Source organism: Alphaproteobacteria bacterium (assembly GCA_016722515.1).
GTDB lineage: Bacteria > Pseudomonadota > Alphaproteobacteria > Rickettsiales > JADKJE01 > JADKJE01.
Map to the genome: position 1 here is coordinate 230685 of JADKJE010000003.1, position 115343 is coordinate 346027.

At 42.0% G+C, this 115343-nt stretch carries 86 protein-coding genes and 1 tRNA gene (2 of these 87 cut by a window edge); 60 read left to right on the forward strand and 27 right to left on the reverse strand.

What is annotated here, in order from left to right; genetic code table 11:
* Together IPP74_09675 and IPP74_09680 are read right to left on the reverse strand one after the other, a co-directional pair.
* Window positions 1–1762 carry the 5' portion of a hypothetical protein gene (locus tag IPP74_09675; protein MBL0319535.1) on the reverse strand. Its footprint begins 1574 nt before the window's first position, so the window shows 1762 of its 3336 coding nt (coding positions 1–1762); its start codon is at window positions 1760–1762; its stop codon lies beyond the left edge, outside the window.
* 1074 nt (window positions 1763–2836) lie between these two features.
* Window positions 2837–7723 carry a DEAD/DEAH box helicase family protein gene (locus IPP74_09680; protein MBL0319536.1) on the reverse strand — a complete coding sequence of 1629 codons (4887 nt, stop codon included), beginning with the start codon at window positions 7721–7723 and terminating at the stop codon, window positions 2837–2839.
* A gap of 322 nt (window positions 7724–8045) precedes the next feature.
* Here IPP74_09680 and greA point away from each other — a divergent pair, with 322 nt between their 5' ends.
* On the forward strand, window positions 8046–8528 hold the full coding sequence (gene greA, locus IPP74_09685; GenBank protein ID MBL0319537.1) for a transcription elongation factor GreA: 483 nt from the start codon (window positions 8046–8048) through the stop codon (window positions 8526–8528).
* 20 nt (window positions 8529–8548) lie between these two features.
* Window positions 8549–8625: transfer RNA gene (locus tag IPP74_09690), tRNA-Arg, on the forward strand.
* A 240-nt stretch (window positions 8626–8865) separates the two neighbouring features.
* Here the strand turns inward: IPP74_09690 and IPP74_09695 are convergent.
* From IPP74_09695 to IPP74_09705, 3 genes are all read right to left on the reverse strand, one after another.
* Entirely contained in the window at window positions 8866–8937 is a 72-nt protein-coding gene (locus IPP74_09695; GenBank protein ID MBL0319538.1) for a hypothetical protein, read from the reverse strand.
* Between the two features lie 125 nt (window positions 8938–9062).
* Window positions 9063–9911, reverse strand: a complete 849-nt coding sequence (locus tag IPP74_09700) for a hypothetical protein (GenBank protein ID MBL0319539.1) — start codon at window positions 9909–9911, stop codon at window positions 9063–9065.
* A gap of 101 nt (window positions 9912–10012) precedes the next feature.
* A complete protein-coding gene (locus tag IPP74_09705) occupies window positions 10013–10435 on the reverse strand; it encodes a hypothetical protein (protein ID MBL0319540.1) in 423 nt (140 codons plus the stop codon).
* A 379-nt stretch (window positions 10436–10814) separates the two neighbouring features.
* On the opposite strand from IPP74_09705, the gene IPP74_09710 reads away from it, so the two are divergent.
* The 4 genes from IPP74_09710 (at window position 10815) to IPP74_09725 (ending at window position 14335) form a co-directional block, all read left to right on the forward strand.
* Window positions 10815–11318: a hypothetical protein gene (locus IPP74_09710; protein MBL0319541.1), complete on the forward strand. Its 504-nt coding sequence runs from the start codon at window positions 10815–10817 to the stop codon at window positions 11316–11318.
* A gap of 194 nt (window positions 11319–11512) precedes the next feature.
* A complete protein-coding gene (locus IPP74_09715; protein ID MBL0319542.1) occupies window positions 11513–13438 on the forward strand; it encodes a hypothetical protein in 1926 nt (641 codons plus the stop codon).
* 119 nt (window positions 13439–13557) lie between these two features.
* Window positions 13558–14082, forward strand: a complete 525-nt coding sequence (locus IPP74_09720; GenBank protein ID MBL0319543.1) for a hypothetical protein — start codon at window positions 13558–13560, stop codon at window positions 14080–14082.
* A gap of 85 nt (window positions 14083–14167) precedes the next feature.
* Window positions 14168–14335, forward strand: coding sequence for a hypothetical protein (locus tag IPP74_09725; protein ID MBL0319544.1), 168 nt, complete (start codon window positions 14168–14170; stop codon window positions 14333–14335).
* Between the two features lie 156 nt (window positions 14336–14491).
* Here IPP74_09725 and smpB read toward each other — a convergent pair whose 3' ends face one another.
* From smpB to IPP74_09745, 4 genes are read right to left on the reverse strand one after another with little or no spacing between them, the layout of a single operon-like run.
* Window positions 14492–14965 (reverse strand): SsrA-binding protein SmpB, encoded by a 474-nt coding sequence (gene smpB, locus IPP74_09730; GenBank protein ID MBL0319545.1) that lies wholly within the window; start codon window positions 14963–14965, stop codon window positions 14492–14494.
* A 14-nt stretch (window positions 14966–14979) separates the two neighbouring features.
* On the reverse strand, window positions 14980–15858 hold the full coding sequence (locus tag IPP74_09735; GenBank protein ID MBL0319546.1) for a 4-hydroxy-tetrahydrodipicolinate synthase: 879 nt from the start codon (window positions 15856–15858) through the stop codon (window positions 14980–14982).
* A complete protein-coding gene (locus IPP74_09740; protein MBL0319547.1) occupies window positions 15851–16276 on the reverse strand; it encodes an HIT domain-containing protein in 426 nt (141 codons plus the stop codon). The genes IPP74_09735 and IPP74_09740 overlap by 8 nt, the downstream gene beginning before the upstream one ends.
* A gap of 11 nt (window positions 16277–16287) precedes the next feature.
* Complete coding sequence (locus IPP74_09745; protein ID MBL0319548.1) at window positions 16288–17172, reverse strand: branched-chain amino acid aminotransferase; 885 nt, start codon at window positions 17170–17172, stop codon at window positions 16288–16290.
* Between the two features lie 56 nt (window positions 17173–17228).
* Here IPP74_09745 and IPP74_09750 point away from each other — a divergent pair, with 56 nt between their 5' ends.
* The 10 genes from IPP74_09750 to IPP74_09795 all read left to right on the forward strand — a co-directional run bounded on the left by IPP74_09750 (window position 17229) and on the right by IPP74_09795 (window position 29070).
* Window positions 17229–17924: a response regulator gene (locus IPP74_09750; protein MBL0319549.1), complete on the forward strand. Its 696-nt coding sequence runs from the start codon at window positions 17229–17231 to the stop codon at window positions 17922–17924.
* Window positions 17908–19245: a HAMP domain-containing histidine kinase gene (locus tag IPP74_09755; GenBank protein MBL0319550.1), complete on the forward strand. Its 1338-nt coding sequence runs from the start codon at window positions 17908–17910 to the stop codon at window positions 19243–19245. Before IPP74_09750 ends, IPP74_09755 begins: the two co-directional genes overlap by 17 nt.
* A 219-nt stretch (window positions 19246–19464) precedes the next feature.
* Window positions 19465–20553 (forward strand): DUF2336 domain-containing protein, encoded by a 1089-nt coding sequence (locus IPP74_09760; protein MBL0319551.1) that lies wholly within the window; start codon window positions 19465–19467, stop codon window positions 20551–20553.
* Window positions 20554–20663: 110 nt separating this feature from the next.
* The gene (gene folE, locus IPP74_09765; protein MBL0319552.1) at window positions 20664–21305 is read left to right on the forward strand and encodes a GTP cyclohydrolase I FolE; all 642 of its coding nucleotides are present in this window, start codon (window positions 20664–20666) and stop codon (window positions 21303–21305) included.
* 60 nt (window positions 21306–21365) lie between these two features.
* Window positions 21366–22442 (forward strand): hypothetical protein, encoded by a 1077-nt coding sequence (locus IPP74_09770; protein ID MBL0319553.1) that lies wholly within the window; start codon window positions 21366–21368, stop codon window positions 22440–22442.
* Between the two features lie 9 nt (window positions 22443–22451).
* Window positions 22452–23105: a glutaredoxin 2 gene (grxB, locus tag IPP74_09775; GenBank protein MBL0319554.1), complete on the forward strand. Its 654-nt coding sequence runs from the start codon at window positions 22452–22454 to the stop codon at window positions 23103–23105.
* 153 nt (window positions 23106–23258) lie between these two features.
* On the forward strand, window positions 23259–24032 hold the full coding sequence (locus tag IPP74_09780) for an outer membrane lipoprotein carrier protein LolA (protein ID MBL0319555.1): 774 nt from the start codon (window positions 23259–23261) through the stop codon (window positions 24030–24032).
* A gap of 55 nt (window positions 24033–24087) precedes the next feature.
* The gene (glmU, locus tag IPP74_09785) at window positions 24088–25470 is read left to right on the forward strand and encodes a bifunctional UDP-N-acetylglucosamine diphosphorylase/glucosamine-1-phosphate N-acetyltransferase GlmU (protein MBL0319556.1); all 1383 of its coding nucleotides are present in this window, start codon (window positions 24088–24090) and stop codon (window positions 25468–25470) included.
* Window positions 25471–25574: 104 nt separating this feature from the next.
* Window positions 25575–28154, forward strand: a complete 2580-nt coding sequence (locus tag IPP74_09790) for a valine--tRNA ligase (protein ID MBL0319557.1) — start codon at window positions 25575–25577, stop codon at window positions 28152–28154.
* Window positions 28155–28506: 352 nt separating this feature from the next.
* Window positions 28507–29070: a hypothetical protein gene (locus tag IPP74_09795; GenBank protein ID MBL0319558.1), complete on the forward strand. Its 564-nt coding sequence runs from the start codon at window positions 28507–28509 to the stop codon at window positions 29068–29070.
* 75 nt (window positions 29071–29145) lie between these two features.
* On the opposite strand, the gene IPP74_09800 is transcribed toward IPP74_09795, so the two are convergent.
* A complete protein-coding gene (locus tag IPP74_09800) occupies window positions 29146–31032 on the reverse strand; it encodes a hypothetical protein (GenBank protein MBL0319559.1) in 1887 nt (628 codons plus the stop codon).
* The gene (locus IPP74_09805) at window positions 31029–33440 is read right to left on the reverse strand and encodes a hypothetical protein (GenBank protein MBL0319560.1); all 2412 of its coding nucleotides are present in this window, start codon (window positions 33438–33440) and stop codon (window positions 31029–31031) included. The genes IPP74_09800 and IPP74_09805 overlap by 4 nt, the downstream gene beginning before the upstream one ends.
* A 227-nt stretch (window positions 33441–33667) precedes the next feature.
* Between IPP74_09805 and IPP74_09810 the strand changes: the two genes are divergently transcribed.
* On the forward strand, window positions 33668–34702 hold the full coding sequence (locus IPP74_09810; protein ID MBL0319561.1) for a hypothetical protein: 1035 nt from the start codon (window positions 33668–33670) through the stop codon (window positions 34700–34702).
* Here the strand turns inward: IPP74_09810 and IPP74_09815 are convergent.
* The 4 genes from IPP74_09815 to IPP74_09830 form a co-directional block, all read right to left on the reverse strand.
* A complete protein-coding gene (locus IPP74_09815) occupies window positions 34695–35519 on the reverse strand; it encodes an FTR1 family protein (protein MBL0319562.1) in 825 nt (274 codons plus the stop codon). The genes IPP74_09810 and IPP74_09815 overlap by 8 nt on opposite strands.
* A gap of 99 nt (window positions 35520–35618) precedes the next feature.
* Window positions 35619–36065: a DUF1640 domain-containing protein gene (locus tag IPP74_09820; protein ID MBL0319563.1), complete on the reverse strand. Its 447-nt coding sequence runs from the start codon at window positions 36063–36065 to the stop codon at window positions 35619–35621.
* A 170-nt stretch (window positions 36066–36235) separates the two neighbouring features.
* Window positions 36236–38008: an acyl-CoA dehydrogenase C-terminal domain-containing protein gene (locus IPP74_09825; protein MBL0319564.1), complete on the reverse strand. Its 1773-nt coding sequence runs from the start codon at window positions 38006–38008 to the stop codon at window positions 36236–36238.
* A gap of 122 nt (window positions 38009–38130) precedes the next feature.
* The gene (locus tag IPP74_09830; GenBank protein MBL0319565.1) at window positions 38131–38739 is read right to left on the reverse strand and encodes a riboflavin synthase; all 609 of its coding nucleotides are present in this window, start codon (window positions 38737–38739) and stop codon (window positions 38131–38133) included.
* Window positions 38740–39115: 376 nt separating this feature from the next.
* Here IPP74_09830 and thiC point away from each other — a divergent pair, with 376 nt between their 5' ends.
* The 14 genes from thiC to IPP74_09900 all read left to right on the forward strand — a co-directional run bounded on the left by thiC (window position 39116) and on the right by IPP74_09900 (window position 54708).
* A complete protein-coding gene (thiC, locus tag IPP74_09835; GenBank protein MBL0319566.1) occupies window positions 39116–40978 on the forward strand; it encodes a phosphomethylpyrimidine synthase ThiC in 1863 nt (620 codons plus the stop codon).
* A 122-nt stretch (window positions 40979–41100) separates the two neighbouring features.
* Window positions 41101–41412 carry a 50S ribosomal protein L21 gene (gene rplU, locus IPP74_09840; protein ID MBL0319567.1) on the forward strand — a complete coding sequence of 104 codons (312 nt, stop codon included), beginning with the start codon at window positions 41101–41103 and terminating at the stop codon, window positions 41410–41412.
* Window positions 41413–41455: 43 nt separating this feature from the next.
* Entirely contained in the window at window positions 41456–41821 is a 366-nt protein-coding gene (gene rpmA / locus IPP74_09845) for a 50S ribosomal protein L27 (protein MBL0319568.1), read from the forward strand.
* A 192-nt stretch (window positions 41822–42013) separates the two neighbouring features.
* Window positions 42014–42436: a nucleoside-diphosphate kinase gene (ndk, locus tag IPP74_09850; protein ID MBL0319569.1), complete on the forward strand. Its 423-nt coding sequence runs from the start codon at window positions 42014–42016 to the stop codon at window positions 42434–42436.
* 17 nt (window positions 42437–42453) lie between these two features.
* Window positions 42454–42669, forward strand: coding sequence for a Trm112 family protein (locus tag IPP74_09855; GenBank protein MBL0319570.1), 216 nt, complete (start codon window positions 42454–42456; stop codon window positions 42667–42669).
* Window positions 42670–42702: 33 nt separating this feature from the next.
* Window positions 42703–44622, forward strand: a complete 1920-nt coding sequence (locus IPP74_09860; protein ID MBL0319571.1) for a 1-deoxy-D-xylulose-5-phosphate synthase — start codon at window positions 42703–42705, stop codon at window positions 44620–44622.
* A 72-nt stretch (window positions 44623–44694) separates the two neighbouring features.
* Window positions 44695–45423 (forward strand): putative DNA-binding domain-containing protein, encoded by a 729-nt coding sequence (locus IPP74_09865; GenBank protein MBL0319572.1) that lies wholly within the window; start codon window positions 44695–44697, stop codon window positions 45421–45423.
* A gap of 58 nt (window positions 45424–45481) precedes the next feature.
* A complete protein-coding gene (locus IPP74_09870; protein MBL0319573.1) occupies window positions 45482–46069 on the forward strand; it encodes a DoxX family protein in 588 nt (195 codons plus the stop codon).
* A gap of 60 nt (window positions 46070–46129) precedes the next feature.
* A complete protein-coding gene (locus IPP74_09875; GenBank protein MBL0319574.1) occupies window positions 46130–47485 on the forward strand; it encodes a cysteine--tRNA ligase in 1356 nt (451 codons plus the stop codon).
* A gap of 85 nt (window positions 47486–47570) precedes the next feature.
* Entirely contained in the window at window positions 47571–48128 is a 558-nt protein-coding gene (locus IPP74_09880; protein ID MBL0319575.1) for a hypothetical protein, read from the forward strand.
* A 262-nt stretch (window positions 48129–48390) separates the two neighbouring features.
* Complete coding sequence (gene gyrB, locus IPP74_09885) at window positions 48391–50823, forward strand: DNA topoisomerase (ATP-hydrolyzing) subunit B (protein ID MBL0319576.1); 2433 nt, start codon at window positions 48391–48393, stop codon at window positions 50821–50823.
* A 13-nt stretch (window positions 50824–50836) separates the two neighbouring features.
* Window positions 50837–52159, forward strand: a complete 1323-nt coding sequence (trmFO, locus tag IPP74_09890; protein MBL0319577.1) for a methylenetetrahydrofolate--tRNA-(uracil(54)-C(5))-methyltransferase (FADH(2)-oxidizing) TrmFO — start codon at window positions 50837–50839, stop codon at window positions 52157–52159.
* A 438-nt stretch (window positions 52160–52597) separates the two neighbouring features.
* Complete coding sequence (locus tag IPP74_09895) at window positions 52598–52786, forward strand: hypothetical protein (GenBank protein MBL0319578.1); 189 nt, start codon at window positions 52598–52600, stop codon at window positions 52784–52786.
* Window positions 52787–52797: 11 nt separating this feature from the next.
* Entirely contained in the window at window positions 52798–54708 is a 1911-nt protein-coding gene (locus IPP74_09900; GenBank protein MBL0319579.1) for a hypothetical protein, read from the forward strand.
* A gap of 14 nt (window positions 54709–54722) precedes the next feature.
* Here IPP74_09900 and IPP74_09905 read toward each other — a convergent pair whose 3' ends face one another.
* A complete protein-coding gene (locus IPP74_09905; GenBank protein ID MBL0319580.1) occupies window positions 54723–56540 on the reverse strand; it encodes a hypothetical protein in 1818 nt (605 codons plus the stop codon).
* A 415-nt stretch (window positions 56541–56955) separates the two neighbouring features.
* On the opposite strand from IPP74_09905, the gene IPP74_09910 reads away from it, so the two are divergent.
* A complete protein-coding gene (locus tag IPP74_09910) occupies window positions 56956–57348 on the forward strand; it encodes an ATP-dependent Clp protease adaptor ClpS (protein ID MBL0319581.1) in 393 nt (130 codons plus the stop codon).
* The gene (gene clpA / locus IPP74_09915) at window positions 57323–59713 is read left to right on the forward strand and encodes an ATP-dependent Clp protease ATP-binding subunit ClpA (GenBank protein MBL0319582.1); all 2391 of its coding nucleotides are present in this window, start codon (window positions 57323–57325) and stop codon (window positions 59711–59713) included. The genes IPP74_09910 and clpA overlap by 26 nt, the downstream gene beginning before the upstream one ends.
* Window positions 59714–60070: 357 nt before the next feature.
* Here the strand turns inward: clpA and hemA are convergent, their stop codons facing one another.
* Complete coding sequence (hemA, locus tag IPP74_09920; GenBank protein MBL0319583.1) at window positions 60071–61282, reverse strand: 5-aminolevulinate synthase; 1212 nt, start codon at window positions 61280–61282, stop codon at window positions 60071–60073.
* Window positions 61283–61285: 3 nt separating this feature from the next.
* On the reverse strand, window positions 61286–62326 hold the full coding sequence (locus IPP74_09925) for a COX15/CtaA family protein (GenBank protein MBL0319584.1): 1041 nt from the start codon (window positions 62324–62326) through the stop codon (window positions 61286–61288).
* A 185-nt stretch (window positions 62327–62511) separates the two neighbouring features.
* On the opposite strand from IPP74_09925, the gene mtaB reads away from it, so the two are divergent.
* From mtaB to IPP74_09940, 3 genes are all read left to right on the forward strand, one after another.
* Window positions 62512–63780, forward strand: a complete 1269-nt coding sequence (gene mtaB / locus IPP74_09930; GenBank protein MBL0319585.1) for a tRNA (N(6)-L-threonylcarbamoyladenosine(37)-C(2))-methylthiotransferase MtaB — start codon at window positions 62512–62514, stop codon at window positions 63778–63780.
* Between the two features lie 9 nt (window positions 63781–63789).
* Window positions 63790–64803 (forward strand): signal recognition particle-docking protein FtsY, encoded by a 1014-nt coding sequence (ftsY, locus tag IPP74_09935; GenBank protein ID MBL0319586.1) that lies wholly within the window; start codon window positions 63790–63792, stop codon window positions 64801–64803.
* Window positions 64804–65078: 275 nt separating this feature from the next.
* Window positions 65079–65735 (forward strand): porin family protein, encoded by a 657-nt coding sequence (locus tag IPP74_09940; GenBank protein MBL0319587.1) that lies wholly within the window; start codon window positions 65079–65081, stop codon window positions 65733–65735.
* Between the two features lie 3 nt (window positions 65736–65738).
* Here the strand turns inward: IPP74_09940 and IPP74_09945 are convergent, their stop codons facing one another.
* Both IPP74_09945 and IPP74_09950 read right to left on the reverse strand, forming a co-directional pair.
* Window positions 65739–66986: a tyrosine--tRNA ligase gene (locus IPP74_09945; protein MBL0319588.1), complete on the reverse strand. Its 1248-nt coding sequence runs from the start codon at window positions 66984–66986 to the stop codon at window positions 65739–65741.
* 45 nt (window positions 66987–67031) lie between these two features.
* Window positions 67032–67292: a CDGSH iron-sulfur domain-containing protein gene (locus IPP74_09950; protein ID MBL0319589.1), complete on the reverse strand. Its 261-nt coding sequence runs from the start codon at window positions 67290–67292 to the stop codon at window positions 67032–67034.
* Window positions 67293–67391: 99 nt separating this feature from the next.
* Here IPP74_09950 and IPP74_09955 point away from each other — a divergent pair, with 99 nt between their 5' ends.
* The 5 genes from IPP74_09955 (at window position 67392) to IPP74_09975 (ending at window position 73086) form a co-directional block, all read left to right on the forward strand.
* Window positions 67392–68357: a homoserine kinase gene (locus IPP74_09955; protein ID MBL0319590.1), complete on the forward strand. Its 966-nt coding sequence runs from the start codon at window positions 67392–67394 to the stop codon at window positions 68355–68357.
* Window positions 68358–68389: 32 nt separating this feature from the next.
* Window positions 68390–68836: a ribonuclease HI gene (gene rnhA / locus IPP74_09960; protein MBL0319591.1), complete on the forward strand. Its 447-nt coding sequence runs from the start codon at window positions 68390–68392 to the stop codon at window positions 68834–68836.
* Window positions 68837–68846: 10 nt separating this feature from the next.
* Window positions 68847–69680 (forward strand): bifunctional DNA-formamidopyrimidine glycosylase/DNA-(apurinic or apyrimidinic site) lyase, encoded by an 834-nt coding sequence (gene mutM / locus IPP74_09965; protein ID MBL0319592.1) that lies wholly within the window; start codon window positions 68847–68849, stop codon window positions 69678–69680.
* Between the two features lie 49 nt (window positions 69681–69729).
* Window positions 69730–70482: a TlyA family RNA methyltransferase gene (locus IPP74_09970; protein ID MBL0319593.1), complete on the forward strand. Its 753-nt coding sequence runs from the start codon at window positions 69730–69732 to the stop codon at window positions 70480–70482.
* A 198-nt stretch (window positions 70483–70680) separates the two neighbouring features.
* Entirely contained in the window at window positions 70681–73086 is a 2406-nt protein-coding gene (locus IPP74_09975) for an ankyrin repeat domain-containing protein (GenBank protein MBL0319594.1), read from the forward strand.
* A gap of 41 nt (window positions 73087–73127) precedes the next feature.
* Here IPP74_09975 and IPP74_09980 read toward each other — a convergent pair whose 3' ends face one another.
* Window positions 73128–73382, reverse strand: coding sequence for a hypothetical protein (locus IPP74_09980; GenBank protein ID MBL0319595.1), 255 nt, complete (start codon window positions 73380–73382; stop codon window positions 73128–73130).
* Window positions 73383–74483: 1101 nt separating this feature from the next.
* Between IPP74_09980 and IPP74_09985 the strand changes: the two genes are divergently transcribed.
* The 6 genes from IPP74_09985 to IPP74_10010 all read left to right on the forward strand — a co-directional run bounded on the left by IPP74_09985 (window position 74484) and on the right by IPP74_10010 (window position 83032).
* Entirely contained in the window at window positions 74484–75590 is a 1107-nt protein-coding gene (locus tag IPP74_09985; protein MBL0319596.1) for an LptF/LptG family permease, read from the forward strand.
* A complete protein-coding gene (lptG, locus tag IPP74_09990; GenBank protein MBL0319597.1) occupies window positions 75587–76684 on the forward strand; it encodes an LPS export ABC transporter permease LptG in 1098 nt (365 codons plus the stop codon). The genes IPP74_09985 and lptG overlap by 4 nt, the downstream gene beginning before the upstream one ends.
* Complete coding sequence (locus IPP74_09995; protein MBL0319598.1) at window positions 76684–78912, forward strand: LPS-assembly protein LptD; 2229 nt, start codon at window positions 76684–76686, stop codon at window positions 78910–78912. Before lptG ends, IPP74_09995 begins: the two co-directional genes overlap by 1 nt.
* A 3-nt stretch (window positions 78913–78915) precedes the next feature.
* Window positions 78916–80256 carry a peptidylprolyl isomerase gene (locus tag IPP74_10000; protein ID MBL0319599.1) on the forward strand — a complete coding sequence of 447 codons (1341 nt, stop codon included), beginning with the start codon at window positions 78916–78918 and terminating at the stop codon, window positions 80254–80256.
* An 8-nt stretch (window positions 80257–80264) separates the two neighbouring features.
* Window positions 80265–81095 (forward strand): 16S rRNA (adenine(1518)-N(6)/adenine(1519)-N(6))-dimethyltransferase RsmA, encoded by an 831-nt coding sequence (gene rsmA / locus IPP74_10005; protein ID MBL0319600.1) that lies wholly within the window; start codon window positions 80265–80267, stop codon window positions 81093–81095.
* A gap of 122 nt (window positions 81096–81217) precedes the next feature.
* Window positions 81218–83032 (forward strand): aminopeptidase P family protein, encoded by a 1815-nt coding sequence (locus IPP74_10010; GenBank protein MBL0319601.1) that lies wholly within the window; start codon window positions 81218–81220, stop codon window positions 83030–83032.
* Between the two features lie 1057 nt (window positions 83033–84089).
* Here the strand turns inward: IPP74_10010 and IPP74_10015 are convergent.
* Window positions 84090–85283 carry an aspartate aminotransferase family protein gene (locus tag IPP74_10015; GenBank protein MBL0319602.1) on the reverse strand — a complete coding sequence of 398 codons (1194 nt, stop codon included), beginning with the start codon at window positions 85281–85283 and terminating at the stop codon, window positions 84090–84092.
* A 100-nt stretch (window positions 85284–85383) separates the two neighbouring features.
* Window positions 85384–86160: an ABC transporter permease gene (locus IPP74_10020; GenBank protein MBL0319603.1), complete on the reverse strand. Its 777-nt coding sequence runs from the start codon at window positions 86158–86160 to the stop codon at window positions 85384–85386.
* A 177-nt stretch (window positions 86161–86337) separates the two neighbouring features.
* Between IPP74_10020 and IPP74_10025 the strand changes: the two genes are divergently transcribed.
* The 7 genes from IPP74_10025 (at window position 86338) to IPP74_10055 (ending at window position 108706) form a co-directional block, all read left to right on the forward strand.
* Window positions 86338–86865: a filamentous hemagglutinin N-terminal domain-containing protein gene (locus IPP74_10025; protein ID MBL0319604.1), complete on the forward strand. Its 528-nt coding sequence runs from the start codon at window positions 86338–86340 to the stop codon at window positions 86863–86865.
* On the forward strand, window positions 86849–95767 hold the full coding sequence (locus tag IPP74_10030; GenBank protein ID MBL0319605.1) for a hypothetical protein: 8919 nt from the start codon (window positions 86849–86851) through the stop codon (window positions 95765–95767). The genes IPP74_10025 and IPP74_10030 overlap by 17 nt, the downstream gene beginning before the upstream one ends.
* 140 nt (window positions 95768–95907) lie before the next feature.
* Complete coding sequence (locus IPP74_10035) at window positions 95908–97299, forward strand: aldehyde dehydrogenase family protein (GenBank protein MBL0319606.1); 1392 nt, start codon at window positions 95908–95910, stop codon at window positions 97297–97299.
* A 79-nt stretch (window positions 97300–97378) separates the two neighbouring features.
* Entirely contained in the window at window positions 97379–97945 is a 567-nt protein-coding gene (gene efp / locus IPP74_10040) for an elongation factor P (protein ID MBL0319607.1), read from the forward strand.
* Between the two features lie 9 nt (window positions 97946–97954).
* Window positions 97955–98761 (forward strand): inositol monophosphatase, encoded by an 807-nt coding sequence (locus IPP74_10045; GenBank protein MBL0319608.1) that lies wholly within the window; start codon window positions 97955–97957, stop codon window positions 98759–98761.
* Window positions 98762–98932: 171 nt separating this feature from the next.
* On the forward strand, window positions 98933–99541 hold the full coding sequence (locus tag IPP74_10050) for an OmpA family protein (GenBank protein ID MBL0319609.1): 609 nt from the start codon (window positions 98933–98935) through the stop codon (window positions 99539–99541).
* Window positions 99542–99961: 420 nt separating this feature from the next.
* A complete protein-coding gene (locus IPP74_10055) occupies window positions 99962–108706 on the forward strand; it encodes a hypothetical protein (protein ID MBL0319610.1) in 8745 nt (2914 codons plus the stop codon).
* A 35-nt stretch (window positions 108707–108741) separates the two neighbouring features.
* Here the strand turns inward: IPP74_10055 and IPP74_10060 are convergent, their stop codons facing one another.
* The 4 genes from IPP74_10060 to IPP74_10075 form a co-directional block, all read right to left on the reverse strand.
* Complete coding sequence (locus IPP74_10060) at window positions 108742–110553, reverse strand: hypothetical protein (GenBank protein ID MBL0319611.1); 1812 nt, start codon at window positions 110551–110553, stop codon at window positions 108742–108744.
* A 727-nt stretch (window positions 110554–111280) separates the two neighbouring features.
* Window positions 111281–111463, reverse strand: a complete 183-nt coding sequence (locus tag IPP74_10065; protein MBL0319612.1) for a hypothetical protein — start codon at window positions 111461–111463, stop codon at window positions 111281–111283.
* A 119-nt stretch (window positions 111464–111582) separates the two neighbouring features.
* Window positions 111583–112326, reverse strand: a complete 744-nt coding sequence (locus IPP74_10070) for a hypothetical protein (GenBank protein MBL0319613.1) — start codon at window positions 112324–112326, stop codon at window positions 111583–111585.
* 279 nt (window positions 112327–112605) lie between these two features.
* Window positions 112606–112851, reverse strand: a complete 246-nt coding sequence (locus IPP74_10075; GenBank protein ID MBL0319614.1) for a hypothetical protein — start codon at window positions 112849–112851, stop codon at window positions 112606–112608.
* A gap of 113 nt (window positions 112852–112964) precedes the next feature.
* Here IPP74_10075 and IPP74_10080 point away from each other — a divergent pair, with 113 nt between their 5' ends.
* The 6 genes from IPP74_10080 to IPP74_10105 all read left to right on the forward strand — a co-directional run.
* Complete coding sequence (locus tag IPP74_10080) at window positions 112965–113576, forward strand: hypothetical protein (GenBank protein ID MBL0319615.1); 612 nt, start codon at window positions 112965–112967, stop codon at window positions 113574–113576.
* Between the two features lie 9 nt (window positions 113577–113585).
* Window positions 113586–113945, forward strand: a complete 360-nt coding sequence (locus IPP74_10085; protein MBL0319616.1) for a hypothetical protein — start codon at window positions 113586–113588, stop codon at window positions 113943–113945.
* A gap of 93 nt (window positions 113946–114038) precedes the next feature.
* Window positions 114039–114335, forward strand: a complete 297-nt coding sequence (locus tag IPP74_10090) for a hypothetical protein (protein ID MBL0319617.1) — start codon at window positions 114039–114041, stop codon at window positions 114333–114335.
* Window positions 114336–114374: 39 nt separating this feature from the next.
* Window positions 114375–114872: a hypothetical protein gene (locus IPP74_10095; protein MBL0319618.1), complete on the forward strand. Its 498-nt coding sequence runs from the start codon at window positions 114375–114377 to the stop codon at window positions 114870–114872.
* Window positions 114869–115150: a hypothetical protein gene (locus tag IPP74_10100; protein MBL0319619.1), complete on the forward strand. Its 282-nt coding sequence runs from the start codon at window positions 114869–114871 to the stop codon at window positions 115148–115150. Before IPP74_10095 ends, IPP74_10100 begins: the two co-directional genes overlap by 4 nt.
* Window positions 115140–115343, forward strand: the 5' portion of a protein-coding gene (locus tag IPP74_10105; protein MBL0319620.1) for a hypothetical protein. The gene runs 108 nt beyond the window's last position; 204 of the gene's 312 nt are visible here — the first part of the coding sequence; it begins with the start codon at window positions 115140–115142; its stop codon lies off the right edge, out of view. The genes IPP74_10100 and IPP74_10105 overlap by 11 nt, the downstream gene beginning before the upstream one ends.

Here is a 115343-nt window from a genome sequence, read left to right on the forward strand (position 1 = left end):
CCAAAACCTGTCTTTGGTCGAAATCTGGACGGCTACCAAAAACATTATGCAGCTCTTCCTCGACGTTCTCGGCATACACGTTAATGAATCTCTGACTCTTTATCAAATCAATGATCTGCCCAGAATTCAAATTACAGCGATACTGTAGCCATAAGAAACGGATTTTATCTTTTTTTTCTTCACTCACAATATGCGGCAATATTCTTTCCTGTAGAATTTCTAAGCTAAAAGTTTCGCTACAGCAATATTTAAACCAATTCGAGCAGATCTTTGTTTTTTGATCGCCATCCTCAACTTGCGGCAGTATTTTTTCCAAGAAAATTTCTAAGCTAACACTAGGTTTAGAGATTTTTGAAAATAATTTAGCAATCAAACGGGATCTACTGAATGAAGCATTGATTAAGGGGAGGACTTCTTCTAAAAAAGAATCTAGTTTAATACTATCCTGATGGACAAGTGCCCACTTCTGTGCAACCAAACTTTTTAGGTAATCATCCATTGATTCAGATACATCACTCAAGTAAAAAACCAAATCAGACTGCTTGTGAAGGGGCTTAATTACTGGAGTTAATACATTCTTGAAATTACTACTATTTATATGGTGCTTCAGCCTATCGTCCAGATGCGGCATGATATATTTAGAAATTTCCATAAGCGAAAAATTTCTTTTCGATATTAAGGAATCAAGATAAATCGAGAAGTTGGAAGCGCTTAAATTCTTAGTAGCAAATTGAAAGACGCGACCGACTTCTTCTAAGGGGGTATTTAGATCGTTTATTAACCATACCATTAACAATTCTTCTTTAAGTGGTTTGCATGATAGGCTTTTAAACATTTCAGATATGTCTTCTAAGCTTTTGTTCCTTACATAATTGCTTTTATAATTACACTGCTGAAAAAATCTTTGAAAGAAAAATTGGCCTACCCGCGGAGCTATTTCTCGATCTAAAATATCTAATGCAATAAAGTCTTGCCGCGTACACCAACTATAGTAAATTAGATTTTTGTTTTTATCTGAAATAAATGAAATAAATGGAAAGATCTTCTCACAGAGATCAGTCACTGTCATTTTTGTAGCAGTTTCCGAGCATGAAATTATAATAAATATAGATTTTAATGATTCTTCAACTTGAGCATTATGGATAATATTGTCTACAATCTGTTCTGGAGTCCATGTTTTGGCATTCAATGAATACCAACATCTAAAAGCACGACCTATGTTATACTCGCTTGTCATAAAACAAATCTTTTGTTTAAGAAACTCATCAAGTCCCATACCAGCAGTGATAAATTCATTTTTGCGATTCCACTGGTCAAAAAATTCCTGATTTAAAGGTAATTCATTATATGAATAGGTCTGAATTTCCGATAATGAGAATGTATCCCCCCATCTTAAACACCACTCCCCAATGAAACAGCCTATAATAGGGAGCATCCGTTCTTGAGACATATATTGAATAAGAATCTCCTTCGTAGGCACATTGGCTTGCTCTTGAGCATCAAGCCAATAGGAGCATAATCGGGAACCCAATCTCAAGCACAGTTCCCATTCAGATCTAGCATGAGATCTGATAGCCCTGATATCCATTGGTACAGTTAAAAAATCATCTAATGAGAGTGGTTTTATACGATCTTCGCCATTCTCAATTAACCACGCTTTAATCCCCTCAGCTTGTTCGTCTTCATTTAACTGCCCTAACTGTAGGTAAAGATCTTTTATAAGCTGCTGCGTATCCTCTATGGTGATATTCAATTCTTTCATTTTGCAAATCCATTTGAAATAAAGTACATAACTCTGCATCATGACGCATTCAAGTTTGAAGTGCAACATTATGACATTACTTTAGGAAGGCCTCATTGGGAGTTATCCAATTGAGGCGTTTCCAGATGTCAGATTATAGCTTAAAATGAACTAATGGTCATCTTCTCCCTATACCATTATTATTAGGTCCCTTATTACGGTTGTTTTGGGTAGAATATATGTATTCTACTCGATTGTTGTTATTGTTGTTATTGTAGTTTCTTCCCATTGCTTGATTTGTTATCTGGTTATTTTGCTGGGGATTGCGATCTCTTTCTCTTTCTCTTTCTCTTTCTCTTTCTCCAAAAGAAGGGTTATCTGATCCTCGATCCTTTCCACTATACGGTTCTGGATTCCATGATTGCGGCGAGGATATTGCACGTTATAATATCGAGGCCTTGGCAACATTATCTTGAATATTGGTTTTATTTTGCTGGGGGTATTGCGGATTTCTCTTTCTTCTGTTTTAACCAAAAGAAGGCATTTAAAGTTTAGTTCGGTGTTATCTGTTCCTCTAGCGGAGGATAATTTCCACTATAGTGTGTTGTGGTTCTATTCTCATTAATTGTTTTGAATTAGAAAAACTGAGGATATGTGCACGTTATAATATCGAGGCCTTTGGTGCAACCCCTGCTTTTTAGGTGCCTCTTAGGGTTCAATTGATTTTCTTGGGGTTAGGTTATATTATCATGGTTTCATAAATCCCTTGTTGTATGTGAATGTTTGTTTCGGGGGATCTTGTCGCCAAGAAGAATTCTCGACGCCGCCCTTTTCATTGTTTCGCGAAGGTATAATGATTGGTGAAAATCACCGTTAACTAAGTCCTTTTGGATTTTAAACTATCCAAGCATGTAGGAGCTATAATGTTTTTTTTTACATATAAGTTAGTTCATTTAACTGGTCAGCTTTAAGTTCTGTTTAACCTCTAGGCGTTGTTATGCGAGGAGATTCTTTCTGGCTGAAAAGCAGGGTAGATCTTAAAATGGATTTACCGGTTGACCGTGCTTAGATGACTTGCTATTTCTCAGGAATTTATTAATTGTTTTGAATTAGAAAAACGGGCTGATATCCCCCTTTAATATGGTTAGAGAGAATGCAACTTCTTAGATTATCTGTTGTGAATAAAATATCTATTCCTTTAATCGTAAGGAGTTCCGCAACGATATCATCCCAACCATAAAAACACGCATTCATTAATAAGGTATCTTGCCTCGTTGTTCTTAAATTGACGAACTGACTCAATCTATCTTCATCTTCCTTTTTTCCTGACTTTTGGCACTTTTCTATTAAAGAATGAATAATGGATGTTGCACGGTTTCTACGTTCTGTTTTCACTTCATCTGAAATATAAATTACTTTTCTATTAAGGAAAACCCTTAAACCCACTAATGTACGGGAGAATGCATTCTCAGATTGATTGAGAATAAAAATATCTATTCCTTCAATCGTAAGGAATTCCGCAACGATATCATCCCAACCATGAAAGCACGCATCCATTAATAAGGTTTCGTGATTCTTCCTGCTCTTTACATTGACTAACTCCCTCAATCTATCTTTATCCTTCTCCTTTCCTGGCTCTTTGCACACGGCTATTAAAGAACGAATAATCTTCGTTGCACGATTCCAACGTTCTGTTTTAACTTCATCTGAAAGATGAATTCCTTCTTTATTAAGGAAAACCGCTAAACCTGTTAATGTAATGGAGAATGCATTCTCAGATTGATTGTGAATAAAAATATCTATTCCTTCAATCGTAAGGAATTCCGCAACGATATCATCCCAACCCTGAAAGCACGCATCCATTAATAAGGTTTGTTGCTTCTTCGTGATATTTAAATTGACTAACTGACTCAATGCCTTTTTTTCTTCCTTCTTTCCTGGCTCTTTGCACACGGCTATTAAAGAACGAATAATCTTCGTTGCACGATTCCAACGTTCTGTTTTAACTTCATCTGAAAGATGAATTCCTTCTTTATTAAGGAAAACCCCTAAACCTTTTAATGTACGGGAGAATGCATTCTCAGATTGATTGTGAATAAAAATATCTATTCCTTCAATCGTAAGGAATTCCGCAACGATATCATCCCAACCCTGAAAGCACGCATCCATTAATAAGGTTTCTTGATTCTTCCTGCTCTTTGCATTGACTAACTCCCTCAATCTATCTTTATCCTTCTCCTTTCCTGGCTCTTTGCACACGGCTATTAAAGAACGAATAATCTTCGTTGCACGATTCCAACGTTCTGTTTTAACTTCATCTGAAAGATAAATTTCTGTTCTATTAAGGAAAAACCTTAAACCGTTTAATGTATGGGAGAATGCATTTTTAGATTGATTGCCCTTTAAAATATCTATTCCTTCAATCGTAAGCAGTTCTGCAACGATATCATCATAACCATTTAAACAAGCATTCATTAATACGGTGTCTTGATTTTGCATGATTGGTAAATTGACAATCGTACTCAATTTATCTTCATCTTCCTTCTTTCTTGACTTTTGGCACTTTTCTATTAAAGAACGAATAATCGTCGTTGCACGCTTTCTACGTTCTTTTTTCTCGAATTCATCTAAAGGATGAATTCTTTTTTTATTAAGGGCCCCCCCTAAACCCTGTAATGTACGGCAGAATGGATTATCAGCTTGATTGCTATTAAAAATATCTATTCCTTCAATCTTAAGGAGTTCCGTAGCAAGATCACTATAACCACAAAAACAAAGATACGATAATAAAGTTGTCTTTTTCTCGCCCATCGTTGTTGTATTCAATGCGTTAATGAATGCTTCTTTTGTTTCTGGGCTCTTCTGTTTTAACGAATATGCAACTAAAGATAAAATAATAGACGTTAAATGATTTATCTTTTTTTCTTTATTTGACAGAGTAATCTCTTTCTTAGAAGCTAATTTTACTAATTTGTCTAGTGTATCGAAGAATTCATGAACCTTGTTTTCAATAGAAATATCTGTTCCTATATTCTCGTTATATTCTGGCGTAACGAGTGCCACATCCTGCATGTCAGCATTCGCTTCTGTATCATCTTGGGTGATTTTATCCCGCTCACCAATGCTTCCTACTTCTGATCCCTTTTGCATTTCGACTTGTGGTCCATCATTATGACCTATCTCAGAATGGCTTGGACTTATCGGTTCATCTTCAGTAGAACTTTCCTCCTCAGAATGGCTTTGGCTGATAGGTCCATCTTCAATCAAGGCCTCCTCTTGTACCGGAAGAATTTCGTTCACAGGATTAGATACAGATTCTACTGCTTCCCGATCAGACGGTGGCACTGGCAGCTGTTGTGAAACGGTTTGATTGGTTGCTTCTGGAATTTCGATTTCATGCCTTGAAGGTGTTCTTCTAGGACGTGTCCTCCTGTTGTTATTGACATTACTTCCTGTTGAAGGAACTTTCTTTTGCAATCGCTTGATTATTCGGTCTAACCAGGTTTCATCAGGTTTTTCTGGGGCGTCTCCTGGTTCATTATCTCCTCTATTGATACTTTGATTTGAATGATGAGACGCAACACCCGTTACTCGTTTAATTGCCTTTTGAAATTCTTTTAAGATGTGAGCCTCAGGTATGATTTCTTCTAACATACCCATGTTAAGTTCTGCTCGTTCTTGCTCGGTGTTGCCTGAATTGTCTTCGTCAACTCCTGGAAAACCTCTACTATATTCGATAAAATAGCGGAGTTTCGTCGATAATTCTCCCCATTCAGGATGCTGAATCAGGGCACGTAATTCTTTTTGGGAATCGGTTTCCTGCACGTCAGGCAATAATATCGTGGGATGGTCTATTCTGTCTGCTTGCGGATTAGCAGCCTGATTTCTCTCTCTTGGATGAGAGCTTGCGCTTTCTCTTCTTTGTATCTCATTTTCGTGCTCTTGATTGATTTGAGTAGAAAAATGATGACACACGCTCTTTAAAACACGAATAGCATGTTCGATCTTCGGTGATTGAGAGGTCTCACTATACTGTTTGTAACGCAAAAGCAAGGGCTGCTGTGCGCTGCACCATAAAATCCCTTGAAGATTTGGGTTTAAACGGGCCAATGGTTGTCGTTCATACTCTTCACGCCAAACCACCCCTGCCGGCATCTCTGTTACGCCACCCTCTCCATAGTAATGACTATAGTTGATTGCCTTATACATCATCGGCGGTATATGGTTTGGGGTGACCATTTGAATAACACGTGCAATCCCTGATGTACCAGGTAATTCATGTGTGTCAGGGGCTCGTCTTAATATACGGCCAACGGCTTGATACAAAAGCGTTTCCGATTGAAGATCACGGGCTATAAATAATAGCTTGGCACGCGGTAGATTTAAACCTAATGCTATTTCTAAAACACCGATGAGGATAAGACAGCCTTTATTTTCATATTGCTGAATGGTTGCTTGATGTTCGGTTGAGCTTAATTTTGAATGAAGCGGCTTGGCAATTTCAAACGAATTGCGGATTTCTATCACCTCGTTTGAGGAGTAACGTTCTCGATCTGGATTCTGGCTAGTTATACATTTGAAGTGATTTTCCCGTAATTTAGCAATCGTTCGCAAGAGTCTTTTTGGAGCTAACTGGCTATCCTGATCTTGTTGAGAAAAATCATTGTATAGGTTTGATATGCGCTCTAATCTATTTATTTCATCTTTAATCGATTGTTTTTCTTTGTTATAATTTTCTATAATATCGTAATCTTCACCTTCCGTTATTTCCAATAATGAATATTTTTCTAGTTCGTATAACTCATTTTTTTTCTCAACTGGAAGCATGCGTAAATCACTATAGCATTCTCCACACAACTCTAAATTACGAGGCTCATTTGAAATTAATCTTTCTAAAAACCCTGGATAGGCGCTAATGGAACGATTTCTACCTGGATTTTTCTTAAGAAAAAAATTAAACAGATGTTCATCTAATACTAAATAAGGCTCAAGTTTTGCGTTAAAATATGTAACGGTCCGCTCTACTTCTTTGATCGTATTGGTAATCATAACCGCTGGAACACCAAATAAATTTACTTGATCTGGGCTCTTGCCGGTTGCGAAGGCTTCATAAAAATAACTTAGTTTATCCGCAAACAAAATCTCTTTTTTTTCAGGTGTCGATGGACTAATGGCTAATTCAGAAAGCAATAATTCAGATAAATAGCCCTCATTAATGCCTTGGGATATCGGCATATCAAAATGACAAGGACCGCCCACTTTTACCCCAAATTCCTCATATAAACTATTTACCTGACGGCCATTACTATGCAGATTATAAATAGGCGTGCCGCTGAATGCAATAACCAAGGTCTGGTTGTTCTTAATGACTTCATGTAAACAACCTTCTTTTTTGTCAGACATACATTTATGCGCTTCATCAATACAGACAACATCAATCTCGGTCCAATTGAAATTGTCTAATTGGCCTATTGTCATTACCCTAATTGCATCTTGATTGGGGGTATTGTCTGTTTGATTCTTTTTAATAAATGTTAGTCCTAGCCCATATTTTTCATTTTCTGCCTTTAATTGCTTAATCAGCATCTCATTCGGAGCCACGATTAAAATACGTGGAGCCTGATGTTGGTTCTGATCTAACAGCCTCTTATTGGCCGTATAATAAAGACCATGCAGCTTAATCAGTGAAAGCAGCGCCCTGCTTTTGCCTAGGCCCATAGCATGGCTGCAAATGGCATTTCCATTCCAAGAAGGATAAGATTCTACCTCATTACTCAAGTAATGACGGTTTAACATGTTACCGTATCCTTGTAATAATTTTCTTTGATGCGGATAGAGATCTTCAAAATAGCGCTTATTATTGATCAGTGCTTCAATAGTCGTTGGGGCAGGAGGAGTGCTGCTGGTTCTTTCATGCCTGTTTTGAGAACGAGACGTTCGGGAAGAAGCGCTAGCTGAATTTGTACGTTGATTTCTTGGCATTTTAAAAGCATCTCAATTATTAAATAAAAGGGGAATTATAATTTATTTACTATAATAGTCAATTATTTAACATGGGATGACTTAAGGTGTAATTTGGCAATACATTAAAAGGCCACATTCACATTTGAAGTGCAACATTATGACATTTTTTGGGAAGGCCTCATTGGGAGTTATCCAATAGAGTTTTTTCGAGGTGTCATTTGTTTCCCAAATAAAGCCAATAACCTTGGTTATCAGCCACGCCCTCGGTTTTTTATAAATCTATTGTCTATAATGCTTGATGCGGTTATACTGTGGCTTCAACTTGATAAGGGGTAAAACCATGTCAACACTTACAAAAATTCCGATAACCCTTACGGGCTATTCCATGTTGCAAGAAGAACTCCATCATTTAAAAGCGGTGGATCGCCCTAATATTATCGTGGCCATCGCCGAAGCGCGCGCCCATGGTGATCTCTCCGAAAATGCCGAATACACATCAGCCCGTGAAAAGCAGGGCTTTATCGAAGGCCGCATTGCCGAGTTGGAAGACCGCATTGCCCGTGCCGAAGTGATTGATACCAGCAAATTAAGCGGTAACATTGTCACCTTTGGCGCCTACGTTGCCCTTATTGACGAGGACACCGAAAAAGAGGTCAATTACCAGATCGTTGGTGAATACGAAGCCGATATCAATCAAAATCGTATCTCAATCGTCTCCCCCCTAGCCCGCGCACTCATCGGCAAAACCGTCGGCGACTATATCGAAGTAACCACCCCCCGTGGCGGCAAGGCTTACGAGATTCAAGGAATTGAATTCAGGTAGTTTTTCTTTTTTAGTTATATGCACCCGTAGCTCAGTTGGATAGAGTGTTGCCCTCCGAAGGCAAAGGTCGGACGTTCGAATCGTCTCGGGTGCACCAGCCTTCACTCTTACGAGCTACGCCTGGCGTAGTCAGAAGGAGCTCGTAAGAGAGAAGGCTGACTGATGAATATATACTCCCTGGCCCACCCAGAGTTCGTTAAAACAATAGCTATTCATCGTTGCCTTTGGCAAGACGGAATGTTGACAAATCTACCTGGGATATTTATATGCATTACGTATACATCATTCGAAGCATCATAAGGTGTTGCACTTCATTTTAAAACAGGCCCCGGTATGTTTAGTTTTTGGCTATGGCCTTTAAGGACTGGCAAATTTCAGAAATTTCCTGCACGCGGTTACTTTCGAACATTTTCGAGGAGCCACTTAGCAGCTGCAAAATCCGCTTTAGCTAAATTTTGGCAAAGCCAAATTTAGCTAAAGCATGATTCCTATCGACACACTCCGATACTTACGCTCTAGCAAAGCGGAAGCGGATTATAGCTGATGCTGATGCTGGGCAGCAACTTGTTGGTTATTGACCATTTGAATCCATGGCCGATTATTTTGCCTTTCCGCACGAGTCAGAAGTTCCTTATTCCCTGCAGTGAATCTACTTTGAAAACTAAACTGTGCTAAGCTATGATTTAAATAATTACGATGTTGAAGCGCTTCTGTTAGAAGGAAGAAATCCGATTCCGATAATTGAATAGATTTCTGCTGTCCGTTAGGTTTTTGATAATTATACATTAAATTTTCCGGATCAATTTGACCGTTTTTAGAAGCTAGATAACATACCGTTTTTATTGACTGTAGCTCTTGTAGTGATAAGGGAGGTGTCTCCAACAATCCACTTTCTTCTAATTTTTCACAAGCCCTAATTTTAGTATCATCACCTTTTTTTTTGGAGAAATTAATGATACGTGGAATAGCACCAGCCATTGCCGGTAGCATACTGCCTGTTCTCATACAATTCAATAGTCGCCTTGATGCAGAAGCCAATACAATAAGTGCAGCGCTTCCTGCCGTAATACACATGAGTGCAGTTTGTTTCTCTTCAAGCGACTGCTGTGGAAGGCCTGTATTGTCCTCAATAGGCGGCACCATCGTGATAAAACCAAGACTAGTTAATCCAAAAACAACACCCACTTTTCCTATCCATGATCCAACTCGCATCCCCTTGTCCAACCCATTAAAGAAATATGTGGCTGGTGTAAAATCCGCTAAAAGGTCTTGCCATTCCTGAGCCTCTCCTCTTGCCCAATCACAAATATCATTTATTTCCCCCTCTAAATTCTGATTTTGATAAATTTCGAAACTATTTCTTAGTAAATCGGAACTTCTCATAATTATACTCCTTAAAAATCTAACAATCACAATCAATTATTATCATTACACGTCTTTCTTGACAATGGATTTTAATATTAATTTATAATGGAGTATTTAATTTAAACATACGGCACAATATCCTCTTCCGCCAGATTCCCAAACCTGGTCGAATTAGAATCAAAGAACAATTTCGCAACTCCCACCGGACCATTACGTTGTTTGGCAATAATAATCTCCGCCTGATTTGCGCAGCTGTTCATTTGGTCTTGCCATTCGCCGAATTTGGGTGAGCCATCAGCTGGTTGTTTTCGGGCTACGTAATATTCTTCGCGGTAGATAAACATCACCACGTCGGCATCTTGCTCAATACTTCCTGACTCCCTAAGGTCAGAGGGTTGCGGGCGTTTATCGTCGCGTTGCTCGACTGCACGCGACAGCTGCGACAGCGCCATAACTGGGATGTTTAATTCTTTGGCGATGGCGGGGGCCATGATCGTCGCCTTGAGGGCCTTCAGGGCTGCTTCCTGGTGGAGGAGGGGCATCCTGCGCTAATGCTGGAAGGGAGAGGCATGAGAGACTAAGTAAACTTACAATAAGGAAACGTTTCATAACGAATCTCCAAAAAGGTTACTGAACCTCTTAATAGGTAAGAAGAGGTTGGTCACAGGTTCTACACGAATATCTGTCAAAACCTGCGCCGTACCCATTTGGAGTAGCGAGAGTGTTATCATGTTGTCAACCAGGTTAATGACATCCGAAGATGTGAAACGCTACGCTTAAACAACGTTAAGATGCTGAAGTTTAGTTATAAAATATAATATAAATCAATATAAGTAATAAATAATTAATATTTATTGCGTATAATAATTAATGTATTGTTAGTAAATGAAGATATAAAACCAGGAAATAAGTGGGTTCATTATGGTGGAATTATTTGGTCAAGACACAAAAACACGATCACTTACGAATGCTCAACGTTTTCATGTTTCCGTTGAGGGGGAGTCATTAACCGGAAGCTTGAAGGATATCGTGGCCTATTCTGAAAATAATGGAACCGAGCAATTAAGGGTGAGATTAGTTGATGGTAAAGGAAAAGAATACCAAGTAAAAATTCCAAGTCCGCAAGATAAAAATATCGTGCGTCCGCCTTTCAATGAAATGGTCGAATCCTTGAAAGAAAATCTAGTACAGCACCCTGAGTTTAAAAGCAGGAATGAAAGTAATGAAAAGAGTGCCAATATTCAACCGTTCGCACAGCCAGAAAATGTGCAGGTCAAAGACCTGAAAGAGCCATTAAAATCGGTAAGTGCCGCCTTGGAAAAATCCATTCAACCTAAAGAAAAATCACATGAGGTTTCAAAATGGACTCAGAAAGTAACAGATTCCAGAAGCCATAATAACAAAGATCATACAACTCACAGATAATAGAGAGCGCACGCAAGACATTTTCTCATTGTTGTTATAATATAAACGCAATTCTATAATGGATATTTTATATAAATATGAAGTTTATTTAATAAGCAATTTTAAAAATAGAATAATATTGATGTATTCGTTGCTTTGTGCTATAGTCGCCCTGAAGAGATGAGGAAATGCCAAGGCGGGCGTGAGTATGTAGTATGTCGAAAGATACCCTAATTCAGTTTTCAATTGATAATGAGACCTATCGTGGCCGTTTTGTTCCGGATGAGAATGCCAGTGTTGTTGGTAATAGCCAATCCATAAGGGGACATTTATGGCTGGTTGATGCCAATAATGATGTCGTTATCGGGATGGATGGACAGCCAAAACATATCAGTGTCCACGTGAAAGTTCCCTCTGCAGAATGTTATAATCTCCATTATCTTACCAGCGATGATAAAAGCATGTTGCAGGAAGCCACCCATAAACATGGTATTTATAACGAGGGGCAATTGAGAGATCAGGAAGTTATTGTCCAAAAAACCATTGCAAGCCGAGAAATATGGAAAGGGATGGGTATGGAGGTTGCAAAGACCGGACATATCCGCCCAGAGCATTGCGGGGAATTGCCACCCATGCACTATATTGTGTCGATTATTGAACCTGGGATTGTGCCTTTAGAAGCCATCTGTGAACCTAAACGACATCCGCAAGCGTATGTTAATATTCTTCATCACGATGACGAGAAAGAACGAAAGCCTAAATACCCAGGAGCTCTGTATTATCGAGAACCATTGGCCGGTATTGCTAGCTGTGATGTAGAACAAAAAGCACATAATTCTGTTGCGTTTGAACCTATTATCCTGGATCAAACCGGCAAACTAAAATTGCATAATAAAGAGATCACAGGTTTTGGCCAAGCATTGGCTATTCTGGATTGGGTAAGAAGTCAGGATCGCCAGCCCGCAAACCTATTACTAAATGGTACCGATTTATCAAATCGAAATCAAAGCGAGATTGCGCTTCGTTTCTTTGATGATAAATTTGACCTGGGTGTTAAATCTATGCTTGATGATTTGTTCTCTCCAGATGATTATGGAACACATGGTTCTTCCAATTGCTTTTTGGATAAAGATCTTTATCTTTCTTTTGGAGCGACGCTTGATGAAGAATATTGGGAAACCAGAAGTAGATTTGATATGATTTACGAGAAAAGAGCGTTGTTATTTGCTATTGTGGATGATCAACCTCTCGGAAATGCAGCTAATGGTCCCGTTTCTTATTGGGATGTTGTGAAAGATGAGATGAGTCAGTTTAAAAGTGGAAATACAACGAACTTGACCTACCTTCCGTTATTTGTGAACGATCAAGGGGATATTAGTACTCATTTCCTGGAGTACTATTTGAATGACAAGAATCATGACAAAACAAATGAAACTTTTAAGAATTGTTGTGTCGAGTATTGCCAAGGCGTTTATGACGAGACATTTGATACAATAAGGCAAAACCAAGCGCCTTTGTTTGTGTCTATGTTCGCGAATTATTCTGACTTCATGAATAATGCATTTCCTTCTAAAGATCAGATACGGCGTGCCTATAAAGAAAAGGCTGAACATGATGCGTTACAACCATACAAATTCCCATTTTCTGAGGTTTTCAGGCAAAGCTCTGCCCTCAGTGAAGACGTGCTTGCTGGCTATTATATTGTTTCTCATATTAACCGCGATACCATTCATCGTTGGTTATCACCCATTATCAATCAAGAGGTCAAAGGTCAGATAATGGATCAGCTGGAACTTAATCAACGTCGTATGCATTATGCCATGAGCCGATTCCCAGAATACAGGCAGTATGTAAGAGGACATAAAAGTGAGCTCGATGCTAAGATTGAACAGATTCAATCGGGCGCAGATGCGTTAATTATCCAAGAGAAAGTACCGCAAGAAAGGGTGCCTCAAAGGATTGATATGAAGAAAACCCATGTATCGCGATTACCAGAACCAAGTCAAGGCACTCCTGGTTGTTGGGTTAAGGCAATACAAAGACAGGGTCATAAAGTAAATCCTATTGCGTTAAAAGTAGAAAACTTGGCTGAGACGAACGGCCGATCCTCATCTGGTAAAGGAGTCGTTGTCTTGAATTAGTGAAAGAATCGTGAGGATCAGATTGTTCATTTTAATGATAGATATTTAGCAATTATTTGACATAAAATCATGTTTCATTTATTGTTACTTTTTTCTATTGTATGAGCAGAGGCTTAACCATGACCAAGAATATTCAAAGTAACGTTGACAAATTTGGAAAATCACTGCCGAAGGGCGATTCTCATTTTACCCAAGAGTGTAAACGTAGAAAACTGTCACGGAATGATTTTGAAGGGGATCAAACCAAACAGCAGTGGGATAGTTATTACAGACAACTCCAATCAAATAAGCCATCGGCAACATTAGTTGATTTATGTGCTGATTTGAACCTCGCACGAACAGCTCAAAGTCTGGGACAAAGTTCATTAGCAAATGCTCTCATTAGTTATATTAAGCATCCGTGGAGTATCCTGAGTTCAGCCGTAGCTTATAGTCATTTTGATGCTGTTGAAATGACGAGTCCTGATGGCAGCTCAAGAATAAATGTTTCGCCAGAAATTAAAAAAATCTATAGTCAGTGCATTCATCTAAGAGCTGGAATTGAAAGGGGCGATTTTTCTTTAGGAAAAGCAGGGGCGCCACCTCAAATCGGCTTTCAAAGACTGTTAGCTGGGAATGAATCAAATAATTATAGAAGTTTATAATTAAAATATATAAGTTTAATATTATTTTAAATATTTTTCTCTACATTTAATAGTATAGACTGTTTAATTGTAAAGGGAGATACCCATGCTAAAAACAAAGTGGAAAATTTATCGTGATCGCCAGAAACAATTCCGTTGGCGTTGCCAGGATACCAAAGGCAATGTGCTGGGAAATTCGTTTAAGGGTTTTAAAAACGAAAATGAATGCCGCAAAAACGCATTGATGTTCGGTTATCGCGCCAGTAAAAAATAACACAGATTAACACGCACGACCTTTAAAAGGCGGACATGAGTCCGCCTTTTTTTTCGAGGCGTGGTTTGACGTTGTTTATGTTATATAAATAAACGCTTTCATTTGTGATTGAAAGGAGAATAAAATGCCATCGATGGGCATCGGCCTTAATGGACATTATTTTTCCTTTAACGTCCGTTCCTTTTCGCGATCCCATTCCCGTTGTTTGATGCTCTGGCGTTTGTCATGTTCCTTCTTACCTTTGGCAAGGCCAATTTCAATTTTGGCTTTGTTTTTATGATTAAAATACAGGCAAACAGGGACAATGGTGTACCCTTTCATTTTGACCCGGCCCATCCATTTATTAATCTGCTTTTTATGAAGCAGTAATTTTCTCGGCCGGTGGATGGGGTGGTTGAATTGGTGCGCTTCGGTATATTCGCCGATATAGGAATGAAGTAAATAAAGTTCACCCCCTTGCTCGCCTACATAGGCTTCATCGATACTGCCGCGGTTTTTACGCAGGGATTTCACTTCACTGCCTTGCAGGCACAAACCAGCTTCTATGGTTTCTTCGATAAAATAATCAAAACGTGCCCGTTTATTATGGGCGATAATACGGCGTACTTGAGTTGGATCTGTAGTGGCCATATATCCCTTTATCCTTACTTCAATAAGCCTTGGGTTTTGAGTACAGTGCGAACACGCTCTTTGCTTGCCTCAGAAGGCATAACCAGTGGTAAGCGGATTTCATCAGTGCAAATGCCAAGCAGGCTGGCCGCGTATTTAACGGGAGCCGGGCTCGTTTCGCAGAACATGGCTTGGTGGATGGGGGTTAATTCATCGTGGATTTCCAACGCGCGTTTAACATCACCAGCAAACCAGGCATCTTGCAAGGCCACGCATTGAGCGGGTAAAATATTGGAGGTTACGGAAATACAGCCAACGCCGCCTTGTGCATTAAAGGAAAGGGCCGTTCCGTCTTCGCCAGAAAGATAAGCAAACGGACGTTTACCCAGCACTGCTCGGAGTGAACTGATGCGGGCGAGATCGCCGGTGGCATCTTTATTGCCAGCAATGCGAGGCAATTCTGCCAGGCGACCAAGTGTTTCATCTTTTAAATCAATGACCGAACGGCCAGGGATATTATAAACGATAATTGGAATATCGAGCGCGTCGTGAATGGCTTTATAATGTTGATAAAGCCCTTCCTGAGTTGGTTTATTATAGTAAGGAGTCGCGATAAGTACTGCATCAGCGCCGGCTTTTTGCGCATGGAGCGACATCATCACCGCCTCTTCGGTTGAATTAGAACCTGTGCCCGCGATAACGGGCACTCGTTTATTGGTTGCGTTGATGCAAAGTTCAATCACCAGATTATGCTCATCATGGGTAAGGGTAGGCGATTCGCCCGTAGTCCCACACGGCACAAGCCCATTAATTCCAGCTTTTATCTGACTATCGACATGGCGCTGGAACGATTCGGAGTCCACTTTGCCGTTTTTGAATGGCGTAATTAACGCAGTAATGGCCCCTTTAAACATGATCTACTCCTTCTTCAATCCATTGCGTCATACGTGAGATGACGTCTTGTTTTTGTTCTGGTGTGTAGGGTGTCCTTGGCCTGCCCCACACCGGACTTGGCCAGGCTTTGTCGTCTTGATAACGGGCAATCACATGGATATGTAATTGCCGAACCACATTACCTAATGCGCCTACATTTACTTTATAAGCGCCAAGATGTTGTTTCATGATCGTTATCACTAATGCAACTTCACGCCATAAGTGAGCTTGATCCAACGCAGATAAATCTGTGATCTCTACCAGTTGAGCACGTCTTGGCACTAAAATCAACCAGGGAAAATCAGCTTGATCATGTAAGAGCACACGTGAGAGTGTTAAATCGGCAATAATGCTCGATTCCTGACTTAATGTGCGATCAAGGGTGAAGTCCGGGTCCATACATGTATAACCTAGGAGCGAACCAGCTGATGATAATCTTCAACCAGCTGATGCGTAACCGCAGAAGGTTTAAAAATAAACGGTTTTTCAAAGCCGTCAATCTGACCCACTGGGGTGATTTCTGCTGCTGTGCCGGTTAAGAAAACTTCCTGGGCTTTAGCAAGTTCTTCGGGAAGGATATGGCGCTCATAGACTTTAATACCGCGTTTACGGGCAATATCAATGACCGTACGGCGCGTAATGCCATCCAGGAAACAATCGGCAATCGGCGTATGGATTTCGCCATCGATAACCAAAAAGAGGTTTGCGCCCGTGGCTTCTGCCAGATAACCACGGTAATCCAGCATTAATGCATCATGGTAACCATCGCGTTCAGCTTCATGCTTACTGATGGTACAGATCATATACAGTCCAGCTGCTTTACTGGCAGTGGGGGCTGTTTTAGGACTCGGGCGCTGATAGGTGGCTAGTCGTAAGCTAATTCCTTTTTCATGAAGTTCCTTAGCAAAATAAGGAGGCCATGGCCACGCAGCGATAGCCAGGTGGATTCTGTTATGTTGCGCAGAAATAGCCATTTTTTCGCTGCCGCGCCATGCTATAGGGCGAACATAACCATCCGTGATCGACTGAGCTTTGATGATTTCATGGGTAGCTTCATCAATTTGATCGGCGGTATAAGGGATGCTATACCCCAGAAGTTCAGCCGATTTAAGCAGGCGCTCACTATGTTCACGCAATTTGAATGCCTTGGAATCATAGACGCGCAAACCCTCGAACACGGCGCTACCATAATGTAGCCCATGGTTTAACACGTGTACGGTGGCTTTGCGCCATTCAACAAGGCTGCCATCGTACCAAATATAGCCGTCACGATCATCAAAAGGTTGTATAAGCATATAAAATTCCTTATCTTAGAGTGACAATATATTAAAGCCTTCATGAGAAAGATGCAATGGTAGAAAAGGGCCTTTATCACATTTTGGTCGTTGATGACGATATCAAGATTTGCCAGCTCCTGGGGAAGTACCTTCAGGAACAGGGTTTTTTCGTATCGCTTGCTAACGATGCGGTGCAGGCCAGGGAGGTAATGGAATCTTTTATGTGTGACCTGATGATCGTGGATGTGATGATGCCGGGAGAAACAGGTCTTGAGTTTACGCGCTCTATCCGCCAGCAGCACAATCAGATTCCGGTCATCATGTTAACCGCTATGGGTGAAACTACGGATCGTATTCTGGGGTATGAATCAGGTGCCGATGACTATTTACCTAAACCGTTCGAGCCCAAAGAATTGGTACTCAAAATAAGGACAATTCTAAAGCGTGTGGTAGTTCCATTCCACGTTTCTGAAGACGTAATTAAGATGGGTGAGTTACGCTATAATATCCAAACCGGTGATTTAAAAAAAAGTGGTATCCGTATTCCGCTTACCAGTTCAGAAATCACCTTGCTTAATGCCTTGGCTAAAAAACCTGGAACAATTATCAGTCGAGAAGATTTAGCCGCTTTCAGCAATCAGGTGAATGAACGGACAATTGATGTTCAAATCACGCGCTTGCGCCAAAAAATGGAAGACGACCCTAAAAACCCTATTCACCTACAAACCGTCCGTAACAAGGGATATGTTCTTTATGCGCAAGTTCTTTAATGGTTTTAAAAAACTATTACCTTTAACGTTATTTGGACGGTTTTTCCTGATTATCGTCGTGCCAGCCATCATTGTGCAACTGGTTGCCAGCTACATGTTTTATGCCAGGCACTGGAGTACAGTCAGTCAGCATATGGCACATTCATTGGGAGGGGAAGTTGCTTTTGTAGTCAATGAGTTACATGATTCTTCTGAAGTTAAATATAAAGAAATTATTTTTAAAGCTAAAGAATATTTGGGATTGAGGATTAGGTTAGATAATCCTGTGCAACTGGCGCATGTTGATAATCAATCGGCCAGTCTTCAGGAAAAATATCATATACAACTTTTGTCACAAGTACTGAAAGCAAGATTTAATTACCCCTTCACGATTCAATTAGTTGATGAACAAAAAACAGTGGTTGTGTCGGTACTGCTGCCTAAATCAAAGCTGATAATTACGGCTTCAAGCAAACGTTTAACCAACTCGACCACGTATATTTTTATTGAATGGGTGGTTGGAGTAGGGATATTGACGTTGGTTATTTCACTCATGTTTTTACGAACGCAAGTGCGCTCTATACGGCGTATGGCAGAAGCGGCCGATCAATTTGGCCGGGGGTTGGAGGTGGGATGGTTTATCCCTCAAGGTGCGATTGAAATCAGAAAAGCCGCAGAAGCTTTTCTGAAAATGAAGCATCGTATTCAACGCATGGTGACACAGCGAACCGAATTACTTGCTGGCGTATCGCATGATTTACGTACACCTTTAACGCGTATTACGCTACAGCTTGCATTGCTTGAACCAACATTTCCTGAAGCGGTGTCATCGATGAAACAAGACATTAAAGACATGGAACATATGATACAGGAGTATTTGGAGTTTGCTAAAGGAGCAGGTGAGGAGCAGCCAGTTGAGGTCATTGTCAGGAATTTTATACAGCAAATTATCACTACTTATGAAAATCATCCCAGTAAAATTCGTATAGAGCAGATTCCTGATATCCATTTAACCATCCGCGAACAATCAGTCAAAAGGGCTATCGTTAATATTCTGGATAATGCGGTACGGTTTGGCACAGAAGTCCATCTATCTGGATATCTAACCACCACGCATCTTCATCTCCATATTGATGATAATGGTCCAGGCATTCCTTTGCTAGAGCGCATCAATGTGTTTAAGCCATTTTACAGGTTAGAGCCGGGACGTAATTTAAACCATTCTGGTGTTGGTCTAGGTCTGGCTATTGCTAAAGATATCGTCACCAGCCACGGTGGAACCATTCGCATGGACGATAGTACACTTGGCGGGACACGGGTTAGTTTGACGTTACCCATCTAAGATTCCTGCTCCGTGGGCTGAGGATAACGGAATGTGGTAGTGGAGCAAAATAATTATTTTAGATCAAGCTCTTGCATATTGGACACTAGTGCTCTGGGAAGAGGCTAGATTCATCCCTATTCGCCTGAATCTGAGTTGGTGTGGGTAGCGCATTCAGGCGTTAACGACCTATTAAAACCTTCGTGCTATAAGTAATAAAACGACTCGAGGAGGCATCATATGGTTTCGGCACATTTATTAGAGGCAACAAAAAAACTAAAACTTGTTCCTAATCAAGAACATAAGATAAATATGATTCGTACATTGGCTGATTGCCTTAATTCATCGGCTTTTGGTTCTCAAGAGCTCGGTTTAGCAGAAGATATTCTACGTTTAAGTGCCAAGGATGAAGTGAAGGTAAGGGCCGCTGTATCGACCCATTTAAGTTCTTCGCAATATTTGCCGCATGATCTAGCCTTGTTACTGGCAGAAGATGATGAAGATCAAGTGAGTTTACCTATCCTGGAATATTCACCTGTTTTGACTCAAGATGACCTTTTACAGTTTGTTCATAAAATCGATAAAACGGGGTCACTGCGAGCCATAGCTAGAAGAGAGGATATTGGGTTTGATTTGTCACATGAACTGGTTGCCAAAGATAATCCCGAAGTATCAGAAACATTACTTGGAAATAAGAATGCCCACATTAATGACCAGACTTTTTATGCTGTGTTAAAGCAATCAAACCGTTATCCGAGTTTGGTTGAGTATCTCTGTGAAAGGACTGATTTAAGTTCAACATTGGTTGATAAACTCTATGTTGTGGTAGCAGAAGAATCAAAAGAACAGTTGATGAAGCAATATCCGCGGACGGCTAAGCCTGTGATAAGTTCTCAACAAAAATCCAATGAAAATACCATTTTGGCTAAAGTGGCAACCCACGATTCAAGACAGGTATTTGACTATGTCAGTTATCTTTATCAGCAGAAACGCTTGACCCCATCACTGACGATTCGTTCACTTTGTTACGGAAATTTGAATTTCTTTGAAGCGGCTATGTCGCGCTTGGCTGGTATTCCATTTCCTAATGCTAAGCGTTTGATTAGGGACGGCGGAAATAAAGGGTTTAAACTCTTGTACCAAACGTCTAAATTGCCGGATAACCTCTATGATGGACTGCAGCTACTGGTTGATTTTGTGATTGCTAACCCTGGTCTTAAGCCGGCGGATTTTCGTAAAAAATTAACAAGCCATATTATTAAGAACAGGTTGGAAGAATCCATACCATCGCTTACTTCTTTGTTGAATATTATCTCTGAAGGGGTGTAATTTTCTTAAAAATGTGCTACAATCAGCCCACCTATGCGGCTGGATGTCTAGTGCCCTGTGCTTGGAATTGAGGTTGGTATAGGTGTTATTTACCTAGCAGGAATCCTTCCATGAAAGCTCACGCACTTAAACTAGCCGATACCTTAGCCCCCAATAAAAGTGACGATATTATCCGTCCAACTCGCCAAGAGGCGGAGGCAGCAGTCCGTACGCTTATTCTGTGGGCTGGCGATAATCCAGACCGTGAAGGCCTTATCGATACCCCACGCCGGGTGGCCAAAAGTTATGAAGAATTTTTTTGCGGTTACAATGAAGATCCCAAAACGCTCTTGCAACGTACCTTTGAAGAAGTTGAGGATTATGATGAGATGATTTTGCTGCGTGATATTCGTATCGAATCATACTGCGAGCATCATATGGTTCCCATTATTGGCCGTGCGCATATTGCTTATATACCTAGTCAACGAGTGGTGGGTATCAGTAAGTTGGCACGTGTGGTTGAGGCGTTTTCTAAGCGTTTGCAGATCCAGGAAAAACTAACGGCCCAGGTCGCTAACACGATCAACGAAGTGCTGCAGCCACGAGGCGTAGGCGTGGTAATCGAAGCGAGTCATCAATGTATGACAACGCGCGGTGTCCATAAGTCGGATGTTGTGATGCAAACCAGCCACATGCTTGGTTTATTTCGTTCGGATAAAAAAACGAGACAAGAATTTTTTAATCTGGTATGCTCTACTAGATCATGGTCGTAAACAAGAGCTATGACACATTATATAGTAGTTGAATAGAGGCTTATTCGTAAGGGGGATGCGATGCTGCTGATGGGGGATCCACTTCCGTGGTTTAATGGAAACTTGTTAACTGGCCAACCTTTTTCGTTACAGAAATTAGGGGGGCGTTTTGTCGTTATGTTCTTTTTGGGTGCGCTCAGGGATGCTAAAAGCCGGCGTATCATTGACTATATTAATCAAAGTGAATTATGGAAGTCCCAGGCGCTTGCACCGGTATTTATTAGCTGCGACCGTCGTGATTCATTATGGTCAACCAGCACAGAATTAGACGACCATCTCTTTTGTGTTGCCGATTTTGATGGAAACATGAGTGCCAGAATGGGCGCGACTGATGGTGAATTTGATCCAGTCTCACAGCAGCCCTTATCCTATAGGCGCTTTTGTGTGGTGAGTGATCCATTCCTCAGGGTATTGCATCTCATCTCATTGGCGGATCCAGATGCCTGTGTGAGCACGCTGGAATCGCTCTTAAAAGCAGAGGTTCAGGCTAAAACCAAACAGGAGAAAATCGCTTTAAGTGCACCAATATTATTACTGCCTAGGGTATTAGAATCGCGTTTGCGATTTGGTTTATCCGCTAGTCATCAAGGGCAGGAACAGGCCGCTAAAATGATTTTGACAGGCTTAAGGTTCAGAACGCGAGATGCAGTTGACAGGGAATTTCCTGTGCGGGATGAGCATTTGCGTGAACAAATCAAAAAGATATTAGCCAAGCGTGTGTTTAATGAAATGAATAAATGTTTCCATTTTAAGGTGACACATTTAGAACATGTGGTAACCGAAAAATGCAGTGAACATAATCCGGTTATACGCCAGCGAGACAATACCACATCGGCTAACGCACATCGCCAATTTGGGCTGATCGCCAATATCAGTGAAGATGGCACCGCTCCCCTTGGCGTATCATTTCCTGAATTTGGTAATCTACTGTATCAAATAGAACCAGGGGCGGTACTTGTGTATTCATCAAGTTTATTATACACTCCCGTGGTAGAAGAACCAAACTCAGCCATGATGTTGCGGCTTTATATGTTTGATGAGCATGGGGCTCATGTTAAACGCCGTTTTCATCAGCATATTGGCGCTGAGTTTGTTTAGGGAATCATTATGCACACCTTGTATATATACGACCATTGCCCATATTGCGTGAAAGCGCGGATGATTTTTGGATTAAAAAACGTTCCAGTGCAATTAAAAGTGTTGCTCAATGACGATGAAGCGACACCTCATTCGATGATTTCAAAGAAAATGGTCCCAATTCTTGCGAAGGAAGATGGCACTTTTTTGCCTGAGAGTATGGATATTATCCGCACGATCGATGCCTTGGACGGCAAACCAATCGTGACCAGTTCGCCCGGGAATAGCAAGTTAGATCCTTGGTACGCGAAGTCGCGGCAAATGGTGTATCAACTCTGTATGCCCAGATGGGTCCAAGCACCGCTTGAAGAATTTGCTACCCAAGAAGCAAGAGCCTATTTTATCGCTAAAAAAGAAGCGATGATTGGTAGTTTCCAGCAGCATTTAGCCAACAGCCCTGAGCTCATCCGGCTGGCAGATGAATTATTGAAAGAATTGGATGTGCTGATTGATTCACTTGAATTCGTGCATGGCGAGCTTAGTGAAGATGATATTCATCTGTTTGCGGTGTTAAGAAGCCTGTCGATAGTTAAAGGGATAACGTATCCCCAAAATGTAGAAAAATACCGCCAGCATCTAAGTCAGATTTCTGGCGTTCCTTTGCTGGATGGGCTAGCTATTTAAGTTGATGTGCTCGGGCGGCTTCAGGCGTTCCCACTGTTATACTAAAAAATAACTAATCCCTAGAGTGAGACTGAAATGATTATCCCTTGCTAATGCGTTGCCCAACATTTATGATTATGAATCAATCGTGCTTGGCTATTTTAAGGGATAACTATGTTGAAATATTTTATAACGTTGGGTTCGTGTATTGCTATGGTGAGCATGGCAAATCTTTCTTTGGCCCAGCAGCCTAAGGCATTGACTAAAGTATCATCCGAACCCGAAGATGGTATCAAAACCAATAGCAAAAATGATACATCAGTGAGTGGCAAAAAAAGTGTGCAGAGCATTAAACAGCCTGTCACCCCTAAAGTGGTGAGGGGAATTTATTATTCACCCGAGCGTCAGCAATATGACATCACCCGGGTTGAACACTATTTAAATGGTTTAACCACGATGGTCGCCGATTTTACCCAATTCTCTCCTGATGGCAGTAAACAGGGGGGCAAGTTTTATCTGTCACGTCCGGGTAAGTTACGTTGGGAATATAGTCCGGTTCCTCCGGTTGTGATTGTGGCTCGCAACGGTAGTGTGACTTACTTCGATAAAGAATTAAATCAGGTCTCACACGTCACCAGCGATGATCCGCTGGCTAATATTTTAACCCGTAAAAAAATTGAGCTCAAAGGTGACCTTCAAGTGGTTTATCTGGATAAGCCCAAAGATGAAATTATTGTTTCAATCGTGAAACAAAAAAATCCAACAGAAGGCCGTGTTACCTTCACCATGAAAGACCCTTCCATGCAGTTAGAATCCATCGAAGTAGCCGATTCAGCAGGCAATATAACAAAAATTAACTTTAGCAATGTAGTCTTAGGTGGACCTGTGAAAGAGAGTTTGTTCTATATTAATCAAAATATGGAATCGAACCGGAGTCGCAGACGTTAATACAGAAATTGAATACACAAACTTAATACACAAATATTGCTAAAGAGGTAGGGGTATGGCACAGGTTCATAATAAAGGAATAACAGCCATTATTTTAGCTGCTGGTAAAGGCAAGCGCATGAAATCAAGCTTGCCTAAAGTCATGCACGCTTTGGCTTCTAAGCCGATGATCCAGCATGTGGTTTCACTTGTTGAGTCGCTTGGAATTTCTCACATTCATGTGGTTGTCAGTCCTGAAGGAGATGCGGTAGCCAAGACGGTAGCCCCGTATCCAACCATTATCCAACATCCAGCCCAAGGCACAGGGCATGCAGTTGATGTTGCGGTTAAAGCTATTGGATCGGCGCATTTACAGGATATCGTCCTGGTGCTATATGGCGATACGCCTTTAATTTATGCCAATACGCTGAGGCGCATGTTACAGGTGATGGAAAGTGACCGTAAACCAGCTGTGGTGGTGCTTGGATTCCTGGCAGAAAATCCAAGTGGTTATGGCCGCTTGCTGGTGCATGGGGAATCACTGGAAGGGATTATTGAAGAAAAAGATGCCAGTGACGAACAAAAGGCAATCAGCCTATGCAATTCGGGGGTTATGGCCATTCGTTCCGGGCAATTGCCGGGTTTACTGGCGCAATTAAAAAATCATAATGCCCAGGGCGAATATTATTTAACGGATATTGTGCAGCTTGCCCGTGAGCAAGGGCTTTCATGTAGCTATATCGAATGCCATGAACAGGAAGTCCAGGGTATCAATAGCCGCCAGCAATTAGCACTTTGTGAGTCAATGATTCAACAACGTCTCCGCCTGAATGCTATGGATCAGGGCGTTACACTGATTGATCCGCATTCGGTAACCTTAGCCGTTGATACGAATTTTGGCCAAGATATTATTATTGAGCCCCATGTGTTTATTGGGCCCAAAGTGAGCATAGCAAATAATGTCCATATTAAAGCCTTTTCGCATATCGAAGGGGCGCATATTGGCCAGGGGGCTGTCGTTGGCCCTTTTGCACGGTTGCGTCCTGGCGCTGTTTTGGAAGACGATGTTAAAATCGGTAATTTTGTGGAAGTGAAACAATCCACTTTCCATAAAGGTGCCAAAGCATCCCATCTCAGTTATGTCGGTGATAGTACGGTAGGTGAGGGAGCCAATATCGGCGCTGGAACCATTACCTGTAATTATGATGGCTATAACAAACACCACACAGACATAGGCGCCCATGCTTTTATTGGTTCCAATACGGCTTTGGTGGCCCCAGTGATCATTGGCGAAGGGGCAATCATTGGAGCCGGGTCAACCATCAGCAGAGATGTTCCCAAGGATAGCCTATCGTTGACACGGTCAGAACAAAAAATACGTGAGGGCAAAGCTAATGGCATTAGAAATAAACTCAAAGCCAAAAAAGAATTAAAAAAAGAATCGAAAGTAGAAAATTAAAACGCTTTTATTGCTAGAAGGCTTGCCCTTTAACTCCCTTGAATTTAAAGCTCTTACAGGATATAGTCCCGGGTTATTAAACATATAAAGAACTGGGTTATTTCATGTCTACTTTACCTGATAAATACGAGCATAAAAGCGTTGAGCATAAGTGGCAGCAATTCTGGGATGAGCGTAAAACCTACGCCTGGGATCAGGCTGAATCACGTCAAAATAGCTATGTGATTGATACGCCGCCGCCAACGGTGTCGGGCCTTTTGCACATGGGGCACGTATTCTCTTATACCCAGGCAGATATCGTAGCACGCTACCAGCGTATGAAGGGTAAAAACGTGTTCTACCCGATTGGTTTTGATGATAATGGCTTACCAACTGAGCGCCTTGTTGAAAAAACCAAAAATGTCAAAGCCGTTGATATGCCGCGCGAGCAGTTTATTACCTTGTGCCAGGAAGTGGTACAAGAGGCTGAAGAGGCATTTCGCGCTTTATTCAAATCGGTGGCCTTATCCGTTGATTGGGCTCAGGAATATCAAACGATTTCTGCCAGAAGCCGTAAAATTTCGCAAATGTCATTTATCGACCTCTACCGTAAAGACCGGGCATTCAGGCAATTGCAGCCAACCTTGTGGGATCCTGCCGATCGTACGGCTTTAGCTCAAGCGGATGTTGAAGATAAAGAACAAGCCAGCGTAATGAATGATATCGTCTTTAAAACCGAAACCGGTGACGCGTTAATCATTGCAACGACCCGTCCTGAGTTGTTAGCAGCCTGCGTCTGTGTATTTTATCACCCCGATGATGCACGTTATCAACATTTGCAAGGTACATACGCTATTACTCCATTATTTGGCATTAAAGTGCCGATCCTTGCCGATGAACATGTCAGTATCGAAAAAGGAACCGGATTGGTCATGTGCTGTACCTTTGGTGATTTACAGGATATTGACTGGTGGAAATCCCACCGCCTGGAAACAAGGGTGATCCTCGATAAAACTGGCCGTCTTAGCCATATGGAGCATACCTATAATGGCAAAAGCCCTTCGGTTAATCCTGCAGCTGACGTTCAAGCCATTTGTGAGCGTCTTACGGGGCTAACTTCTAAAAAGGCTCGCGAGGAAACCTTAGAGATGATGAAAGAAAAGGGGTTGTTGCTCAAACAGGTGCCCATTCAAAACGTGGTTAAATGTGCCGAACGCTCCGGAGCTCCCTTAGAAATTTTGGTAACGCCGCAATGGTTTATTAAAATACTCGATCAAAAAGCAGAATTTCTTAAAAAGGCTGCGGCTATTAACTGGCATCCTGCTTATATGAAAGTACGGATGGATCAGTGGATTGAAGGCTTAAATTGGGACTGGTGCATTAGCCGCCAGCGTTTCTTTGGGGTGCCGTTTCCTGTTTGGTATTCCAAAAGGGCAGGTGAGGAAGGTAAGGTGCTATTGGCAGATATCGACCAATTGCCGGTTGACCCATTGGTCGATCTGCCTAAAGGTTATAGTCGCGATGAAGTCAATGCCGAGCAGGATGTCATGGATACCTGGGCAACCAGTTCGGTGTCACCGCAATTATCGTCATGGGGAATATCTGATGTGCTGGCGATTGATAGTGACCGCCATCAGAAATTATTTCCTGCTGATTTACGTCCGCAAGCACATGAAATTATCCGTACCTGGGCCTTTTATACGCTGGTAAAAGCGCATTACCACCAAGACACGATTCCCTGGGACAATATCATGATCAGTGGTTGGTGCCTGGCTGCCGATAAAACCAAAATGTCCAAATCGAAGGGCAATGTGGTAACGCCCGTTGATTTGATTGAGGAAAAAGGCGCGGATGTTGTGCGCTACTGGGCGTCTACATCACGTTTAGGGGCGGATACTGCCTATTCGGAAGATGTACTTAAAAATGGTAAACGACTGACCAATAAACTTTGGAATGCCACCAAGTTTGCTGCCATTCACTTAAGCAAATGCCAGACTCCACCTTCTACCCCGAAGCAGGATGAACAACAGGGGTGCATTACAGAAGTGGTGGATAGGTGGATTCTTTCGCGCCTCCATGCTGTTGTTAAAAAGGCCACAGAGGAATTTGAACGTAATGAATATTGCATTGCCCGTACCGCCATTGAAGAGTTCTTTTGGAAAGATTTTTGCGATAATTACTTAGAGTTTGTGAAGGCCAGGGCCTATGCTGAGCAGGAAGGCATTACCAGCCAGATGCAACAAAGTGCCGTGATAACCATTTATCATTGCCTGGAGACGTTGTTACGGCTGTTTGCCCCGGTATTACCGCATATGACTGAAGAACTTTACAGCCATATTTTTGCTGATCGTTACCAAGCGCTTGGTTCAATTCATGCCCGTGGTACCTGGCCTAAGAGTGATGATTACTTTACTGATGAGTCGGCTCTGATCGTAGGGCAGGCTACAGTTGAGGTACTCGACACCGTTCGTCGATACAAGGCCGAGCATAATGTTTCACCTAAACGCGGTCTTAAAACGCTAGCTATCCACGATCAACCACAGCATCTTGGCAAGACTAAACTTGTGCAATTGGCGTTGTTTGACTTAAAACATGTCTGTAATGCGCAAGAGGTTCTCTTTAATGATGGCAATAGTCATCATGGATTGGTATCGGAACAGGGTTTATTTACGGTAGTCACTGAATTATTGGCCGATGAAGCGTAGCCCAAATACGCCTTATTTCCACCTCTGGAAGAAGAGGTGGCTTAAGAACCAGGGCTGTGTGAAGGAGTGGGTGCCCCTTTTTTCCTGACTTCTGCCAGATTTGAGGCTGTTTGGTTCTATTTTTAATAGAATCATTTAATGACAGCATGTTGCCTTCACCCCACCCCAGCCTTCGGCCACACCTCCTCACCAGAAGTGGAGATAAGGGAAGTTTTTATAATATAAAACAATATAAAATAAATAAAACAAAATAATTCATCCTCAAATGGAGGGGTGTTTAAGTAATGTATTGTCAATTATTAGCTGGCATATTGGAATTATAAGCAAGTAAAACCAATTAAAAGGTAGTGGTATGAAAATAAAAATCTTAACATTGTCTTCAGTGATACTGGCCATGACAGCATGTGCTAGCAATCATAAACAGACAGCTCGTATCGAAGAAGAAAGCTATCAGTTTTCTCAAACGGTGATGAGTCCGAATGACAAGAAATTGTCATGTAAGGAATTATTACTGGAGATGAATGAGGCCGAATTCTTTCACAAAGCAGCCCAAGAAGATCAACATATTGGTTTTGGTGGAGTTTTGAGCCCCGTTAAATCGATGCATACGTATCGTACTGCTACCGAAACGATTCACAATACCCAAGCTCGTGTTGAGTATTTGAATCAAATCTATAATGTCCTGAGTTGCAATGGCAGATCGGGCGTTAAAAATGCAAGCGTAGAGTCCCCTCGCAAAACCATGATGAATGAGCAGGTCTCACAAAGAGATTATCCGGAAAAGGTCACCCCCGACCAACGATATTCTCACTATGAAATGCAACATTCATTAAATGCCCCTCAACCGCTTGAGGAACCTACTATTGCACTCCCCTATGATGATGAAGAAGAGACCTCACACAATGACAGTATCTAATTCATCAAGATGAAATGGAACAGTTTTACCTGCAAAATGCGCTAGGAGGCCCTTTGGGGCCTCCTTTCTATTTTATTAACTAACGTGATACCGTGGGCGATGAGGACTAATGAAATTTTCAGGAAAGCTGATAATAACCGTTGTTCCTACGCCAAAGACACTTTCGATCAAAAAGGTGCCACCTAGAATTTCTATCAATTTTTGAGATAGAGGCAGCCCAAGACCAACCCCTCCATAGCGGCGATTAAGACCACTTTCGCCTTGCTGAAAAGGGTGGATGATGCGTTCGATGTCATCTTCTTTGATCCCTGAACCGCTGTCATTGATTAATAATAAAAATTGTCGAGTTTTATTGGCCGAACGGTGGATTTTAACGCTGATCGTAATTTGTTTTTGTGATGACATAAATTTAATGGCATTCGACAAAATATTAATAATAATTTGTTTAAGGCGAATACGGTCTGAAATCAGATAAGGAATATTGGTATCCGCTTCAATGGTGATATTGAGTTTTTTCTCTTCGATAATATCCAAGGCTATGGTGATCGATTCGTGCAATAACTTAACGATATCAATATCTTCATAACGGATCTGCAGGTTACCTTCATCAGCACGTACGTAGTCAAGGATAGTATCGATTAGGCCTAATAGGTGACTGCCAGCCGATTGGATATCTTTGACATAATCATAATATTTTGGATGGCCAAGTGGGCCATATAATTCTTTTGTTTGAATAGACGCATAGCCAATAATAGCATTAAGGGGAGTTCGTAATTCGTGGGTAATGCAGGAAAGAAAATCAGACTTAGCCTTAACTGCGTTCTCGGCTATTTCAGTTTTCTTTACTAATTCCAGTTCAGTTGCTTTCCTTTCTGCTATGTAATGGGCTATGTTGTGCAACTGTGTGCTTAGTGATTGAAATTCAGCCGTTTGGAACTTAGGCAATTCTTTCGTAGGTTCATCCTCTGCCAGGTTATGGGCATGATTTGTCAGTAAAATAATAGGATTGATAACCCGATGCTTTCCCCATAAAAAAATAAGAGGAATCGATGATAAAATAATCATTAATTCAACAAGTCGGGGGACAAAGGAATTTAATAATTCATGATAGGAAAAATCTGGATTATGGCGCAAAACCAAAATATAATCAGAATTTGCCACTCTAAAATATTTATATTCTTGAGGAATGATGCGGGTATTTTCAGATAGCGTACCTGAATAAAGACGCTGGTTTTTCTTTAATTCAAGTGCTCTTAGAAAGTTAGTTGATGGAGACCAGTTTTGTGCCGATTTAGACCAGGCAACAGGTAGATTCTTGGTGCCTATTAACATAAAATCAATGCCGGGTGATTGTATAAGTGTCTCAATACGCTTCATAATTCCATCAAGCGAAAAGCCGATAATAAGGCCTCCTGCAAAACGACCATTATCAAGGGTTGCCCCCATACCGCAGGTAAGGATATATTCACCACTGACCATACCGATTACAGGGATAGGCGAAAAAACAGCGGTCCAGGGTTGATCCTGCATCGTTTGAACATATTCACGGCTGCTTACATCAATTGGCGCATCCAGGATACCCTTTTTACTGTTGACGGTTAATTTTAAACTTGGGGTGATCCAGGAAAACATATTCCAGGAAAGCATATTAGAGGCATTATCTTCAATTTTAAATGTGCTGAATAACTTGTTATTGAGGTTGTTTTCTACGATTTGCTTATTGAGTTGCTCCATCGTATCCTTAGTTGAAGCAAGTGAAAAACGAAATGCTTCCTCAATACGCGCTGATTCTCTGGCAAGGATAAGAGAGGAGCGTTCCTGATAAAACTGATACAAAGCCAGTCCAAAATAGCCAAAAAGAAAAACTAAGACTGAAGTCAGAATAAGAGAAATAATAATTAATTCTTGCTTAAGTGAGCGAGAGGCTGGGGCTATGGAGGGAGAGGATCGCGGCTTTATCATCGCCTATCTCCACAGCGTGTGTACGAAACCCGCGGGTTGGATGACAATTGCGTTGCATGACTTATCCAAGAAAAATTAGCCTTATCACGCACTTCTATTATTGCTTTGGCAGGGCTTAAATGAGCGCGATTCAAATTATAAAATGTAACAATAGACTCTCCATTGCAAACAAGGCTTGAATATTGAACATAGAGTGCGCGAAAATGCTGTTTTTGAGGTTCCGATAACTGACGATCTATCTTTATACTTACAGTTTTTTCCGTTTTGTTAGAAATTGAGTATAACATCTTGAAATAAAGGAAATGATCTGGGGTTTCTATATTAAGGTCATCGACATTCGTTGCTTTAAATCCTGCAAGAAATATTTCATCGATTACTTCAAAAGCATGTTGTTTAATTTTTATTCCCTTTATGTTTGCAGGGGACACAATTAAGTCTTCGTGACCTTGTACAAAGATATCTTTTAAGCTTTCAATAGCATGAATGACCCTTTTGGGGCTCATTGATGGGGGTTTTTCAACAAAACCATTTGATTGTATGGGAGGTGTGGCTAGAGGGGCTGGCTCCAAATATATTGTGGTTCTATAGTGCTGTTCTAAGTGATTTGCTTCCACAGGTAACATGGCGAATTTAATTTTAATATTATAGAGTGGCCTTAGATAAGACAGATCATATCTAGGAGAATGATTAGCTCTAGGGGAGTAATCAGCTCTTGATTCGTGCTTTAAACCTTTTCCGTGGAAAGTATTTTCAGCCGTTGCCGTATCCGAATATTCTTTAGAGGGGTACTCTATGGAATAAGTGTATTTCGGGCTAAAATTTTGTGAATTAGAAACTAACGGAGGAGCAGAGTGTACGAAAGGACGAGGGAACGATGAGCTTCTAGTCACATTTCTGGAAGGAGGAAAACTAAGAATGATGTCTACAGGTTCACTTACACTTCTACTCCTAATGTTAATATCTTCTCCGTTGAAATCAATGTGTTGTTCGACACATTCACGGAAATCCTCGACAAGTGATGAACAAAAATCTTCAATCTTTAAATAGTCTCTTTTGTGTACCGTTGTTAAATGTTTTTTCAATGTTTTAATTGCTGGATAATGGAGTCCCAATGAATCAGCGATTTGATCTACAGCATGAATCAGATGGTCTGACTCTGTTTGTATGTGTCGGGTAGCGGGATCATTTATTTGTCGTAACCAAGTTTGAAATACAGATGCGGCATAATGTTTAAGTTTAGTAGACCAATTACTTATCAGTTGTTCATAATTTGAATAAATTTTATTGGGGTCATTATCGTGTACAGAGTTGCTTTGCTCGTTTCTTATTTTGGATGAAAATTGCTGTATCTCACCGTATAATATTTTTAGTATCTTTCCTAAATTTTCTAACAATTCAGGTTCAGCTTTTTTGAGGAGATCAGAATTGGTTGGGTCTAGAATGTCACCGTACGTTATTTTATGAGCTTTTGCACTCTCCTTCCGTTCCGTCTTTTCAGCGTGTAGCAAAAAGGCTGAAACAAGAATTTCAAGCGGTCCCATAGTCGCATTGACCGCAAGTTTAGCCATGATATCGGGCATTAAATCAGACGGTTTTTCAAATGTGTAACCAATAGCATCTAAAAACTGGGCGACTGCGTCAATTGAACAACTGGATCGCGTTACACCTTCAACGCCTCCAAGTACAAAAGGGACATATTGCTTACTACGATGATTGCCTGCTGTACTAATGGGCCGTGTTGCGCTTTGTGTCGAGGCCATTCTTACGATCATGGGTACAGGATAAACTTTTGATTCACAAAGGAAATTTTTAATTTCATCTTTGGGGTCTATCGTTAATGAAATAGCTTGATTATATCCTCGTTTAATGAGGTACAGTGGTATCCATGGTGCAATCCCATTTTGGGTCAGGCACACATTGACATTTTTATGGGTTGAGGACTCTACGATATAACGAAGAGCAGGCAAAGCCGAACCTAACTGTGGTGCCTGACAGGTTGTGATGATTGTAGAGACATGTTTGGGGAGAGCAGATAACGGCTTAATATCGGGGTATTTTGAATCGTGTTTTTTTTCCGTATCAGAGTAATATAAATCTATCTTCTGCAATGGAATAAACATCTCAAAACTGGCTGGATGTATGATCGAATCGTCTTTATGCCATTTAACTAGAATTCCTGGTGTATTAGCCAGTGGGTTATCTGAATCAAGACTAATACCCTTGTATAATTGTTCGATAGTTTTTCCTCCTGGAGGAACCAGGATAGCCAATTTCGGTAGGTGATTTGTTTTTTTCCCCTGTTCTTCCAATGTTTTAAGCGTATGACAATATTGAGCGAATATCTGCTTTCCTATGGCTCCAAAGCCAAACAAGACGATAATGTTGCTTGGTTGTTGATCTCCTGCCACTCTACGTTCCTCATACTGATACAATGTTTTTTTCCTCTAATCCCCATTAAAGGTTGGAATAATATTCCGTGAATCACTTCTACCAAAAATACCAAAAAAATCAATGAGATTTTGTTGATTCTTTTATGAATATTTCTTTAAAAACAACATTTCAAATGGATGATTGAGATAGTCATGTGTATGTATTCGTGCTATGCTCAGGGCGGATGTGATAAAAGAGAGGGGTTATGGATATAGAATTTCATTATTACCTAACGTATTTAATTGCGGTGAGAGCCGGATTTTCTACGGATATAGCTAATATTATTGCTTATACAAATCAATATGTTGATGACAACATTGAATCATTTAAAATTGATGAGGATAAACCTTCCAATTATAGCAATATTGTTACTCAAACCATGAATATTTTAAAACCCAAGCGACAGCTCGGAAAAATTTATCCATTATTTCATTTCGTTCCTGGCGTAGTTAGAGATGCAAGTTTACGTAATGATGGTAAAATAAATCCTCTCCTTACCACTGCAAATAGCCCATTGGTGAATGAAATTATGGATTGGGCTCTGTCAACAGATAATCCATTTTGCATAGGTATGGCCTGCCATGCTTATGCTGACAGTTGGGCGCATCAGAATTTTTCAGGCTTCTTTGATCGTATCAATGGTATAAGTGGGTTTCCTCAAGCTTTAGTCCCTGATATTGGGCACGCAGATGCTGGCCATGTGCCTGACCAAATCGCCCATGTCTGGAAAGATACTCGCTTAAAGGCAGAGTATGCAGTCATCAATAATAATATAAGATTTATGGATGCGGCCAAACATCTTTTTTATAAGTTTAAAGAGTATAATGTTCCTCAATCGTCACAGGATGATTTGGAGTATGAAGGGCGAAGCCTTATTGCCGAACTTTTAAACGCCATTGGCCCGCGCGATGAGGGTAACCAGCTTCAGCAGGTGCGCATTGCGGCGTATCAGACCTTAGGCTTGAATCCTGAGTTTGGAAGCATAACTATCCCTACCTATGACAAGAATGCTTGGTTTAAAGAAGCCGTTAAACTTAAATATGTTGTGATTCCAGGTCGGGATCAAGCACAGGGGGCACAACATATGACCTATGAATGGAAAGATCGCACGGGATATACGCACAGCCATTGGTATCAATTCCAGGAAGCAGCAAAACTCTATCAAAAGAATGCCTGGGATATTATTAATGCTGTGGTGGATATTCAAGCCTACATAAAAGACCAGGAAGTCGTTAGCTAGCCTGTTGTTTACGCTTTAGCTGAATTCCCAGAGGATTAACCACGGTCAATAATGCTGCCAGTGTAGTCAGGTAAACGGCAAGCTGTGCAGCGCTGGGTCTTGCTGTGTAGCCAATCAGCGCATGCAGGGTTTGTCCAAATGCTCCATGTTCGTTCAGTAGCCACGAACTATCCCACAATTGGCTAGAAAGAGATTCAAAATAACCGGCTGAAACTAAATAGCCAAAGCCTTGTGACATCATGCCGGCAACTAATAAAATCAACAAAAGGCTGGTACCACGAAAGAATAATTTGCTAGAAAAACTAATTAAACCTCTATAAAGCAAGCCACCTATTAATAAACCCGATCCTACACCGATAGCAAAGCCAATGGACAATGAAAGCCAGGATTCTCCTGTGGCAATCATACCAAAGGTAAAGAGTACTATTTCTGTTCCTTCACGCAGTATGGCTAACGCAATCACAATCGAAAGGGCATAAAAGGGGGTGTTGCCATCTCGAATGTCGGCCCCTAATAGTTGAAATTGTGTTTTTATATGTCGTGCATGTTTTTGCATCCATAAAACAGTCCAGGCGATAAAAAGGGATGCTGTAAAAAGTATACCTGCATTAAAAATCTCCTGCCCAGTGCCTGAAGCCAGGTTGGCGATACGATCTGTAAAGAAAGCAACAATAGCTGATCCCAAAATGCCGGCTCCGATACCGATATAAATCCATTTCTGCCGACCTACCATATCCTTGGTGGCGGCGATAACCACGCTTAGAATAAGCATAATTTCAAACACTTCGCGAAAAATAATAAGGGCAGTAGAGAGCATCGTTGCATCCTTCAAATCAATGTATAATAATGATAATCATTATTACCTTGTTCGTGATTATATCAGAAAACAAGGGAATGGGCAAGGTCCTTGATGGGGCTAGATCACATGTATAAATTTTAGAATGCCAAGGAAGCTACTCATTTGAACGATAGCTAATCCAATTATCCATTTAATAATATCGAATTTCATGTCTCTCATCTCAATCCGAAGATCGGCACGGATGCTGGTTCCCATTTCCTTCATATCTGCGCGGATGCTGGTTTCCATTCCCTTCATATCTGCGCGGATGCTGGTTTCCATTTCCTTCATATCTGCGCGGATTCTGGTTTCCATTTCCTTCATATCTGCGCGGATGCTGGTTTCCGTTTCCTTCATGTGCGATAGTAAGAATGCAGATGATTCATTAACATCTCGTTTACTTGCAGAGATATCGACTTGCTGATCGATCGTTTCCTTCATTACGTCGGCAATGGCTTCTGAGATCTTTTTTTCAAGCCCTGAACTCTCTAGTTTTCTTGCAATTTTTAGTGTATCAAACATCATAACGGGATATCTTTTGATGCTTTGTTGCATAATGGTTTACCCAAATCATTGTACTACGCCAGTTCCGTATGAGCAATCAGAAAATAGTTGGAATATAACTATAACCTTTGCTTCAACGTTCTGGTATTTTATACAATAAATTGTATATATCAAGTGCTAATTTTATGCCACTAAAAATGGGACTCTTCCATTTCCATAATTGACTTTGAACCAGATGTTATGGTTGCTAAAAGCCCATAATGTTGAGGCAATATTTTCTGGATGAAAAAGCGTGCCGTAGCAAGTTTCGCTTGATAAAAACTGCTGGGATTTGTCTTTTGCTTGTTTAAACATAATTCAGCCATTTTAGCAAAATGAAATCCAAGTGCTACATGCCCAAACATGGTGAGATAGTCAGTGGCAGCTGCGGCTCCGTCCTCGGGATTGGTAAGTCCTTTTTGGGCAATCCATAAAGAGGCTTGCTGAAGGCTGGTAACGGCTTGATAAAGCGGTTTATTAAACTCAGCCATTTCTGGGGTATCGCGATGTGAATTAATAAATTGAGTTATGGGGTGGAAAAAACTTCTTAAATAACGCCCGGTATTACGCGGTAATTTTCTACCAACTAAATCAAGTGCCTGAATGCCATTAGCTCCTTCATAGATTTGAGCAATTCTGGCGTCACGTGAGTATTGTTCAATTCCTGATTCACGAATATAACCATGCCCACCATACACTTGCATTGCAAGATTGGCTGCTTCAAATCCTTTGTCGGTTAAATAAGCTTTCAGGATTGGTGTCATTAATTGTACATAATCGTCGGCAGCAGCTTTAACTAATTTATCAGGGTGATGCTTGCTGATGTCCAGTTGCAAAGCAATATCCAAAACAAGAGCACGCGCACCTTCAACAAAGCTGCGCATCGTCAGTAGCATTCGGCGTACATCGGGATGCACAACGATAGGATCAGCGGATTTCTCTGGATATTTTTTGCCGTTTAAACTTCTGCCTTGTAAACGTTCTTTGGCATATTGGGCGGCATTTTGATACGCAACTTCGGCAAGCCCTAACCCCTGAACTCCCACATACAGGCGGGCTTCATTCATCATAGTAAACATGGCACGCAAGCCTTTATGTGGGATGCCAACCATGTAGGCTTTAGCATTTTCATAATGCATCACACAGGTCGGAGTGCCATGTATCCCCATTTTTTCTTCCATGGAAGTACAGGTTATGCCATTTGGCTTGTTCGTATCCAGATCATTTTTGCCAGCCAAAAAGAGGCTGATGCCATGCACACCTTCAGGTGCGTCTGGTAATTTTGCTAGTACCATGTGGACAATATTACCAACGGCATCATGTTCGCCGGCTGAAATGAAGATCTTATCTCCAAACAAGCGATAACTACCATCGGGTTGAGGTTCTGCACGGGTGGTAATCAGACCAAGGTCAGTGCCACATTGTGGTTCGGTAAGGCACATAACGCCGGTCCATTCACCACTGGTCAGTTTAGGTAATACAACATGCTTTAACGTTTCGTCTCCATGTACTGCAAGCGCATTATAGGCACCGTGTGATAGTCCAGGAATAATACCAAATGCTAAATTAGCAGAACAGATCATTTCGATCATCGGCATATTAATGACATTCGGTAAGCCTTGACCACCAAATGCAGGATCACAGGTAAAAGAGCTCCATCCTGATTGGGTATAGGCTTCATAAGCTTCTTTAAATCCCGGAGCCAGGGTTACTTTTCCATTATCAAAGGTGCAGCCATGTTTATCCCCTACTTGATTAAGAGGGAAAAGCACTTCTTCACAAAATTTGCCACCCTCTTGCACAATCGACTCGATCAAGTCGGGGCTAAGCTCTTTAAAACCGGTAATGTCGTTTAACGATGAAAGATCAAAATATTCTTGTAAAAGAAATAGATAGTCGCGAATCGGTGCATGAAAAATAGGCATGTGTGTCCTCTTATCCCAATATGAAAACCTCAAAAAAGGTAACCCCAGCATAGTGGAAGAAAGTTTATGATAAATTAATAATAGAACTAAAAATCATCAGCTGTCCAGCGTCTGATGATAATTTACGTATCACTTTTTAAATAGGAAAGGGCATGGACCACATAGCGAGCCAGCAAATCCACTTCAATATTCACTTTTGTTTCAAGGGAATAGGTATGAATAATGGTGTGATTCCAGGTATGAGGAATCACCGCAATACGAATGAGTGTGTTTTCAATCCCAGCGACGGTGAGGGAGCAGCCGTCAACCGTCAACGAACCTTTTTCGACGACATAAGGGAGATATTCTTTAGGAATGTCAAGCATGAGGTCATAATGATCGCCCCGAGGGTTGATCTGATGGACTTTGGCAATGCCATCGACATGTCCCGATGTAATATGTCCGCCTAGGGGATCACCAGCTGCCAAGGGGGATTCCAGGTTAATACGCGTGCCTTCTTTCCAGTTACCAAGTGTCGTACGGCTGACTGATTCTGGTGAAACTTCGATTGAAAAGGCATTCATATGCTGCTGATAATTGACCACAGTCATGCAGGCGCCATTACAGGCAACAGATGCTCCAAGCTGTAAATGTTTGGGATCAAGGTTCGACAGGATAACCAACAAAGAGCCATGGGTATTATGGGTTGCAGATAAAACGGTACCGATAGATTGGACAAGGCCGGTGAACATAGGTTATCAATCCACTTAATCTTTATTGAGTACTACTCTATGGCTTTTCTCCTGTCAAGGAAGACATAAACGATTCAGCATCCGACAAAAAGGCAGGCACGTCTTAACGGTACCCACTGTGTTTTCATCCCTAATATCATTGTAGAAAATCTAAGTTAAATATACATTAATAATGGATTCAATCCCTTTCGTTAACCCATTCGTGACACTCTCCTGTGATCGGTTACGTTTCGCGACTCATGCTCCTCTGCCAAATTACACAGCCTGAATGAAGTGGATGGAGCGTGATGGTTATCGGATTCATTGCTTCGTTTAAACCTCTTTTCATGCAAACGAAATAATGTTAGAATAGGGGCTCATTAATCAAGGGTCTGTTATGTCTGTATCACCAGCTCACGAAAGCCAAGGCCAGCTTAAAGAAAATAAAATCCGTATTAGTACGGATCCATTTCCAGCCTCACAAAAAATTCATGTAGAGGGTGCACTTTTTCCTGATATCCAAGTTGCCATGCGGGAAGTAAGCTTATCGGTGCCAGGATTGGAACCAGTACGGGTTTATGATACCTCGGGTCCCTATACAGATCCTGCCGTTGAAGTCAATGTTTATGAAGGCTTGCTTCCCAAGCGCGAGGCCTGGATTATGGCACGAGGTGATATTGAAAGTTATGAAGGCCGTCAGATTAAGCCTGAAGATAACGGATATACGGGAACAGGGTTTCAACATGGCCAGGCCATGTCGTTCCCTGGGCATCGCCGCCGCTGTGTTCGTGCAAAAAACAACCAGTCTGCGACTCAGCTTTATTATGCTAAAAAAGGAATTATTACGCCAGAGATGGAGTATGTGGCCCTGCGAGAAAATCTTGGTTATAAAGACAAGCTAGAGGCAAACAGTAAGGGCGGACATAGCTTTGGGGCTGCTTTGCCACAAAAATTTACGCCTGAGTTTGTTCGACAGGAAGTCGCACGGGGGCGTGCCGTGATTCCTGTAAATGTGAATCACCCCGAAATTGAGCCTATGGCCATCGGACGTAATTTTGCGGTTAAGATTAATGCCAATATTGGCAATTCTGCGATTACCTCATCCATTGAAGAAGAAGTCGAAAAAATGGTGTGGGCCTGCCGTTGGGGGGCTGATACGATAATGGATCTCTCTACGGGTAAAAATATCCATACGACGCGTGAATGGATTATCCGCAATTCTCCAGTCCCTATTGGTACAGTGCCTATTTATCAGGCTTTAGAAAAAGTAGGTGGTATTGCGGAAGACCTTAGCTGGGATGTGTTTCGAGATACGTTGATTGAACAGGCGGAGCAGGGGGTGGATTATTTTACCATCCATGCTGGGGTTCTCCTGCGTTATGTCCCTTTAACGGCGGATCGGGTAACCGGTATTGTGTCACGTGGTGGCTCAATCCTTGCAAAATGGTGTATTGCCCATCATCAGGAAAATTTCCTTTATACTCATTTTGATGATATTTGCGAAATTATGCGCGCCTATGATATTACATTCTCATTGGGAGATGGACTGCGTCCAGGGTGCATTGCTGATGCTAATGACGCGGCCCAATTTGCTGAACTTGAAACCCTTGGTGAATTAACCAAGCGTGCTTGGGAGCGTGACTGCCAGGTTATCGTTGAAGGTCCTGGGCATGTGCCGATGCACCTTATTAAAGAAAACATGGAAAAACAACTTGAGCATTGTGCGGAAGCTCCCTTTTATACGCTTGGCCCCTTAACAACGGATATTGCTCCAGGTTACGATCATATTACTTCGGCTATTGGTGCGGCAATGATTGGCTGGTATGGTACGGCGATGTTGTGTTATGTAACTCCTAAAGAACATTTAGGGTTGCCAGATCGTGAAGATGTTAAACAGGGGGTGATTGCTTATAAAATAGCGGCTCACGCAGCTGATTTGGCTAAAGGCCATCCTGGAGCACAAATGCGTGACAACGCCTTGAGTCACGCCAGATTTGATTTTAGGTGGGACGACCAGTTTAACCTAGCATTGGATCCGGATACGGCACGTAGTTATCATGATGAAACCTTGCCGGCGCAAGGGGCTAAGGTGGCTCATTTTTGTTCAATGTGTGGACCCAAATTCTGTTCCATGAAAATTACTCAGGATGTTCGGACTTACACCCAGGAGTTGAAAGCAAAGGAACAGGGAATGACAGAAATGTCCCAAAAATTCAAGGAAATGGGCAGTTCAATCTACGTTGAGTTGGAAAAAGCGTAACCCCTGTCATTTTTTCTTAAATAAAGGGAAAATGGTGATTGACATGGGGCTATCACACGATATAGTATAGGGCTTCCAGTTTTTGGAAATAAGTTAACTTTATTGCAGAAGGATAAAATAGCATGTTTGCAGTAATTCGTACCGGTGGAAAACAATACACGGTCTCTGAGGGTGATATCCTCCGCGTTGAAAATCTTGAGGGTGAGGCTGGTAAAGTCATCTCCGTTGGGGAAGTTTTGATGGTTCATGACGGTAGCTCCCATAAAGTAGGAAGTCCTACTGTTAAAGGCGCAACGGTTGAAGTTGAAATTTTGGCTCAAGACCGCGAGAAGAAAATTCTGATTTTCAAAAAGAAACGTCGTCACACCTATCGCCGTACCAAAGGCCATCGTCAGGAAGTGACCGTGATTAAGGTTAAGAAAATCGCAGCTTAGGTTGTTTGGTTTTCTAGTGGAAAAATAATAAGAGGATAATATCATGGCTCATAAGAAAGCAGGTGGTAGTTCGAGAAACGGACGCGATTCCGCAGGTAAGAGATTAGGTGTTAAAATTTATGGTGGTCAAAATGTTGTTCCTGGGAACATTATTGTTCGTCAGCGTGGAACCAAATGGCATGTTGGCAAAAATGTTGGACTCGGCAAAGACTATACCATCTTCGCTTTAATCGAAGGCAAGGTTGAGTTTAAACGTGGTCGCAATAACAAAGTGTTTGTTTCGGTTATCTCAACAAATCAGGATGTTGCTCAACAAGTTAAGCCAGCACCTGTTAAAGAAACAAAAGCTAAGCCTGCGGCTAAAAAGCCAGCAGCTGCTAAGAAACCAGCCGCTAAAAAAGCAGCATAGCTTTACATCGGCAACTCCCCCCGTTAAGGGGGGAGTAAAAAACTAAAACACGCGTATGTTTTAGTTTTTTGGCTTATCAGGACTAGCTCTAGTAGCAAATCTTGATAATTCCATCTCCCTAAAGTTTTGTTCTTTCTCCGTGATTAAAGGACAAAGAATATAGAATGATCCTTAAAATAGACAGGTATTAACATGGTAATTGAACGTACATTATCTATCCTCAAACCAGATGCAACCCGCCGTAATTTAACCGGTAAGATTAACGCCAAGTTTGAAGAAGCCGGATTGCGTATTGTGGCTCAACGACGTGTGCAATTGTCACGTTCTGATGCTGAGGCATTTTATGCCGTACACAAAGCTCGTCCTTTCTTCAATGATTTAGTGACCTTTATGATTTCTGGTCCTGTTGTTGTGCAGGTATTAGAAGGTGATAATGCTGTTTTGCGTAACCGTGATGTCATGGGTGCAACCAATCCTGAAAATGCTGAGCCAGGCACAATCCGTAAAGAATTTGCTGAAAGTATTGAAGCTAATTCTGTCCACGGATCTGATAGTCTAGATAATGCTAAAATTGAAATTGATTTCTTCTTTAAGCCTGAGGAAATCGTTGGTTAATCATGACGGGTTAAAGAATGACAGAGAATCATGAACAAAATGCTGTCTCAAAGCCGCAAAGGTTTTTTGATCGTTCTTTGCTTCAGATTCTCGTTTGCCCTTTAACTAAAGAACCTTTGTTCTACGATGAAGCACAGCAGGAATTAATCAGCAAAAAAGCTGCACTTGCTTATCCCATTCGTGATGGTATACCTGTTATGCTAATTGACGAGGCAAGAAAAATTGAGAAATAATCTGTTATAAGGTTATCTCGAAGAGAGTGGTTGATGACACCCCCGAAATTACTAGATAAAATTCAAGATCCACAGGATTTTAGGGGGTTTAATCTTCAGCAATTAGAACAATTGTCCCAAGAAGTGAGGGATGCCGTTATTGAATCGGTTTCTAGCACCGGTGGTCATTTAGGTGCAGGTCTTGGTGTTGTTGAGTTAACCGTTGCCCTACATTATGTGTTTAACACGCCTAAAGATAAATTAATCTGGGATGTTGGGCATCAGACCTATCCCCATAAAATTTTGACAGGCCGTAAAGAGAGGATGCATACCTTGCGCAAGGAAGGTGGTTTATCCGGATTTACAAAACGTGCGGAAAGTATCTATGATCCGTTTGGAGCTGGACACAGTTCAACGTCCATTTCGGCAGCGCTTGGAATGGCAGTCGCTCGCGATCATAATCAAGAAGAATTTGAAGTGATTGCTGTGATTGGTGATGGGGCGATGAGTGCTGGCATGGCCTATGAAGCCATGAATAATGCAGGAGCCATTAATTCACGGATGATTGTCGTTCTCAATGATAATGATATGTCTATTGCCCCACCGGTTGGGGCTATGAGCCACTATTTATCACGACTTATTTCTTCTCGCCCCTATTTAAATTTAAGAACCATGGCAAAATACATGGTTAGCCATTTACCTAAACCCATTGAAAAAGTGGCAAAATCCGCAGAAAAATATGCCAGGAACTTTGCCACCGGCGGGAATTTTTTTGAGGAAATGGGTTTTTATTATGTTGGGCCTATTGATGGGCATGATATTCACCACCTTTTGCCCATCTTAAAAAACATCAGGGATGACCGGAGTATCAAACATCCTATTTTGATCCATGTTGTTACCGAAAAAGGAAAGGGATTCCACTCTCCCGAGGCATCAAAAGAAAAATACCATGCGGTGAATACTTTTGATCTTCAAACAAAAATGCAGAACAAAACAAGCCGTGGCGTACCAAGCTATACTCAGGTTTTTGCTGATAGTTTAGTCATGGAGGCATCCTATGATTCTAAAATTGTAGCCATTACGGCAGCCATGCCTTCAGGTACTGGATTGGATAAATTTGCTAAAACCTTTCCCGATCGTATGTTTGATGTAGGCATTGCCGAACAACATGCCGTGACGTTTGCTGCCGGCCTTGCATGTGAAGGAATGAAGCCTTTTTGTGCTATATATTCAACTTTTTTGCAGCGCGCTTATGATCAGGTCGTCCATGATGTTGCTATTCAAAATTTGCCTGTTCGATTTGCAATCGACCGAGCGGGGCTAGTGGGAGCGGATGGCCCCACCCATGCGGGGAGTTTTGATATTACCTATCTTGCAACGCTACCCAATATGGTGGTGATGGCCCCAAGTGATGAAGTGGAATTACGCCATATGGTTGCAACAGCAGTTGCCTATGATCAAGGACCTATTGCTTTTCGTTACCCACGAGGCGAGGGGATTGGGTTAGAGTTGCCTCCGCGCGGTGAAATACTTGAAATTGGCAAAGGTCGTATCCTAAGAGAAGGCAGTGATATTGCTATTTTATCACTAGGGACGCGTTTGGAGGATGCAGTGGTGGCCGCTGCTCATTTGGAGCAATTGGGTTTAAGTATCACGGTTGCTGATGCACGATTTGCCAAGCCACTTGATGAGGCATTGATACTTAACCTTTATGAACATCACCGTATGCTTTTAATGGTCGAAGAGGGAAGCATAGGAGGATTTGGATCTCATGTTCTGGATTTCTTATCCCAAAGAACAGGACTTAATGAAGGCAAAATAATCCGTAGCCTTCACCTGCCGGACACGTTTATTGATCAGGCTTCTCAGGCTACTATGCTCGAACAGTCCCATTTAGGCTCCAAAGGAATTGTTGCAGAAATTTTACAGTATGATATAGTCGCCCCCGGGCAGAGGTTAGTTGGGCCTCTGTAGTGTATCTTTAAGGGGGATATATGGTTCAATTATTAGAACTTCAAGAAGAATTTGCACGTTCGGTTTTTCATAATGATAACCGGTTGTCGCTGGTATCGCAGATTAATCCTGACACCATTTTCGCCAGAAGCACGTTTATCGGTCTATCGCAACAATGTATTTCAGGCACTCATCAATGCATTAGTCCTTACATTTCCGGTTGTTGTACAATTAGTGGATGAGCGTTTTTTTCGTTATGCAGCGAGGGAATATGTATTACGGCATCCGTCGATGAGTGGTAATCTCGAAGAATATGGCAGAGAGTTTCCTGATTTTTTGAGGGATTTCAGACCTGTGGCTCACTTACCGTATCTAGAAGATGTTGCGCGATTAGAGTGGGCCTATCTGCGTTCCTATCAAGCAAAGAATGTTCCTCCCATCAATATAGAAAATCTTCAATTATTGCCGGAACAATTCTATGAGAAGCTTTGTTTTGGGATACATCCGGGAGCCTTTATTATTAGATCTGATTTTCCAGTCTTACAATTATGGCAGCAGGTATTAGATCGTCCAGATGACGTGGATATCGATTTAAATACTGGAAATGAATCCATCCTCATTCATCGTCAAGGAATTGATGTGAAGTTGAAAATAATATCGGTAGCGGAAGCACTTTTTTTGGATTCAATCATGAAAGGTCAAACACTGCTTGAGGCCTATGACATTGCTTTAAAAAAGTGTGATAACCGTGGGTTTGATTTAATCGCAGCTATTGCGGACGCCATCAGGGATCATATTTTTGTTTCCTATACGGTTGATTAGCTGCTTGTTTGCGTATATAAATAAGGCATGCGTTAAGTTATTAAAACCAAGAGGGATTATGTCCAAAAAGAATTACAAAAACAAACCCAGCAATACCAATAAAAATTCCCCCAAAGCGGTGCAGGAGAAAAAATCATACTGTGATTGTCTGTTGCGATTGGCAAGTTGCAAAATTTGGTGTCTGGATGTATTGGCGCCTGCGGTTCTTATCTTAGCTCGGTTGCAAATGGCTAATATATTTTTCACTTCAGGCATGCTTAAAGTTAAGGATTGGAGCAACACGCTTTTATTATTTGAAGCGGAGCATCCGGTTCCATTTTTACCTAAAGGTTTGGCCGATATGTTGTCAATTACCAATAATCATTTACCGGCCAATGTTGCTGCGTGCATGGGAACCTTTACAGAACTAGTCATGCCCGTATTGTTGGTATTGGGTTTAGGTGGGCGATTGGCTGCATTTTTGATGTTGGTTATGACCGCGGTTATCCAGTTTAGTTATCAAGAAAGTATGGAACATGTTTACTGGGCGTTATTGTTAGGCATTATTCTGACACAAGGGCCTGGCAAATGGTCGTTTGATTATCTCATTCGCAAACGTTTCTATTGCCCTCCGCAGTGCTGTAAAAAAGATAAAGCGAAGGCTTAGGTTAAAAGTTGCTTTTAGTCTAGAGGGAGCCTGCTTTGTCAGGCTCTTTTTATGGGAAAAATTATGATTGAACTTTATAATACACTGACCCGGTTAACAGAAGTATTTGTACCCCTAGATCCTAACCATGTTACTATGTATGTCTGCGGGCCTACGGTCTATGATAGGCCGCATTTGGGGAATGCGCGATCAGTGGTGGTTTATGATATTCTCTATCGGTTATTGTCACATCTTTATCCCAAGGTTACCTATGTCCGCAATATTACGGATGTGGATGATAAAATTAATCAGGCTGCCAAGCAAAATCAAGAATCAATTCGGGATTTAACGAGTCGTATCGAAACATTGTTTCACCAAGATATGGCTGAACTTAATAATCATTTACCGACCATTGAACCGCATGCCACTGACCATATACAGCAAATGGTAACAATGATACAATCGCTTATCGATAACAACCATGCGTATGCTGCGCATGGGCATGTTTATTTTTCAGTTAAAAGTTTTTCATCTTATGGCCAGCTTTCGGGGCGGTCTGTTGACGAATTAATAGCGGGAAGTCGGGTTGAAGTTTCTGAATTTAAAAAGGATGCGGCCGATTTTGTATTATGGAAACCCTCAGCCAGTGATGAACCTGGATGGGATAGTCCCTGGGGCAGGGGCAGACCGGGATGGCATATTGAATGTTCTGTCATGAGTACAGAATATCTTGGCATAAATTTTGATATTCATGGAGGTGGTGCAGATTTACAATTTCCTCATCACGAAAACGAAATTGCCCAGAGCTGTTGTGCCTATCCTGAATCTCATTTTGCCCATTACTGGATTCACAATGGTTTCTTAATGGTTGGTGGAGAGAAAATGTCCAAATCATTGGGGAATTTCTACACGGTTCATGATATTTTGGGGCAAGGTATTCCCGGGGAGGTAATTCGTATGGTCCTTTTATCTACCCATTACCGTAAGCCGATGGATTGGAATGAAAAGGCCGTCAGTGATGCCCAAAAGGGGCTGGATCGATTTTATCATGTATTGCAGCAAACCAATACGGTTGATTGTGGCGATGAAGATATTGCTGAGGAAGTGTTGGAGGCACTCAAGGCCGATTTAAATGTGCCGGTGGTTATTGCTTGTATGCATCGGTTTGCTAAAGAAGGCGAGGGCAAAAAATTACTGGCTGCAGGACGGATGATTGGTTTACTGCAAAAGAAACCAGCAGATTGGTTTATTACCCAACAATCTAGTATTTCAGACCAAGAAAAAAATGAGATTGATCATTTAGTTCAACAACGCAAAGAAGCCAAACAAACCAAGAATTGGCCTGAAGCGGATCGCATCAGAAATATTCTGACAGCGAAAAAAATTGAAGTCCAGGATCATCCAGATGGCACGTCAAGCTGGAGAAAGATGGTTTGACAAAAAAATAGCCAAATGCTAGAACCTTAACCAAGTTTAAATCATCATTTAGTCAACTATTTTAATGTTAATTTACGGAGTTTATATGAAAAAAATCATGGTTGTTCCCGTGTTAGGTTTAGTATCGGTCTCATTGATGGTTTCGGCTTGTCAGCGTGAAATTTCATCGGGAGCCTATAGTTCTAACCACATTGGGGAAGCCTCTGATACATTTGAAGGTACGGTGATCAGTGTGCGTCAAATTCAAGTAAAAGAAGCCGATAAATTACAAGATAATGGGGCTGGTTTAGCGACGGGTGCCGTGGCTGGTGGAGTCGGTGGGGCGATGTTTGGTAAAGGCCGTGGTAGCCTTGGAGCAGCAGCAGCAGGAGCTATTCTCGGTGGTTTGACCGGAGCATATGCACAACAGCAGTTGAGCAAGCAACAAGGTATGGAGTATATTGTTAAATTAACGAACGGCCAGGTTATGACCGTCGTTCAAGGATTAGATAATCCCCTTGTTGTTGGTGACAAAGCATTTGTGATTGTGAGTAACGATGGTCGTTCGCGCGTGGTTCGCGATACAACCGGTGTTCCTCAGACAGTCCAGCCGGTACAGCCTCCCAAAACAACTAAAATTATTAAAGTGAAGCCGCAGAACTAAATAATCACTGTAATAATTTCCTACGCTGCTACAAGGTTTCGTTTTCCTCAGTCCTCTATGAAATTGCGCGACTAGCGCAATTATCCGTTCTTCCTGCGCATAACTAAAATGGAAAGGCTTTTGTACCTCACAAGGCAGCTACAGCAGCATATTTTTTCTGTCTTTCTTCTCACAAAATACTCCAAAAAAAACCGTGCTAAATCCCAGGGTATGAGCTATACTGAAACCTGGGTAAAAACATTAATTTAAATAAGAAGATACTATGTCGTCAACGGTACAAGAAGTGCAGGCTACCCCCGGTGCAGGTGATCAAGAATATGGTGCTGAATCGATTAAGGTTTTAAAGGGGCTGGATGCCGTTAGAAAGCGTCCTGGAATGTATATCGGTGACACAGATGATGGTTCAGGCCTTCACCACATGGTCTATGAAGTGGTAGATAACGCGATTGATGAAGCCTTGGCAGGCCATTGCGACCGAATAGAAATAACGATTAACAAGGATGGTTCGGTTACCGTACGCGACAATGGTCGTGGTATTCCTGTTGATATCCACCAAGGAGAAGGCATTTCTGCAGCCGAAGTTATTATGACGCAACTTCATGCTGGTGGTAAGTTTGACCAGAATTCCTATAAAGTATCAGGAGGACTGCACGGGGTTGGGGTATCGGTGGTGAATGCACTTTCGGTAAGCCTTAAATTACGTATCTGGCGTGATAACAAAGAATATTTTATGGAGTTCCGTGATGGTAAGGCCATTGAGCCATTAAAATTAGTGGGGCCAACAGAGGGAAAAAAGGGAACAGAGGTTACTTTCTTGCCGTCAACTGAAGTGTTTACGTTTACTGAATTCAGCTTTGAAACGCTGGAGCACCGTATTCGAGAAATGGCCTTTTTGAACTCTGGAGTTTTTATTATAATCAAAGACTTACGAGGGGAAGATGAAGTAGCAAGTGAATTTAAATTTGATGGCGGAACGGAAGCCTTCGTCCGTTATTTAGACCGTGCCAAACATCCTTCTCACGATCCGGTTTTAATGCGTGGAGAGCAAAATGGCATTTCGGTTGATATTGCTATGGAATGGAACGACAGCTATCACGAAAATATGTTGTGTTTTACCAATAATATCCGCCAGCGTGATGGGGGAACCCACTTGGCTGGTTTTCGTGCTGCATTGACCCGTTGCCTCAATAACTATGCTAACGATACGGGAATTGCTAAAAAGGAAAAAGTCAGTTTAAACGGCGAAGATATGCGCGAGGGACTTACCTGCGTATTGTCGGTTAAAGTGCCTGACCCTAAATTTTCATCGCAAACGAAAGATAAGCTGGTGAGCTCTGAAGTCCGCCAGGTGGTTGAGCAGATTGTGTCTGAATTGTTATCCAAATGGTTGGAAGAGCATCCCCAAGATGCGAAAATGATTGTCATGAAAGTCGTGGAAGCGGCTGCTGCTCGTGAGGCGGCGCGTAAAGCCCGTGATTTAACGCGTCGTAAAGGTGCGTTGGATATTGCTAACCTTCCTGGAAAGCTGGCCGATTGTCAGGAGAAGGATCCAAGCAAATCCGAACTTTACATCGTAGAGGGTGATTCGGCAGGTGGATCGGCCAAACAAGGGCGTGAGCGTAAGTTCCAGGCGATTCTTCCTCTGCGTGGAAAAATTCTTAATGTGGAAAGGGCACGCTTTGATAAAATGCTGTCTTCCCAGGAAATTGGTACGCTTATTACTGCTATTGGTACAGGTATTGGCAGGGATGATTTCGATATCACCAAAACGCGTTATCATAAAATTATCATCATGACCGATGCCGACGTCGACGGTGCGCATATTCGTACCTTGCTGTTGACTTTCTTTTATCGCCAGATGCGTGATCTCATTGAAAAAGGCTATCTCTATATTGCCCAGCCTCCACTTTATAAAGTAAAGCGTGGTCAGAGTGAACTTTACCTTAAAGACGATACGGCTATGGAAAATTATCTCATGGATACCGCGCTTTCTGAGGCTGTGCTTGAGATTGGTGGAACCCAGCATTCACAAAAAGATTTGCGCGAATTGGTTGGTAAGGCTGGCCATTTTGACCATCTGTTAAAATCATTCTCACGCCGTATGCCTGAATCATTGGCTGAAGCGGCTGTGTTAAACCGTGCCTTTGAGCCTGGAGCTGAATTTAATCTTACACTTGCCCAAGCGGTTGCTGAAACATTAAGCCGTATGCAGGCCAATGATGATGAGGTGGTGTGGGTAGGCACGATGACGACAGAAGGTAATCTACAGGTAGAGCGCCAAGTGAAAGGCGTCCGTGAAATATTTGTCTTAGACCGTGCTGCCTGCCAAAGCCATGAAGCACAAAAATTACAGGAAGCCGTCAATCTTTTCTTAAATTACACCTCGCAATCAGGTGTGCTGCATATTCGTGGTGAAGAAGTCGCTGTCCATTCGCCTTCGCATTTATTTGAAACCGTGATGGCTTATGGCCGTAAAGGTGTGTCATTCCAGCGTTTTAAAGGATTGGGTGAGATGAATGCGGAACAATTGTGGAGTACCACTATGGATCCGGATGTCCGTACGCTTTTACAGGTAAAAGTGACAGAAGAGGATAAAGCCGAGGAGACCTTCTCTACGTTGATGGGCGATGTTGTTGAGCCACGACGTGACTTTATTCAAGCCAATGCCTTGCATGTAGAGAATTTAGATATTTAATTAGGGCATTAGCATGACGAATCCCGTTCATATTATTGGTGCAGGACTGGCTGGGAGTGAGGCTGCCTGGCAGTTGGTTTCGCGGGGTGTTCCGGTCATTATTCATGAAATGCGTTGCGAGCAACAGCTTACCTTTGCCCATAAAACAGCGTTGTGTGCAGAATTGGTCTGTTCAAATTCGTTTCGTAATGATGATGCATCCAGTGCCATTGGTTTGTTGCATGAAGAGATGCGCAGATGTGGTTCGTTGGTGCTGAGAGCCGCCGATAACAATCGTCTTCCTGCCGGTTCGGCGCTGGCAGTTGATAGGGATCAGTTTTCACAATCGATTGACCAAACCCTGCGTAGTCATCCCTTAATTACCTTTGTTTCAGAGGAAGTAACCACATTGCCTGATGAATCGTGGGGACAGGTGCTTATTGCTACTGGTCCACTCACTTCGGACGCGTTGTCACAATCTATTATGAAAGCAACAGGCAGTGACTACCTTTCTTTCTTTGATGCCATAGCTCCGATCATTTCTAAGGAAAGCATTGATTTTACTAAAGTATGGTTTCAATCACGTTACGATAAAGGCGAGGGCAAAGATTACATTAATTGCCCGATGACCAAAGATGAATATGAGGCGTTTATCGATGCACTTTTGGCTGGAGAGAAAACTGAATTTAAAGAATGGGAAAAAAACACACCGTATTTTGAAGGATGCCTACCTATTGAAGTCATGGCTGAACGCGGACGGGAAACCCTACGTTTTGGCCCTATGAAACCAGTTGGCCTTACCAACCCTTTTCAACCTGATATTAAGCCTTATGCCGTGGTACAATTAAGGCAGGATAATGCCCAGGGGACCTTATATAATATGGTTGGTTTTCAAACCAAGCTTAAATATGGTGAGCAGCAGCGTGTGTTTAGAATGATTCCTGGCCTTGAGAATGCTGAGTTTGAACGCTTAGGCGGTATCCATCGCAATACGTTTATCCACAGCCCATCGTTACTGGATTATTCATTAGCTCTTAAGTCACATCCGCATATTCGTTTTGCCGGGCAAATAACCGGAGTAGAAGGCTATGTGGAAAGTGCCGCTATGGGATTATTGGCAGGAATTTTTATTGCTTGTCGATACCAGGACAAACAAATGGTTGCACCTCCGCCAACCACGGCTTTAGGTGCTTTGATTCGCCATATCACGGGCGATGCAACCTTTGAAACCTTTCAACCCATGAATGTTAATTTTGGCTTATTTCCACCACTGGATACGCGTGTTCCTAAACATGAACGCAAACAGGCATACAGTGTGCGAGGGCTTAAAGATGTGGAGCTGTGGTGGCGATTTTAGCAAGGTTCACAGGAGGCTGTGACCTTGATTTTCAACATTAGTAAAAAAACTTTCACCTGACTTCTGCCAAATGTGAGGCTGTTTGGTTTCGTTTTTAATAGAATCATTGAATGACAGCATGTTGCCTTCCCACCTCCCCAACACCCCTCCTCACCAGAGGAGGAGTGACAGGGAGTGCTGCGCAACCTACTGTTTCGACAACCTTATAGGTCTCTCGGAACTTTTCTATAATCGGGATACTAAGGCTACCGCTCTTGTTCTTCTAGGATCGCATGTACATCAAAGGCACATACTAAATTTCCGCAAGACACCCAAATAGAATTTTATCATTCAATAACATATTGATTTATAATGATCTGAAATTTCAAATCTCAGTAGCCGACGAAAACAAGAAAATAAGCTGGCAGAGCCTTACGATGTTATTGTGAAGGAGAGTCTATGAACACCTTCCGTTCCAACATTATCAGTATTTATGCAGAAAAAGGAAAAGCCTGGTTAGATGAACTGCCTCAGCTTATTACGGCAATATCTTCAAGGCCCTCAAACCGCACTAATGGGCAGAAGACAGGAAAAATTTTAAGGATGCATTTATATTTAAAAAACTTTATCATTAGGGATAGAGAGTAGAAGAGAAGAAGATGAAAGCGATGATCCGGGGGGATGATGAGACTGTCTTTTCTTTAGAAGAGATAAGGAGGGCTATTGATAGCGCTGTTATTACAGCGTTAGCCCTTTATCGTGGCCATTTTCGATTGGAAAAACAGGACCCCAAGTTTAGTGAATACCATACGTACTTGAACAATATATGTGGTCCAGATGGAAATCTTGACTATGATGGTCAAAGTATTGATGAAAATGAGGTGGAATCCCTTAAAGAACATATTCAAGTGACGTATTTTAAGGAGTTGAAACGCATAAGCGAGGAGCAATGCCGTTTAACCGTTTTCGAATTGCAATTATCTATCCAAAATACGCTCTCCTTGTATCGTATTCATCAACAAACACAAAGCGATGCTTTTGTTTCTGAGCACCAAAAGTTAGTCACATTAAACGATGGTCTTCCCGAGAGTCCTTTTCATCAAACACTCATTGATGAGTCACTTGATATCCTTCAGAAGCTGTATTTCAAACCTCTGGAAGTTAAAGAAAGGATGAATAGCGAAATTTTTAATAACAAAAGTAATGTTGAACCTGAAGCAAAGCTTCCTTCTGCAGAAGAAGAAGCGAAGAATTTAAGTGCTCAGGTTCATTCTATCTACACTCTTGCTGATGAATTAGAACGTAAAGTCTCTGAGGTAAAACGCCTTGTAGACCAATATGCAGATGCTGAACCAAACGAAAAACTCTTCATTAACAAAGAAGTAGTGCGTTTATCGATAGCGATAAATGCATGGAAAAATAATCGCATTGGTACACAGGTTGAATTTGGAGATTTAGGTAAGCATTTAGAGGCTCGCGCACCCGAGATAAGAGACGTTAGAGAGCGCATGGAAAACACCTGGGAACTATACAAAAGATTGCCAGCGGTTTATGAAAAAATAGTCCATGTGGATAATACGGTTGCTGAATTGATTGGCAAATTAAAAGCATTCATAGGTGAGAATGAAGAATTAAATTTGCAGCGAAAAATTGATCCAATACTAACGATCATAGTGCGTATTAATTCGTCAGGAAACGAACTTACAGAAGGGGTGAAATCTACATTAAGAACGTTGTTAAGCGACGGATGCCAAGAGTTTCAAGATCAGTATGACCAACTGAATGAGTTACCGATAACACCGGATAATCCAAAAGAGGTGATTGATTGTTGTATCCGTACTCTTAAATGGAAAGATGAGCATTTGCGATGGTTTGCAACGCATTTAGGGGTGCAGATTACGGTTGACCCATTTGCCTTTAACAATGTTGCAGAAAATGAGGCATCCCATCATTCAGAGCATCTTGATTCCGAAGACTTAAGTTCAAGCAGCCATATAGACAGTGACTACGAGTCTAGTGAAATTGATGAAAGAGACGAGGTTATCGGCGTTAGGGAAATAAAAGCACCCGCCCTCCTGGCTATGCCTGTGGCTCAAGTCGTTCCTGCAATCAAGCCGCGTCATGAAAAAGAAAAAAATGGAATAGGTAAGCGTAAACAACAAACAGCGCCATTAGACAGTAAGCAGCGTACTTTACCCCTTACACCAATCCCAACACCTAACCAAAAGCAAATGTCTGCCCATAAGCGTTACCGAAATATCTGGCCAACGGAGGTTATCGGGTTCGGCATTCCTGTCATTGGGACAACATGTACTGTTATTGGCTTTGCTCTATTTACGAATATATTATTTGTTCTGGTGGCTCTAGTTGTTACCGCTATTGCAACCTGTGCAGGCGTTGGCACTTCCCTCAAACATAATCAAAACCAAAGGCAGTTACAGCGGTTAGAGGATAAAAAGCCTCTACCTAAGCAATTGACAAATCGTATTGACTATCACCCTAATAACAATCATTGGGTTGACCACCTTGATGCACAAAAGCGGCAGCGATCTTATGGAATAAGGGTGTAATTCATCCTATGAATTTAATGATAAACAATTCCACTAGAGCCTGGTTGGGAACCTCTTGCCGATTTAACGGAATACTGAGAGGAGAATGAATGCTTGTACGTGAGATCGGCTCGTTGGATTTTTAAAAGACTTGAAAACTGTCCAATAAATTGCGCATGGTTAGAATTTAAGGGATATTGCTGGTCCGAAAAAACCCGAAATGCCGTTCTCAAACCATCAATATCCATAATAGGGACGTCGATTTCACCAAATCGCGCGCAATCAATATGGTTTCTTAGAACCTTAAATGTTTCGACCATTTTGGGAGAGCTCGTATGGGGCTCGCTACCCGTATATTGAAATAGAATATTAACCGCAATTTGATTATCGGTAATAGCACGTGAGAGACATTGGTCATAGTCTGATTTCGTTAGTTGCCTTGGTGAAGGGGAGTAGTAAACCGTATTCAGTAGAAAATTGAATATAGAATAAAGTTCAAACTCTTTTGTCAGAGATGTTTTCATGTTGTTAACATCCATAAGTGTGTAAAGATTGGTCAAATAGCCTTCTTTCATCATATCTAGATGGATAACATCCTTACCGTGATTTTCTTGAAGATAATGTTTGAATTCTAAAAAAAGATAGTCTTTTGGAATGGTTGGTTTACTCAGTTCTATGGTTGCTGTATGCAAAGTCTTAATGGGAGTGGGGACAGTGGATGGATCAATAGCAATAGCGTGTGGCGTAGTCGATTTGATGACGACAGGTACTGGTTGCGGGGAGGGAAGCATGTCAGATATGGGTTTTATTGTTGGTGTTGTTGAGATGAATACATCTTCCTGACTTAACGGATTATGGATCGGTCGTAATCTTGAATCCTGAGGATTAACGCCATTGGATGCTTTTTCACCATCGCTTAGAAGGCCACCCTGTTGAGTGATTTTAATGGCAGGATTGCGAGCCTCTAAGAATTGTTTTACCGTATCAATATGTTTGCATGTCAATTGCCATGAAGTCGAATCTATCTGAGCGGTTTGTTCCACAAAATACCTTAACGACTGGCTATTTTCATAAAGAAGATTAAAGGTACTTTTTCCCCGCTTATCTTCGACCTTATCTCCGCTAAATATAGTTAAATCCTGGGATATTGTTTGCCGGGAAAGTTCACGTAACATGATTTGTGATAATTGGTCAAAATAGAATTTTTCATTGGCAGATAATGGGCTCCCTTTTTCGATGATACTGGCAATGTGGACATATTTACTCAATAGCGTTTGAAAACGCAGGCTTTTTGTTTTACTCTGCGATGAAAGCTGTGCCTGGACTAATAGTTTGGTAGGATTCCATAATATGTCACCATTGCCTTCTAACGTTGATTTGGTATCAAAGTTAGTTGTGATTTCATGAATAAGAGTACGGTAGCGTTTTCTGAAAAAACTTAAGGCCTTATTAAATGGCTTTAAGTCGCCTTCTAAAGGTAGATTTTGTGACTTTTTACCTACTTTTAGTAGCGCGATCTTCGTTTGAAGTTGCTCTTTCGGGGTGTCCTGTGAAAACTGGCTTATAAGCTGGTTAATACCTGTGTGAGTATTTTCCTGACCTTGAGATAATGCAATGTGTGCAATAAGCGCAAGAGATGTCTTTGTCAGATAGGATCTCGGCGATAGAGGCCGCGAAATGCTTCTCAAATAATGGCCTTTTGAACCTGGGTAAGGCAGCTTAAACCCAGGATCTGTTATCGCTAAATTATGAAGATAAGAAGCAGTGATATGCTTCGTAAGTGGAACCTCATTGGATGAATCCGACAAAATATGCCAGTAGTACTTACGCTTGGATGTTGATGGTTGCCCCAAGCTACTCAATATTAATGGAGAGGGTTGATTTTGCGATTTCATGGCGAATATTTTGTCCCAAAGATTATTATTCAGAAATTCTATTGTATTCAATGGATTATTTCAATGTTAATGTGAATATTATCCTCTCTTTTTCAATCAAGAAAATATTCCATAGAGGATGAGGTTGATAGATATTTTTATAAGCATTTCGACAGGGTGTGACTTTTATGTCATACCCTCTATAGTGCATTGAATCCAAAAGAGCTGATTTAGATCAATAGGATACCTTTGGAGGTTAACGGATGTTCATCCTTTGGCCTCTGCTAAACAAGGTATTCCCACTTAACCCTTCGCTAAGAAATCCCTGCTAGTGTTAGACATGATGGCATACATGTCGTCGATATGAAAAGAAACGCTATAACTAGGGATCTATATGCAGGATAAAATGACTTCATCAACGCCTTCAAAAAAGACGATGAGCGCAGCCAAAACAAAGCAGCAACCTGTAAGCCAGACTGTGGATACGCTACAGCAGAGCAAACAAAGGCCATCGATGTATCATATTGTACTGGTCGTTAAGACAAAGCCATCAGTATCCGCCGTTAAACAAATACTGCAAAGCTTTTTTCATTTAGATTTGAAAAGAGCGAGTCAACTCAGTCAAGATCTGTTGGATAATGGTACCGTTATTTGCGGTTCATTTACCAGGGAAGTGGCTGAGAACAAGGTAGCCGAAGTACGGGAATTCAGTAAACAACATCACAATATATTTGATTGTGTCATTCGTAAGGAAGGTGCATATGCTTTCAAAAAACCTAGAGCTTAGTTTGCATAGGGCACTCGATATCGCCAAAGGCTATCGTCATGAATATGCTACGCTTGAGCATTTGTTACTTGCATTGTTGGAAGATCCAGATGCTAGTAATGTCATGATGGGCTGTGGGGCTGATGTCGTGGGGCTTGAAGAAAGTTTGCATGAATTCTTGCGGAATGGATTTTCAGCATTGATTTTGGACGAAATTGCCGAAGCTAAACCAACGGCAGGTTTTCAACGGGTGATACATCGCGCGGCTATTCATGTCCATGCTTCTGGTCAAAGGGAAGTGACGGGGGCAAATGTTCTTGCTGAAATTTTTTCAGAACGTGAATCTCATGCAGTTTATTTCTTGCATGAACAAAATATCACCTGCTTGGATGTTATTAATTATATTTCACGTAATAGCATTGCCTCAAAAGATAGCAAGTCTCTGCGAAATATGAATGATTCTATTAATAATGAGCCGGAAATTGAAATTGAGTTTGAATTTGATCAGGATCAGGATCGGGCTAAAGCAATTCAGCCTTCCATGGGATCGGAATCATCTAGTAAAGAAGGCAGCGCCTTAGCAAATTATTGCATCAATCTGAATAAGAGAGCTGTTGAAGGCAAGATTGACGTGCTGATTGGTCGTGAAAAAGAAATCGAACGTACCATTGAAGTTTTGTGCCGCCGTACTAAAAATAACCCACTCTATGTAGGTGATCCTGGTGTGGGTAAAACGGCTATCGCTGAAGGTTTGGCACAACGGATTGTACGAGGTAACGTGCCAGATGTATTGTTAAACAGCGTTATCTTTTCGCTTGATATTGGGTTGCTGCTTGCAGGAACCAGGTATCGTGGAGATTTTGAAGAGCGCGTTAAATCGGTTATTAAAGAAATCGAACGTTTGCCTCATGCCGTACTCTTTATTGATGAAATCCACACCTTGATTGGTGCTGGGGCCACTACGGGTGGTGCGCTGGATGCTGGAAATCTGTTAAAACCTGCACTTGCTAGAGGTGCTTTCCGTTGCATCGGTTCAACGACGCACAAAGATTTTACCAGCCATTTTGAGAAAGACCGTGCTTTGGTTCGTCGTTTTCAAATGGTTGAAATCAAAGAGCCATCTAAAGAGGCTACAGTTAAAATTTTGCGTGGCTTAAAACCTTATTATGAAAATCACCACCAGGTGCGCTATACCAACGCTGCCTTGGAATCGGCGGTTAAATTATCAAGCAGATTTTTACTGGATAAAAAATTACCGGATAAAGCCATTGATGTGATCGATGAAGCAGGTTCTCGCCAAAAACTTATTAATAATGGTAAAGTCACGACTATTACCGTTAAAGAAATTGAAGAGATTGTGGCACGAATGGCTAATGTTCCGGTGAAATCGATTTCTATGGATGATTCAGAGGTCATTCAACATCTTGAACATGAATTAAAATCGATTATCTACGGACAAGATAGAGCTGTAGAAGTATTGGTCGATTCCATCAAACTTTCGCGAGCTGGCTTACGTAACCCAGAAAAGCCGATTGGTTGTTACTTATTTTCAGGGCCAACTGGGGTTGGTAAAACAGAACTTGCTAAGCAATTGGCGCAAAAAATGCGTATGGAATTGGTGCGTTTTGATATGTCTGAATATATGGAGAAACATTCGGTTGCCCGTCTGGTTGGCGCCCCTCCAGGATATGTAGGATATGAGCAAGGTGGTATGCTAACGGATGCCATTGCTAAACATCCTTACGCTGTGATTTTGTTGGACGAAATTGAGAAAGCCAATCAGGATATTTATAATATTCTGTTACAGGTTATGGATTATGGCCAATTGACGGACAGTAATGGAAAAACAGTTAACTGCCGTAATTCAATGATCATTATGACCACCAATGCTGGTGCTGAAGAATTAAGCCGTGCTCCGCTTGGTTTTGGTAGGGATAGCAGGGAAGATGAGGATAAAGATGCCATACGTCGCCTTTTTTCCCCAGAATTCCGCAATCGGTTGGATGCCGTTGTTCCGTTCAAGTCATTGACAACCGATGTCGTCATGAAAGTGGTTGATAAATTTGTGATTAACCTTGAAGAGCAGTTAGCGGATCGTAATGTACGTATTGAAGTTGATAATGAGGCTCGGACATTCTTGTCTGAAACTGGTTATGACCCACTCAATGGTGCTCGCCCACTGGAAAGAATCATAGAAGAAAAAATCAAAAAACCTTTAGCCAATGAAATTTTATTTGGGAAACTCAGCAAAGGCGGCAAGGTTACGGTTAACTGTAAGGAAGGTGTGCTGCAATTTGGCATGGAAGCTGTTGCTCATCCCAAAAGGAAACCCTCTAAAATTGAAGCAGACGACATGACGGATACGGATATTGAGCTGGAAAGCTAGGAAGACCAATATCCGGAGTCACCTCCCACCACCCCACCTCTCGGAGGAGGGGTGGGGCGAAGGCCGGTGCGGTGTGAAGGCAACATGCTGTCATTAAATGATTCTATTAAAAATAAAACCAAACAGCCTCACATTTGACAGAAGTCAGGAAAAAAGTTGATCGATCTCTAAAATCTCTCTCGGGTGTCCCATTGACGAAAACAGGAAAAAGCAACCACTCGACAGAATTAATCAGACATGGACTGCTTGATGAAATATCCGGGCTAGATATTGCTTTTTTGAATATCCAGCATTTTTGTGAAGTACTCGCTTTCGTCTCATACCGAAGAAAAAAAGCCGAATAGGTCGGGATCAAATCTAAGCCGCGTGGCTTAAACATTGCCGTGTAAAGATATCCTTCAAGGCACTCACCAAATCATCCATCATCTGGTCCGTATGCAGGGGAGTCGGCGTGATGCGCAGGCGTTCGGCTCCTTTAGGAACCGTCGGATAGTTGATTGCCTGGACATAGATGCTAAACTCATCAAGCAATATTTTAGAGATCTCTTTGCAAAGCACAGCATTACCAACCAGCACTGGCATGATATGGCTGGGCTCATCAATAAATGAAATATTGGTTGAGCGTAATTTTGATTTTAATGTCGCGACGCGTTCATGCAACTTGGCCCGTAACTCGGGAGTCGATTTAACCGTTTGAATACTGATGCGTGCGGCTTCTGCAAGGGCAGGCGGCAACGATGTGGTAAAGATAAAGCCTGGAGCATAACTGCGGATAGCATCGATAAGCGTAGCCGACCCGCTGATATAACCGCCAATGACACCAAATGCCTTGGCCAGGGTTCCCTGAATAAGGCTAATACGGTGCATGACACCCAATTGTTCAGCAATACCTGCACCTGTTGGACCATACATGCCAACCGCATGGACTTCGTCGAGATACGTCATTGCGTTATATTTGTCTGCCAAATCGCAAATGTCTTTTAACTTTGAGATATCACCTTCCATTGAATAAATAGCTTCACACGCTATGACTTTGGGGGAGTTAAGGGGAAGGGATGCAAGTAATTCTTCTAAATGAGTCATGTCATTATGGCGGTAGACGAGCCTTTCGCGGCGGCTATTGCGCATTCCATGAATCATTGAAGCATGGTTAAGTTCATCCGATAAATACACCATGTCTGGCATAATATGACCCAAAGTCGTCAGGGTTGTGTCATTAGCGACATAACCTGAGGTGAAAACAAGGGACGCCTCTTTGTGATGAAGATTAGATAATTCTTTTTCTAAAGCCATGATTGAATGGCTGTTACCTGAAATATTACGGGTTCCACCGGAACCAACGCCCGTTGCTTTAGTGGTCGCAACGCAGGCTTCAATAACATCAGGATTTTGTCCCATGCCCAAATAATCATTGCTGCACCAAACTACAACCTCCTGGCCGGTTTTATAATTTTTAGCACAAGGGAACTGGCCAGCTTGGCGCAGAATATCGGCAAATTCTCGATATCTGCCTTCACGTTTAACAGTTTCAATGGCGTCTTTAAAATACAGGTCGTAATCGGGTTTCATGTGCTATACGGGGAGATGAGTGTTAACCATCCGGTGATTGATAAAAATAGCCGTACCAAACAATAATACAGCGCCCATTTGATGAAGGGAAGCTATCGGAATAGAAACAAAAGAAAGCAATGTTGCTATACCGAGGAGCACTTGACATACCCCAACTATCAAAAGAACCGTAATCGCCTGTTTCAGGACGGGAGTGAGTGGGTATTTTAGCGAAAAAAACCAAAAAAGGCAAATACTTATAAAGGTAACATAGGCAAGAATACGGTGGTTAAATTGTACCAGGGCATGATTTTCAAAGAAATTTTTATAAAAAGGCACCAGTGTATTATATTCTGGAGGTAGGAAATGATCTCCCATTAATGGGAAGGTATTGTACAGATAACCCGCTTTTAGGCCTGCTACGAAGCCTCCCAAGCCAATTTGAGTAAAGATAAGGGCTGTAATGATAAAGGATATCAGCCGTAATTTGACAGGGATTAAATCTCGATCGGGAGGATAAGCTTGATCCGTTTGCGAAAGCGAGAGCCATATCAGCGATGCATAAAGAGAAAACGCAATTAATAAATGGGCGGTCAAACGGTATTGGCTGACATCCACTCGGTTTACCAGGCCACTTTTAACCATGTACCACCCCATGGCGCCTTGGAGTGCACCCAGGCATAATACGCCCAGTAATTGCAACATCAGCTTTTTGTTAATGGCCCGAAGGTGAAGAAAATAAACAAATGGGATAAAGAATACCATAGCGGTCAGTCGACCAATCAGCCGATGAGTCCATTCAAACCAAAAAATCTTTTTGAACTCCGAAAGTGACATGTTTCTGTTTACCAGTTTAAATTCGGGTGTCTGCTGGTATTCGTTAAAAAGATGGTCCCAGTTGGCCTGGGTAATGGGTGGCATACCACCGGTAATGGGTTTCCATTGTGTAATCGATAATCCCGAGTCCGTAAGGCGCGTCACCCCCCCGATCCAGACCATCATGCCTACCATTAATGCACAAAAGAGGAGCCATTTAGCGAGGGAAAGAGATTGTTGAGGGTGCATAATTTTCCATTATAAACCGTTGATGTCTTAAAATCTCTACATCGCTTTTCAAGTAAAGTCAATTTAGGCTGTTGAGATGTATAGGGTTGTGGTATAATTTCGTTTTATTTAAACGGATAATGCTTCTTCCTCCGCTGTTCTCTGCACTAAAGAGGAGGGGGGGGGGGCATTTTCTTAAGGAATCTATGACATACCAGGTTATCAATTTTGGCTGCCGCTTAAATAGTTTTGAAGGTGAGGTGATTAAAAAGGCCCTCGGCGGAGCTGCGCCTGCGGGAGAGGTTATTGTTCTCAATAGCTGTGCCGTTACCCAGGAAGCCGAAAAACAATTACGTCAAACGATCCGTAAAACCCGCCGGCAAAAACCTGATGCATCTATTATAGTGACGGGATGTGCGGCCCAAATTAATCCTGATTTTTATGCTACCATGCCAGAAGTTGATCATGTGCTTGGTAACATCGAAAAACTAGAATCAGCTTCCTACCAGTCGCTGCTTCCGCACATAGAGCAGGAATCACGCCCCAAGGCACAGGTTCAAGACATTATGATGATTAAAGAAACGGCTGCCCACCTGGTCAGTAGTTTTGAAGGAAAAACGCGGGCATTTTTAGAAATCCAGAATGGCTGTAACCACCGTTGCACCTTCTGTATTATTCCCTTTGGCCGCGGCAATAACCGGTCGGTTCCGCTGGGGGATATTGTTGAGCGTGTACGTGAATTGGTAGCCAATGGCTTTAAAGAGGTGGTTTTAACGGGGGTTGATATTTCGGGTTATGGTGAAGATTTGCCAGGCCAGCCCACCTTAACAGAAGCCATACGCCGCATTCTTAAATTAGTACCCGAATTATCTCGGTTGAGATTATCGTCGGTCGATGTTGCAGAACTGAGTGAGGACTTTTTGAGCTTGTTAACCGCTGAACCTAGATTGATGCCGCACTTGCATTTAAGTATTCAAGCTGGCGATGATATGATTCTCAAGCGTATGAAACGGCGGCATTTACGCCAGGATGTGTTTGATTTTTGTGCTAAGGCTAAACGGCTTCGCCCTGATATTGTGTTCGGGGCGGATATTATCACAGGCTTTCCTACCGAAACCGAAGAGATGTTTCAAAACACGCTGGATCTCGTAGAACAAATAGGCATACCCTATTTACATGTGTTTCCTTACTCGGCGCGTCAAGGAACGCCGGCAGCAAAAATGCCACAGGTTCCTGTCGCTGATCGTAAAAGCAGGGCGGCCAGGTTGCGTGCGCTAGGAACCACTATTTTTTGTTCTTTCCTTGAAAAGAAAATCGGAAATACATATGACATTCTGATAGAATCATCCGGCATGGGCAGAACAGAAGATCATGCGGAAATAAAATTAGAGGGTGAGTTTGACGTTGGTTCTTTAATCAAAGCAACGGTGACTCATTTGGAAGACGGTGTTCTCTATGGGCGCGTTACTGGTTAAGGAAAGAGCATGTTTAAATTATTCCACCGCACTAAAACCGAGCAGCCGGTTAAAAACAGCACTGTTGAAACATCTGTTCAATTAGACACAACCGAAACAGCCAACGAGCCAGCTGGGTTTTTGAGTAGGCTTAAATCAGGCCTTGGTAAATCAGCCGGTAAGTTATCATCGGGTATTGCCGATATTTTCACTAAACGCAAATTAGACAAAGAAGCACTTGATGATTTAGAGGATTTGCTCATCATTTCCGACATGGGGGTAAAAACGGCCAGCGATATTGTCCAGGCACTGTCTGCAGCAAAATTCGAAAAAGACATCAGTCCTGAAGAAGTGAAGCATTTTCTGGCAGATAAAATAACCGACCTCTTGACTCCGGTTGCAAAACCACTTCACATTAATCCACAGCATCGTCCGCATGTTGTTCTAGTCGCTGGTGTTAACGGTAATGGTAAAACAACGACCATTGGTAAACTGGCTTCTTATTACCAGCAGCAAGGTCTATCGGTGATGATGGCTGCCTGCGATACGTTTCGAGCCGCTGCTGTTGGGCAACTTGAAGTGTGGGCTAATCGAGTAGGATGCCCAATCGTCATGGGAGCAGAAGCTGCAGATCCAGCGAGTGTTGCTTTTCAAGCACTTGAAAAAGCTAAACTGGAAGGGATTGATGTTTTACTGGTTGATACAGCTGGCAGGTTACATACTAAGTCCAACCTGATGGAACAATTAGGTAAAATGGTGCGGGTGATCAAAAAACTCGACGCATCGGCTCCTCATCATACTGTATTAGTACTTGATGCGACCACCGGTCAAAATGCCCACCAGCAAGTCAAAGAATTCCAATCTGCTATTGCAGTAGATGGGCTCATTGTGACGAAGTTAGATGGCACGGCCAAAGGCGGTGTTGTTGTTTCCCTTGCCAGAGAATTTGGTATTAATTTGTATGCCATCGGGGTCGGTGAGGGGATTGATGATTTGCGTCCTTTTGAAGCCCGTGCGTTTGCAGAGAATTTAGTCGGGTTATAATCAGTCGAAGACGGAGTGTGTGGGAACCGCCAATATTCCAAACCTAGGGTGACGCTCGAGCAATCAAACATTATATTGATCCCCTCCAAACTCCTTCCTCTTAACCTGTTAAAGTAATATGGAGCCGTAGGCGAGTGCTGCTTTAGAAGGTTGGAGACCCAGCATAACACTGATTACGCGACCAGCGCAAATCCATGCACGATCGTTGCTTGTTTATATTTGCTTAACGTTTATCCTTTAAACAATGGCTGAGGCTTTAATTTTCAGGATGTTTTATGAAATACTCAGCATTACCCGTACTTTTGATATCAACACTCTCTGCTTTATCGGCTTATGCAGCAAGACCAGGTGCTGCCAATTTATATGTAAGTGTCAGCGGAGATGTGTCGGTGGCTAATCAAGAAGATGTATCAGGATTGACAACGGGTAGTGTCCATTATGATAAAGGTTATGGTGGGAACGTTGCGCTAGGTTTCCGCCCCACGATGTTAAATAACCGTTCAGGTGCTGTACGATTTGAAGCAGAAGGTGGTTATCATACGTTCGGTTTGGACAAAGTAAATAATTCTGGATCGGTCAATCCAGATCCCAATGGTCATTTGAATATGACCACAGCTATGGGAAATATCTATTATGATATGCGCGCGACTCGGGGGATTACATCGTATGTAGGTGGCGGCCTTGGCTGGGCCCGGTTGAATTTTCCAACCAGCAATGGTTTGGGTAATACAAGTAGTTCGGATAACAACATGGCTTACCAGGCAATGGCCGGTATTTCGTTTACTCCATCGAGCATGCCACAAACCGATATAACGCTTGGCTATCGCTATTTGGGAGTTGCCTCCAGCAAATTCAAAGGAGTGGGGGGTGAAGTGAAACTCGACTCGTTTGTGTCTAGCGGAGTAGAAGCCGGATTAAGATACCATTTCTAGATCTTATTCCTGGTTTCGGATCCACTGAACTCTGACATGCTTCTTTTTTCCCGCTGATAATTTAGCAGGGGATTCATGCTGACGAAGAAGATCCTTTGTCAGATGAGAAGGATCTGCAATAGCCAGATCATTGATTTTACCACCGCCACCTTCAATCAAACGTCGTGCTTCGCTGCTGGATGCAACCAGACCAACCTGTTTAAATAAATGATATGCAGGGAGGTTTAAATCTTCGTCTGTGAGGTCATAGGTAGGAAGATTATCACCAAGTTGGTGTTCTTCAAATGTTTTACGAGCGGTTTCTTCGGCATGATTGGCGGCATCCCTACCATGGCACAAGGCGGTAGCTTCGGTAGCCAGGCGCTTTTTGGCTTCGTTAATATCGCGATCTTCCAATGCGATAATATCGGCTAGCGGTAATTCGGTGAACAGCCTCAAGAATCGGCCCACATCGCGGTCGTCGGTGTTGCGCCAGAATTGCCAGTAATCATATGCAGATAATTTATCGTTATCCAGCCAGATCGCCCCTTGAGCTGTTTTGCCCATTTTAGCGCCGCTGGCTGTAGTCAATAAGGGGGTGGTTAAACCATAGCTTTCGTTTAAGCCAAGGCGACGATTTAATTCTACACCATTGACGATATTACCCCATTGGTCAGAACCGCCAAGCTGCAAACGGCATTGGTGGCGTTTATTGAGCTCCGCAAAATCATAGGCTTGTAGGAGCATATAATTAAACTCCAGGAAACTTAAATTTTGTTCCCTTTCCAAACGCAGGCGCACGCTATCAAAGGTGAGCATACGATTGACTGAGAAATGGCTGCCGATATCACGCAGAAAATCGATGTAGCCTAAAGAGCTAAGCCAATCGGCATTATTCACCAAAATGGCATCATGACCGCTATCACCAAACGTCACAAATTTACTGATAGTGCGTTTAATGCCGGCAATATTAGCAGCGATGATTTCATCGGTCAGTAGTTTGCGTGATTCATCTTTACCGGATGGGTCGCCTACTTTAGTGGTACCGCCTCCTAGAAGAATGATAGGTTTATGCCCCTGTTTTTGAAAATGGCGCACCATCATCAATTGGATCAGGCTACCCACATGCAGTGAATCAGCCGTGCAATCAAAGCCTACATAAAAAGTAACGTTTTCTTTTGCCAAAAGTGCATCAAGGGTTGCCTCATCGGTTGTTTGGTGGATAAAACCACGATCAAACAAAATATGTAGAATGGGAGAATGAAGTGACATAAGCTTTTTTTAAATGAAATAAACGATACAGATTAAATTTAAATGTTAGACATTTTCAGGAAGGCATTTATGCGCACCGTCACACAGTGGAGCGGTTTTGGTGTATTTGCATCCGCAAAAGCCAACCAATTGATCGTGTTCGGGCGTATAAGCCACAGGCTTAAAGCCGGTATCTTTGTGTGAACCATCACAAAAAGGCTGATTTTGGCTGCGTCCACACGCACACCAATGATACAGGTTACCTTTTTGCACATTGATTTTAATTGATTTACGGGTTGCAACAACAGGCTTGGGATCATGAACCATAACATTCCTTCTTTTTTCTAGTTATAACATAAGACGAGGCTAGAAAAAAGTAAGAAAGTGGTTTAGGCTCGTGATCTGATCATTCACAGGAGACGTCTGGTGGCCGTTTATACCCGCCTTTCTAGAAACGATATTACACAATTTCTGGCTCAATATACGCTGGGTGAGCTCCGTGAGTTCCATCCTATCCAAGAGGGGATTGAAAACACGAATTACCTGATCATTACCTCTGAGGGGAAATTTATCCTGACTCTTTTTGAGAATCGAGTGAATGAAAAGGATATACCGTTTTTTATTGAACTTAAAAAATACCTGGCTTCTTGCGGGATTGCTTGTCCTAAACCAATGATAGATCAAGATGGACGCCTGTTTAGCGTATTGGCAAATAAACCTGCCGTGATTGTTAGCTTTCTTCACGGCCGGGGAGTTGAACATATCGAAGGATTCCATTTGCCGGCGCTTGGAGAACAACTAGCCAACATGCACAATGCCGTTGAGGGATTTCACCAGACTAGACAAAATGATCTTTCAATAAAAGGCTGGCAACAGCTTTTTGATAAAATGGCTACCAAGTTAAACCTTGTAGATCCCGCTTTGGAATCGATGATTAACAAGGAGTTGGACTTTTTAAATGTATCCTGGGATTTTGATATTCCGCGAGGTGTTATTCACGCTGATTTGTTTCCCGATAATGTTTTTTTTGAAGACGAAACACTCACCGGCGTTATTGATTTCTATTTTGCGTGTACCGATTATTTTGCTTATGATTTAGCGATCTGTATTAACGCGTGGTGTTTTGACCCAGCCTGGAATTTTAAGCCGAATTTTGCGGCTTCTTTGGTGAAAGCCTACCATCGACAACGTCCGCTTTCAGAAACGGAAATCAGTGCGCTGTCGGTGTTGTTGCGTGGTGCTGCAATTCGCTTTCTGCTCACCCGTTCTTATGATTTTATCAATCAGGTGCCTGGGGCATTGGTCAAAGTTAAAAATCCTCATGAGTATAGTACTAAACTTGCCTTCCACCAGCAGCATCCGGTAAGCGATTGGCTACCGGTTATGGTCTGACAATCAATGAAAATAAATGAAGTGAAATACACATGAGTGAATTAACCAACATTGAAATATACACCGATGGTGCTTGTTCTGGAAATCCAGGCCCCGGGGGGTGGGGGGCTATCCTTAAGAAAGGGGATACGCTCAAAGAGCTTAGTGGTGGTGCAGTGATGACGACGAATAACCGGATGGAACTTCAGGCAGTTATTGAAGGATTAAAGTCACTGACAAGGCCTTGTCGAGTTGATATTTATACGGATAGCCGTTACGTATCCGACGGCGTTGAAAAATGGTTGGTTAACTGGAAGAAGAGGGGGTGGAAATCAGCCAGTGGCGATCCTGTTAAAAACATAGAACAATGGAAAGAACTGCACGACCTTGTTGAAATGCATACCTGTAAATTTCATTGGGTTAAGGGGCATAATGGACATCCCATGAATGAGCGTGCTGACGAATTGGCGCGAGGTGCAATACCCAAAACACCGCGTTAAGGAAAAACGTATGCCGGAATTACCCGAAGTTGAAACTATTAAGCAAAATCTAGAGCTGTTGATCATCGGAAAGATCGTGGCTGAGGTAGTATTACGTCGCCCGGATTTGCGGATTCCTATTCCTAAAGCATTACCCCAAGTGCTTAAAGAGCATCAGGTTATTGCGGTTGAAAGGCGAGCCAAGTACCTTCTCCTTACCTTTGATCATAACCGTGTGGTGATCTTGCATTTAGGGATGAGCGGCAGGATTCGTTTTGAACGAACATTAAAGAAGGACTTTCAGACACATGACCATGTGGTGTTTATCTTTACCGATGGTTCGGCGATTGTGTTTAATGATCCGCGCCGTTTTGGTTTGATTGAGTTAACGGCAGTGGATGTGTTGGGTCAACATCCTTTGTTTAAGCATCTAGGGCCTGAACCACTGCATCTGGATTTTACCGGTGAGTTGCTGTTTGATACGATTCACCAGCGGCATAAAGCTATTAAATTGGCGTTGATGGATAATCAGGTGGTCGTGGGTGTTGGTAATATTTATGCATCAGAAAGTTTATATCAAGCAGGAATTCATCCGTTGCGACCGTGTTCGTCGCTCACCAAAGACGAATGTGAAGCGTTAGTAGCGTGTATCAAGCAAGTGTTGGTACGCGCCATTGATGCGGGTGGTTCAACCTTAAAAGATTATTCCCAGGTGAGTGGAGAGTCGGGATATTTTCAGCATCAATTTTTAGTTTATGGCCGTGATAAGGAACCATGCCAACAATGTAACCATATTATTGAAAAAGAAGTTATTGGTGGGAGATCTTCATTTTTCTGCGTTATATGTCAGCCTGTTAATCGTTAAATTGAATGTAAAAGATAAATCACAAAAGATGAAATATAAAAGATGAAACATGAAACATAAAAAACGTTTGGATCAACTTCTTGTAGAGCGAGCGTTGGCGAATGATACTAAGCAGGCCCAGGCGCTTATTATGTCGGGACAGGTTTTGGTGGGAACGCAAAAAACGGATAAGCCGGGTGAGATGGTTTCCGTGGAGGCCGATATCACCATTAAATCGCGTAGAGACCATCCCTATGTTTCCCGCGGTGGTTTAAAAATTGCTCATGGCCTGGATCATTTTGCGATTGATCCTGCTGGTACCATTGCACTGGATGTGGGATCCAGTACCGGAGGCTTTACCGATGTCTTATTGAGGCGAGGTGCTACAAAAGTGTATGCTGTGGATGTTGGCTATGGGGAGCTTGATTATCGACTTCGTCAGGATCCACGGGTGGTGGTACTGGAGCGTACCCATGCCAGGGATGTGAGCAGGGAATTAATACCGGACCCCATTGATATATTAGTCTGTGATGTAAGTTTTATCAGGCTACAGAATGCGCTTCCAAGGCCATTGGAATTGGTACGGCCTTCAGGCAGGGGGCTTGTACTCATAAAGCCCCAATTTCAACTCCCAAGGGAGCTTATAGGTGAGGGAATTGTGACGGATCCAGCCCTTCACACACGTGCATGTGAGGAGGCATCTTCATGGTTTTCAAGCCAAAAAGGCTGGGAAGTCAAAGGGATAACCCCAAGCCCTATTTTGGGCGGAGATGGTAATACGGAATTTTTATTATATATAGCAAAAGTTCGCGATAGCGCTTGAGATTGATACTAACTATTGCCTGCTAATGTTAATGATGCATTAATGATATATAATTTAATTAAATCATTTAATGTTGATGTTTTATTTATTTTAATATATAATAATATTTAAAGCGTATAATTAGTCCCTCTTAATATTATATGGAATATTAGTAATTATATGTTATAATATATATTAAATATATTAAAGGTATACAAAATGGCTACTTTATTTGGGCGTTTTCATATTCCGTTCACCTCTAGAGCAGTATCACTCAAAGAAGAAAATGCTAGTCCTACTGAAGGTAATGCTTCGCTTTCTCTAGAAGAACCTGTTCCTCAATCGCCTATACCTGACGCAGAATCCCGTGAGGAAATAACGCACAATCTAGAAGGACTTACTAAAAATCAGCTTCTTGGCGCAGTGCGAATAGGTATTATAGATACCAGAAAAACTGTAGATGATGAAGATGGCAAGCAACCATACACAGCTTTATTAAATGATATTAATAGTCGGCAAAATGATATAACCGTTGAAAATGTGCGTGACATAATCATCAATGCAAAAGGAGAACTCGCTAAAAATTATGATAATCAACTTAAGCCCCTGATTGATGAAAGACGGGTTCAATTGGAGGAACAGGCACAAGAGCAGAAGTTCAAGAGTGATTTACATGAAGCCGCCAGAGAAGGGCGTCATGAGGATGCTTTAGAAATGGTGGTGGATAATTATAACAAACTGGATGTACGCCTCTCTAATGGTGAAGAAAAAATTTCTGAACGGCAGCAGCAAGCAATAAATGAACTTAGTAGCCGGATTCAATCAATGCCTCTTAGAGATAGAAGAGCTATTTATCAACATTACGAAACGAAGGAAAACGATCCTAAAACCCAATCGCACCAGTTGCAGGTATTTCGCTATAATACCAAGGAAAGCCTGAAGGATGTACTTTTAGGAGATAAACAAGGTTTATCCGATGAACAATGGGGCCAACTTATAAACGAAGCATTCTCTTCCGTTATTCTAAATAAGAAACAATTCGATAAAGTTAAGATATCACTTCAGAGCTTTGCTAACGAACCCGATACTCTTCTACCAGAAAAACGCATACTTCAGCCTGGAGAATTAAACGATTTTATGTCACGAATTGGGCCTGAACCACTTGTGGCATATGAAAAGGAACCAGGAGAATTCATTAACGAATCCGTGTCGTATTTTGGAGTTAAAGATGCCAGGGCCTATGACGATTTATCCGAAAAACGTACTAAAGCGCAAAAAGAAATCCATTCTTATCTCTATCCTGAACAATATCTTCGCGAGAAAAGTTTTAGTACAATAACCCTTGAACAACGTAAGGAATTGGAGGAAAAAGCTGCTAAAATTGATTTAAAACCCGATAATGAAATTACTGAACGTGAACGGAAACTGCTCGATGTTATGTTACTTGGTAGAGAATACGATGCTATTCATAACAGTCAACAAGAAATAGAAGGTGTACAAAAGTATCACAGAGCGGATCGAATCCAACACGTTGAACCTCTCAATGAACAACTTAAAAATCAAGAATTCGAAGAAACAACTAAAGAAATGGAAAAAGTAATTAATGGTGATGATAAATTAATTAAAAATGACAATGAAGCAATTAAAGGTGATGAAGAGGTAATTGAGGTTGGTAAATCTTTAAAACCTAAAAAAAGAGCAGGATTTTCAGGTGAAGTAGTAATAGTAAAAGGAAGCTATTCACTTGATAATAAGGAAGCTGCTTCTTTCCAGATTGAAGATATACGAGATGAAGATTCAAAAACACCTTACAAAAAAGAAAGTGAATTACGTAAGCCACTAAAAATGCAAACATTGGAATCTTTTATTGAAAATACTTATTACGACGCGGCTCGTGAAGTATTAGCGAGCCCTCAAAATATAAATCCATCTCTTAAAGGTGACCGCATGAATCGGGTAATTAATGCTATTGCATCAAATATGGTTCAGCATTATCCAACTATGTCGGATAACGAAAAGGAAAATTATGAGGAAGACCTTAAAGAGATTTTTAAAAATAACATGAAAGAAAGTTCTCGCAATATAGGTCAAGTTCATGTCAACGAAAAAAAGTTACTCAAAGCCGTGGCTCAACATAATACTAACTTTAATGAGTTAGCGCGGTTTGAAAAAGTCGTGGATGGGAATGACAAATTTAAAGCCTTTGCTAATGAGCGAGGTTTTACAGATTTGCATAAAGCTGCATATTCGGGCAACCACAGAGCCGTGACAGCAATGATTGCCAGAGGAGATGATATTAATGCTCAAAGTAAGGAAGAAGGAACTGCCTTACATTATGCGATCCGTAGCGCCAACAAGGATATGAGTAATCTTAATATCAGTGATGAACAAAAATCGTCTATTGCTAAAACCTATTTGATTATGATTAAGCAAATCAGAGCTCAAAAACCTAAAATTGGTTTTCGCCAATGCTGTAAGGATCTTGAAATTGATCCAAAAAAACTTTCCAATCAATTAAAGCAGAGCAAATCAGATGATAAAAGTGACGCGAAGGACAAGCCAAAAGGTGAAGGTGATCATGTTAAGAACTTAAAAGGAAAGAATAGTAGCATATACAGAAATTAGAATTTGGTTCATGACTATTAGGAATTTTGCGACTAGCGATATTATATTTGATTCATCAGCTTAACCCAGTCATCTTCACTAAGCACCTTGACACCCAACTCCTCAGCTTTGGTGAGTTTCGACCCTGCCTCATACCCCGCTACCACAAAGTCGGTTTTGGCGGACACGCTGCTGGCCACCTTAGCCCCTAAGGCTTCGGCGCGTGCTTTGGCTTCCTGGCGGGTCAACAGGGCAATTGCTTGAAAATGCAAATGGTTCCACCTTTGGCAGCGATTATCAAGTAATTGAATTATAATTTAAATAATTGAAAAGCTGTGCAAGAGCATTCCACGGCCATAGGCTCTTGATAGTAGGGCCTTTAACTCAAATAGTAAGGTTAACTGGTGTAATGCCTAAAGAAACTCACGTTGACTTAGGTTGCCGTGGTCACGATGTCACCAAGTTAGAAGTAATTGTAGTAATACAGAAACCTGGGATAACGCAGCCTAAACGGAAATTTAGGTAAAAATTGGATTTCTTATGGGGTACTAACGATTGGTATTGTACTTATAATGCAGTCTTACCACTATTTTAAACCTATAATTTTTATCAGCCAGGATATTACCCGCTTATTTCTTATAAGAGCCTAAATAGTAAGGTGAAGTGGCATCCACGGAGCAGTCCTGCGCCCCAGGCGTTTCTGCTGCCTTATCTCCTTGTAAAGCATGGTGTTCAAAATAGTTTAACAAAACTCGCCTTGGGCTCACATTGCTGAAAAGCGGAAGATAGCAGCATTGAGGGCGTTTTAATGCCTATGCTGCGGCTGCGGTGTGATAAAGATTTCCTGAGCCATCGGATCACACGCTGCAAGCCGTAATAATAACCCACCGCATGCTGCGCCACAAGCATTGTGCTGATGTTTGATTATAGATGAGGTGGTTTACACCTTTATCTTAAAACCAAAGATAGGGTTTGCAAAGGAGTTTCAATCCGCAAACTCTATTCTCTTCGCGTTGATGTAACGGCAATTGCAGGGCAAAGGCCGTCAAAAAAGCAAAAAAACCAGCACAACACTTCTGACGCAACGCTCATTGTCATTGATAAAACTGTAATAATGTAATGGTTTCCTGCGTTGGGAGCCCTTCTACGGGGTGGATTGTAAGGATAAATCCTCAATTAATCAAGTAAAAATGTATTTAAATGCAACTATATAAAAAAATAGAATCAATGTGAAAATTATACAAAATTAAAAGTGAAATTTGTGTGGTTTAACCATGATCAAAATCGACGAGCCTTTGGTTGACGTCAAAAGAGCCCTTGCACCCCCGTACAATAGGCAGTATAACCATTGGGTTACTTGTTAATTTATGCCCATGAAGCAGTACGCTAAATATATTTGCTCGAGCTTGGCCGTCCCGATGACGATCATAACCCTGACCTTAACCGGCATTGTATGGTTAACGCAGAGTTCGCGCTATGTGGATATGATTGTGAACCACGGAGTGTCCCTGGCGACTTTTTTCTATATGACTGGCTTATTGTTACCATCGCTGTTGATGGTAATCCTGCCAGTAGCGCTTTTTTGCTCGGTGATTTTCGTTTTTTATAAATTAATTATGGATAGCGAATTGGTGGTGATGCAGAGCGCTGGTTTGAGTAGTGCTGCCTTACTTAAGCCTGTCTTGTTGGTAGCCGGAGTGGTTACATTACTTGGTTACGCATTTTCACTTTATCTTTTGCCGCTATCCTACCGCGAATTTAAAGATCTGCAATATTATATCAAAGATAATTATGCCTCGGTTTTGCTGGAAGAGGGGGTCTTCAATACGCCTATCAACGGTTTAACCGTCTATATTGATGAGCGCAATAACGACAAGTTAAAAGGTATCTTGGTGCATGATAACCGGATTCCTGGGAAACCGGTAACGATGATGGCAAAAGAAGGTATGCTTTATCAGACGGCGCAAGGCCCGCATTTTGAGCTGATCCATGGCAACCGTCAAGATATTAATCTGGAAAAAGGAAGATTATCCTTACTTTATTTTGATCATTATACCGTCAATTTGCGTGTTTATATGGAAAAACACGATAGTGGACGGGGACGCAGATCCAAAGAGCGTTTCCTCAACGAATTATTCTGGCCTAAAGATGTCGCCCCCAAATACCGGCCTAATTTTTATGCAGAGGGGCATCAACGTTTAACCTGGCCGCTTTATTCGCTCATACTGCCTTTGGCTGGCTTTTATTACTTAACCCGTGGCGAATTTAATCGTCGCGGCAATTGGAAGCGCCTGGTGGAAGCGTCGATATGCGTTGTTATAATTGTGGCCGCAGGCATGGGGGTTATTAATCTTTGCGGGCATTTTGTATGGATGGCCATTCCTGCCTATCTTTATTTTATAGGGTTGATTGCTGTTTTCCTATGGTTGCTTTTAAAGGAACGGACTCTGACTCAAAAACACGGTAATGGTAATAGGCTTGCATTATTGACCGATAAGAAAGACAAGACAGAGGTAACCCCATGAAAATACCGGTGACCCTTTCGCTGTATATCTGTAAACAGTTTTTGACATGTGTTGGCGTTATTTTGGGGTTGTTGATTGCTATTATCATGATTTTTGACGTGGTTGATCTGCTGGGACGAACCTCCGATAAGGATGTACCGCTGAGAATTGTGATCGACATGTTGTTGATGAAGTTTCCAAATGAAGTGCAGTTGGTGATTCCCTACACAATATTGCTAGGCAGCATGATGGCTTATTCACGCCTTACCCGTAACTCCGAATTGATCGTGATGAGATCTGCGGGTTTTTCGGCCTGGCAGTTTTTGATGCCATCGGCACTGACGGCAGCTTTAATGGGGGTGGCGATGGTTACCATGCTGAATCCTCTTTCAGCCATTATGTTAAAACGTTACGAGCGTTTTGAAGGTAAATATCTGAAAGGGAAAACCAGTGAATTTACGGTCTCTTCTTCGGGGTTATGGCTGCAGGAGGTTGTTCCTGGTGCGGAAGGAAAGACGGTGATCTACGCATTACGTATCTCACAGGAAAAAAAGGCGCTCTACGACATTACGCTGTTTAGGTTTAATAACCAGCATGATTTTATCAAACGCTATGATGCTAAAATGGCAACGCTCATACCCAATAGATGGGTACTACGAAATGTACTGATTACATCTCCTGGAATACCAGCTCAGCGCTATGATACATTTGAAGTTCCCACCACCGTTAAATTTGCACATATTCAGGATAGTTTTGCCTCTCCGGATACGATTACTTTTTGGGAGCTAGAAGGATTTATCCAGACCCTTAAGGATGCCGGTTTTTCGGCGTTGCGACACTTGGTACATTGGCATTCGCTTCTTTCTCGGCCCTTTTTCCTGTGTGCCCTTGTGTATATTGGAGCGGCATTTTCCTTTAATCCTCCTAGAAAACGGGGGGTTGCAATTTTATTTTCAACCGGTATTTTATTGGGATTCCTCATCCATTTTTTGTCGGATGTAGTGGGTGCGTTAGGTGGATCAGGCGTGATCCTTCCAATCGTGGCCGCTTGGACTCCAGTGGCTATTACGGGAATTCTTGGAATCTTTATGATTTTGCATTTGGAAGATGGCTGATGCCTAGAAAGGGAATTCAAATCCATAACACACTATTTTGCTTGACCTTCCTCATTGCGGTAGGTGCTATGCCCGCGCGTGCGCATGCGAACACCCATGCTTCAACGTCGGCGAGTGGAGCGACTAAGCCGAAAAAAAGTTCGCATATGGAGGCGGTTGCTTTCGATAAAAATGCACCGGCCTATGTGATTGCAGACCAGGTTCAGTATGATCGTGAACAGCAAATGGTATATGCCAATGGCAAGGTAGAAGTCATTCAAGGGCCACGGATATTATTAGCAAAACGCATCGTTTATGATCAAAAAGTCAATAAAGTCTATGCAATGGGCGATGTTAGCTTGATGGAACCTAATGGAGATGTTTATTTTTCAAATGAACTAGAACTGGAAGATGAATTTAAAACGGGTGTTATTCAACAATTTAAAGCCCGTTTTGCAGATAATTCGCTCCTAGTTGCCAAACAAGCAACACGGCAAGATGCTAAAAATATTAAATTAGAAAAGGCTGTTTATTCGCCGTGTCCGGTATGTAACACGAGTTTAAATCAATCTCCTCAATGGCAGTTTCGTGCCGAAAAAGTGAAGATAGATGAAGAAGAACAACGGGTTATTTATCATGATGCGCGTTTTGAAGTGTTTGGAATTCCAACCTTTTATACGCCCTATTTTTCTCATGCCTTACCTAATTCGCCGAATAAGAGTGGTTTCCTGATTCCAGAAGTACGCCTTAATTCATTGTTGGGTTCAACGGTTAAAGTTCCTTATTTTTGGTCGATTCGCCCTGATATGGATGCTATTATTGCTCCAATCACTACCAGCAAAGAAGGGCCAGTGCTAACCGGTGAATTCAGGAACTTAACGGATAATGGTTATTATGAATTACAGGGAAGCTACACTCACCCCTATAAAACGGATGTAAATGGTGTAAAATTGGATGATCGTGAGTCACGTGGACATTTGGAAGGAAAGGGAATGTTTGCCATGGAAGACCGGTGGCGATGGGGGTTTGACTTCAAACGTTCAAGTGATGATACCTACTTAAAGCGCTATCATCTGGGTAATGAAGATGATCTTAAAAGTGAGCTCTATACCGATAAACTGGAGGATAGGGATATTACGTCCGTTAAGTTACTGTCGTTCCAGGGGCTTAATGCAACGGATGATCCTAAACAGGCTGCCAATGTGTTGCCGTTGATTGATATTCACCGTGAGAGCGATACCGTTTCTAAAGGTTCGCGTTTTTACATGGATGCCAATACCATGTCCCTTATGCGTTTAGAAGGTGTACGCAGCAACCGTATTTCGATTAAAGGTGGGTATAATCAACCTTATATTTCATCGGGAGGTCAGAAGATCGTGCTTGATACCTCAATCCGCGGAGACGGGTATTATGAAAGCGATTTAACCGAACCACGTGCTGTGCGTAACCCTAATTTAGATGGATTTGCCGGACGCGTAGTGCCGGAAATGGAGGCCACATGGACGTATCCACTGGTACGCCATAATGAAAGTAGCCGTGTTTATATTGAACCTATTGCGCAGATGATCCTTAGCCCCTACGGAGGTAATTCTAAAAAAATATCCAACGAAGATAGTTTGGATTATGAATTGTCAGACCTGAATTTATTCAGCGTACAGCATTATACTGGTTTGGACCGCGTAGAAACAGGGCCCAGGGCGAATGTGGGGATAAGAAGTACAATCCACAGCTATGGCGGTAGTGAGCTTGGGATGTTGCTGGGACAGAATTATCGTTTGCGTGAAGATCATTACCTTGACCCTTCCGGCGGTCTGGGCGATACGCATTCGGATTATGTTGGACAAATGTCTTTCTCAACCAAGGAGTTGATGGATATTTCCTATCGTTTCCGTTTGAATCATGATGATTTGTCTTTTGAGCGGAATGAAATAGGCCTTGGTTTGAATCTAGATCCTGTTAAACTCGACATGCAATATCTTTATTTGCAGCGTGATTTTATTACCGGTACAACGCGTGATGAGGTTTCTGACATGCTTGAGGTAGCGCTTAATAAATATTGGAATTTTATAGCGGAAAGCAGGCTTGATCTGACTGGAGAAAGCGGACTGATTTCAACCAGTGCCGGTTTTATGTATAAAGGCCCTTGCAGCAATATGATTATACGTTTAGATAAAGAATACACCCGCGATCGTGACGTTGAGCCTTCGACCTCGATTATATTTAAAATTTCATTGAAGAATTTGGAGTAAGTTATGGTGGTTCGTAAGACATCTGTTTTATTTTCGGGAGCATTAATAGCCATGACCTGTTCCTATTCATTATCGGCGCTGGCTAATTTGTTAGTTCAAGAAGGCGTCAGCTCATCACTTGAATTACCTAAGGAATCGATTAATGCGGCTCCACTGGTTGGACAAGTGGCTGTGATGGCTGTGGTGGGCGATGATATCATTACAACCTTGGATGTCAAAAACAGATTGGGATTGGCCGTTGTCGCTACTGGCATGGGGCAGGACCGTGAATCGCAACAGCGTTTATTACCGCAAATTATGCAGGGGCTTATTAATGAACGATTATACATGCAGGAAGCCAAACGTTTAAAAATAATCATCGATAATGCCGAAGTAGAAAAAGGTATTGAGGTGCTTTCCGCACAAAACCACCAATCTACGGAAGCATTTAAACGGATGTTTGAAGATAATGGTATTCCAGTCAGCACATTGGAAGATAAAATCCGCGGGGAGATTTTATGGGGAAAAGTAGTCCGCAAGACGATTTCGCCTAAAGTTCGTGTTAGTGATGCAGAAGTAGATGAAGTCATGGAACAAATGACGTTAAGCAAAAGTGAACGGATGGTCGGTATCGAACAAATTTTATTGCCCATTGATGATAAAACGAACAGTACCAAGATATCAGAGCTTGCCAGCAATATCGTCAAGGAAATCAGGGATGGTAAGTCTTTCCAGGCAATGGCCAGACAATTTTCGCCAACCGCACTTGAACATAAAGAAGATGAAATAGCCTGGGTACAGGAAAGCCAATTAGATGAAATACTGGTTGGTGCAATTCATAAACTGAAAGAGGGTGAAGTATCCGATCCCATTCGTACGCCCGATGGCTACCTTATTGTAAAACTCGACGGCACTAAAGAGGTCGTTAATGTGCATGGAGATAATGCCCAGCTCACCATGAAACAATTATTTGTGCCGATTCCTGAAGATAAGAGCAAAATCCCGCAACTGAAAGAGCAGTTGGGACAATTGAGGGAAACACTGAAGGGGTGCGAAAATTATGAAAAAATCGATCAATCCAGTATAGACGGTTTACATGTTGATACCATGACCATTGGCCTGAATGATATCCATCCTGAATTACGTTCGGTGGTTGAAGAGCAGCCGGTAGGTAAAGTGGGTGACATTGTCACAACATCGGTTGGCCTGCATGTGGTTACGGTTTGTGAGCGCAGCCTTCCTGAAAAGGTACTACCTGAGCGTGAAAAAATCCGGCAGATGGTCCAGTTTAAAAAAATTGAATTAAAGGCCAAACATTATTTGCGCGATTTACGTCGTAAGACCTATATCGAAATTAAAGAGTAGGGCTGCTAGTGACATCCTTAGCCTCGTTGCCACCACTAAGAGAGATCGTAACAAAATATCAGATTTGGCCTGAAAAAGGATTAGGCCAACATTTTCTATTTGATTTCAACATCCTCGATCGCATCGTACGAGTGGCGGGTGATCTATCGACGATAACGGTGATGGAAATAGGCCCTGGCCCTGGCGGACTTACACGCGCATTACTTGCTGGTGGGGCTAAGCATTTGATTGTGATTGAACAGGATCATCGCTGTATTGAAGCGCTACAGGAAATTAAAGAAATTGTGGGTGAGCCATTAGAGATTGTGCATGGCGATGCAATGGTGGCGGATGAAATGGCCCTCACTGAGGGGAAGGCACGGCCTTTTGCACTGGTGGCCAATTTGCCTTATAATATCTCAACCCAGTTGATTGCCAAATGGATTGGTATCGCAGATAACATTTCTACGATGGTGTTGATGGTTCAAAAGGAAGTTGCTCAGCGCCTTATTGCCAAACCTCACACCAAACATTACGGCAGGCTTTCGGTTTTGGCGCAATGGCGCTGCGAATGCTATATTGCCTTTGATGTCAATCCCAGTAATTTTGTTCCACCGCCTAAGGTGATGTCGTCGATTTTAGTCTTAAATCCTCGTTCGTCACCTATTGCGGTAGATCAGGCTATTTTAGAGAAGGTAGTCAAAGCGGCCTTTAGCCAACGCCGTAAAATGGTTAAAGCCGGGCTTAAACAAATTTCAGCCAATGTCGATGCTTGGTTGGAGGCTGCCGGAATTGATGGAACGCTGCGGGCAGAAAATTTAAGCGTTGAGGATTACTGCAGGTTAAGTAATACGCTGTAGTAAGCACGGCTACTTATGAGATTGCCTTAGACGTTGTCACTATGGCTCTTTGAGGAGGAGGGGACAAAAGAAAGGCATAACGTCCTTGCACCAACCAAAAATCTCACTTATCATTAAAATGTATGGGAACAATCTATCATCAACGTCTTCACCGTTTGCGAGAGCAACTTAATCAGCAAAACCTGGAAGGGTTTATTGTACCTTCGCATGATGCGTTTCAAGGTGAGTATACACCTGCATGTGCCAAAAGGCTTGAATGGATAACTGGTTTTAGCGGTTCTATGGGATTGGCTATTATCCTAAAACATCAGGCCGCTTTTTTTACGGATGGCCGGTATACGTTGCAGGCAAAAGAGCAGGTTTCTGAAAAAGATTATATCCATTTTAATATCGTAAACGACAAGCCAGCCCAATGGCTGAAGCGTGCTATCACGAATGACATGAAAATTGGTTTTGATCCCTGGCTGCATACTGAAAACCAGCTTAAGCCTTACGTGCAGGAAGGTATCCAGCTGGAACCTGTTAGCTACAATATGATTGATATTATTTGGGAGGATCGCCCTCAGCCTCCCGCAACTCTGGTTGTTCCTTACCCAGATAAATATGCCGGTGAAACCAGCGACTTTAAACGGCAACTCGTAGCTTTAATGCTCCAGAAAAACCGTGTTGATGCTTTCATGCTGACCTCTCCAGAAAGTATTTGCTGGTTACTGAATATTCGTGCCCATGATGTTCCATGCACCCCCTTAGTGCTTGCTTATGCCTTAATCGATAGCCAGGGGCAGGTGATGTTATTTGTCGATGCCGACCGCATGAGTGAAGAGGTATTTACTCATCTAGGACCTGGGGTGACTATTATACCTTCCCGGCAGTTAGAACAGGTTATTTCAGGCTTATCTAAAGTCTACCCACATATTGGTCTTGATAGTGCCAATGCTGCCGTATGGTTTCCTTCCCAATTTAAAAAGCACCATATTCAGACTATCAACATCACAGATCCCTGTGTTTTGCCTAAGGCTTGTAAAAATACCGTTGAAATAGAAGGGATGCAAAGCAGCCATGTTCGTGACGGTGTGGCTGTTACTCAATTTTTATGTTGGGTCGATCAACAGCTTGCTCAAAAACAGCCTCTTTCAGAAATATCTGCAGCGGATTATTTATTTCAATTAAGGGCAAAGCAAACCAATTTTTTAGATGTAAGTTTTGAATCGATCTCCGGTTTTGCCGGTAACGGTGCTATTGTCCATTATCGTGTTAGCGAAAAAACAAATAAACCGATTCAGGGAAATGGTCTTTACCTTATCGATTCTGGTGGACAATATTGGGATGGCACTACCGATATTACCCGTACGATTGCTATAGGCACCCCCACAGAGGCGATGCGCCGGCATTACACCCTGGTGCTCAAAGGCCATATTGCTCTATCCAGTGCCGTTTTCCCAGAAGGCACAAGCGGTCATCAATTGGATATTCTGGCGCGCCAGTTTCTATGGAAAGAAGGCCTTGATTATGATCATGGTACTGGGCATGGAGTCGGGTGCTATTTAAGTGTCCATGAAGGACCGCAGCGTATCAGTAAGGCACTGAATAATGTGCCTTTACAGCCGGGAATGGTGGTATCCAATGAGCCTGGATTTTATCTCCAAGACGAATATGGTATCCGTATAGAAAATTTAATCGTGGTGGTTCCGCGTTCTGATTTAAACCATGAGAACGGACCTAAATATTTTGGATTTGAAACACTAACCCAGGTTCCTTACGATAGCCGGCTGATTGAAAAATCATTATTAACGATTCATGAGCAGCGATGGATTAAGGCGTACCATCTGGGAGTTTATAATAGATTGAAAGAATGGCTGAATACAGATGTCCTACAATGGCTGGAAGAAAATATGAAGAATTCAGTCAATTCAGGTACAGAGCAACACCAAGGGTGACGCTCGCTCAATCAAACATTATATTGCCTCCTTCCCAAAAAACTCCGTCATCGTCAACCTTCTAAAGTAGTATGAGCTGAAGGCGAGTACTGCTTTATTCCACATTACTGTGATTCAGGCACCGAAGTGAAGGAATTGCGCTGGTCGCGCAATCAGTATTGCGCTGGATTCCCACCCTTTTTAAGCAGCACTCGCCTACGGCTCATACTGCTTAAAAAGGGTGAGAATGACGCCCTACACACTCCGTCGTCATCTTTAGACCATATAGCGTAAATACTGTGATTCAGGCACCGAAGTGAAGGAATTGCGCTGGTCGCGCAATCAGTATTGTGCTGGATTCCCACCCTTTTTAAGCAGCACTCGCCTACGGCTCATACTGCTTAAAAAGGGTGAGAATGACGCTCTACACACTCCGTCGTCATCTTTAGACCATGTAGCGTAAATACTGTGATTCAGGCACCGAAGTGAAGGAATTGCGCTGGTCGCGCAATCAGTATTGTGCTGGATTCCCACCCTTTTTAAGCAGCACTCGCCTACGGCTCATACTGCTTAAAAAGGGTGAGAATGACGCTCTACACACTCCGTCATCTTCAGACCATGTAGCGTAATTACTGTGATTCAGGCACCGAAGTGAAGGAATTGCGCTGGTCGCGCAATCAGTATTGTGCTGGATTCCCACCCTTTTTAAGCAGCACTCGCCTACGGCTCATACTGCTTAAAAAGGGTGAGAATGACGCTCTACACACTCCGTCGTCATCTTTAGACCATGTAGCGTAAATACTGTGATTCCCACACACTCCGTCATCTTCAACCTTCTAAAGTAGTATGAGCCGAAGGCGAGTGCTGCGTTAGAAGGTTGGAGATCCAGCACAACACTGATTGCGCGACCAGCGCAATTCCATGATTTGCTGCGTATGAACCAGGCACAGATGTCTATAGTAAAAAAGGATGGAAGTACTAAAAAAAAGGTCTGAAGATAAAGGCGTGTGCGGGAACAGCCAATATAATTCTCTAAAACCTCGTTTCGGGCATCCCATTGACGAAGACAGCAAAAACTCTATGACGTGCAAACACTCGCCAAAATAGCCACCGCTTCATCACAATGACTTTCGTCAATAATAAGTGGCGGTAAGATACGGATAACATTATCCCCTGCGGGAACAGTTAATAATCCGGCACGGCGCAGTATTTCTGCAAACTCCCTGCATTCTGGCTCTACTTTTAGTCCTAAAATCAGGCCAACTCCCCGTACTTCTTTGATGGTTTCTGGGAATTGCTTGACTAAGCCTTCTAGTTTTTGGTGGAGATATTGTCCAACGTGCTGGACATGGTCTAAGAAACCTTTTTCTAAAATCACATCCAGGACTGCATTGCCTACGGCCATTGCCAACGGATTACCACCATAGGTAGTGCCGTGTGAACCCTGGGTCATGGCTTGTCCTACTTTTTCATTTGCAAGGCACATTCCCAGAGGAAAACCATTACCAATACCTTTTGCAGATGCAACGATATCCGGTGTTACTCCCAGATAATCATACGCGTATAATTTGCCGGTACGACCTACGCCACATTGCACTTCATCAAGGAACAATAACAAGCCATGTTCCTGGCATAATTGCTTAACTCCTTGGATAAAAGCGGGATTCGCAACCGAAATGCCGCCTTCACCTTGTATGGGCTCCAGTAAAACAGCTGCGGTTTGTGGGGTGATGGCAGCTTTAACGGCCTCAAGGTCATTAAAGGGAACATTATCAAACCCTTCAAGAAGAGGCTCATACCCTTTTGTCAGTGATTCTTTTGCGGCGGCTGAGATGGCAGCGATCGTTCTGCCGTGGAAGGCGTTTGAAAAGGTAATGATCCGGTACCTATCGGGTTGGCCAATATGGTCAAAATATTTACGTACCATTTTAATGCCACACTCGATGGCTTCAGTACCAGAGTTGCAAAAGAAAACTGAATCTGCAAAGGTGTTTTCAACTACACGTTGTGCCAATTTCTCCATGCCGCTATTCGCGTAGACATTCGAAATATGCCAGATTTTATCGGCCTGGTCTTTGAGCGCCTTGTTTACATGTGGATGCACATGCCCAAGCGAATTCACAGCAATACCTGCCGCAAAATCAAGGTAGCGCTTCCCATCTTCTGCGTAAAGATAAGGACCTTTACCATGGTCAAAAGTAATCGTGGAGCGCTTATAAACAGGGAGTACGGGAGTAATCAAGGCAGTCTTCCATTGTGGGGGGTTATTCATACCTCTTTTTTAACGCTAAATCATAGAAAAATCAATGGAAATATCTAGGTTTAAAAATAATTTGATAGGAATCCCTTGTTCGTTTATCACCATGTTTTTACTAATCCTTCAACCGATAGCCTTTTGCTATCATGATGTGTGCGGCTGTCCAGAGTACTACGCAGCATCCCAGCAGGCACAGCATGCCATTCATTAATGGGCTATCATGATAACCCGTGATCGCATAGCGAAAACCATCTATCATATAAAAGAAAGGGTTATATTGGCTGACATGGAACCAAAAGGGAGGTAAATGGTGTACGGAATAAAAGGTTCCCGATAAGAACGCCAAAGGTGTAATGACATAACTGGTCACGGCGGCCATTTGGTCGAATGTTTCCGAAATGATACCGCCGACCATCCCAAGCAGTGCCAGTAATAAGGATGCCATGAACGAATAATACAGAAGTGCCCCAAAGCTGTGCAGCTGAAACGGAATAAACAAATAAACGGCGCCACCAACGAGTAGACCGACCATTAAACCACGGGTTACCGCACCCAAACTTAAAGCAACCACAATTTCGAGTGAACTAAAGGGAGGCATGAGCAGGTCGATAATATTCCCCATCACTTTTCCCATAATGAGGGTTGAGCTGGAATTGGCAAAAGCATTCTGCACCATGGCCATCATAATCAGGCCAGGGGCAACAAATTGCTGAAAGGGGATATCTTTGACGTAACTGACATTGTGGCCGAGCGCCAGAGAAAAAACGGCCAAAAAGAGCAGGGAAGTAACGACGGGTGCTAACAATGTTTGGTTATAGACCTTAAGAAAGCGTTTCACTTCTTTTAGATAAAGGGCAAACATCCCTCTGTAATTAATAGCGTTTACAAGCATAAAGTCTCACTTTGATATCCACATGGGCCCGTTGGCCAGAGAATTAAAATCTTATCTTATGATAAATACTAGCCACTTGTGAAGTTATTTTAAGAAACTGATTGTTTGCGGAAAAAAAATGCTCTAGTATCACACGCAAAGTCTATTTCCATCAATCCCATTGAGAGGCTAATTTATATGACAAATCAATCACTTACTCTTCGTTCGGAGACCGCAAATAAGTCGCATCGTTGGAGTATCAGGAAGTTCAAAAAATTTGTCGTTAATTATTGCTCATCGTGGTTAATGGGTGGTATCGTGTCTATGAGCCTCGTGAATATGGCACTGGCTGCTCCAACAGGAGGGCAGGTCGTTTCAGGTAACGCCACGATCACACAGGATGGAAAATCCACGGTCATTGACCAGAGTTCGCAAGTTGCCAAAATCGATTGGACCAGTTTCTCAACTCAAACAGATGAATCAGTTACCTTTAACCAGAATAACTCAAGCTCAATAGCAATCAATGAAGTCATCGGTGGAGTTCCAAGCTTTTTGATGGGAAGCTTGACCGCCAATGGACGCGTTTTCATTATTAACCAAGCGGGTATTGTTTTTGGAAAAGATTCCAGGGTAAACGTTGGTTCCTTGCTTGCTACCACCTCAGCACTCACATCACTGGATGAAACAACCGGTCAAATGACCTTTGCCAGTGACACGGGGGGGTAACGTCATTAACCGCGGTTCGATTACGGTTTCAAATGGTGGGTTTGCTGTTCTTGCTGCCCCTTATGTTGAGAACACGGGTTATATCCAAGCTAATTTAGGGCATATCGAACTTGCATCGGCAAGCCATTTTACCGTGGATTTGCGGGGTGATAATTTGATTACCTATGATGTAGCGAAAGTTAATGCAAGCCGATTGGGTGTTAAAAACACCGGTACGTTGAAAGCGCAATCTGGAACTGTTGTTATCAGTGCTAAAACAGCAAATGACCTGGTGACGGGTGTCGTGAACCTTGACGGTGTAATTGATGCTGATTCATTTGGTTCAGGCAACGACGGTGGTAAGGTTTTGATTGCTTCCAATGGCGCTATCAACCAAAATGATGTTAAAATAACGGCTAATGGTGGTGTGGATGGCAATGGTGGTCAGATCATCACCAAGGCTGATGGCATGAATAACCTGACGTCTGGCGCTGTATTAGAAGCAAAAGGTGGTAGTACTAAAGGTGATGGTGGTTTTATCGAGGTCAGCGGTGGTGACTTTATACTTGCCGGTTCAGTCAATGCGTCTGCACCCAATGGAGCTGCTGGTACATTCCTACTTGATCCTACCAATATCAACATTAAAAATGGTTCGGGCGTAGCCACAGTCAGCACTGTCTATGAGCAAACCATTGAGGCCTTGTCTCAAGCTGGAACCAATGTCACTCTGGTCGCGGATAGACAAATTACGTTAGAAAATTTGGCCGACAACCTCCTTCAGGGTGGTTCAGGTAGTATTACCCTGCAAAGCCAGGGACAACAGATCATTCCTGGGGTTCGTTTGCCAGCTGGTGGTGTATCGTTTAACGATTTAAACGATACCATCGCTACCACAACAGGTAACATCACCATTATTGGACGTGCAGATGGTATTAACATTGGTAATCTGCAAACCGGTGGTGTTGGCGTATATAATCCAGGCGATATTTTCCTGACGACATCGAACTTGGGAAATATTTCGGTTAAAAACATTATGATGAATGGTCAGGCTGTTGGTTCAGCCGGCAATGCCGATGCTAAGGTCGTCATCAATTCGGCTAAAGATGTTACCATCAACGGTAATATCAACGTAGCATTAAGCCATACCAACACATCAGGTCCTGGTGTATTTAACCTGCTTTCATCGGTTGATATTGATGCTGATCGGGATATAACCATTAATGGCAATGTCGGTGTTCAGACGACTGGTGATGTAAATGGTGCAAACGGTACAGCGACTTCTAAATTTTCGCTTGAAAGTGGTAAGTCTCTCATCGTTGGTTTAGCAGCGGATATCACGGTTAACGGTAACATTAATGTTACCTCTGATATCGGCAATCCATTACTGGCTTCAGGCTCAAATGGCAATTTTACTGCGCTTTCGGATGTCACAATGAAAGCGCCAGATAAAGTAAAACAGATTGGAGATACGTATGTATCGTCATTGGCTAATGCTGTATCGGGTAATGCTAATGCACAGACCAATGTTGATGTTGAAGGCGGTACGCGCATCATTGCTGGGTATTTCGGCAGCGTGACCCTTCAAGGAAAATTAACAGCCCTTTCAGATGCCTCGGTTTCCTATGATGCTGGTGTCAGCACCCTGACTACGGCTAATGCCAATACGGATGTTAATCTGAACGCAGCTGATGGTGTGTTTGTTACGAATGATATTAATATCGATGCGACAGCTCAAAATTTGGCTCAAAATGCAGGCTCTGCCGTCGCTAACGCTAATTTAAATGCAGCAGCAGGCTGGCAGAATGTGAATGGTGATATCCTATTGAGTGGTAACTTTAATGTGTCGGCCAATGCTGGTGTGAGTTCAACCAACGTGACGGCTACTACTGTAGAGGCTGATGCTCAAGCTAGTCTGACGGCGGTTAATAACATAATACTCGATTCTACAAATGCCCCAATAAACATTTCTGCTACGGCAAATGGCGGTCTTTCTGCCCGTGCTTTGGCTGATGTTGACCTCACCGCAGGTGAAGAAAGCCGCACAGCGGAAGGTTCGGTCACGGTAAAAGATAGCGTGGTGGTTGCTTCAACCGCTAATAGCCAAAATGGCAACCATGCCGATGGCAGATCGACCTTCAATATCAGTGCAGCAAATGATGTTGACCTTCAACAAAGCGTTGCGGTAACTTCGGTTGTTGATAATGGTGGTACCGGCTTGGCGAGTGCGCTTGCATCGGCAGATATTGCCGCTGGTGCTTATTGGACCGATTTAGGAACCTTGACGATGGGTAATGGCCTTACCGTCAGTGCTACAACTGTTCCAGGTGGAAATGTTGACCTTGCGAATGCGACGGCTAATACAACCTTATTTGCTTATGAAAATATTAACATCCAAGGCGATGTGAGCGTAAACGCTGATGCACAAAGTTCAAACAGTGGTGATGGCGATGTTGTCGCAAACGCACATTTAAGTGCCAATGCTTCTAATGATATTGCGGTTAGCGGTGCTCTTACGATTGCTGCTAACGCCAACAACAGCGCTTCTGATGGTAAAGCTTCGGCAAATGCTGGCGCTGCCTTGACTGCGGCCCATGATATAACATTGGGTGCGGTGTCTATTACTGGCGATGCACAGAATAATTCCTCAAATGGCGCTGATGCAATCGCACATGCTGGGCTTATCGCCAGTGCAGGAAACGATATTACGCTTACCACAACGTTAATTCATGCCAATGCGAGCAATGAATCTTCTGATGGTAGCGCGTATGCTAACGCTTTACAGTCTCTTTCTGCTGGACGGGATATTGCCCAATCGGGTTCGGTCTCTGTCGCGGCGAGCACATATAATGACGATGGATCAATGAGCCTTGCTTATGCAACAGTTTCAGCCAACGCTTCTCGTAATGTATTGTTTGCTGATGATTTAACCGTGGCAACAGGGGCAACCAATGATGGCAGTGATGGTTCTGCGATAGCCGCCGGTACGGTTAATATCAGTGCAGGCAATAATGTGAATCTTACTAATGTGAACATGACCTCCAATGCTGTTAATTATGTTTATTTTGCGGATGGCGCAACGGCTCAATCAGCACTTAATGTGAGTGCCACCAACGATATTACGGTTGATGGAGACGTTGTCATCAACGCGCAAGCTACCGATCATGGTACCGGGGCTGCCAACGCGTCTGCTTTTGCTAATATCTCAGCTGGCAGCAATATGACGCTTTTGAACTATTTGATTGATGCGGGAGCGCAAGATAATAGTGCAGGCAGCGGCAATATTACCGCAAGTGCTCAAATGAATGCCGATGCGGGTGCTGACATTACTATCTCAGGTAACTCGGATGTAACCGCTTTTGCGGCAAATGTATCAACCTACGGCAATGTAGAGGCTGTTGCGTCTAACAACCTTGATGCCGGTTCTAATATCCATGATTCGGGTACGGTGGATGTGAGTGCGACTGCTACCAATAATAACGATACTGGTTCCGTTTCTGCGAGTGCAGCATTGAATGCCAGCGCTGCTGAGGATGTGACCTTTGATGGCGATATTTCGATTTCGGCTTATGGAACACATTCAGGACGAGATGGTCATGCAGGGGCTGTCGCTTCGGCCAATATTGATGCAGGAAGCACTATCAACCTGTTTAATTTCATGCTTAACGCAAATGCTAATAATGCTGCCAGCGGTAGTGGATCTGCGTATGCAACAGGTATAATGAACGCCAATGCAGGCGATGATATCACTATCAATGGCGATTCGGATATAAGCGCAGTTGCCCATAATACCGCCTATTACGGTGGTGCAAGTGCTGTCGCATCGAATAACCTGGACGCTGGTTCCTCTATTTATGATTTTGGTACTGTGGATGTCGAAGGAACCGTTACTAATAGTTCTTATGATGGATCTGTCACAACTTCGGCTAAATTAAATGCAACAGCAAATAATGATATCACGTTTGATAATGTAATCACGGTTGCCGCCGATGCCACTCATAATGGGTCGTATGGCAACGCGGGAGCCGTTTCTTCGGCGAATATCGAAGCAGGCAGCAGCGCAACGCTTTCTCATTATTCTGTCACAGCGGGTGCCAATAATTCTTCTTTTAGTGGTTCTGCAATGACGAGCGCGAAAATGGATATAGATGCTGGAAACGATATCTCCATCAATGGTGACGCGTCTGTAGAGGCATCGGCGTATAATGCAGCGGTTTATGGCAATACCTCAGCTGTTGCTACGAATAATCTGGATGCTGGTTCTAACATCCATGATTCAGGCTCAGTCGATGTCCATGCCAGTGCGCAACTTAATGGTTACACAGGAAATGCCGTAGCGACTGCGTATTTAAATGCCAATGCTGGTGATGATGTGGCGTTTGATGGTGATCTTACTATTTCAGCCAATACCAATCATAATGGCAGCTATGGTACCGGTAGTGCAATAGCTTCGGCTAATATGGATGCAGGCAGCAACATTAGTTTGAGCAATTATGATATCCAAGCCAGTGACAATAACAATGTTGATGGAAGTGGCAATGCTGTGGCTGTGTCTAAAATGGATGCAAGTGCAGGCGATGATATTACGGTTAACGGCGATGCTAACGTGGCATCTGAGGTTAATAACCAGACATACTACGGTAATGCAACCGCGCTTTCTTCCAATAATCTTGATGCTGGATCGGATATCTATGATTCAGGAACGGTGGATGTGAGTGCCAATGCTCATACAAATGCCGATTTCGGTTCGGCAAGCGCAACGGCAAAATTAAATGCCTCAGCTTCTGAGGATATCACGTTTGACAGCAGTATCACCATTGCAACGAGTGCTTATAATAATGTTGCCTATGGCAGCGCGGTTGCTGTTGGCTCTGCCAATATCAATGCAGGTAGCGATGTTACGATTTGGGATAATCAGGTTACAGCGGAAGCCAGTAATTATGCGTCTATTGGCAATGTCTCCACTACGGCTAAAGAAAACGTTTCTGCCGGTGAAGATATTTCCATTTTTGGCCTGTCATCCGTTGTTGCAAATGCTCATAATGATGCTGGATCAGGAAATGCCAATGCAACAGCCCAGATGAATCTGAGTGCTGGTTCGGATGTGGTTGATTCTGGAGCTGTCTATGTGAATGCTACTGCTGAAAATGATGTTGAAGGGAGTGGATCGGTCAATACAAATGCGTCCTTAGACGTGTTAGCCGGTGGTGACGCAACCTATAGCAACACGATCGATGTTCATGCGTATGCTAACAACGATGATTATAACGGTGCGGCAAATGCCACGGCCTTGGTAGACATCAATGCAGACGACATCAATCTGACACGTGTGGATGTTGATGCAACCGCCAATAATAATGCTGTCTCCGGAGCCGGTGCGAATGCGAGTGCTACATTATCGGCAAATGCGGTTCATGATATGATCATTACAGGCGATACAACTATTGGTGCATCTGCCGACAATAGCGGTAGTGGCAATGCTTATGCCACGGCAGCTTCGAATATCGAAGCTGGAAGGGATGTGTCTCTTACAGGTGATATGTTCACCGAAGCTAATGCGCAGTCATCAGGTGAAGGTGCGGCAGCTTACGCGGTTAGCTCGGTTGATATCGATGCGGGAAGGGATGTGTTTGTTAACGGCACTATTTCCATCCAAAGTGGGGTTGATGCTTCTGCCTATAACGCGTCTGCTTCAGCTGAATCGAAATTAACCATTGCTGCTGGCAACGAAGGTTCTGGATCGGTGAATATAGTAGGCAATATTGATGTGAATTCAGAGGCTAATATTAACGCGACTTATGCGAATAGCAACGTTTCTAAATCAACGGTTGATATTTTTGCAGCTCATGATGTCGATGTGAGTGGTAATTTAAATGTTCATGCGGATACCTATTCAAACGCTTATTCAGCGGCTAACGAATCGGCTTATGCGCTGATTGCCATGGCTGCGGGTGAGTCTGGATCGGGGTACATCAACTTAAATGGAAATACCGATATTTCGGCAAATGCTTCCAACGATGCTGATTCCCTTGGCAATGTGATGGCAATCGCAGGAGTTGGATTGCAAGCCGCCAATGGTCTAACCGTCAATGGCGATCTCGATGGTTCGGCCCATGCGTCTGGGAATGGCAGCAGTGCTGTTAACAATGTAACGGCTCTTACGTTCGTGTATGCTGTAGCAGGAACTGGTTCAGAAGGGAATGGCAGTGCAGACTTTGCCGGTAATATCAATCTCAATGCCGATGCTTCAGCATCTGCTTTCTCTGTTGGTACGGTAACCGCAGGTGCAGGTATGTTGGCAATGGCTGCGAATGATATCACAGTTGATGGTGATGTCACTATCGCAGCCCATGCTGATTCGAGTAACTATTACGGTACGCTTACCCAGGCGGGTGCAGGACTTGGTCTGTTAGCCGGTCAGGGAGGCTCTGGTAGTATCACGGTCGATGGCAGTGCCAATATCGTTTCTTCAGCTCATCAGACTGGAGTCTATGAGGGAACGTCGCAGGCTGGTACAATTACCTACCTCCAAGCTCCTGATAATGTGACGGTTGCTGGTGACTTCATTACGGCAGCGTCAGCTACCAATGATGGTTATCTAACCGGAAATGCCCAATCAATCAACTATACGCAAGTAAATGCAGGTCAACATATTGACGTTGCTGGTGATATTTATACCATCGGTTATGCGGCAAATAATGGTGCGTATGCAGCGGGAGCCTCTGCAACCAATATCGCAACTATCACAGCCGGCGGCAATGTAAACTTCGACAGCAGTGCCGACTTCCACGCACAAACGCAAACCTCTGGTTATGTTGTGAGTGATGTTGATGCAACGACAACATTGACGATTACAGCAGGTACCGATTCCTCAGCTGAAAGCGGTGATCTTTCGATCAATGGTCCTTTGAATGTAAGCGCTTACGCTGTGAATAATGGTAATTATGCCTCATATGAAGGTGGTGCTACAGCGGATGCGGCAACAACGGTTACGTTGTCAGCAAGAGACAATGTTGATCTTGATTCGATCAACGTTAGTTCGTATGCCGCCAACTTTATTTCTACCGGTGAAGGTTATTCGGAGGGGGGCAATCGAAGTAACACCTATGCGGATGTGTCCTTAGCCGTTAATGCAGGAACTGGAGGTGAAGGTGACCTGCAGGTGAATGGCGATGTAACGGTGAACGCTTCGGCAGATAATTATAATAGCCATTCTGCGGGGGAAGCGTCAGCGAATGCTAGTGTAGCGTTATCAGCGGCTAACAATATTGAGGTGGATGGTAATATTAGTATCTTGGCAAGTGCGGATAATACAGGTGCTTATGCCAGCAATGCCAATGCACAGTCTGAATTGTTGATTCAGGCGGGATTAGGCTCTTCGGCCAGTGGTGATGTGATCCTCAATGGTGCGGTCAGCTCGGTTGCCAATGCTGATAATAATAACTTCTATGGTTCAGCCAATGGTGCTTCTGCCGTGGCGTCTACAGAAATAACAGCAGCCAATACCATCACTGTTAATGGTGAATTAGCGGTGGGTGCGAGCGCCGAAACCAATGATGGCACTACTTATGCTGATGCGGGCCTGAATGTCAATGCGGGTCAATCAGGTTCTGGTGATGTACTTATCAACAATGATATCATCATTGAAGCAAACGCTGATACGTTGGATCATGGCCAATCGGCAGTCGCTAACGCTTCAGGCCTCATTACAGCGCCAGATGATGTGAATATCAATGGCAATATCGCCGTGCTTGCTGATGCAAATCTGCAGGATTCTGGTGAAGAGCAACAACAGCAGAAATCGAACATCAATGGTGCAGAAGCCACGGCTTCACTGGAGATTATCGCTGGCAACAACCTCACTATCAGTGGTGATACATTAGCCAATGCCTCAGCAAACGTTACTGGCGGTAGTGCCAGTGCTTTAGTTGCTACAGCGGATATTTCAATGAGCGCCGATAATGATATAACGATCGATGGCATAACCCATGCTAACGCATATGGTCATTTCGACGGTGGTTATTTAGCTACTAGCAGCAGCGGCGCTTCGGTGATTGTGAGTGCGGATGTTTCCATAGAGGCTGGCCATGACCTTACGGTTTTTGGTGATACTTATGCCGATGCTTCTGCTGAGGTTTCTCCCAATTATGTCTTTGCCGGTGAGGGGGCAACCATTTCTGACGTAACGGCTTCGGTCATTTACAGTGCTGAAAACGACATCAATGTCGAAGGGCTGATCAATGTATCGGCTAACAATCAAATCGGTGGAGAATTCTACTCTGAAGGTGGTTCTAGCGCAGGCATTAGATCATCAGCGTATATTGGCGTATATGCTGGTAACGATATCCGTTTCGATGGTGACCTTATCAGTAGGGCGACCGCCGATGCTGGCAGTAATTTAGGAGCGAGTGCTGATGCTTTCGTATGGATGGAGGCTGGCTTAAATGGTGAAGGGCAAGGGGGACCAAATGGTAATATTAATTATCGTGGTGTTCTTGCAACCTACGCAGCAGCTGTGGGTGAATTTGAGGATACCTACGCTTTAACAGCGGCCATTGCCCCAGGTGATTTAATTATCAATGCTGGTAACGCATTTGCACCCTATCCATTAGCTTCTGCCAATGATGCTTTCTATCAAGGTAACGTGTCTGGTATCGATACTCAGGGTACGAATACAGCTCAGGTTATCTTAAGAGCCGGCGGTCGTTTGAGTGTAAACGAAACAGGAAACCCTGAAGATATCCTCAACGGTTTAGAGCCTAATAATACCGACTTGAGACAATCATCAAATGGTCTAGGTGGTTTGGAACCAGCAGGTGGTGAGTATTGCGAAGTGGTAAACACCGACCAATCTCATACACCGTCTAAATCTAAAGATACTCAGCTTTGTGCAAGGGAAGTTGCACAGGCTGATACGAGTCACTAGGCACTTGCCACACATACCATCATCCTCGACCTTCCCCAGTCGGGCATTCAGCTTCAGTGGGTTGAGGATGATGGTATGTTGTAGTAGGAACGTAGCGTCGTGGTGGTGGAGTCGTGCTTTTAGGGGTAGGGGAAGTCGTTATGGGAATAATCGAGGTCAAATCACCATTCACCGGTGCTGTTTTGCGTGAGCTACGTCTTGACCACTGGTCGGATATTGAAGCTAAATTGGTAGACGCGCTGACCGTCTTTGAGAATCCGGATTGTCATCTTAAGCCTTATCAACGCATTGCTATTTTAGAAAAACTGGCAGTATGGGTTGAACAGAATCTTGACCATCTGGTAATGCAAATAGCGCACGAAGGTGGGAAGCCCTTAAAAGATGCTAAAGTGGAGGTCCTTCGGGCGGTAAATGGTATCCGCCTTGCTATCAACGAACTCTTTCATCTCAAGGGAAGCGAAATTCCAATGGGTTTAACTGATGCCTCTACAGGAAGAAGGGCATATACGCTTCTTCAGCCCCGCGGAGTCGTGGTGGCCATCAGTGCATTCAACCATCCGCTTAACCTGATTATCCATCAAGTTATCCCAGCGATTGCCGTCGGAGCGCCGATTTTGATAAAACCGGCATTAGAAACGCCCCTGAGCTGCCTTTCGCTGGTTGAAGCGCTCTATCAAGCGGGACTTCCAGAAGCATGGTGCCAATGGATCATTTGTACCAATGAAGATGCCAAGCGCTTAGCCAGTGATGCACGTATCAGTTTTGTCTCCTTTATTGGTTCAGCTCGAGTAGGCTGGCAATTGCGCAGCAATTTAGCACCAGGGGTACGCTGTTCATTGGAACATGGTGGATCAGCGCCGCTGATTATTGATGCAGATGTGAATCTTGAAACAATCGTGCCTATGGTTGGTAAGGGAGCATTTTACCATGCAGGGCAGGTGTGCGTTTCAACCCAGCGTGTTTATGTACACCGGAGTCTTTATGGCAATTTCTGCGATTTATTTACCCGTCATGTACGTGGATTAAAGGTTGGTGACCCAACCGCGGAACAAACGGATATCGGTCCGCTTATCCGAGCGAGCGATGTTGACCGTGTCGATCAATGGGTTCAGGAAGCCCTAGGGCAGGGAGCCCAGTGTTTACTCGGAGGAAAACGTCATACGCTTCGGCAATGCTATGAATCCACCATTTTAACCGATGTGCCAGAAAGCACCAAAGCTATGCAGGAAGAAATATTTGGCCCTGTTGTTTGCATCAACTCATTCAACGAGATAGATGACGCTATTTGTTTAGCGAATCATCCGCGTTTTCAATTCCAGTCGGCCTTGTTCACCCAGCATGTTACCCATGCTGAAAAAGCGGTTGAACAGCTACAGGCCCAAACGGTACTCATCAATGACCATACAGCATTCCGGATTGACGGGATGCCGTTTGCAGGTGGTAAACAATCGGGCCTTGGAACCGGTGGTATCGGTTATACGATGCGTGATTACTGCTACGAGAAGCTCGCTGTGTGGAATCATAACGTGTGATGGATTCATCATTTTACCCTTGTGCATTCCAACCTAAATGGCTAACATACCCTCTTTAAAACCTTGATTTGGGATCCTTATGATTATTGATGCTATCTCTATTCGTGCTGGTAATATTATTAATATTAAAAATGATTTATGGGTTGTTTCAAAGCAGCCGATGCACGTTAAACCCGGCAAAGGCGGCGCTTTTGTTCAGGTTGAGATGAAAAATTTGAACAATGGTAATAAATTGAATGAACGCCTGCGCTCGGACGAACGGGTTGAGCGGGTGGTTCTGGATGAAAAATCCTACCAGTTTTTATATACCGAAGAAGATAAAATGCACCTGATGGATAATGAATCCTACGAACAGATCGAAATTAAACAAAGTCTCCTTGGTGATGCTTCGCAATTTCTTCAAGATGGCATTACAGTTACCGTGTACAGCCATGATGGCGAACCGCTGAGCGCACAATTGCCTGATCATGTCGTGTTTGCTATCGATGAAACAGAGCCTGTTATCAAAGGACAAACAGCGGCTTCTTCCTATAAACCGGCTATTTTAGAAAATGGCGTTAGGGTCATGGTGCCGACGTTTATTTCAACAGGCGATAAAATTGTGATATCAACGGTAGATGGAAGCTACGTTGAGCGTGCAGTTTAGGTCGATTATATGATGCAACGCACGGCCTATTCTTCTAACATTACCGTCATGAAATCTGCTGTCCAAAAAGTGGCAAAGGGGTTGATACGTGATTTTGGCGAAATTGAAAATCTGCAAGTCTCACGCAAAGGACCTGCTGACTTTGTGACCAATGCCGATTTACGGGCAGAAAAGCTGCTTCATAAGTTATTAGCCGAAGCGCGGCCAAGTTATGGTTTTTTAATGGAAGAAGGTGGTGAAATTAGTTCGGATGAAGGCCGATATCGCTGGATTGTTGACCCGCTGGATGGCACCAATAATTTTCTTCATGGTTTTCCAATGTTTGCGATTGCTATTGCTTTGGAAGAAACACTTTCATCAGGTAAAAAGCAAATTCTTGCTTCGATTATTCATTCTCCTATTTTACAAGAAACATTTTGGGCAGAAAAAGGCAAGGGGGCATTTGCCGAAGATTCGTATCAACGTGAACGTCGCTTGCGCGTGTCCGGTAGACGTGAATTAGGTGATACATTATTAAATATTGGTAGTATCACACCCGATATTATCGGTGATCTCATGCCTAAAATTGCAGGCATTCGCTGTCTAGGCAGCACGTGTATGGCGATGGCGTATGTGGCCGCTGGCAGATTGGATGGTATCATTCAGTTACGTGGTTCAAAACCGTGGGATATTGCAGCTGGCAAACTTTTAATTGAAGAAGCTGGTGGCATCGTCACAAATAGCAATGGTGGCGATGATTACATTGAGTCCGCATCATTAATTTCTGCCAATCCAATTATTCACCCACAGTTGTTAGATGCAATCAAACAAAAATAGTTGTCTTTTGTTGTCACCTGGCTTATGCTGAAAAAAGGGTGTTTGCTTAATGCTGCATCCAAATGTTTAACAATAGATTAAATGTTTCAATTAACAGATATTTTATTATTAATATGTATCATTTAGGTTGGTCTGTATTGATAATAATGAAAATAAAAGGACGGGATTAAGATGAAAAAACAAATGTTACATGCACTGATGTTAACAGGCACATGCATCGCTTTGACGGCTCCGATTGCTGCTGAAGCTGGTGGTTCTGATAGTCAAAAAGTAGTAAGAGATACAGGTGGTCACGTTGTTAGAAACACATTTAATAATTGTGTTCGCACCAAATGGGTGGAGGGTCGCGATATTTGCGGAGCTCCTGCACCTGTTGCGGTTCCACGCCAAGTCGTACAACAACCTCGTACCTATGCTGCGGCACCTCAAGCTCCTATTGAGCAATCGCGCGCATTCTTGATTTTCTTTGATTTTGATAAAGCCAAGCTCACCAAAGATGCTTTAGCTATTATTCAATCAGCGAGTGATGCGTCAAAATCGGCTAGACGTGCGATATTTGATATTACTGGACACGCTGACCGTTCAGGACCAGATGCTTATAATCTGAAGCTTTCTCAACGTCGTGCTAATGCTGTTTCAGCTGAGCTGCAGCACATGGGTGTACCTAAAGAAAATATCCGTGTGGATTTCAAAGGTGAACGTGAGCCGCTTGTTCCAACCAATGATGGTGTTAAAGAACCACAAAATCGTCGCGCTGAAATTCAATTTCATAACGAATAGATTTCGGTTGAAACGATCATGAATACTTCTCCTCCTGCAAAGGAGGCGGAAAAGCCTGGGGCGCCTATGGTGTTCCAGGCTTTTTTTATTGTTTTTAATGTTGTGGTGTGTAAAGAGATTTAATGACAGCATGTTGCTTTCTCCCCACCTCTCGGAGGAGGGGCAGATTCATGCCCACTTTGGCATGAATCTGGGGGGGGAGAGGGTATACTGCCTCCTTTCTCAACATAGCCTCATCCGTTATCTATCCGCAATCCAGCCCCTACTTAATACTTCCATCACTATATATTAATGCTACGGTTGATTAGCAAAAATATTTCCACATAATAATTGTTAACTTATTACCATATTTCTGGTATAATCCTGCATAAATTCATGAATTAGTATCTTATATAAGAGATTACGGGGACGGTTATAGCTATGGTAAAAAAAAGTAAAAAGGCAGATCCCAAAGATAACCAGAAAAAAATGAAGCCTAATCCCCAAAAGGCTACACTTCCAGGATCAGACGATGGTAGTTTTGAAATAATAAAAAAATTCTTAGGTAATCAAGCGAATATCCCTATCATCCAGTATGAAAAAGAATTAATTTCACTTATAGAATTCTATTCTATATCCAAGGAGGCTGTGAAATCCAAAAAATTTAGTCGGGAAATAGTTTCAGATGGTATGTCTGAGGCAGGAAAGGCTTTGTTTGATTGGCTAAGGGCGCCTGTTGAAGCTAATGGAAAAATAAATTACTTTGCTAGTTGTTATAGTAAATGTATTAGTGCAACAAAATACATAGCCGAGCTTTCTATTCCCTATGTACAATCGAGCCTATCTGCCAGCTGTCAGTCAATCATTGAAGGCCTTGGCGAGATTACATCAAACCCATGGCTTAAGCATGCTATAAGTCAATGGGTTAACCATCTTAAAAACAACTTAGATCCCATTTCTTTTGAGTCATTTTTAAATGAAAATTGTAATAAAGATAATTCAATTGATTCATTGATGGGCTCAGAATATAAAAAGGAAGAATCTAAACTAAATCAGGGCCTTGATCAACTCTATCAGACGATGCGTTTGATCAACACAATTGATAATAATATACCCAATCAAAAGAAAGGCGTGAAGCTTTTTTCTGCATTTCATACTCAGGAAACACTTGCTCCACTTGGGCGGATAGCCTCCTGGAACCTGGAAAACATTTTTTCTCCAGAATTAAAACCCCTTGTTGCTAATCCAGAAGGGGTGAATTTTGTCCGTTCGGTTGCCGTTTTGCAACAGTTATTGCAAGGTTACCCTAACTTGCAGTTAATGTTCCTGGAAACAGCAATGCAGGCTGTGAAGGAAGGGAAAGTTAATGATTATCTCAATCCTGAAAACATCGACGTCCCTTATATTAAAACGTTGATTAAGCAAAAAGAGAAACATAATCGAAATGTCGGTAGGCTCAAAGCTGAATGGAAGGCTTTTAACAAAAAACAGGAAGTCGTTGAATTATTTGAGCAGGTTAAGAACAATTTTTTGGCCTTGGGCGAGATAGGCGAGCCCTTAATGAACACCTTACCCCATGCATTTCATACCAGTTACACAAAGGCGTATTTCGCCACTCGTAAAGAAGTAACCGGAACTGAGTTAAAGTTGCTACAATATATTTTTGGACAATATAGCGCTTATTACGTTGGTGAAATTATTAAGCCTTATTGGGAAAAAAATGCTAAAGAATATAGGGAAAAAGCAATTGTAATCCTCCATAAAGAAAATAAACCGTCAACTGATGAAATGGCTATCAATAAAATAATCAAAGATCTGCACCTAACGGATTGCAAGACGGGGTTTGGGCAGAAGCTGGAAATGGCTATTCTTAAATTGGATAAAATCAAAAAAGATAAAAATAAAAATCAAAAGGAGAAGAAAGAACAAATAGATGAATTATACAACGACCTTCCTGAACAATTAAAGAGAAATGAATTTAATAAAAGTATTAAGGATTATTTTTGCGGGAGTGTTTCTGATCCTTTAACTCATGAAATTTTTAGCGAAATTTTAGATATAGCAACATGCAGAGTTAATGCTTCTAAGCCACTTGAGGCAATAGGGGATGATAACCTGCAAACGTTGCGAAATTCTAGCGTTCATTTATCACATCGAAATGATATTCATGAAGATGAGCGCCAAAGAATGATGCACCAAGCGTTTGGAGGATCGTTTGATTCTCTTTTCTTAGGTACGCTTGAATCTTGGTTTAAACAATGTAAAAACAGAACGCGTGCTGAATATTTAGAACCTGTTTTTTCAAGTATTATGGAGATTAAAAACGTTGTTCATACTTATAAATTTAAGATGATTAATGATTTTATTGATCAATCAGATGCGATACTTGCATCAGATGACACTATTGATGAAAAAGCAAACCGGTTTGAAGAGGCATTTAATCAATTTTCAAATCAGTACAAGCATGTTCTTAAGCATGCTAAAGAACATGAACAAGCCGAAGCGTATAAAACTGAGCGTTTGTTTATTAAAAAACTTTGCTTGCCAAAGTCCGATGATAATAATATGGGCTCTTTGGAAAAAAGAGTGGGTAATTTGTCTGAAATAAATAAATTGGATGCCAATGTACTACCCTCTGAGAACCCACTTAAAATTCCAAAGAGCCAAAATATATTGCTTGCTTTTGAGAAGCTAGCAATTATAGAGAGCTGGGCCGAGGCTAATTTTGAGATGTTAGTTGGCTATTTTCCTGCGTCTCTAGAGCGTACAATTGAGTTAAATCAGCTTGATAAGTTGAACGGTTATACTGGTTATAGTGTCGATCAATGGCAGGCAATTAGCTACTTAGCCATCCTTAATGAAGTGCGTTCCTTTTATCGAGATGCCTCACATATTCTAAGCGATGAAACTCTATCATATCAATTCCGTAATTTTAAATTTAAAGAACGCGTAAACCTCTTTGTACAGACGTTTGATAACCGTTCGAATGATATTGCAACCCCGACCGGCAGAAATAGAAATCAAAATAAAGGGAGGGGATCTCGTACTCCTGTTTCTCTCCTACCGCAGTCTAGTTCTAAAAAATCGGTATTTAATAAAGCTCAGTCTCTATTTAGAAATCGCTATACGCAAAGTCGGGATGACACTATCAATACGATACTTCTTAAATTAAAAGAATATTATAATAGCAAATATCATTCTAGCCATTTTTCTCTAGATGGTTCTAAACATACGTCTACTTTACAGGACTTAAACACAAGCCTTTCATTTCACTATGTTATCGATAAATTGTTCAAGGACGAAATCGCTTCTCAGCATATCAACCCGGTTCATATCCTTAGTTTTCTTGGACGAGTTTTTGAAGATAAGGCGTCTGGGTACGAGAGGCAAAATAAGTCACAAACCTATAAATCTGCTGCAGATTACCTTGATCTAACGCGTACAGGAACAGCTTTTGAAGTACTCTTAAATAATGAAAGAGGAGATATTCTTAAAGATATTGGTGCCATTATCGAAAATAAAAATTTTCCTCTTGCGGATCTTGCGAACAAGCTCAGCTATTTTGAGGAATTTACGCTGAGCAATATTTTTAAAGAGCTAAGAAAATTCCCTTTTGCAGGCCTTGTTCCACTCATTGAACGTTATGAAGCCTTAATAGCCGAAGCAATGAGCTATTCTGAAATTAAAGGCAATAATAAAGCATTAATATCCATTATTAACTCTTTAACCGATCCTAAGAGCAACACCTTAAACGGATTTAAGAAGTTGCGTGATCTTTATAATAAAGCCCAAAATAATATTACGTTTTCAATAGACGATATTCTTCCTAATCTATCTACCCATTTAAAGAAAACACCCGTAAAAAAAGAGGATATTAGTAGATTTCGCGAAATATTAAGTTTTTCCAAAAAAAGCTCCCCCATAGATGAGGCTATGAATGGCTTACTTCCAGAAATAAAAGATTTTCTTTCTTCGGATTTAGAAAATCTTCCTGACGATGACAAAAAAATAACTAAATTAGACAATGCTTTGATCATCTTTAATAATCCCCGTTTGCTAAATAAAGCGGGGTTTAGCATTCAAGTTGAAGAGGCGTGTGAGAGCTGTATTAACAATCAATTTCAACAGTTTATAAATGGACTTCAAGCGAATGATGTCCTTTTAAAATCTCCCTTGGATACACTCTCCAATATTAATAATGTTCGAAGAATATTGGATGAGTTATATGATTCATACTATGACCAAACGATTAGTGATGGAAATTATAAAGATACCAACCTTATTCTTAATCATGCATCGCCACAGCTAAAATCATTTAACGAAATACTTAAAGAAAATCAATATGATGTTTTTGATAAACTCTACATGATTGAAACATTATCCCAGAAACTCTGTGACTATGGGGTCTTTGTTTTAGCCTGTTCAAAACTTCACAATAGTGTTCGTGATAAAGTAGAAAATATAAAATTAATTCATTTTGAACGTACGGGTGCTATTATTCCCGCAAACGTATTAGGGACGGAAATTGAAGCGTTAGGTTCTAAGAAAAAAAGCGATATTTTTAAATCGGAGATCAACGATTACGTCAAGGAAACGGGGCTTCCAAAAAATCAAACGTCTCAAATTCGAAAGAATCTCAAACGCTATTTGACCAATTTTATTACCTATTATCAAACGGCTGAGCAACTGGAATCCCTTATTAACACCCAAGCAGAAGGGCGTGTGTTTAAACCCAAACTTATTGGTGAGGAGCATCTTGGTGACCATAATGTAAATGCTGTGCAACAGCAGCATCTGGAACTCATCCATCAAAAGAACGTATTTTCTTCTGATAAAATCTATGAATTGATGCTAGGGGAACACATCAATGCAGCCAACAACGGACACAGGATTGAGCGTTATTTCTGGTATGATGGTCTAGATAATGAGTCAGGCAATGGCATGCATTTTCTTAATAACTCTGGTGTGCAATCTGATGTAAACGGAAGCAATTTTCATATTGCTTATTTTCCTCGATCGTCTAAGGACCCTAATGACATTCAAGATAAAATATTTGAACGCCAAACCCATTTTCTAAGCGAAGCGTACCGTTTAGACTTATGCCAGCTATTTGAAAATTATAGTGATAACCCTGTTAATAAAGAATGGTACTATAATTGTATTATTGGTTTGGGAGCCCGTTTTCTTGCAGCGGATAGTTATAAACACTATACATCACAAGGCGATGTTTCAAAACTAGTATTTGGTGATTTTAATAAGGATAAACAATTTATTGAAAAGTTAAATATACGATCACATGAATCTTTAACATATTTGTGGCGATTTGATCCCTCTGCGCTGGAGAAATTCCTTAGATCTATGGCCTATAACCAAAATGATCCCCCTCTTGCTCATAGGGTTACCCATACCTTTCAAGGCGGTCAATATACCAAAATAAGTCCGAAAAAAATAAATTCTATTTATGCATACATCGAGCATAATATTTTATACGCTCCTTTATATTCTGCATTTTACTATAATAGTTTGTTACCATCGTCTGTGTTATCGTTACATAGAGTGAATGATCCGAAGGAGAAGGCGAGCGAATGTTTTAATCAATGTATGCAAGGGAGGTACAAATCACTTCCTAGCCCTGTTAGTTTTGATTCTTTAATATACATAATAACACAGGACGCCATAAAAAATCGAGACGCTTTGCTTAATTATATTGAGGATGGCTTGGATAAAGGTCAGGGTATTCATGCTAAATTTTCAACCCTCGAAAAATTTCGCATTTATGAGGAAATATGTAAGTCTTTAGTAGATGATGAGTACAAGGTTGATTTATCACGTATTTTTGATGAACAAAAAATCAATACCGATCATGTCAGGCTGATCGAATTGCGCTTGAGCCAATTATTAAATAACGATCCTCTGGCAGAAGTTGGTAACCCAAATTATAATTTCTCTCAGGCACACCAACAGAAAAAATACGGTTTGCGCACAGCCATGCGTTTAATGGGATTAGAAGAGCAAGTTAGAGCCGACATATGGCACGATGTTGTCGTTACTCCGTTAAGAAAACATATTGAAGCGTTAAAACAGGATGAACAAGAGCGGGAACAAATCGAGCGTCAGCAACAACAGCAGGCAGAACAAAAGCTGAACCAGTGCAAGCAGGCACTTATCCACGCGTGTTATAACAACGAGGCACTTAATGACGCACGTAAATTTTATAAGGATGAACGTGCGTTGTTTAATAAGGCAACCCAAGATTTATGGGTAGATGCAGGAAGTAATGTTGGAACTTTAGGACAAATGTCACTCGGTAGGTCCGATTTAATCCCACAGTTTAGCTCAACCTATAATATAAATAAAGGGAAGCAATTTTCTCGCCTTAACGCTAATTATTTTGGTGATTCAGCAGATGAGTTTAAGGATAATTATAATGATTTATATAGAGAACTTCAAAATAATGATCGACGGCTCCCTACGGAAATAGCGATTCAATCTGCCGCTTATTATGCCTTCAAAGATAGAATAGATACATTAGTGAGGCTAACAGATAGCTTATTACCAAGAAGGCCTGCTAATTTAGACGCTCTTCCAAATCTGGATGGCCTGTCCAGCTCGTTGAAACGTCTAAATGAAACAACTTTTTCAAAAGTATTCATGGATGACGGTGCTGAACACGCATGCATAGTACGTATTTTTGAGGATCCGCAGGCAATATTAATAAATGAAGCTACCCTTGTTGCACAGTATTTTATCGATTCAGTGATGACTGAAAGTAACGATCAAGAAGTTTGGGAAACAAGGAGAGATGCCTTTCGTTTATTGTCAAGTGATTCTAATAATATGGAAGTATTATTCAATCAAATTGCCGAACTTCTAAATTTAGAAAACGATAATCCACTTAAGCGGGCCGGACATTATTTTGTTATTGATATTTTCAATGCAATAAACCTCACTTACCGAGATCAAGAAACTCAACAACATCAAAGAGTCATTCTGAAAGAGACTATTCAAGGGATCCTTACGCAAGCGCAGGAGAGGTGTCGGCTGCGCATTTGTGAATTAGATCAGCAAAAAGATGAAGAATTACAGCAAGAGCAAGCTCGGCAACATCAAAAAAAATTGGAGATCATTAAAGCGCATATACTGGTGAGTAACCAAAGTATGTTCCTAAATAACGATGTGGACAATGAACCAGAGAATGTTTTCCAAGCATTTGAACAAATTGAAAACGAATTGCAACAGCGACAAATGGATGTAGGTGCCTTGGTTCCCCTAAGAACCAAGATTTTGAATCCCAATGAGAAGGCTAAGATACAAGAAAACCTCGAATCTTATAAACAAGCGATAACAACAGCGTTTGAATCTTCGATTTTAAATCCATTCCTTGCTGTCTTGCAACAGAGATATCCAACGGATATAAACCAGCCATTAACCAATATTGCCAACTTGGTTGATCGCCATCGCCTCTTAGGCCAGGCAGCCAATGCGCGAGTGCGTGATGATTTTGGGCAAGATATCGCCTATAACAATATTAAAACTCGATTATTCCCTGATGTGCATTCTGACCGTTCAAAGGCCTATTGCTTAAATCTATTTAAAACGGCCTGCGAAAGAGAACAAGCCAAAATTATAGACGGCGAGGGAGCACCTGTTTTGGCGGTAATGGAAGGGGTTAAAAATGATTTAGATAATAAAATTTCAGAAATACTTTATCCAAATAATCTCGCACAAGACCAAATTATAAACCATCTTAATGCGATGAAATCAATTTACCGGGTTGCTATAGAAGCTAATTCATTCCAATACGTTAATGCGATTTTAGATACCCTTACGAATCAAGGTTTCAACATCGATCTCATAAAGAATTCTGCTGGAGTATTTTTTGGTGACACCGAAGATCAGCCGGGCATTAGGACATTTCTTGGCAAGTTGGATAATAATCGAGGTAATGCCATATGGGATCAATTTAAACAAAACGCGAATGCAGAGTTTCAATTGCAAATAAACAACTGTGATTCGATTATCAGTAGTCATCAAGAACATAACCAACAACTGAACCAACAACTGAACCAACAACATCAAGAACGTAATAATACAATTAAATTAGCCCTGCTAGAGACTCCAACGGAAGAAACGGCAAACGTCTTAGTAGCAAATCATACAGGGAATTACACAAATCAAATTATCGAATCCCTTAGTTGGATTGATGACCAACTGAACATTCTTGGTATTACTCAAGAAACGTTGAATGGCAATCAAGAATTTTCTCAAGCAAAGACTGCGATTGCCGCGGTAGACACAAATCAAGCGGATATGCAGCTAGCATTAACCGCATATAACAATGCCATTGGTGCCCTAGTATTTGCACATAATCCTGCTTTGATTTTAAATGATAGGGACGAGAAAGCAGGTGATAGTATTGGGGAAACAGACCTCATACTCAATGATGTTATGGTTACTAAAGCCAGGAGCCTTAAGGACGAGAGGGCACGTCACATTGACGATCCTGTAGCAAATGATGAAGAGGATTTGGGGCTTGATAAGTTTTTTGAAGAGATCATCGTGCCAAAAGAAGGGAATGGAATATTAGAAGAAGCGCGAGAAGAAGAGCTAGAAGAAGCGCTAGAAGAAGAGCTAGAAGAAGCGCTAGAAGAAGAGCTAGAAGAAGAGCAAGAGGAAGCGCTAGAAGAAGGTCTCAATATTGATGCGGAGCTTCCTGCCGCTAATCCAATAGTCCCGTTGGTTCCAGAAATACCTGCAGTGGTATCTCGTCCCAAATCGGTACCGGCTTCTGCTCGAGAAAGCAAGCCATTGCCGATAGAGCCCTGGATTCGCCCAGGAAAAGGACTGGAGAAGAAGCAAACCGCTAAAAATGAGCAAAAGATAGCTGGTGCAGGTCTAGGTATTTCTGGACTTCTCCTCATTGGCTTTATTGCATGCCTCTTCTTGGCTCCCGCTACTTGGATAGTCGTTGCACTTGGTGCGGCCACATTCGGCCTGGGTGGATCTTCGGCCGTCTTAGGTGCCAAAGGTCAAAGTGATATGAAAAAGGCTAGCGATTTAATTTGCAGAGAGCAAGCGCATCAAGGGGGGACACAAACACAGACATATCATCCCAACTCTCATGTTAATAACCTTATAAAACAGAGGCAGGGCGGGCGTGGTGGGGAGAGGGCTCGGACAATTTAAAAGATCTCAGTAGCAGAATCTACTTTTAATGATCCTTACGCCGCTGCAGCTGCACCAAACCCAGCAAATTGTGCTCCCAGATGGTGACGTTTTTGGAACGAGGTAGGAGCAAGAGTTTGGGCGGGAGTGGAGATTTTGTCGTCTGCCTGGATTTGTTTTAGCTGTTTATTAAGTTGTGTACCCATCTCTTCTTTCGATTGCTCAAGTGATACTTGCTTTTGCTCAAGCCTTTTAATCTCAGAGGTTCTATCTTTGTTTTTAGCCTTCGCTCCACCGGCTCCCACAGCGGCAGACACAAGTGGCGAAAAAAACAGTAAGCCAATGATGAAAAGTGGGGAGGCGGCGAACATCATGGCTGCAAACCCAAGAGCGAAACCACCACCAATCCCCAGGGCTCCACAGCCCTTCGCCCAGCGTTTAGGATCGTTTGGTGTTTGAGAGGTGAGGCTTTTAATTTTTTTGCTGTTAGCCACTATCAATTTACTGATTTCTTGAAAATCGTTATTGAGGGAATGATAGGTGCTTACTGGATGGGTAGCAAGTGCTTGTTGGTTTTTCGATTTTAGTTTAAGTTCGCGCTCTCTGCGTCGTTGAATACCATAAAAACCGTAAGGATTAGCTAATTGATTGCGTGCATTTCTTACGTTTGCTTCGGTATAGCGCTTTCTAAAATCATGTTCGCTTTTATATTTAGGATCGTGTTTGGATGTTTCATTAGCTGCTTTTTGGAATCGCTGCTTGTAGATGTCGTATTGTTCTCGGCCATTATACCTAACAATTTCTCCATTATCAAGATTTCGGGTTAAGTTGCCTAGATGGTCCTTTATAAAATATCGTTTTTTCTGACAGCCTCCCTTATTCATGAGGGCATTTTTTGCGCGAACCCACTGATTTTTAAATGTGCGCCAATTGCTCTCAGCACTAATTAGCCATTTACCTCCTCTGCTCTCTTCAAGTCCATCAAACATAATTTCCGTTTCTGAGGGGGTACTTCGATGCCCTACTTGGAAAAGACTTTGATCAAAAAAAGGATTCACCATTTTTGACATTATATGAATATTACCATCTCTTTTTTCTACTCGGTAGGCTGCTTTTATCCATTCTGGACGAATAAAAGGAAGGGTTAGTTCTTTTAAGCGGCTTCCATAAGGAGCATAAGGGGCTAACGAAACAGCGGATGCTCCCTCAGGAGGATAAATAACAAACACCCAATTGCGAGAATTCTGATTGGTGTGACCAGTTCTGATATATTCAAGAGCAATGTTAGGATCAAGCGTTGTTGAAACACCTACTGCATTTGCTGGAGTTTTTTTATCCCAATGGGTATGGATTGAGAATTCATACCATTTAGCGTCATTTTCCGGAGCTCTAATATGACCATAGCGAAAGAAATTCTCAACAGCCGCTTCACTTATGCCACTTGCACCACGATAAAGCACCTCATCTCCCTGAATAGCTGCTCCAGGGATCTGGTTTGTCGTTTTCACGTCAGCCAAAAGCAGTTTCTGTTTGACGAATTCTTCATGAATTGTACTATGGATGTTATGTTCAATTTTTTTCTGAATATCTTGAGGATGGCGCATGCCCCAAAATTGGTTAAGCGCATTGATTTTTTGACATAGTGCATTTGCTGCATTGGGTGTTACTAGACGATGCCCCGGGACTCCACAAATTTGTAGTAAATCCGTGTATTCACTTCTGCTTTGTAAAACTTCGCCATTTTCTATCACAGAACGTAGCGGAACAGGTAGTGCCTCATTATTTGGTATATGTAAGCCATACGTGTTATTTAAATAAGCCCTTAAGAGCGTTAGCTTCTGACCCTTCAATTGATTGTTGAGATTCAATAATGTATCAGCGTCTCTAGCATCATTGAAAGTACCATTTGGGTTGCATTGAGCATTTCCAAGAGTGTCATAAATGGTCTCAATGGTGTTGATAACGGTAGTTCTTTCATCACAGTTGTCAAAGTTATTAATTAACTGATTGCTATCACGTAATTTTGCTTGTTCAATACCCCAGTTAATGAGCTCATTTATATGTCCGTTACGGGCAGGATTACCAACTGTCCCGCAGATTTCATTTCTTAAATCTTCAAGGATGGGGTCATTTAATCGATACTTTGTTGGATCATCGCAATGTTGTGTGATACGGGGGCTATTATTGATTCCACAGCGATAATGAAGGATCCCTGCAAAGGCCTGATAGGTAGTCGTGCATCCGCTGTTAGCCCCATCAGCATTGGCAGCGGCTATGATTCGAGTTTTTGTATCTTGAATAAACTTATCCTGATACCTTATAACGCCTCCTCATATACTTACTCTGTTGTTATGTTTTTTTACTGTAAAGGGCAGGGAACCCTGCCTGGATCACAATAAACTAAAACATCCTGTAGTATATCACATAATCCGACTTAATCATATACTCCTTTTTTATGACGTTATGATGAAAAAAGGCGATGAAAGATCAGAAAAAACGCCTGATTTTGATATTTATCAGACACCTTACATGATCGCATTAAAAAAGGTCTTGCGCTAACACGCAAGACCTTTTGTGTAACCATCAAAAACGTGATTAGTTTTGTTGACCAGGTTTTTGTTTTTGTTGTTGTTTTTGGTCTTGTTGTCTTTGTTGTTGTTGTTTGGGTTGTTGTTGGCTCGATTGTTTTTGCTGTTGTTGTTGATTTTGTTGTTGTTTTTGTTGCTGCTGTTGCTGCTGTTGTTTCTGTTGATTTGGATTTTGAGGTTGATTAGCCATAACGAACTCCTAATTCTAAATTGTCAGTACTGGACCACCATTGGCCCATTTATGAGATTAAAGATAAATGGTTAATAGGCCGTTAACAAAGGTAGTGCCTGGACGAATGTTTAGATTGTTCACCGTGGATGGTCTGTTGTTTTTAGTTTATTTTCCATAATATATATTATGCGGCTTTCGATAGCACAACTGATATGTTCTTTCATGTCGTCGATATACCGCGACTCCCATACACTGCCTGGTTCACCCACTTCACGTTCACCATTCCAAAAATTTTTAAAACCTCTTTTTGAAAAGTGTTTTTGATAATGTTGATTATGGTTAGTGTTGTTGTGTATATAGGGGTGTACTGCCACTTCATCCTCACCCTGTACTGTCACTTCACCCTCCCCCTGTACTGCCACTTCACCCCTGTGTATAACATTGTGGATAACTTCGTTATTATATTGATGTGTATGGATATTTTCTTCTTTTGCCTTGCGTTCAGCATCATCAAAATCATCGTTGGTAAGGTTTAACCCTTCTGGGTCATTGTCCCATATTATTTTAATAAAATTGGTTGTTTGCCTCCCCTTTATTTGTTCACCAGGCTTAGCTGTTTTAATTTTTGGCTTCCCTTTGTCATCTAAGGTACTCATGTCAATATAACGATGTATCTTTTTTACATATCCCTGATCCACTAAATCATTTATATGATTTTGAATATTCCGTTCGCCACACCCTAAAAACTCTGCTAAATGTGGTATACCAACAAAGGTTAAACCATTTCGGTTTGATCTATAACACAGATATGAAAATAGCTTGTAAAGGTGAGCTGGTAACTTAAAAGCCCTAAAAGGAACTTGTGCATATGATTCTGTCATTTTTTATCCTTAGCCATGGTTAGCAGTTGACAGACACCACCAAGCCGTAGATAATCACCCGCACGGCTCTTAAGGTTTCTGTGTTTTACTTCGCAAAATAAAAACAAACCGGCCAAAATAACTCGATTCATTTTTATCCGCTAAACAATGGGCTTCCAACCCATTGTTTAGCTACCGTTTTTTATCCCTCGATGAAAAAAACACGCCTAAGCGTGCTAATAACCTTCTTTCTTCCCCTATTTGATTCTTATAAGTTTTTTACGCATTGTCAAGGATGGTTTAAGAACCGTCTTCTTTGTTCGCGTCTTGGTTGTCCTTTTCTTGGGCTTTTTTGTTTTCTTTTACAAGATCATTCGCCTTCGCCATTGCCCTTTCATATGTTGAAAAATAGAAATCCTTTCCGTGTCTCATGCGATGCAGGGTAGTTAATGATAAGTCGGCTTTTTTAAATAGTTGTGAGACTGTTAATTTAGCCTTATACGCCGCACGGGTTATATCCTCTAACAATTTTTCGCGTGTTATCATGTTAACCTTTATTAATTTTAGATGCCACCTATTGTATCATTAATATATTAACTTGCAACCCTCTGTATATATGAGCTAACCTTGATTTAGGGGCTATGATTTATAGGGGAAAAATGTACAGCGAAATAGACACACTCGGTATAATGCATCTTGCTAGATCACCATTACATTTTTCATATTATTTAGAAAATCATATTCAGTTCAATAATCAATTTGACGGTCTTGCTATTTATCTTGAAAGGGATATTAAAATACCAGAAATTGAGCGGCTAAGACAGAACAAACACTTTCAGGTATCGCCACCATTCAAATGGGTTGATAATGGCATTAAGTGCGTTTGCCAACCTCATTTCTACACAAAGGATATCGCCGTATGGTTCGTGCGATCTGATAACGCAAGCCTTTGCCATTTCAGCCTTCAAATGCAGGTAGAGAAGCTCTACGTACTTGCCGCTTGGCTAACACGAGGTATAGAGATAGCTACAGGCTATAAACCAATGATTGTTTTTTCAGCACTTGAAGATTACGCGCCCCATGCACACGGGCTATATATGGTTGATCTTAACACGATCCTGGAAGGGCAACAGGAAATATACGGGTTACTGGAAGGTTACAGGAAGTGCTGTGAAGATGAAAACTGGCATAGTTATAGTTCACGGATTGAAAAAATATCGCTACCTGGGAAGGGGAGCGGTGTATCTACACCACTAACATCATGGATATAGGGGGAATACATGCTAAAGGGGATGATATCAAAGCTTGAATATGCTTATAAGAACAATAAATGGAATTGTGAAAGTGAAATACTGGAAACTTCATTGCTTATTTCTAACGTCTTAGAACGGCCAATACCAATTGATGATAATGAAAAGATTCATATGGCTTGGGGCTATGCTTATATCCAGCACTTAATGGTCTTCCCTGCGTTCCACAGGGGAGTGATAGCCCTGGTTCGCCGGTTATTTGATGAAAACACCTATTTACGGGAAACCATTAAACAGATTCGCGCTGACCTTGCGGCAGAAAAAAAAGATCAAACAAGGCTTGATGCCAGGGATGAATGTGATTTTGCCCTACTAAACCTTCATTATTAAGACATTTTTAACTATGTCCTTTTATTATACATAATTGTTGCATATGTTGTATATATGTGCTATACTAAAAATAGGACAGAATGAGGTTAATTTATGTTACACACAAACACTTTTAGGAACAATTTCATAACCCGTATGAGTGTCGCCACAACAAAAAGAGAACCAATTATTTCTATGATTGCTTTCGGCACAGAAAATTATAGGGTAGAGACAAAAGGACGGCAATACAGGATCGTTGACCTGGCAACCGGCAATCATACGGAATGGGGACACTGGCAATCAAACTATGATTTCCTGAAAGAAATCTATGAAGCCTATCCAGGGGTTTTCGATGCCACATGCAGAGATCACTTCACGGTCAATATTAAACCTTATATTGCTACCCATTAAAAATAAATTAAAATCTCACAGGGTTATCAAGGAATCGTTATGCAAGATCAATATTTTCAATGGGGCGTGGCCTTATTTTTAATCACAATTACATGGTTTGTTTCTGAAATCTGGAAACACAGCAATCAAATTAAGGGTGGAATAAGCCGTCTTGCAGCACTTAATAAACGCTCTCCATTTATTTTGTATCTAAAGCCTATCAATCCTAAACTTGAACAAGTGGGGTGGTTTAACCCCACTCTTGATAATGATAATAGCGTGATTTCAGGTAACTTTATTGTTTATTTAAATAATTACGCCTTAGATCAAAGACAGCTCCTAGGTTACGCAAATAATATTGCTGGAGCACAAGGACTTGCCAAAAATCATGAGATGAACAACCCTGGCAACCCCAATGTAGGTTATTATGCCGTACCAACGGATGATTTTACTGCATACATACAGGGTTTATGTGATAAAGACCAACGTTTAGGGGCATATATCTATGCCCTTGCAGGTAAGGATATTTTGGGTCAATGCGCAAGGATAGACTTATGAATGCCCCAATACTAAGAAAACCATTAGAACCAGAGCCATGCAAATCTTGTGGTCAGGTACTTGATATGTGTAGCCCAATTAGTCATGAAGTTAGGGAACCTAACCCTGGTGATTACACAATATGTTTTAATTGTGGTCATGTTACAGTTTTTGATGAAAATTTGTTATCGCGCGAAATGACGGATAAGGAAGCAATTGCCATTGCTGGTAACCCACTTATAGTAAGGGCACAAACATTAAGAAAGAAATATAAGGATAATAGAGAAAGTGCTACGTAAATTATTATCTCCACAAACCGAAACAGGAACATACCGGATTGAACGTTATCAAAATACGGCTCACACCATGCCTATCTTATATAGCTTCAATTGCAAGATATGTGAGAAGGAAAGCTTTAACCAGGATGATGTTAAACACCGTTATTGCTCTATCTGTGATTTTTTCCACGGTATGTCTATAGTGCAGGAATAT

Excerpts from the sequence above, each read along its gene's own strand:
- IPP74_09780 (MBL0319555.1), top strand. The coding sequence starts at position 23,259 with ATGTTGAAATATTTTATAACGTTGGGTTCGTGTATTGCTATGGTGAGC.
- IPP74_10085 (MBL0319616.1), top strand. The coding sequence starts at position 113,586 with ATGCTAAAGGGGATGATATCAAAGCTTGAATATGCTTATAAGAACAAT.
- IPP74_10000 (MBL0319599.1), top strand. The coding sequence starts at position 78,916 with ATGGTGGTTCGTAAGACATCTGTTTTATTTTCGGGAGCATTAATAGCC.
- rpmA (MBL0319568.1), top strand. The coding sequence starts at position 41,456 with ATGGCTCATAAGAAAGCAGGTGGTAGTTCGAGAAACGGACGCGATTCC.
- clpA (MBL0319582.1), top strand. The coding sequence starts at position 57,323 with ATGCTTTCAAAAAACCTAGAGCTTAGTTTGCATAGGGCACTCGATATC.
- ndk (MBL0319569.1), top strand. The coding sequence starts at position 42,014 with ATGGTAATTGAACGTACATTATCTATCCTCAAACCAGATGCAACCCGC.
- IPP74_10065 (MBL0319612.1), bottom strand. The coding sequence starts at position 111,463 with ATGGCTAATCAACCTCAAAATCCAAATCAACAGAAACAACAGCAGCAA.
- IPP74_09725 (MBL0319544.1), top strand. The coding sequence starts at position 14,168 with ATGCTAAAAACAAAGTGGAAAATTTATCGTGATCGCCAGAAACAATTC.
- IPP74_09740 (MBL0319547.1), bottom strand. The coding sequence starts at position 16,276 with ATGGACCCGGACTTCACCCTTGATCGCACATTAAGTCAGGAATCGAGC.
- IPP74_09855 (MBL0319570.1), top strand. The coding sequence starts at position 42,454 with ATGACAGAGAATCATGAACAAAATGCTGTCTCAAAGCCGCAAAGGTTT.
- IPP74_09900 (MBL0319579.1), top strand. The coding sequence starts at position 52,798 with ATGAAAGCGATGATCCGGGGGGATGATGAGACTGTCTTTTCTTTAGAA.
- IPP74_10025 (MBL0319604.1), top strand. The coding sequence starts at position 86,338 with ATGACAAATCAATCACTTACTCTTCGTTCGGAGACCGCAAATAAGTCG.
- IPP74_09945 (MBL0319588.1), bottom strand. The coding sequence starts at position 66,986 with ATGTCACTTCATTCTCCCATTCTACATATTTTGTTTGATCGTGGTTTT.
- IPP74_10015 (MBL0319602.1), bottom strand. The coding sequence starts at position 85,283 with ATGAATAACCCCCCACAATGGAAGACTGCCTTGATTACTCCCGTACTC.
- IPP74_09720 (MBL0319543.1), top strand. The coding sequence starts at position 13,558 with ATGACCAAGAATATTCAAAGTAACGTTGACAAATTTGGAAAATCACTG.
- IPP74_09970 (MBL0319593.1), top strand. The coding sequence starts at position 69,730 with ATGAAACATAAAAAACGTTTGGATCAACTTCTTGTAGAGCGAGCGTTG.
- thiC (MBL0319566.1), top strand. The coding sequence starts at position 39,116 with ATGTCTGTATCACCAGCTCACGAAAGCCAAGGCCAGCTTAAAGAAAAT.
- IPP74_10070 (MBL0319613.1), bottom strand. The coding sequence starts at position 112,326 with ATGACAGAATCATATGCACAAGTTCCTTTTAGGGCTTTTAAGTTACCA.
- IPP74_09950 (MBL0319589.1), bottom strand. The coding sequence starts at position 67,292 with ATGGTTCATGATCCCAAGCCTGTTGTTGCAACCCGTAAATCAATTAAA.
- mutM (MBL0319592.1), top strand. The coding sequence starts at position 68,847 with ATGCCGGAATTACCCGAAGTTGAAACTATTAAGCAAAATCTAGAGCTG.
- IPP74_09860 (MBL0319571.1), top strand. The coding sequence starts at position 42,703 with ATGACACCCCCGAAATTACTAGATAAAATTCAAGATCCACAGGATTTT.
- IPP74_09870 (MBL0319573.1), top strand. The coding sequence starts at position 45,482 with ATGTCCAAAAAGAATTACAAAAACAAACCCAGCAATACCAATAAAAAT.
- IPP74_09795 (MBL0319558.1), top strand. The coding sequence starts at position 28,507 with ATGAAAATAAAAATCTTAACATTGTCTTCAGTGATACTGGCCATGACA.
- IPP74_10080 (MBL0319615.1), top strand. The coding sequence starts at position 112,965 with ATGTACAGCGAAATAGACACACTCGGTATAATGCATCTTGCTAGATCA.
- IPP74_09830 (MBL0319565.1), bottom strand. The coding sequence starts at position 38,739 with ATGTTCACCGGCCTTGTCCAATCTATCGGTACCGTTTTATCTGCAACC.
- IPP74_10035 (MBL0319606.1), top strand. The coding sequence starts at position 95,908 with ATGGGAATAATCGAGGTCAAATCACCATTCACCGGTGCTGTTTTGCGT.
- IPP74_09995 (MBL0319598.1), top strand. The coding sequence starts at position 76,684 with ATGCCTAGAAAGGGAATTCAAATCCATAACACACTATTTTGCTTGACC.
- IPP74_10100 (MBL0319619.1), top strand. The coding sequence starts at position 114,869 with ATGAATGCCCCAATACTAAGAAAACCATTAGAACCAGAGCCATGCAAA.
- IPP74_09710 (MBL0319541.1), top strand. The coding sequence starts at position 10,815 with ATGGTGGAATTATTTGGTCAAGACACAAAAACACGATCACTTACGAAT.
- rplU (MBL0319567.1), top strand. The coding sequence starts at position 41,101 with ATGTTTGCAGTAATTCGTACCGGTGGAAAACAATACACGGTCTCTGAG.
- folE (MBL0319552.1), top strand. The coding sequence starts at position 20,664 with ATGAAAGCTCACGCACTTAAACTAGCCGATACCTTAGCCCCCAATAAA.
- IPP74_10075 (MBL0319614.1), bottom strand. The coding sequence starts at position 112,851 with ATGATAACACGCGAAAAATTGTTAGAGGATATAACCCGTGCGGCGTAT.
- IPP74_09760 (MBL0319551.1), top strand. The coding sequence starts at position 19,465 with ATGGTTTCGGCACATTTATTAGAGGCAACAAAAAAACTAAAACTTGTT.
- grxB (MBL0319554.1), top strand. The coding sequence starts at position 22,452 with ATGCACACCTTGTATATATACGACCATTGCCCATATTGCGTGAAAGCG.
- hemA (MBL0319583.1), bottom strand. The coding sequence starts at position 61,282 with ATGAAACCCGATTACGACCTGTATTTTAAAGACGCCATTGAAACTGTT.
- IPP74_09925 (MBL0319584.1), bottom strand. The coding sequence starts at position 62,326 with ATGCACCCTCAACAATCTCTTTCCCTCGCTAAATGGCTCCTCTTTTGT.
- gyrB (MBL0319576.1), top strand. The coding sequence starts at position 48,391 with ATGTCGTCAACGGTACAAGAAGTGCAGGCTACCCCCGGTGCAGGTGAT.
- IPP74_09815 (MBL0319562.1), bottom strand. The coding sequence starts at position 35,519 with ATGCTCTCTACTGCCCTTATTATTTTTCGCGAAGTGTTTGAAATTATG.
- IPP74_10095 (MBL0319618.1), top strand. The coding sequence starts at position 114,375 with ATGCAAGATCAATATTTTCAATGGGGCGTGGCCTTATTTTTAATCACA.
- IPP74_09680 (MBL0319536.1), bottom strand. The coding sequence starts at position 7,723 with ATGCCAAGAAATCAACGTACAAATTCAGCTAGCGCTTCTTCCCGAACG.
- IPP74_09705 (MBL0319540.1), bottom strand. The coding sequence starts at position 10,435 with ATGCCCCTCCTCCACCAGGAAGCAGCCCTGAAGGCCCTCAAGGCGACG.
- IPP74_10090 (MBL0319617.1), top strand. The coding sequence starts at position 114,039 with ATGTTACACACAAACACTTTTAGGAACAATTTCATAACCCGTATGAGT.
- IPP74_09745 (MBL0319548.1), bottom strand. The coding sequence starts at position 17,172 with ATGCTTATACAACCTTTTGATGATCGTGACGGCTATATTTGGTACGAT.
- IPP74_09700 (MBL0319539.1), bottom strand. The coding sequence starts at position 9,911 with ATGAGAAGTTCCGATTTACTAAGAAATAGTTTCGAAATTTATCAAAAT.
- IPP74_10010 (MBL0319601.1), top strand. The coding sequence starts at position 81,218 with ATGGGAACAATCTATCATCAACGTCTTCACCGTTTGCGAGAGCAACTT.
- IPP74_09800 (MBL0319559.1), bottom strand. The coding sequence starts at position 31,032 with ATGATAAAGCCGCGATCCTCTCCCTCCATAGCCCCAGCCTCTCGCTCA.
- IPP74_09770 (MBL0319553.1), top strand. The coding sequence starts at position 21,366 with ATGCTGCTGATGGGGGATCCACTTCCGTGGTTTAATGGAAACTTGTTA.
- IPP74_09755 (MBL0319550.1), top strand. The coding sequence starts at position 17,908 with ATGCGCAAGTTCTTTAATGGTTTTAAAAAACTATTACCTTTAACGTTA.
- IPP74_09910 (MBL0319581.1), top strand. The coding sequence starts at position 56,956 with ATGCAGGATAAAATGACTTCATCAACGCCTTCAAAAAAGACGATGAGC.
- lptG (MBL0319597.1), top strand. The coding sequence starts at position 75,587 with ATGAAAATACCGGTGACCCTTTCGCTGTATATCTGTAAACAGTTTTTG.
- IPP74_09810 (MBL0319561.1), top strand. The coding sequence starts at position 33,668 with ATGGATATAGAATTTCATTATTACCTAACGTATTTAATTGCGGTGAGA.
- glmU (MBL0319556.1), top strand. The coding sequence starts at position 24,088 with ATGGCACAGGTTCATAATAAAGGAATAACAGCCATTATTTTAGCTGCT.
- efp (MBL0319607.1), top strand. The coding sequence starts at position 97,379 with ATGATTATTGATGCTATCTCTATTCGTGCTGGTAATATTATTAATATT.
- IPP74_10020 (MBL0319603.1), bottom strand. The coding sequence starts at position 86,160 with ATGCTTGTAAACGCTATTAATTACAGAGGGATGTTTGCCCTTTATCTA.
- IPP74_10055 (MBL0319610.1), top strand. The coding sequence starts at position 99,962 with ATGGTAAAAAAAAGTAAAAAGGCAGATCCCAAAGATAACCAGAAAAAA.
- IPP74_09865 (MBL0319572.1), top strand. The coding sequence starts at position 44,695 with ATGATAACCGGTTGTCGCTGGTATCGCAGATTAATCCTGACACCATTT.
- greA (MBL0319537.1), top strand. The coding sequence starts at position 8,046 with ATGTCAACACTTACAAAAATTCCGATAACCCTTACGGGCTATTCCATG.
- mtaB (MBL0319585.1), top strand. The coding sequence starts at position 62,512 with ATGACATACCAGGTTATCAATTTTGGCTGCCGCTTAAATAGTTTTGAA.
- rnhA (MBL0319591.1), top strand. The coding sequence starts at position 68,390 with ATGAGTGAATTAACCAACATTGAAATATACACCGATGGTGCTTGTTCT.
- IPP74_09975 (MBL0319594.1), top strand. The coding sequence starts at position 70,681 with ATGGCTACTTTATTTGGGCGTTTTCATATTCCGTTCACCTCTAGAGCA.
- ftsY (MBL0319586.1), top strand. The coding sequence starts at position 63,790 with ATGTTTAAATTATTCCACCGCACTAAAACCGAGCAGCCGGTTAAAAAC.
- IPP74_09735 (MBL0319546.1), bottom strand. The coding sequence starts at position 15,858 with ATGTTTAAAGGGGCCATTACTGCGTTAATTACGCCATTCAAAAACGGC.
- smpB (MBL0319545.1), bottom strand. The coding sequence starts at position 14,965 with ATGGCCACTACAGATCCAACTCAAGTACGCCGTATTATCGCCCATAAT.
- IPP74_09790 (MBL0319557.1), top strand. The coding sequence starts at position 25,575 with ATGTCTACTTTACCTGATAAATACGAGCATAAAAGCGTTGAGCATAAG.
- IPP74_09750 (MBL0319549.1), top strand. The coding sequence starts at position 17,229 with ATGGTAGAAAAGGGCCTTTATCACATTTTGGTCGTTGATGACGATATC.
- IPP74_10045 (MBL0319608.1), top strand. The coding sequence starts at position 97,955 with ATGATGCAACGCACGGCCTATTCTTCTAACATTACCGTCATGAAATCT.
- IPP74_09715 (MBL0319542.1), top strand. The coding sequence starts at position 11,513 with ATGTCGAAAGATACCCTAATTCAGTTTTCAATTGATAATGAGACCTAT.
- IPP74_10050 (MBL0319609.1), top strand. The coding sequence starts at position 98,933 with ATGAAAAAACAAATGTTACATGCACTGATGTTAACAGGCACATGCATC.
- IPP74_09820 (MBL0319563.1), bottom strand. The coding sequence starts at position 36,065 with ATGATGTTTGATACACTAAAAATTGCAAGAAAACTAGAGAGTTCAGGG.
- IPP74_09895 (MBL0319578.1), top strand. The coding sequence starts at position 52,598 with ATGAACACCTTCCGTTCCAACATTATCAGTATTTATGCAGAAAAAGGA.
- trmFO (MBL0319577.1), top strand. The coding sequence starts at position 50,837 with ATGACGAATCCCGTTCATATTATTGGTGCAGGACTGGCTGGGAGTGAG.
- IPP74_09880 (MBL0319575.1), top strand. The coding sequence starts at position 47,571 with ATGAAAAAAATCATGGTTGTTCCCGTGTTAGGTTTAGTATCGGTCTCA.
- IPP74_09985 (MBL0319596.1), top strand. The coding sequence starts at position 74,484 with ATGACGATCATAACCCTGACCTTAACCGGCATTGTATGGTTAACGCAG.
- IPP74_09825 (MBL0319564.1), bottom strand. The coding sequence starts at position 38,008 with ATGCCTATTTTTCATGCACCGATTCGCGACTATCTATTTCTTTTACAA.
- IPP74_09940 (MBL0319587.1), top strand. The coding sequence starts at position 65,079 with ATGAAATACTCAGCATTACCCGTACTTTTGATATCAACACTCTCTGCT.